The following is a 115,343-nucleotide window of genomic DNA, read 5'->3' on the forward strand; positions in this document are numbered from 1 at the left end:
AACTTTTTCAAAATAATATAATTGATTATATTGAACCTTTTGTTATAACAAACACCTAACTTTGGTGAGCCACAAGATCGTCTACAAACTTACTCTCAATGTTTGAGAGGGCGCATTATAAAGTTCAACAGGAAAAGGTCAAGCACTAAAACGAGTATCTCCTTAATTTATTAAATAGAGCTATCTAATAGTATGTGGTATTGTGAAATTAGTGTTAATAAAGTTAATGCATTATGAACTAAGCAGCAATCTTAAGGCGGTTTTAAAGATGAATACATTAGTTACGATCAGTTGTTCTCTAGTACTCACAGCTAACCTAGTTAGCAATAGTGTCGCATCTGAGCAATTTAGTATAACAAGCCAGCAAGCTAGTTGGATGCAACCTAGCCAGCAGTCGATCCAATTTTTCAAGAAACAAGTTGAAGGCGGAGCTTCAGTAGACAATTCCTTAAAAAGCTTACTCGACAGATATCCACAACGCACGCCCGAATTTGTTTCTATTGCGTTAAGCGCCTATCCAGAGAGATATCAAGAAATAATTACTACAAGCGTCTCCGCAAAACCTATGTTCGTTGATGATATAATCATGTTAGCAAACGAACATAGAGTAGCAAAACCAACAGAAATTGTAGCTTTGGCAGTAAATGCAGAACCAAGTTATGCGGGCGCAGCTACAAGCGCCGCTTGCAAAAACAACCCTGAATATTTTGATGAAATTGTCAAAACGGCAGTTAAGGCAGAACCAGATTCAGCCGATCAAATTGCACAAAAGTTAGTGGCTGCGTTTCCGTCTCAAACGATGGAAATTTTAATTACTACAATTAAAGAAGTACCTTTTGTTGGTAAATATGTGTTGGACGCTCTACTAGCTACAGTAACGGATGATTTGGTCAAAACAGAAAATATGATAATTGTATCAATGGAAGAACTTGCACAATACCCTGACGCTATTACTCGTTTGGTTGAACTTGCTCAGCAGCGTGATATCAGTTCAGAAAAAGTTCGAATAAGCGCAATGAAAGGTGGTTTAAGTGAAGAAGAAATAGTGGCAATTATTAATGATCACTATTTGGAATTAGAATCACAAGCACCAACACCATAATTCAATGACTGTTTGAGAAGAACAGGCAGTTTGTTAAAATATACAGTATCAATTTAATCTTAAAATTTAGACAATAAAAAACCCGGAATATTCCGGGTTTTTTATTACCCTATACTATTCAACTGCTTCAATTTCTTCAGCAACTTCTTCAGTAATGGGGCGGTCAACTAATTCAACGTATGCCATAGGGGCATTGTCACCAGTACGATATCCACACTTTAGGATACGTGTGTAACCACCTGGACGTGCGTCGTAACGCGGACCAAGTTCATTAAATAATTTACCAACAACTTCTTTATCAGCCGTTCTTGCCATAGCTAAACGGCGATTTGCAACGCTGTCTTGCTTAGCAAGTGTTATTAATGGCTCTATAACACGACGCAGTTCTTTCGCTTTTGGCAACGTAGTCTTAATGACTTCATGCTTAACCAATGAACTTGCCATGTTTTTAAACATGGCAATTCTATGGCTACTATTGCGATTCAACTGACGACCACTCTTACGATGGCGCATAGTCTTATCCTTCTTTACAATTCAGTAATAATTCTGATTAATCTTTTTCAGCGATTGACTCTGGAGGCCAATTCTCAAGGCGCATGCCTAAAGAAAGTCCACGAGAAGCAAGTACATCTTTAATTTCTGTAAGCGATTTCTTACCCAGATTAGGGGTCTTAAGAAGTTCAACTTCAGTGCGCTGTACAAGGTCACCAATATATTGAATGGCTTCTGCTTTCAAACAGTTAGCAGAACGGACCGTTAATTCCAAGTCGTCAACTGGACGCAATAGAATAGGATCAAATTCTGGCTTTTCTTCCTTAGCTTCGGGCACCGAGATGTCGCGTAATTCTACGAAAGCATCTAATTGCTCAGCTAAGATTGTTGCAGAACGTCGAATGGCTTCTTCCGGATCTAATGTACCGTTTGTTTCCATATCAATTATTAACTTATCCAAATCAGTGCGTTGTTCAACACGCGCAGACTCCACAGAATAAGCAATACGTTCTACTGGACTGAATGAAGCGTCAACTAACAAACGACCAATTGGTCGATCATCGTCTTCAGAGGAACGACGAGTAGATGCTGGTACATAACCACGACCCATTTCTACTTTGATACGCATACTCAACTCGCCTTCGCCAGTTAAGTTACAAATCACATGCTCAGGATTAACAATTTCAACGTCACCGTCATGCTGAATATCACGGGCAAGAACTGGACCTGCACCAGACTTAACTAATGTTAAGGTAGCTTCGGTTTTATTTTCGAGTATTACTGCTAGACCTTTAAGGTTCAACAGAATATCTATAACATCTTCTTGCACGCCTTCTTTAGCAGTGTACTCGTGTAGCACGCCATCAATCTCAACCTCTGTGACAGCACATCCTGGCATAGAAGATAGTAAGATGCGACGAAGTGCGTTGCCTAGAGTATGGCCAAAGCCACGCTCTAATGGCTCTAACGTTACCTTTGCACGAGTAGGTGAAATATTTTCAATTTCAACTAACCTTGGCTTTAAGAATTCGGTCACTGAACCCACAATGTATCCTCTTTAGTTATACTTTACTTAGAGTAAAGTTCGACAATCAACTGTTCATTTATTTCGGCAGACAAATCTGTTCTTTCAGGAATACGTTTAAACGTACCTTCCATTTTAGTATTGTCTACTTCCAACCATACTGGCTTTTCACGCTGATCTGCTAATTCTAATGCAGCAACAATACGAGCCTGTTTTTTAGCTTTCTCACGAACAGCAACCACATCTTCAGCTTTCACTGTAAAAGATGGAATGTTTACTACTTTACCGTTAACAACAATCGCCTTGTGACTGACAAGTTGGCGTGCTTCAGCACGGGTACTTGCAAAGCCCATACGGTAGACAACGTTATCAAGACGCTGCTCAAGAAGTTGCAACAAGTTTTCACCGGTGTTGCTTGCACGTCGTGCAGCCTCTTTATAATAGTTTCTAAACTGTTTTTCTAATACGCCATACATACGACGAACTTTTTGTTTCTCGCGTAACTGAACGCCATAATCAGACAATCTCCCACGACGGGCACCATGCTGACCAGGAGGCTGATCGATTTTACACTTACTTTCAATTGCTCTTACGCCGCTTTTAAGGAACAGGTCGGTTCCTTCACGACGACTAAGTTTGAGTTTTGGACCCAAATATCTTGCCATGATCTTTCTCCAACTGCTCGCTTATACGCGACGCTTTTTAGGTGGACGACAACCGTTGTGCGGTATTGGCGTCACATCGGTAATGTTTGTGATCTTATAACCTGTGGCATTTAATGCGCGTATAGCAGATTCACGGCCTGGGCCGGGTCCTTTAACGAACACTTCAATGTTTTTCAAGCCATAGTCTTGAGCGGCAAGGCCGGCTCTCTCTGCTGCAACCTGAGCCGCAAACGGAGTTGACTTACGAGAACCACGAAAACCTGAACCACCAGATGTTGCCCATGATAGCGCATTACCTTGACGATCAGTTATTGTCACAATCGTATTGTTGAAAGATGCATGGATATGAGCCATTCCATCAGCAACTTGACGTTTGGCGCGCTTGCGCGCTTTAGTAGGGGTTTTAGCCATAACTTATAATCCTCGCTTACTTTTTAATAGGTTTACGAGGACCTTTACGGGTACGCGCATTAGTTTTAGTGCGCTGACCACGTAAGGGTAAGCTGCGACGATGGCGTATGCCACGAAAACAACCTAGGTCCATCAAACGTTTAATACTCATGGAAACTTCACGACGTAAATCACCTTCAACCATAAACTTGGCCACTTCGTCACGAAGTTTGTCTATTATAGTCTCATCCAATTCTTTAATTTTGGTAGACTCTGAAACACTCGCACTCACACATATTTCTTTTGCACGGGTTGCCCCGATACCAAAAATGGCTTGCAAAGCAATAACGGTATGCTTGTGATCAGGAATGTTAATGCCAGCGATACGGGCCATTAACAGCACTCCTCTTAATAAATGTTACTAGCCTAAAAAGCCCGTTAGGATACTTACCTAATAACAAAATTGCAAATAAAGGTTTTAGAGCTCGAGCACTAGTACAGCGCCCGATATTAAAAACCGAGTAAAATCCCTATTTCTAGGACAATTAGCCTTGCCTTTGCTTATGCTTAGGGTCTGCTGAACAAATCACTCTTACAACACCGTTGCGCTTAATGATTTTGCAGTTACGGCAAATCGTTTTAACGGATGCACGAACTTTCATGTCATCACTCCGTAGTTGGCTACCTAAAAGTGTAGTCTTACCGACTTAGCCTTTTAAGTTAGCTTTTTTGAGAACATCCCCATATTGATGAGACATCAAGTGGGTTTGTACCTGCGCCATGAAATCCATTACCACTACACATATTATGAGTAGAGATGTACCACCAAAGTAAAACGGAACGTTAAACCACAGTAATAGGAACTCAGGCACTAAACAAACAAAGGTAATATAGAGAGCACCAGCTAGGGTCAACCTTGTCATCACTTTGTCAATGTAACGTGATGTTTGCTCTCCAGGACGGATCCCGGGAACAAAAGCGCCAGATTTCTTTAGATTATCAGCAGTGTCGCGTGGATTAAATTGTAATGCTGTATAAAAGAAGCAAAAGAAAATAATCGTTGCTGCGTACAGCATTACATATAAGGGTTGCCCAGGTGACAATAAAAGAGCAAAGTCAGTCAAAAACGAGAAGTTCTCATTTTGTCCTAACATACCCGATAAAGTACTTGGAAACAAAATTATACTTGAAGCAAAGATAGGTGGAATTACACCTGCCATGTTTACCTTGAGGGGTAAATGTGAGCTTTGCGCTGCAAATACTTTTCTGCCTTGTTGACGCTTTGCATAGTTTACCACAATACGGCGCTGTGCTCGCTCAACAAATACAACCAAATAGGTTAATGCTATAATAATGGCAGCCAATACTAACAAGAACAACAGCTGAATTTCGCCCTGCCTTGCTTGTTCAGCAGTTTGCCCTATTGCACTGGGCAAGCCCGCCACAATACCAGCAAATATTAAAATTGATATACCATTACCAATACCGCGTTCGGTAATTTGCTCACCTAACCACATTAAAAACATAGTACCGGTAACCAAACTCACGACTGCTGTAAAATAGAAAGCTAAGCCAGGATCGGTCACTAAACCAGGAATCATTTGTGGTAAACCAGTTGCAATCCCAATAGATTGGAATGACGCAAGTATTAGCGTTAAATAACGCGTGTACTGACTGATTTTACGCTGACCAGATTGGCCCTCTTTCTTTAATTCCTTAAATGGCTCATGCACAGCAGCTAATAACTGCATAATAATCGACGCTGTGATGTACGGCATTATGCCCAATGCTAGTACTGAAGCACGCTCAAGAGCGCCACCAGAAAACATGTTAAACATGCCCACAATGGTGCCTGTTTGCTGTTCAAATATTTGAGACAACACATTGGAGTCAATACCAGGAATAGGTACATAAGACCCAAGCCTAAACACAATGATTGCGCCAAGTACGAAAAACAGGCGAGAGCGTAATTCACTCAAACCACCGCCTTTACTTGAACCCTGTCCTGGTTTTGCCATTTAGCTTATTCCTCTACTTTACCGCCAGCAGCTGTAATTGCTTCTAGCGCACCTTTGGTTACTCCAAGGCCACTAATGGTGACTGCACGACTAATTGAGCCGCTCAAGATCACTTTTACATTTTGCATTTCTTTTTTAACAAGACCTGCAGCCTTCAAAGTGTCTAGTGATACAACATCACCGTCAACGCTAGCAATTTCGCTGAGTGTTACTTGGTCGGTCACAAAAGATACACGCGACGTAAAACCAAACTTAGGTAAACGACGTTGTAAAGGCATTTGACCACCTTCAAATCCAGGCTTGACTTTCCCGCCTGAACGACTCTTTTGACCTTTATGACCACGACCACCAGTTTTGCCTAAACCAGAACCAGTTCCGCGACCAACACGTTTACCTGCTTTATTTGCTCCAGGTGCAGGAGCAAGCGTATTAAGTTTCATCAATTACTCCTCCACTATCTCAACCATGTAAAATACACGGTTTACCATGCCACGAATGGCTGGTGTATCTTCAAGTTCACGAACATGACCAATCTTGCGTAAGCCTAAACCAACTAATGTTGCTTTATGCTTAGGCAGTCGACCGATCGAGCTTTTAGTTTGCTTTACTTTAATCGTCTTTGCCATGTTCACTTACCCCAGAATCTCGTTAACCGGCAATCCACGTTTCGCAGCAATCTTCTCCGGAGAGTTCATTTCTACTAGCGCGTTAACAGTTGCGCGTACCACGTTGATAGGGTTGGTTGAGCCGTAGCATTTAGAAAGAACGTTTTGTACACCAGCAACTTCTAATACTGCTCGCATCGCGCCACCGGCAATAATACCGGTACCTTCAGATGCAGGCTGCATATATACTTTAGAACCTGAGTGACGCCCTTTAATTGGGTGCTGTAATGTGTTTCCGTTTAGATCTACATCAACTAGGTTGCGACGAGCTTTTTCCATTGCCTTTTGAATTGCAGCAGGAACTTCACGTGCTTTTCCGTAGCCAAAACCTACACGGCCATTGCCATCGCCAACCACTGTTAATGCAGTAAAACTAAAGATGCGACCACCTTTAACTACTTTAGAAACACGGTTTACAGCGATTAGCTTTTCTAACAGGTCACCCTGCTGTTGAACTTCTACTTTAGCCATTTTAAACTCCTAGAACTGAAGGCCCGCTTCACGAGCGGCATCAGCCAGTGCTTTCACACGACCGTGATATTTAAATCCACTTCTATCAAAGGCGACTTTTTCGACACCTTTTTCGATAGCGCGTTGTGCAATCGCTTTACCAACTGCCGCTGCCGCTTCAACATTGCCTGTTGATTTCAAAGAACCTTTAAGATCTTTTTCAACAGTTGAAGCTGAGGCTAATACTACAGAACCGCATGGAGCGATTAACTGAGCGTATATGTGGCGCGGTGTACGGTTTACTACCAAGCGAGTCGCTTCGAGTTCACTGATCTTCTTGCGTGCGCGAGTGGCACGACGCAAGCGAGCTGTTTTCTTATCCATAACACCCACCTACTTTTTCTTAGCTTCTTTACGACGAACAACTTCATCTGCGTAACGAACACCCTTGCCTTTGTAAGGCTCTGGTGGACGATATCCGCGAATGTTAGCTGCAACCTGTCCCACCACTTGCTTATCAATGCCAGAAACAATGATTTCGGTTTGTGTAGGAGTTTGTATGGTAATGCCTTCAGGCATATCGTAAGCGACAGGGTGAGAAAAGCCCAGCGTTAGATTTAGTTTGCTACCTTGTGCGTTTGCACGGTAACCAACACCATTTAGCTGAAGTTTCTTTTCATAACCATCAGTTACACCCTTAATCATCGACTTTAACAATGCGTTTGCCGTTCCCGCTTGAGCCCAACCGTTTGCCGCGCCTTCTTTTGGAGCCGTGGTTAACGTGTTGTCTTTTTGCTTTACGTCAACTGCGTCGTTAAATACGCGAGTTAAGGTGCCATTTTTACCTTTAACTGTGACTTCTTGACCAGAAATAGATATTTCTACTCCTGCTAGGATGTCTACAGGGGATTTTGCTATACGTGACATATTCTACTCCTGGAGTTACGCTACATAACCGATGATCTCACCGCCCATGCCAGCATTACGCGCTGCACGGTCAGTCATCACACCTTTTGAGGTAGACACGATAGCAATCCCAAGACCACCCATCACTTTAGGTAACTCATCTTTATTTTTATAGATGCGTAAACCAGGACGGCTGACTCTTTGAATTGTATCAATTACTTTTTTACCTTCGAAATATTTCAAAGTTACTTCTAAAGTGGGCTTAGCCCCTTGCGTAACACTGAAACCTTCTACATAACCTTCAGACTGAAGTAAGGTTGCAATAGCAACGCGTAACTTAGATGATGGCATAGAGGTCGTAACTTTAGCGGCTTGTTGGCCATTACGAATTCGGGTAAACATATCCGCGATAGGATCTTGCATGCTCATATGTGCTACTCCTTACCAGCTGGCTTTTTTAAGGCCAGGGACTTCACCGCGCATAGCAGCTTCACGAAGCTTTATACGAGAAAGACCAAATTTGCGTAGGAACCCATGTGGACGGCCCGTTACACGACAGCGGTTTTGCTGACGTGAACGTGACGAATCACGTGGAAGTTGTTGTAGCTTAAGAACAGCGTCCCAACGCTCTTCTTCAGAAACATTCACGTTGCTAACGGTTGCTTTTAAAGCATCACGTTTTTCTGAATATTTCTTAACCAGCTTGGCACGTTTTACTTCACGCGCCTTCATTGATTCTTTTGCCATAACCCTACACCTTATTTTCTAAACGGGAAGCTAAACGCGCTCAAAAGAGCATGTGCTTCGTCGTTAGTTTCAGCACTGGTAGTGATAGTAATATCCATACCGCGCATTTTATCCACTTTATCGAAATCGATTTCAGGGAAGATGATTTGCTCACGTATGCCCATGCTATAGTTGCCTTTACCGTCAAATGATTTCGGGTTAAGACCACGGAAGTCACGGATACGGGGAATAGTGATCGAAATAAATCGCTCAAGGAATTCCCACATACGTTCGCCACGTAGGGTCACTTTACAGCCAATCGGATAACCTTCACGGATTTTAAAGCCCGCAACAGATTTTCTTGCAACAGTGACTACTGGCTTTTGACCAGCGATTGCCGCCATTTCAGCTTGCGCTGATTCGAGGACTTTCTTGTCTGCTACTGCTTCACCCAAACCCATGTTTAGAGTGATTTTTTCCACCCGAGGGACTTGCATGACACTTTTGTATCCGAACTGCTTTGCAAGATCGGCCACTACGGTCTCTTTATAGAACTCATGCAGTTTCGCCATCGTATTCTCCAATAGTTAAACTAGGTCGCCGTTAGACTTAAAGAAACGTACTTTCTTCTCGTCTTCGAAACGGAAACCAACGCGATCAGCTTTTCCCGTTGCAGGGTTTACTAACGCTATATTTGAAACATGAATAGAAGCTTCTTTATCAATAATACCACCTGGCTCATTCGCTTGCGGATTTGCCTTTAGATGTTTCTTAATGATATTTACGCCTTCTACATATACGCGGTCTTCGGAAGGTAATACACGCAAAACTTTGCCTTGCTTACCTTTATCTTTACCCGCTAATACGACAATTTCATCATCACGACGAATTTTTCTAGCCATTATCGTGACTCCTTATAGTACTTCTGGGGCCAATGAGATGATTTTCATGAATGAATCTCCACGAAGTTCTCTTGTAACCGGACCAAAAATACGTGTGCCAATAGGTTGCTTGTTTGCATTAAGCAAAACAGCTGCGTTGTTGTCAAAACGGATAGTAGAACCATCTGCTCTGCGAACGCCTTTCCTAGTACGTACCACCACTGCAGTTAAGACGTCACCTTTTTTAACTTTACCGCGAGGAATTGCTTCTTTCACAGTAACTTTAATGATGTCGCCTATGTGCGCATAACGGCGATGCGAACCACCAAGAACCTTAATACACTGAACCCTGCGAGCACCCGAGTTATCGGCTACGTCCAGGTTAGTTTGCATTTGGATCATGTTAGAGCTCCGCTATTTAATATTATGACTCTTTTGAGCCTCTAAGCTGCTATTTTTACCTTAAATTATAAGTAATTCTTGATAAAAACAGACCATACCCCCACAAAAAGGGCGCGAAACTATAACAGAAAACAAACTTGAGGTGTAGCCTAATTTTAAGAAATTTAAGTATTGTGTATCGATAGGTAAATTGGATGTCCTTCTATAACCATCATACATGACTACATGTGCCTAAACGCGGGGCCGCTGACGCACTATTTCAAATAAACATATTCCTGTTGCGACTGAAACATTTAGACTAGACACCGTGCCCGCCATGGGTAGCTTAATAAGCTCGTCGCAAGTTTCACGAGTTAATCTGCGCATCCCTTTTCCTTCTGCACCCATCACAAGTGCTACGGCACCTTCAATTTTACACTCATAAATAATCTGCGTGGCCTCTCCTGCTGTACCTATTACCCACACGCCTTGCTGCTGCATATGCTTAAGCGTGCGAGACAAGTTTGTTACCTGAATAAGCGGCACATTTTCGGCCGCACCAGAAGCGACTTTACGCACTACAGGTGTAAGGCCAACCGCATTATCCTTAGGCACAATAACAGCTTGCACACCAGCGGCATCGGCATTTCGCAAACAAGCACCTAGATTGTGCGGGTCGGTAACACCATCTAACACTAAAAAGAACGGTATTGTATTTGGCGAAGACTGAACACTCTTAAAAATCTTATCTAGATCTGCTTCATCCAATATTCTGGCAGGCTTTGCACGTGCTATTACACCTTGATTTTGTTCACCATCACTTTTTTCATCGAGTGTTTTTCTGTGTACAAACTGCACTGAAATTCCATTGTTTCTGGCAGCATTAACAATATCATTAATTCGCTCTTCACTGCGACCTTTCGCAATCATCACATCAAGTACCCGCTCAGGCTCACTTTCAAGCACAGCGGCAACCGAATGAATACCATACAAAAATTCCTGTTGTGCCATTAAGTGAATTTCCTAATCGTGTTGGTGAGCCTAAATATAGCTTGCTCTAGCTGACACTAAGGGCTAATTATATTAAACAAGTGCCCTTGGGAAAGGGCACTGAGTTATTTACTACTTTTTCGGTTTTGAACGCGATGATTTTCCGCGTTTAGAGGCAGGACCTGCTTTACGTTTACCGTCTTTATTTACCGGTGCTTCTGGTTTTTTACCCTCAGGTTTACTTGTTTTAGTGCTGGCCTTACCATTATTTACGGCTTTGTCTTCTTTGCTCCCGCCACCACTGCGCTTTTTCTTTTTACGCGCAGGACGCTTGGTATTATCTTCACCGTCTATCATCAAATCTATTTTGCGTTCATCTAGATTTACTGCCACCACTTTGATACGCAAAGGATCGCCTAAACGGTAGCTACGGCCAGAATTTTCACCGACCAAACATTGTTTGATTTGGTCATAGTGATAAAAGTCATTAGCCAGAGACGTGATGTGGATCAGGCCATCTATTTGAAAGTTACTGAGCCTCACAAATAAACCAAAATTAGTTACCGAGGCAATGACTCCCTCAAATACGTCATTCACATGATCTAGCATGAACTCGCATTTTAACCAGTCTGCAACATCTCGGGTGGCATCATCGGCTCGCCGCTCTGCCATAGAGCATTGCTCACCAAGGGCTTCAATTTCTTGCTCAGTGTAAAACTTAGCGCCTTTACAAGCTTTGTTGCCCTGCTGCTTGTTCACTATAGCTTTAATTACGCGATGCACCACTAAGTCGGGATAGCGCCTTATTGGTGATGTAAAATGCGCATAAGCCTCAAGTGCTAAGCCGAAATGACCGAGATTATTACCGTCATATATAGCTTGCTTCATCGAGCGCAGCAGCATAGTTTGAATGAGGTCTTTGTCAACCCTGCCTGCTATTTTTGTCGCCACTTGGGCAAACTCTTTTGGCGTGGGTTCATTGCCCGCTTTAAAATCGATACCCACTTCTGCTAAGTAGGAACGAAAGCTAATTAAGCGGTCCGCATCGGGCTTGTCGTGCACCCTAAATAAGGCCTCGGCATTGTTTTCTTCAATGTATTGGGCGGCACAGACGTTTGCCATGATCATGCACTCTTCGATGATCTTATGTGCATCGTTACGCACCAATGGCACTATATTTTCTATTTTACGATGGGCATTAAACACAAACTTTGTTTCTACGCTTTCAAATTCTATGGCACCACGGTTTTGACGCGAACGCTTAAGGGCCTTGTATAAATTATTTAAATTGCCGAGATCTTCAACTCTGTCTTGGTAACGCTGAATAAGTGTTTCATCGCCGTTTAGAATATTCCATACTTTAGTGTAAGTAAATCGGGCATGAGAGCGCATAACGGCCTCATAGAACATGTATTCGCCCAACTTTCCTTTTGCCGATATGTGCATTTCACAGACCATGCATAGACGGTCGACGTCTGGATTAAGCGAGCACAAGCCGTTAGATAAGGCTTCGGGTAGCATGGGGATTACTTGTTCAGGGAAATATACAGAGGTTGCTCTGTTTTGAGCTTCGTTATCAAGCGCTGTACCTAGCCTCACGTAGCTACTTACATCGGCAATAGCCACCCACAGCTTCCAGCCGCCATCATCACCAGGTTCACAGTATACCGCGTCGTCGAAGTCTCTGGCATCTTCGCCGTCAATCGTAACCAGCGGTAAATCGCGTAAATCTACACGTCCCGTTTTTGCTTCATCAGGGACTTCGTCTGTTAGCTGACTCAAACTTGCCGTTACTGATTTTGGCCATGTGTGCGGTATATCAAAGTTGCGCAGTGCCGTTTCAATTTCCATACCCGGCGCTAAGTGCTCGCCAAGGACCTCTGTAATTTTGCCCGTCGGATTCATATTCCGACGCGGTCGCTGCAGTATTTCAACTACCACGACATGACCTTGCTTTGCGCCATTCGTATATTCTTTGGGAATGATAAGTTCATGGCAAATACGATTGTCATCAGGTATGACGGTACTTACGCCTTGCTCAATAAAATAGCGACCCACAATGGCGTCTTTTCTTGGCTCAATTATTTGGTTGACGCGAAACTCAGTGCGTCCTTTACGATCGGTTTGCCCTAGCGCACCCTCTACCACATCATCATGAAAAAGATTTTTCATCTGCCCCATTGTGATGAAATAGTCTTTTTCTGTGTCAGAGTGTTTTAGAAATCCGAAGCCGTCTCTATGGCCAATGACTCGGCCTCTAACCAATGCGTCTTGTGCTTGTACTTCATATTTTTTGTTTCGATTAAATAGAACTTGCCCTTCGCGCTCCATAGCGCGTAGTCGTCTTTGAATACCAATGCGGCTGTCTTCGTCGTGTGCATTTAAAAGATTACAAATTTCTGTGTACGCTAAGCCACCCGAATTATCTTGCGCGTGCTGCATCAGCATACTCAGCATGTATTCTCTACTGGCGACTGGATTTTCATACTTTACTTGTTCACGTTCAAAGTGAGGATCTTGACTTTTACCTGACGAACTCGTACCCGGCGGCACTGTTCCAGCGTCTTGTTTATCACTGTTAGCAGGTAGTAACTTGTTTGTATTAGGAGTATTCGTTTTTATATTTTTTTCTGTTTTGTTTTCTTTATTCATGCTTAAAGTATAAACGATTGAAAAACGAATACCACCCTTTTACGCAATCTGTTTATAATTTAGAGCGAATACTCGCCGCCATAAACAAGCCTTTTTCTAATGCGACTTCTAAAGATGCGTCGCTAGCCAAGGCGACGCCCATTCGTCGCTTACCGGACACCTCAGGCTTGCCAAATAGGCGTAAATCTGTGTTGGGAAGTGACAGCACTTGCGCAAGGTTACCAAAACTAACCTTGTCCGAATTTCCTTGTACTAATAGTGCAACTGATACAGAAGGTCTTCTAAACCCTATACTAGGGATCGGCAAACCCAAAAAGGCACGAACATGCAGAGCAAATTCTGATAAGTCCTGCGATATCATGGTAACCATGCCTGTGTCATGTGGCCTAGGTGAGACTTCACTAAAAATAACATCGTCACCTTTTATAAAAAACTCTACACCAAACAGACCTTTTCCACCTAATGCCTTGGTGACCTTTTCAGCCATTTCTTGGGCACGCTTTAAAGCAAGTCCACTCATCGCTTGGGGCTGCCAACTTTCTTGATAATCACCGTCTTTCTGCCTGTGTCCAATAGGCTCACAGTAGCTTATACCTGAGGCATGCTGCACTGTGAGTAAGGTAATTTCGTAGTCGAAATCTACAAAGCTTTCCACTATTACCTTGCCCTTCCCAGCGCGCCCGCCTTCTTGTGCATATTGCCAAGCTTGTTGTGCCTCACTTGCTGCTTTGAGTAAGCTTTGCCCTTTACCAGATGAGCTCATTACCGGTTTAACTACACACGGAAACCCAATTTCTTCAAGCGCAAGCGTAAATTCATCAAAGCTACTGGCAAATCTATAGTTTGATGTGGAAATATTGAGTTCTTCAGCGACTAAGCATCGAATGCCTTCTCTGTTCATGGTCAAATGCGCCGCATTCGCACTGGGTACAATAGTAAAACCATCGGCCTCAAGTTTTAACAAGGTAGTGGTCGCAATTGCTTCTATTTCGGGTACGATGAAAGCGGGATTTTCATCTCGAATTATTTTTTCTAAAGCGTCTGAATCAAGCATAGATAAACAATAGGCTTTGTCGGCAATTTGCATGGCGGGCGCGTTTTTATAGCGATCTAGCGCAATAACTTCACAGCCCAAACGCTTCAGCTCTATGGCAACTTCTTTACCTAATTCGCCAGCGCCTAACAACATAACTTTGGTGCTTGAAGCGGAAAAAGGTGTACCTATTTGAACTGCCGCAGAATAACTATCAGATGAAATGCTAAGAGACATTGATTGAGTAACCTTGAATAAATATTAATACACTCCTATTACAACACAATAAGAATAAAAGGTAATTAGCTAGGCTAAATACTTATTTGAAAATAAGGCGAAAATACACGACTAAAGCTTAAGTCTGCGTGCTTCGCGAAGGCGTAGCGTTAAATGAAGTCTTCGTGCCCATATTGCAAAAACAATACCCAGAAATTGTCGACTTTTATCTGTCCCTTGAAGTGTGTTCTTATCGAATGGCCATTGTTACCATCAAAAAACAATATCCAGGACATGCGAAACGGGTCATGATGGGTGTTTGGTCGTTCTTGCGACAATTCATGTATACCAAATTTGTGATAGTATGTGACGATTATTCGAACGCACGCGATTGGAATGATGTTATTCGGGCAATTACTACCAGAATGGACCCTGCCCGAGACACCACCATGATTGAAAATACACCAATAGACTATTTAGACTTTGCCTCGCCGGTGTCGGGTTTAGGATCCAAGATGGGACTTGATGCCACCAATAAAATGCCAGGCGAAACAGACCGTGAGTGGGGAACCCCCATTATATGGACGAAAAAGTCAAACAGAAAGTGGATGATATTTGGCAAGAACTTGGGTTGCTTGATTAAGACTGAGCAGCACATTTGTTAATACATTTTAAATAGGAACACAATGACCTTTATTAATACCCGCGTGCTCAGTATTGAGCCGCTAAGCCCGCACGTACTCAAAGTTACCTTGGACGCCAAACAAGCTGTTGCTTTTAAAGCGGGGCAATATCTGCAGGTTGTTATGAGCGAACAAGACAAACGACCTTTTTCTATCGCTAACATACCTCAACATAATCATTTATTAGAGCTGCATATAGGCGCTACGCCCAAAAACCCCTATGCTTTTGAAGTCATACAGCGCGCAAGAGATACTCATACCCTTACCGTTGAGGTGGGTCTTGGCAATGCCTTTTTGCGCGAGAGCGATATGCCAGCGATTATTATTGCAGGCGGCACCGGTTATTCGTATGCAAAGTCGATATTGCTTGACTGTTTACAGCGTCAGCCAAATCGCCAAGTAGATTTATATTGGGGCGCTAAAAAACAGGCTGATTTATACGAGTTGAACCGACTTACGCAGTTAGCGACGGTGCATAGAAACTTTAACTTTAATCCTGTAGTTGAGTCTCCTGAAACGAGATGGAAAGGTAAGACGGGCCTTGTGCATCAAGCAGTATTAAGCGATTTCCCGTCACTTGAAAATAAGCAAGTATACGTAGCAGGCCGATTTGAAATGGCAGCCCTTATTAAGACTGAGTTTTTACCGCTTGGTTTGTCGCAAGACTGCTTATTTGGCGATGCTTTTGCCTTTTTAAAATAAGTCCTAATTATGCATTATTTCGATGTCATACAAATATTGGCTGTGCTGCTTGACGCATTAAGATTGCTAAAGACTTGTGTATTAATCCAATTAATATGCAAGCTTTAATACATCACGGTTAACAGCGCTTTTCAAAAATCACTTAATAAATAAATCCATTGTGCTTAATTTCACGTTTACACTAGGCATGAAACGTAGTTTTAACCTTATATCTGCGCGTCCCAACCCACTACTATATATTGAGATTACATTGAGTATAAAAATAATGATGAAGCGCGGTGCGTTGATCTGTTTAGTTGTATCTACGAGCATTTTGGCATTACCTGTTCTAGCGCAAAACACCAAGCTTCCTTTGGTGGGCAATATAGTGCCTACCTTGATCGACAAAGCCCCCAATTCAGCGCGGGCGAATGACGTAGTAAAAAAAGCCTTGAGTGACTATGCCGTCACTATTACCGCAACAACGCAGGCGTGGTCTGGCAGCGGTTTAAGAAATGGTACTTTTACGGGATTCATCGACCATTATTCTTTGAACGTTCAGCGTGGTAGCTATCTATATTCTGACCCTTATATGGTATTACCGCTGCACATCGCCTCAAGAAACCCAAAAGCAAAAGAAGCTAACAGGCTCGATAAAATATATAGAACGACTCTGGGCATTGAAAACAGATTCGCCAATACCGATGAATTGCGCGCTGAGCGTTCAGTAAGATGGGCACGCACTCCTGACTTTTTAGCCAACGTTAAGCAGCTAGCAGACCGGCGCGTTGAAAACATCATTGGTGACAAATTTATGCTGGACGCCTTCAACAAGCTTTTAATAGACGTAAAACAACAGTCAATGTATCTGTCACGCGACCCTATTTACGAAGTCCAACTGCGTTTAGCGATTAAATCTGACACACCAAACGCACAGACTATTATAGATGATTTTAATGCTTCTATTTTAATGATGAGCACATCGGGAGAGTTAGAGCGTTTGCTAAATCCGGCTGACGTGTCCCAAGTGCTTTTAGATGCGGCGCTGTATTCAGAAATCCTACGAAAATGGTAACTATTGGTAGTGTATTTTCAGTGGCAACGCATACCGCCTCAAGTGCATCTTAAAGGCAGCGCCTTTGCTAAAAAACATGATTTGGTGGGCTTTGCACGCGTACTTGTGTTGAGCACTTGAAGGCGATAAGCTAGCGCAGATATCGTTTACATTTGGCCCCTCAGAGTATGAAATCAATCTGACGAAAGTAATACAAGCCCGTTACTCAACTCAACCATTTTGTCTGTTTAAGTAGTCTTTGGCGGCTGCGTATGCACCGAAAATAGCGCTCTTATTAGGAATAGTGACAGCGGTTGCAATGCGTTTTTCAATTAACGGTTTGTACACCGTGGCTAATCCTCCTGTAAGAAATATTGGCTGGTTTTTATCGGTGTGCCGTTCTATCAAATTAGCGGCATACGACGCCCCTTGTGCTAGCCAGTTCGCGACCGTTGGGCTACTATCTTGCACGTTCAAGATTACGGGTACAAGTTCAGCAAATTCACGCGCACTAGCTTGCCCAAAGGTCTCAATTATTAGACTCGTACTGCTGCCTAACTCACGCTTGAGTGTGGTTAATAAGAGTGTATCTTGGGGAGGTGTTTCAAGCGCCTGTAAGTACCAAATTAGTGCTTGCTTGCCTAACCAGGCGCCCGATGCAACATCGCCTAATATAAATCCGTGGCCCCCAAACTGCTGCATATTAATGGGATCCTCAGGTGTGAAAACCGCTAAACAAGACCCCGTACCAATCACGAATACGGCGCAAGCCTTTGTTTTATTAGCCCCAAGGCACGATACATATACATCGGTATTAAGCAGCGCTCCAGCATATTGATGCGGCCATTGCCTGAAATTTTTTTTCACCGACTCTATTGAACCACCGGCGCAACCTAAGCTAATAAAACAGTCCTGTTGGGTAACACTAATATTATGCTGCGCTTGGCACTTCGAAAAGAGCTGCTCGCTGGCCTGCTCTATACAAGCCATAGCACCTGTAAAATTAGCGAACAAGTTGGCAGGTCCCGTTCGCGCCCTCGCTAACAAGTCACCACTTTGGGTAAATAAACCCGCCTCACATTTCGTGCCACCACCATCAACCCCTACAATCCACATACTTCAACCTTGTTCCAAAACGTTCTAATGCCAAATATACGCAGTATTATATTCTTATAAGCACTTCATAAAACCGCTTATTATCAGGGATAAATTTTATTGATCTCGACATTAGCATGGCTATATTGAAATAAAAAATCAGCACAAGCCATAATTAGTTCTGCAACACGGTGCTGGTGATTAAAGGGCCCAAGAAGTACGCATCTGCTAAGCCCACAGCAATCACCGAAAAATACCTAATCTCATTGGCGCTGACATAGCGACTAGGGCTCTATAAACGGGCCCTTTAGTGAGATCTCTTTTATGACTATTCGACAAAATTTTACCTTTTTACACCTGAAGAAGGCTTTCGTTTAACACCTTACCCAATATACTTTCGAGGTACTCTAGCAGAAATGCGGGTCATTAGCTCATAGCCAATGGTGCCTATGTGATCGGCCACATCGTTTATAGGCAGTTTATCGCCCCACAGTTGCACAACGTCTCCTATTGCAACACTGCTTAAATTAGTCACATCAAACGTTAACATGTCCATAGACACACGCCCGACTAAAGGTATAAGCTGCCCTTCACACCATGCGGGAGTGCTAGTAGGAGCGTGGCGTGGGTAGCCGTCAGCATAGCCAATGGAGACTGTAGCAATGACCGACTCTCTAGCGGCTCTCCAAGTGCTTCCGTAGCCAACCGCTTCGCCTTTTTCAATAGTGCGCAAGCCTATTATTTGCGAATCTAAGCTCATTACTGGTTTTAGCGCTACAGGATTGTCGTGGCTTTGAAAGGGGCTTGAACCATACATAGCAATACCTAAGCGTACATAGTCGCCGCGAGCCTGATCAAAACGTATACTCGCGGCAGAGTTGGCAATGCAAATGGGCAAGTTCACCATTAAGGCTACCGCTAAAAAGTCGTCTATTTGGGCTTTTGCATGATCTTGAATAGGCTCATCTGCGTTTGCAAGATGGGTAGCAAGTACGGTGTTCTCATCTATAATGCTTGAGTACTTAGCGAGTAAGTCTGGCAACTGTGCAATAGGCAATCCGAGTCGATGCATGCCCGAATCGAACTTCAACCAAGCTGCACTTTTGTGCACAACGGTACTTTGCTTATATTTTGCAAACGCTTCTAGCTGCCATTCACTGTGTAGCATCCAAATAAGATTTGAGGTGGACTCGTCATACAGTTCCTGCTGACTGTGCGGGCCTTGTAGGACTAAGACAGGCTTAGAAATACCGGCCTCGCAAAGTGTTTTTGCTTCGGCTAAAAATGCCACTGCAAATATATCGACCACAGCCTCAATAGCGCGCGCAACATTCACCGCGCCATTGCCGTAGGCGTCTGCTTTGACTACGGCAATCACCTTACTGCCACTGTTATAATCCATGAGCAAAGCAAGATTATCGCGTAGTGCATTTAAATTTATAGTAGCAATGGTGCGACGACTCACAATACACCTCTTTAATTTGTTATTTAAACGATGAAAAAGCGCTATATAGTTCACACTATTGCCAGCGGATGTTTAATCTGCCGAGAATTATTGTCACTAAAGCAAGACATGTGCCCATGTTATCTCGCCCATGCCCCAACATTTTAATGAAGAGTGCATTTATAGCATAATTAAGTAGTATACAGCGCAAACCCGATTGGGTATAACTAAGCGCTGCGATATTTATACATAAAGTACATCTTAGAGATATCCTAAAAATAACAATAATTATGAGGTCAATGAATGATTGATCAGTTTTCCCTGATAGATTGGGCAATATTCGCCGGCTACGCACTAACTTTAGTGGCAACAGGCCTATGGTTCAATCGAAAGTCACAATCTAGTAAAGACTATTTTTTAGCGGGCAATCAAATGCCCGTGTGGCTAGTGAGTATTTCTGTGCTGGCCACGTCGCAGTCAGCGGCAACTTTTTTAGGCGGCCCTGACCAAGGCTACAGGGGCGACTTGACTTACTTAGCCACCAATTTAGCGGGTTTTATTGCCGCAGGCTTTGTGGCCTATTTTTTATTGCCTAAATTCTACCATTACAAAGTGTTTACCGTGTACGAACTGCTCGCTCAGCGCTTTGGTGAAAAATCTAAATATCAGGCAGGTACGGTTTATCTAATCGGCAGGCTGTTTGCAAGTGGCGCAAGGCTATATATGGCCGCAATTGCGGTTGCTATGATTTTATTTGGTGATATTGCCGCAAACCATGTTATTGCCTCGATCTTACTTATTGCCACCGTTGGTTTCGCATATACCATGTACGGCGGCGTTCGCAGCGTTATTTACAGCGATGTTATTCAAGCGATGGTATACATAAGCGCTGCACTGTTAGTACTTGGGTATTTGATAATCAGTATCCCCGCCGACTTTTCTGCCATATGGGCTGTTTTAGCCGATCCTGGCGACGGTCAAGACTCTAAGCTGACCGTGTTTAATTTCACTACTGACCTTGGCGGTGCCGGCGTATTTAGCTTTTGGTCTGTTGTAACTGGGTTTGTATTATTAAATATTGCTGCCTTTGGTCTTGATCAAGATGTGACGCAGCGCATGTTAACCTGCAAAGACTCAAAAAGCGCAACGCGGGCGTTGGTCAGCTCAATATTTATGGGCATACCGGTTGTACTTATTTTTGTCTGTATTGGTTTGTTACTTTTTGTCTATTACCAGCGACCCGATTTAATGCAAAGCGGCATAGAGGGCGAGCCCACGCCAGAATTCGTGGGCCAAACCGTCACTATATTTATGTACTACGTGCTTACCGATTTACCCAATGGCATAAAAGCAGTGGTCACCATAGGAATTATTGCCGCCGCCTTGTCTACCTTAAACTCTGGCTTAAACAGCATGTCATCGGTGCTAGTGCAAGATCTTTACCGTGGGTTTTACTGTGGTTTGATTAAAAAAGTAAGCCCGAGCGAACAGCAGTTAGTAAAAGCAGGTCGAATTAGTATGGGGCTTGTGGCCATTTGCTTAAGCGCAATGGCAGGGCTTTGCTACTATTGGCAACAATATACCGACATGCCGCTTTTAGCCTTTGCGCTTAGCGTGATGGTGTTTTCATATAGCGGCTTGCTTGGCGTTTATTTTACGGCACTTTTTACCAAACGCGGCTCAGCAGGCTCTATTCTAGGGGCGCTGATCATTGGATTTTCTATTCCGGTGCTTATGCAGCCCTATGTACAAACGTGGTATTTGCCAGACGCGTGGCAATTTGATTTGAATTTCTCATATCAGCTATTAATTGCCACCAGCGTGGCCACGATAGTTTGCTGCCTTGGCGTCACTCAAAATGCACGTTCGTTTACTAAAGAGGAAGCGTAGATGCCCAAGCCCTTTGAGGAAGTAAAAACTCAGCCCCAAAAACTCGAAACAAATGAGCAAGCCCTCATGCAGCAGCTAGACAACCTTGTCTCTGAAGGCAGAAATCCACGCACCATGACATTAGACACCTTAAACACGCTTGATTTGCTAAAGGTGATTAACCAAGAAGACCAGAAAGTTGCGCTAGCAGTTGCCGCCGCGCTGCCTAACATTAGTGTTTGCGTTGACTTGGCGGTTACCAGCCTTCAAAACAAAGGTCGGCTGATCTATATCGGTGCAGGCACCAGTGGACGCTTAGGGGTACTAGACGCGGTAGAGTGCCGACCCACATTTAGTGTACCCGATAATTTAGTAATAGGCATTATCGCCGGCGGTGAGAACGCCTTAACTAATGCAGTAGAAGGTGCAGAAGATAGCAAAGACAGCGCCATAGTTGATTTACAAAACATTGACCTGCAAAAAAACGATATGCTGGTTGGCATAGCCGCCAGTGGCCGCACGCCTTATGTGATTAGCGCCTTAGAATACGCTAATTCATTAGGCTGTAATACGGCATGTGTGGTGTGTAACCCAAACTCGCCTATGTTAACTATGGTGAATGCCGGAATATGCGCGCAAGTGGGGCCGGAATGTTTAACCGGCTCAACGCGCATGAAATCAGGCACTGCGCAAAAACTCATACTCAATATGCTAAGCACCGCCGTCATGGTAAAACTAGGCAAAGTCTTTGAAAACCTGATGGTCGATCTTAACGCAAGTAATGAAAAGCTGCGCGCTCGGGCTATCCGTATTGTAATGCAGGCGACGCAATGCAGCCAAACGCAGGCGCAAACAGCACTTGAGTTGGCCGACAATAGCGCAAAGCTGGCCATTTTAATGATTTTAACGCAAACAGATGCGATTACAGCAAAAACGATGTTGCAAAAAAATCAGGGGCATTTGCGTAATTCGCTAAGCAATTCGCCTGATAGCATTCACGCGAAGCCGCATAAAAAAACGTTACTTTAGGTTTACACATGATATGACATTTTCTAACTTACGTTTGCTGTTACCATTTTGTGGCATGCTGCTCATATGCTGGCTTGTGATAGCCTATCAAGCAAGCGCGAATTTAGTGCAAGACGATATTGTTGATAGTAGTGAGCAAGCCATTTATCCAAGCTCAGCGCTAGATAGCAGTGCAGCACCGCTTGACAGCGACGCCACATCTAGCACTTCGAGCTTAGTGCTTGGCGCCGAAAACACCTCTGTGTATCTGGCCAGTCTGCGTGGAAAACGCGTGGGGTTAATCGTTAACCAAACGTCTATGCTGGATCAGCATGAAAACAACGCCGCTGTTTCAAAACCCATACACCTAGTAGACTTGTTACGCAGTTACAGCATAAATGTCACCGTGATGTTTGCGCCTGAACATGGGGTTCGCGGAAATAAAGGCGCGGGCGAACATATCAGTAGCGGTAAAGATGCCGCTACCCTTATTCCCATTCAATCCATTTACGGAAAAAACAAAACACCGCCTAACAGCATCATGGAAAACCTTGATGTAATCATTTTTGACATTCAGGATGTTGGCACCCGCTTTTATACCTATATCAGTTCAATGCACCACATGATGCAGGCTGCCGCCCAGCACAAAGTCGCGTTTATGGTGCTTGATAGACCCAATCCGAACGGTGAGTTTATAGACGGCCCCGTGCTTGATCTAGCCTTTCAATCTTTCGTCGGTATGCACCCTATTCCGGTTTTACACGGGCTAACAGTGGGTGAACTCGCATTAATGATAAAAGGCGAGAATTGGATAGATAACGCTGAACAATTGGCATTAACGGTCATTCCCATGCAGGGGTATCACAAATCGCTAGTGTATAACTTACCCGTTCCGCCCAGCCCCAATTTGCCTAATTACCAAGCCGTAAGACTGTACCCCTCTTTATGCTTTTTTGAAGCTAGCGCTGTGAGTATAGGCAGAGGTACTGATTTTCCTTTTCAAGTAATAGGGCATAATAAGGTTCGCTTAGGCGACTTTACCTTCACGCCTGCGTCAAAACCTTTTGCCGCGCCTAAGCCAAAACTGCTGAACCTTGCGTTGTTTGGTTTGAACCTTCAGCATAGCGTAATTCAAGGGCTAGATTTACGCCTTCTTATGGATTATCACAAGGCCTTTAAAGCGCAAAATATACCCTTTTTTACAGCGCCTGATTTTATGGACAAACTGGCCGGTACAGACACCTTAAGAAAAGCCATTGAAAACGGTGAGTCACTTGAGGACATTCGCCTCAGTTGGCAATATGATTTAGCCCTATATAAGAAAATGCGCTTGCCGTATTTACTATATCCTTAATAATTATGAAAAGTTTCTCATGCTTGCACGGCCATCAAGCTTTTTATGGCAACCAGTGGCATACGTAAGTCTTTGCAACGTCGAATAAATTTTAGTGAAAGTACATCATACTGATTGTAACGACGGTAACCGATATCACTGCGCCTAGCCTGAGGCAATAAGCCGATATCTTCATAGTAACGGATCGTGTAACTGCCCACACCCGTCTCGCTAGCTAATTGTTTTATTTGCATATTGGCTTGACCTTCCTCTTACTAGAAGCTTTATTATACGCACAACCGATTTCAAAGTAACGCGCTTAAGTTACTTCACCTTCTGCACTAATGGACACTCTTTCACCATGAACATTTTTCAATCCAATAAACACTTTGTTTTTTCACTTATTACTATCAGCATGATGTACACATTTACAACACAAGCTTATGCGCAAACGAACGCGACAAATATTAGCGTTAATCCTGAGGCCGAAATAAAGGCAAGAGGCAATAGACATCTTGAAGGACATGATGATGGACATGATGATGATAGCGACGAACATCACCATGATGAGACCGAAACAATTTTAGTAACATCAACGCGGATAGGCCGCTCAATAAACAGTGAACCCATTCGAATAGAAGTCATCAACCGCGAAGAATTAGAAGAAAAAGCGATTATGCGCCCCGGCAATATCTCGATGTTAGTCGCCGAAACGGGCGGCGTTAGGGTGCAAACCACCTCCCCAGCGCTTGGCAGTGCCAACATTCGCCTGCAAGGTCTGTACGGTCGTTATACCCAATTGTTAAGCGACGGCCTACCACTTTTTGGTGGTCAAGCGTCCTCTATCGGCTTGCTTCAAATTCCACCAACCGATCTTTCCAGAGTGGAGATCATCAAAGGCTCTGCTTCATCGCTTTATGGTGGCTCGGCTATGGGTGGCGTGATCAATTTAATTTCACGCAAGCCAAGCCGTGAAGCACAAGGAGAAGTCTTGTTAAATGCCACATCGCAAGATGGCCAAGATATAACAAGCTATTTAGCTACTCCGCTTAATGACTCGGTGGGTATGTCTTTCACGGCTGGAGCACACCAGCAAAGTAACAAAGATTTAGACGATGATGGCTGGATTGACATGGCTGGCTACGAACGTTACACCGCGCGCCCACGCCTGTTTTGGGACGGCGAAAACGGCGCAAGCATCTATGCCACAGCGGGCTTTATGACAGAGAACCGCAAAGGCGGCACGCGCGCCCGTCAAACTTTGCCAGACGGCAGTACATTTGTACACAACCAAGATAGTGAGCGCTTCGACGCGGGACTTATTGCTAATACCCCGTTAGGCGATGTACTGAGTCTGAATTTGCGCGCTTCAGCCATGCTTCAAAATCACGATAAACGTTTTGGCGATGTGTTAGACGACGACAGTCATGAAAGTTATCTGCTTGAGAGCTCCCTCGCAGGCTATACACAAAACGTGCAGTGGGTACTGGGTGTCGCCATGCAGTCAGACCGTTTTGAGTCGCAAGATTTTCCTAGCTTCGACTATTCATATGACGTACCAGGAATATTCGCCCAAGCTGACTATGAGCTAAACGAGCGCATATCGGCCTCACTCAGCGGGCGTTTTGATGATCATAGCGAGTTTGGCGCCCAATTTAGTCCGCGCATCTCAATGCTCTATCGCCCTGATGACTGGACTATTAGAGCCTCCTACGGGCGCGGCTACTTTGCGCCGAGCCCTTTCGTGGAAGCAATTGAGGCCGCCGGCTTATCACGTCTTGAACCGCTAAGTAACATAGAAGAAGAAACCGCTGTGACTTCCTCAATTGATATAGGCTATCAACTTGATAAACTTGAAACCAACCTCACCTTTTTCACCTCCAGCGTAGAAGGCGTGACGCAGCTGGAAGCTTTTTCATCACAAATCGGTGGCCCACTTGACCGCGTCCGTTTAAACAATGCCCCTGGCGAATCGCGTATTTATGGATCTGAACTTTTACTACGCTACAAATGGCAAGACTACAAGCTAACCGCCAGCTATCTCTACTTAGATGCGACTGAATTTAACGGCAGCAGCGAAACTCGCCAACGCGTTGAGCTAACGCCGCAGCACTCTGCCGGCTTTGTCGCTATGAAAGAGCAACACGGTAAATTCAGAATTGGATTTGAAGCTTATTACACTGGCATTCAGCGTTTAGAAGGAAATCCTTATCGCGCTGAAAGCAAACCCTACTGGCACCTTGGACTAATGGGGGAGATCACCACCGGTCAATTCAGCTGGTTTATTAACATGGAAAACTTATTGAATATTCGCCAAACCAAAGAAGACCCGTTGGTATTGCCTAACCGCGCCCCCGATGGACAATGGACCACCGACATTTGGTCACGCAATGACGGTTTCATCGTAAATGGAGGTGTAAGAGTGCGCTTTTAAAAAACTAAAGGAGTCAGGTTCAATTAGTTTTCATTCTTCTTGAGGCGCTGGCTCACTTTTCGTTTTTGGCGCGGGCAAGGCCTTGATTGCTTCTGTAGATAAAGTAACAGGCAAAGTCCCTAATGGCGTTTGCTTACCGGTGATCACCTTAACTAACGAGGCAAATGCAGGACTGAACAGGTATTCATTATTATTGGGTGTACTACTAACCTGCGCAACTTGATAGTCGTATGAGGCAAAAATAGCGCTGTATGATTGGGCGTCATTAACGGAAATATAGGGCGAGCGAAGCTTTACCAGTATTCTCGGTATATCTTGAAATTTAGCCTGCGCAACTAGAGCATTAATGGCACAGAGCTGCAGTTCGTTATCGATACGACCACTAGCCTGTATACCCTCATAATCAACACTTTCATGAAAGCCAAGCGCCGGAAAAGCGTCGCCTACAATTACCGCGTCTATGTCAGCTAAAAGCTCTGAATTCGAAGGAATAGCCTCGCTTAGTATACTCAAACAATTTACGTCACTTGTATCTACTTGTTCTTGCCAGTACTGCTTAAAGGCTTGACAGCGCAGTTTATCAGGCATAAAAACAAGCAAGCGTTGCTGCGCTACTAATGGTGTAGTAAGGCCCTTAATTTGCGTAAAAGATGCTTGTGACAGTGAAAGCGCTAAATTATAGTCACTGGTTTTGTAGGAAGTGTCCTCTAACAGCGCAAGTTTATCGGCTAAGGGCAACAAGCTTCGTTTAGCAATATTGCGTTTAGCCTTGTGCGTGAGTATTCGCCTGTACGATGCGTCAACCAAGCCTTTTAGCTCATTGTCTTGGGCAATGAATATAGTCAGTTCGTTCAACCAGTCTAAAAAGCCAATCGCATCTTGGGGTGAACTTATTTGGTAAGGCATGAGAGTAATGTCGGCGCCTGCAGAAAATGACTGAATAACGGCTTCTATTGGCGTTAGATATTGAGTAATAGACTTCATGTTTAAAGCATCGGTAATAATAAGTCCGCTATAGGCTAATTCTTGACGTAAAATACCCGTTAATATTTTGCGTGATAATGTAGCAGGTAACACCGGTAGCTCTGCGGTAGCTTGCGCGTTGTCTGCATTTTCAGTAGCGGCTTTATCACCCACAAAGCGAGTGCTGTCAAGCGCAGGATACTGAATATGGGCTGTCATAATCATATCTGGACGTGTGTTAGAGTTACCAATAACTTTTCGAAATGGCAATAAGTCGATGCTGTTGATCATTTCACGGCTGTGATTCACCCGCGGCAAACCCACGTGACTGTCCAGAAAAGTATCGCCATGACCGGGGAAATGTTTTGCTGCTACCGAAATATTTTGCTCTTGCATAGTGAGTATTGACGCACCGCCTAAATCTGAGACTAAGTTTGGGAATTGACCATAGGCCCTCACGTTTATAATTGGATTACTGGGGTTGTTGTTAACGTCAATCACTGGCGCAAAATTAACGTTAATACCGAGTAAATTTAGATGTTTCGCCATTGCTAGACTTGTCGCTATAGAGTATTTATTTTTATGTGCTTTGGCGGTGGCCCCAATCGCCATATTCCCCGCAAACCCCATAAAATAAGACTGTGGAAGTCGCGACACTCGCCCGCCTTCTTGATCGATACCAATGTAAAGAGGAATATAAAGAGGCTGTTTAAAAGTTTGCGGTTCGCGCTGTTTAACACCTTGCTGAGCAAGGCCAGGCACTTTCTTATGTGCAGGCATCAGCGCTACTTGTAAATCATGCGTGAGTCTTATAATTTGCTCAGGCGAAGATAAATTTTCAGAAAATAAAATTACCCCACCCACCTTCGACTTCGCCAACATAGAGGCTATCTCATCGGGTAGTTCAAGCAATGGCTCTAGACAATATCCTTGGGCTTTAGGCGAGCAGTAATAGCGCAGGTCAATAAACAATTTTTGGGCTATTTTGGCCCGAAGCTCAGTGTCAACATTCTTAAATTGACTTTGCAGCGGGATTTGCGCGTTTACCAAAGCGCTTGCTTCTAGCGTGAAAGAACATGCAATGAGCAAGACAATGCAAATATTGAGATAGCGCTGAGCAATACTGCTGCGTTCGTTTACAACACGTGGGGTTACCTTTCGCTTAACGATTGTAATGTAGTTCTTCATCTATACTTTTCAGCCATCTTCGATAATAGTTCTTTATGTTATGTACAGCAGGCATTTGATATCTTTCCTTATCACGGGACTGTCATTAAAGATAGAGCCTTGCAAAAATGCTTTTTTCGATAGTCCTGATTACTAACAAATAGACACTGCCACTTTATATCATTTAGTTTACGCAACAAATGACGTATATTAAACGGAAAAATAAGACTTTACTGAGCTAACTTTACCTAACTAGCAGGGGCAGTATGCGTAAAACACCTTTTTGGCCATTTGTTTTCGTTAACAGGCAAAGCGGATCTTTGCAAAAAATGTATTCTCACAAATGTAAACTCCGGTTTTTGAGCCTAATCACGATAGCATTAAGTGTATTAGTAAGCTGTACAAACACGCATAAAATTGTACAGCTAGAGTCAAGCAATTCAAGCTACAGAGTCAAGTCCTTGGTGATGCACTTTACTGCGGTAAATTACGAACGTTCAATTGATTTTCTGGTAAATGAAGGTGGCGGCGTAAGCTCACATTATCTGATCCCGATGCTAAATGATGAAAGCTATCCCAAAAGCCACATTGAAGTGCTGCAGCTTGTGGATGAAAAGGAGCGGGCGTGGCACGCTGGCCAAAGTTATTGGCAGGGCCGCAGCTCACTGAACGATTCTTCTATTGGGATTGAAATTGTGAATATTCCTGAGTGCATTGAAAGCGATGTTCCCGCTGGATTTATTAAACCAAAAGACATGTGTATTTTTCCAGAGTTCGAACATAAGCAAATTGAGTTGTTAATCGCGCTATCAAAAGATATTTTAGCGCGCAATCCGGATATTACGCCAACGGCAGTAGTGGGCCATTCTGACATTGCGCCTTCACGCAAAAATGATCCTGGCCCAAGATTTCCGTGGCAAAAACTATACCAAGCTGGCATTGGCGCATGGTATGACAATGACACTGTAGCTGAGTATTGGCAGCTATTTAATCATCAATCTCCCAGCACCGGCCTGCTGCAAGAGGCACTTAATATTTATGGCTATGCTATTGATAAAACAGGGGTTTTAGACCGCCAAACTTTGGACGTACTGGGCGCCTTTCAAATGCACTTCATCCCTTGGCAAGTGACCTATCAAGCTGACACCAAAACCGCAGCCACAATATTTGCCCTACTGGAAAAATATTTTGAACCACAGCTTAGTGCTTTAATGACCCAGTACCAAAGTGAGTCTGCGATAATAGATAATTTCACCCCGCTCACGAGCCAGCTAAACATGCTCTTCTTGGCATCAGCGCAAGGTACACAGCATCTTTATAATGGTAATAGAGCCTCCTTTTTGGCGATTGCTAATAAAGGCACCCTGACTATTGAAAGCACAAACGTGATATCAGCCGATATTTTTATCAACAATCAGAAACTCAACTTAGGCAATGTGTTTACGCAAAACCCAGCCAAACCTCAATCTCTATCAATTGCCAAACGTACTCAAAACCGCATAAACAGCCTGCGCGTTGAGAATATACGCGCCAGCATTAACAACACGCCAGCTGAAATTGCGATCAGCATTCCCTATCCTACTATTAACACACTCGCTATGCTAAACAGCATGAGGCCTAAGGTCGACTTTTCAAAACTCGACCAGTTTATACAAAATGATATAAGTAAGGGTTTTCCTGGTGCCAGCATAGTCGTTGTGCATAAGGGCAATATTATTAAGCAACAAGCCTATGGCTATGCGCTAAAATATGATGAACAGCAGCGAGCCGTTAACGCACCTGCGCCTATGACAACTAGCACTATGTTTGATTTAGCTTCAAACACAAAAGTATTTGCCACTACCTTAGCCGTAATGAAGTTAGTAGACGAGGGTAAACTATCGTTAACCACACCTATTGCCCACTATTTGGCCGAGTATCAGGGCGGTGGCCGCGATACCCGCACTATTGCTGATTTACTCTCGCATACCTCTGGCTACAATAGCGAAGTGCAATTTTTCAAGAACAATAGCCCGTTTGGCGACCTATTTTTCTCGCAGGACAAAGTCCTCACCAGTGAGTTTTTGTTAAACCAGGTACCCTTTAGCAATGCGCGCAGAAGCACCCAAAATTACAGTGATACCAACTTTATGATCCTTGGGTTACTTGTGGAGCGCATCACCCACATGCCACTTGATCAATACGTAGAAACCTACATTTACGCGCCCCTAGGCCTAAGCAATACCCTATTTGTGCCCTTAAGCAAAGGCAAACAAGCCTATCAGTTTGCCGCAACAGAACTACAGGGAAATACTCGCGGCGGCCGCGTTACCTTTGACAACATCCGCAGCGGCGTTATTCAAGGTCAAGTTCATGACGAAAAAGCCCACTATTCTATGCAGGGTGTAGCCGGGCATGCTGGTTTGTTCTCCACCGCGCAAGATTTAGCGGTGCTTGCGCAGTTATTACTAAACGGCGGCGGCTATGGCAATGTGCATTTGTTTTCGCAATATACCATTAATCGTTTTGTGCACCCCGAATTTGTGCGCGATTCAATGGGTTTAGGCTGGCGCTTATCTTCACCTGAAACACGCTGGCATTTTGGGTCATATGCAAGTTCAAGTGCCTATGGGCACACCGGTTGGACTGGCACCGCCACCGTTATTGACCCTGAATTAGACTTAGCTATTATATACTTGAGCAACAAAAAGCATTCTCCACTAAGTGAACAAGGTGGGCGTTTACAATTCAGCGGTGACCAATATCCAAGCGCACGCTATGGCAACATAATGAACTTAGTGTACGAAGCGGTATTGGCGCAAACAGCCGTAAAGTAAAACAGCAGCAAATAAGAGGAAAAAGCGTGGATTGGTTAAGCATTTTACCCCCCTTAGTGGCCTTAGCCGTCGTGTTATGGAAAAAGGAAGTAATATTGGCTTTATTATTGTCAATTATTACCTCCGAATACCTACTGTTGCTGCAGCAAGCACAACAAAGCGTGCTCTTAACCCCTATTAATACAATTGAACGAATAGTTTCAACCATCAGTAACGAAGGCAATGCGCGTATTCTTTTATTCAGTTTATTAGTGGGCGCGCTACTTGCGTTCATGCGCGATTCTGGCGGCGTTGCCGCTTTTGTTAATAAACTCGTTTCATCTGGCATTGCTAGTACTAAGCGCCGCGCCGGCGGCGTTACTATGTTTACCGGCATGGTGGTATTTATAGAATCTAATTTAAGCGTACTCACCGCAGGCATTATGGCAAGGGGTCTGTACGACAAATTTAAAATGAGCCGTGCAAGGCTCGCCTACGTGATTGATTCAACCAGTGCGCCCGTGTGTATTCTCATACTACTTAACGGTTGGGGCGCTTATGTGCTGATCTTACTAAGCGCCTATGACTTACCCTCAAGCCCAGTTGTTGTGCTATGGAGCACTTTACCTTATAACATCTATGCATGGCTTACCTTAGTCATTGTCGCCTACACCATATTTGCCGACAAAGTACACGGCCCAATGAAAGAAGCTGAAAAAAAGCTTGAGCGCGTAGACACCAAGGTAGCCATTGCCAAGCCCACCAAAGCGCGTTTTATGCTATTACCGTTAAGCGTGATGATTTTTGGCATGGTGGGCTTTATGATATGGACCGGTAACGGCAACTTAGCGCAAGGCAGTGGCAGTCGCTCGGTACTCTACGCCACCTTTTTAGCCTGCATTGTGGGCTATTGCCTTATGGTGCTTAGTAAACAAACTACGCACCAAGGTGCATTTAAAATTGGCTTTGCCGGTATCAGCGAGCTCTTACCCTTGGTCACCATAGTGATGCTGTCAATTGGACTTGGCGCCAGCTTGAAAGTATTAGGCACTGGTATATTTGTATCGGGCCTAGTAGGCGAGTATTTACCGCTGGTATTGGTTGTGCCTATGCTATTTGTAGCAGGCGGCATTATTTCTTTTACCACCGGCACCTCGTGGGGAACCTTCGCTATTTTAATCCCCATCGGTATGCCTTTAGCGCAAACCTTAGGGCTACCCGCTGAGCTTGTATTAGCCGCGATACTTGGCGGAGGCATATTTGGTGATCATTGCTCGCCTATTTCTGATACTACCGCGGTATCGTCGTTAGCCGCTGGATGTGACTTACTTACTCATGTCAAAACACAACTGCCCTACGCACTACTTACCGGCGCTACTACCGTTGTAGCCTATCTTGTATTAAGTGCAGTCATGCTATAGACATGATACCGCGTTTAGGTATATGTATAGACATCGAAAACAAAAACGGCTAGCAAATGCTAACCGTTTTTGTAAAAGCAAAAGCTTTCAAATAAATCTTAATTGCAGGCATCTTTGAGTGCTTTACCCGCTTTAAACCCAGGAACTTTTGCTGCGGCGATTTGAATCGTCGCACCCGTTTGTGGGTTTCTACCAGAACGCGCGGCTCTATCTTTAACGGAAAAGGTACCAAAGCCAACAAACGTTACTGCATCGCCTTTTGCTAATGCAGCTGTAATTGTATCGGTAATTGCATTAAGTGCATTTCCAGCAGACGCTTTAGATAGGTCGGCTTTCTCAGCGATTTGCGTAATTAATTCTTGTTTATTCATAGTTATTTTTCTCTTTTTTATGAGGTTTGTATGACTGCAACTCCTAGCAGCTTTTGTTATTAGATGGCATTTTCACGATAAGATCAACATCTAGCGCGCTGATATAAGGCAAAACGAGCAAAAAAAAGCCAATTAACACTGATTAGACCGCAAAAATTTGCGTGGGATCATTAAAATACTTAAATTCTAGCGCGTTGCCCGCAGGATCGAACAGGAAAAACGTACCCTGCTCACCTGTTTTACCTTTAAAACGGATGTATGGCTCAAGTTGAAACGGTATATTATGCGCTCTTATCTTGTCAATCACCTGCAGCCAGACCTCTTCATCAACAAGCACCCCAAAATGCGGAACCGGAACCGATTTGTTATCGACTTCATTAGGCGCCACGCACTTAGGCATTGTATCCACCAAATGCGTCACAAGTTGATGACCAAAAAAATTCCAGTCAATCCAGTGTTTATCGCTGCGGCCCTGCTCGCAGGCTAAAACTTGTCCATAAAAATGTGCAGCGTCGTTCAGATTATTTACTGGAATGGCTAGATGAAACGGAAATGTCATACAATCAGCTCTCTTATTTTAAAAACCTACGGATCAATGAAAATTTGAATGCATTAAAGGGCATATAGCGCAGAGAATTTTCTAAGCTAAAACTGCGCTTTAATATCGACTTTTGGTGAGAGAAGGTGTCAAAGCCATATTTTCCATGATAGCGACCCATTCCACTAATACCCACACCGCCAAACGGAAGCTCAGGATTCACCATAAATACACAGGTGTCGTTAATGCACATATTGCCTGCACTAATTTGGTCAACGAAGCGTTGTTCAAACTCTTTGTCTTTGGTAAATACATAGGCCGCTAATGGTTTAGCACGCTGCCTAATAAACGCAAGCATATCGCTGCGCCCATTGAAACTGACGATAGGAATGATGGGGCCAAAAATCTCTTCTTGCATGAGTGGGCTATCAGGGCTTGGGTTGAGCACTATCGTAGGCGCAATGAATTTCTTACTTACATCATGCTCGCCGCCAAACACAATATTTTGGTCTTTTAAATACCCTACCAGTCGCTCGGCGTGAGCCTGACTTATAATGCGACCAAAATACTTATTTTTTTCAATATCTTTACTATATTGCTTAACAATGACTTTTTTAAGCATGTTAACAACATCGTCAAGGTGACTATGATGGACCATTAAGTAGTCAGGCGCGATGCACGTTTGCCCTGCATTCATCAGTTTCCCCCAAACAATCCTGCTGCAGGCGGCGCTTAGGTCAATATTTTTGTCAACAATGCAGGGGCTTTTACCGCCAAGCTCCAGCGTTACGGGAGTAAGGTGCTCAGCGGCGGCGCGCATTACAATTTTACCCACTTTTTCGCCCCCAGTGTAAAACACCTTGTCAAAGGCTAAGCTTAAGAGCTCAGACGTAGGTTCTTTACCGCCTTCGACCACAGCAATTGCGTTCATGTCTAAATACTTAGGCAACAGCTTGGCAATTAAAGCAGAGGTAGCAGGCGCAAGCTCCGATGGCTTTATAATAACGCAGTTTCCCGCACTAATAGCAGCCAGCATGGGGCTCAAAGCCAGTTGGAAAGGATAGTTCCAAGCCCCAATGACTAAACAAGTACCCAATGGCTCTGCTTTGATCATGCTTTTACCCGGCATGGCTAGCAGTGGTGTACCCACCGATCTTGGCTTCGCCCAGCCGTCTATATGACTCAGCAAATACTTTACATCCTTGGTTAAATATCCCACTTCGGTTATAAAGGCTTCTTCTTCCGATTTGTGCAGGTCTTGATATAGCGCTGTAGTTATCGCTTTTTCTTCGCTGCGAAGTAATTTTAAAAACGCATTAAGCTGATGTTTACGCCACGACAATGGGAGCGTTGCAGATGTGGCAAAATAGTCATCCAATCTAGCTTTTGTGTCAGTCAGGGCTGCAAGACTGTCGTTTACAGGGCTTACCCAAGATACCTTGCTGTTTTGCGCTATGTTGGTCTCTTTTTTACTGTTTGTATCAATATTTGCGGCTGCTTGTTGATCCATGGCTATATTATCCTAGTTCCATAATTAACCATGATATTAGCAGAACCCTGCTGTAGTTTCGACCATAAAAAAGCCCGCCACTAGTCGATAAATTGCACTAGTGCCAGGCTATTAAGTAGCAAAAATGAGGCTTAAACTGAATACGGGTCTTTGAGCACCATAGTGTGCGCTCTGTCAGGCCCTGTCGATATGATGTCTATCGGTACACCCGCAAGTGTTTCAATGCGTTTAATATAGTTTTTAGCCGCCTGAGGTAGGCTATCAAACGTGGTTACGCCGAAGGTGCTGCTCGTCCAACCCGGCATATCTTCATACACTGGCGTGACAGCTTCATAGCCTTCGGCCGCTAGGGGGGGAGTAGTGCTGACCTTACCGTTTTTGTCTTTGTAGCCAATACAAATACGTAATGTCTCTAAACCATCGAGCACATCAAGTTTGGTCAGACAAAACCCCGTAATGGAGTTTAGCTGCACGGCGCGCTTTATCGCGACTGCGTCAAACCAACCGGTGCGACGCTTGCGACCGGTTGTAGCGCCAAATTCGTGACCTTTGACGCCCAAATGCTGGCCCACTTCACAGTCGAGTTCTGTCGGAAACGGGCCTGAGCCTACTCGCGTGGTATAGGCTTTTACTATTCCCAGCACGTAGTCTAAGTGCAAAGGTCCAAAGCCAGCCCCAGTGGCAACACCGCCCACTGTGGTATTTGATGACGTCACATAAGGATAAGTGCCGTGATCGATGTCGAGTAAGGTGCCTTGGGCGCCTTCAAACATTATGGGTTCACCCTTAAGCCTTGCGGTTTCAAGTAAATCGGTTACATCCACCACCATCGATTTTAATAAATCGGCTACTGCCAACGCATCGGCTAGCACGGTAGCGTAGTCTAGGGGTTCGACCTTGTAATATTCGGTCAGCATAAAGTTGTGATATTCCATCACTTCTTTTAGCTTCAACGCAAAACCTTGTGCGTTGAACAAATCACCCACACGCAGGCCTCTGCGCGACACTTTGTCTTCATACGCTGGGCCTATACCGCGACCAGTCGTGCCTATTGCTTTATTGCCTCTGGCGGTTTCGCGCGCTATATCAAGAGCAATATGAAAGGGTAAAATTAAAGGACAGGCTTCACTTATTTTAAGGCGTTTTTTTACGGGTATGCCTTTGTCTTCAAGCATTTTCATTTCTGTGAGCAAGGCTTCAGGGCTTAGCACAACGCCGTTGCCAATGACGCAGGTTACTTTACTACGCAAAATACCAGAGGGAATTAAATGAAGGACAGTCGTCACGCCGTCAATAACCAAAGTGTGGCCAGCGTTGTGGCCTCCTTGGTATCTCACTACATAAGAGACCTTCTGCGTTAGCAGGTCAACTACTTTTCCTTTGCCTTCATCACCCCATTGGGTGCCAAGCACAACAACATTTTTAGCCATAAGTTAAGAACGGTAATTAAGTTTGAGGGCGATGTTAGCAAAAAAAGCAGTGCCTGACATCTCTATTTAGCGTAAAAAAGTGCGGCCTTTAATATAAAAGGCTGTATAGCTTGCGCCTGTAGGCCGCCTTTATGGGGTCGCCGTCGGCTAATGCGTTTATCATATCGAGCATAGTCTTTTTAGCATCGCCAAAACTTAGGTCTTTTTTCACTACTTCCAATAGCAAAGATAAGGCTTGTTCAGGCTGGTGCGCTTGCTGCAGTTGCACAGCAAGCTCTACTTTAATACCCAAATCATCAGGTGACTGGGCATGTTTTTCCTGAAGTTCTAAGAGCTGCGGTGACTCAGCCGCTTTTTCGGCTAATTTAATTTTCCCCAGCACTGCTTGATAATCCCCATTCTGATCGACAAGGCCAACACAGCCAATGAGGGCTTTTGCTTGCGCTAGAGTGCCTGTTTCAACACAGGCATCAGCATACATTATTGTAATATCGGCTCGGGTAGCATCAATATCATGCGCTTGTTTCAAAAATGTAAAGGCGCCTTGATAATCTGCTTGCGCAATAAGTTCTTTTGCTTTGCTAAACAACTCATCTTCTGGTTTGGGCAAATATTCTGCAAACGTGACTTTCAACTGCGCTTCATCTTGTGGTCCTGAAAAGCCATCTACAGGCTGTCCATCCTTCACTAAAATAGTGGTCGGGAGCCCTTTAACGCCGAACTGCTGTACTATTTCAGCCTGTTCGTCGCAGTTCACACTTGCCAAAAAGATCTCATCAGGATACTGACTAACAAAGCGCTTAATCACCTCTAGCTGGGCTACGGAGGGCTCATCCCGCTGCGCCCAAAAATAAACGACTACTAGCTTTAGGGCTGATTGTTCGACCATAACAGGACGAAAGTTTTCAAGAGTAAGTGCTACCGTGTTTTGATTCATAAAAATAGGCCGTTTTGTTTTAGATTGCTATGTCGCAATGTGTGGTGATATGTGTGGTGATGTTCGTCTTTTTTGCAAGTAACTGACGCTATAGCATTGTGCTCCTTGCCTTTCGCAAGGTTCACAATGCATTACTGCGTCTTAATTGCGTAAGACTATTTTTGTGTTGCGCGTAACATCCATGCAGTTTTCTCATGCACACGCATACGATCTGAAACCAATGCAGAAGTGGATTCATCATCGGCCTTTTGAGAAAGCTTGAGGACGTCTCTGCATGTCTTCACAACCGCTTCATGCCCTTGCATCAGCAAGGTCACCATATGTGATGCTTGTGGCACACCATCTACTTCTTTGATACTGCTCAATTCAGCAAAAGCTTTATAGGTGGCGGGCACTGCCACATCTAATGTTCTAATGCGCTCTGCTACGTCATCAACTGCTGTCGCTAACTCAGTATAATGCTCCTCAAACATTAGGTGTAGCTCACGAAACTGTGGGCCTGTTACGTTCCAGTGAAAGTTATGTGTTTGTAAGTAGAGAGTGTACGAATCTGCTAATAGTTTTTTTAAGCCATTTGCAATTTCGCGGCGATCGTTTTCATTTATACCAATATCTATATTCGACATATTACCCTCTATTGTTAAATATTCGGTCTGACACACAGACCATTTGGGATCCATACTGCCTTAGCTAAGCGTAAATGTTAAAAATGCCTTAACGGCTCTTTTTGTATATTTCAATTACGCTTATCTAAAACAGGTACGCTATGGCTTAACTGCGATCCGTCTTCAAAAATTAAATTGACGTTTATAAATTCGTCTTTGTTAAGTGGCTTTTGTAAACCCATCAGCATAATGTGCATGCCGCCGGGAGATAATTCAACCGTCGAGCCAGCTTTTATTTCAATACCATCTTCTAATTCTTGCATGCTCATCATTTCGTTTTGCATGATGGTATGATGCAGTTCGGCTGTCATGGCCACACTGTTGTCGACTGACACCGAGCTGAGTACTAGGTCATGATTGCTGGTATTGATGATAGAAAAGTAGGCAGCGCCGCTTTTTGCAAGTGCAAATGTGGCTCTTGCCCACGGCTCATTTATACTAACAGATGACGCCATGCTAATCTCTGCGATATGAGCTTGATGGTGTACGTTCGCATTTACATACACAGTAGCAGTGGTAGCTAGGATGACGAAGAAAAAGGATGCCCTCAGTACTAGCCTTTTACTATATGTCGACAGGTAAGTGAGCAAAGAGCGCGAGGCACGCAACAAACAAAACCCAAAAAATGATTTACATGGCATAATTTATTTATCTCCGTATTGCCGATATGAATTAATGTGAAAAAATACTTTTTATAATAGTCACCACTCAAAACATGCTCCTTATACAATTTTGATAAGGTCGCTAGGTTTGCGAGAAAGCTTGTAAACGTTTTGCTTCTCCTGCTAACAGGGGAAACGATTCCTCGGGTAAATGCTCAAGTAGAGCAATTAGTTTGTCGCCAAGCTGAGCATAATTATCGGCCACTACGTTTATATGCCCCATTTTACGTTTTTCACGCAGGGTTTTGCCGTACCAGTGCAAATGGCAGCCGTCAAGCGCGATTAGGTCTCGGCTAAAACTGGTGCAGCCAATGACATTCACCATGGCGTTAACGTAAGGGGTTTTGGTGCTGCCCAAACCAAAGCCTAATACCGCTCGTATGTGCTGTTCAAACTGACAAGTGCCAACACCGTCTTGAGTCCAATGCCCTGAATTATGCACGCGTGGGGCAATTTCATTTACTAATAATTCGTCGCCAACTTGGAAAAGCTCTATGGCTAACACACCTACATATTCAAGCGCATTTGCTATGCGCTTAAAGATATCGTTCGCTTGAAAGATAATTGTTTTTGTTAGCTTAGTGGCTGGCGCAATCGATACGTGTAGTTGTCCTTCATAGTGTAAATTCTCAGCAATTTGGAAGCAGCAAATATTGCCCTTAGCATCGCGCGCGCCGACCACTGAAATTTCCCGATCAAATAAGGACATTTTCTCCGCAATTAGCGGTACTTTGCGTAAATCGAGTTTATCAAAGGTATCGTGCAAACTTCCTAGGTCTGATGCGCTGCGCATACGCCATTGACCATAGCCATCGTAGCCGTCTCGGCTGGATTTGAAAATTATTTTGTCACCCAAAATGTCTGTAATGCCCTCAAGCTGGTCAACATTATCGATAATCAAATGTTGGCAGTTAGCGATGCCATTTTGTGCCAGTAAATACTTTTCTCTTACTCTGTCTGCTCCAGCCATAATGGATAGCATATTTGGCATGAGCTTTCCACTGGCTTCGACAAGCTCTAGCAATGGCTCAGGAATATGCTCAAATTCAACGGTAATTGCTTTTGCTTCTTCAATGGCGAATGCTAAATCAAACTCATGCACTTGCCTACTAACCGGATTCAGCACTGAATTGTCTGTAACGTCAACCGCAAAAACCTCTACGCCAAGGGGTGCAGCGGCTAAATACAGCATTTTCGCTAGTTGCCCAGCGCCTAACACGAGTACCTTCATTCAAGCACCAAAGTTTGATTTGAAAGTATAGTTTGCGTTTGCTTAGCTCTAAAGGCAATTATGTTGTCGCGCACAGTCTCGTTTTGCAGCGCAATAATTTGCGCGGCTAGTAAACCAGCGTTTGCAGCGCCTGCCTCACCAATTGCTAAGGTGCCTACAGCAACACCTTTTGGCATTTGAACAATAGATAGCAGTGAGTCAAGTCCGTTTAATTGACTAGAACGCACCGGGCATCCTAATACGGGTAGGTGAGTGTGCGCAGCAATCATGCCGGGTAAATGCGCTGCACCACCGGCACCTGCAATAACCACCTGATAACCTTTGCTGGCAGCACCTTCGCTAAATTCAACCAGCAAGTTAGGCGTTCTATGAGCAGATACGACCTGCGCCGTAAATTCAACGCCAAGCGCTTTAAGCATAGAAGCTGCTTTTTGCATCGTTGGCCAGTCTGACTGTGAACCCATTACAATTGCGACTTGCGCCATTTAATACTCGCTCTTAAAAAGTGGCCTATCACAGCAGGCAGGCTAGCCATTAAACTGCAGCAGGCATTAATACAATTAACTATTATACTCACAAGCACAAAAAAGAGCGACCCTCGCCGCTCTTTTTTTGTGCTCATATGTTTAGCGCCTTTACAAAAAAAGAGCGCTATGGCTCTTTTTTTATAACTATATTGTAAAAACCCTTTAGCCGCGTTTCATGCTCGCAAAAAACTCTTCGTTAGTTTTCGTCATAGAAAGACGGCTTATCATGAACTCCATACAGTCTACTTCTGACATTTCATGCACTATCTTACGCAGAATCCACATTTTTTGCAGCTCGTCAGGGGTGGTGAGTAGCTCTTCTCTTCGGGTGCCCGATCGGTTAATATCAATAGCCGGGAATACGCGTTTTTCTGCTATTTTTCGATTAAGATGGATCTCCATGTTACCAGTGCCTTTAAACTCTTCATAAATAACTTCATCCATTTTTGAGCCAGTATCGATAAGGGCAGTTGCAATAATGGTTAAACTGCCGCCCTCTTCTACATTTCTAGCCGCGCCGAAGAATCTTTTTGGCTTGTGCAGCGCGTTTGCGTCTACACCACCCGTTAAGACTTTACCAGACGATGGAATAACCGTGTTATAAGCACGTGCTAAACGGGTTATTGAGTCTAATAAAATAACCACGTCTTTTTTGTGTTCCACTAAACGCTTGGCTTTTTCGATGACCATTTCTGCGACCTGGACGTGGCGACTAGCGGGTTCGTCGAAGGTTGAAGCAATAACTTCGCCGTTAACTAAACGCTGCATTTCGGTCACTTCTTCTGGGCGCTCATCGATTAACAATACCATCAATAGACAGTCGGGATGGTTAGCCGCAATTGACTGCGCAATGTTTTGCAGCAATAAGGTTTTACCTGCTTTTGGCGGCGCCACAATAAGTCCGCGCTGACCGCGGCCTATGGGTGAAGCTAAGTCTAGTACTCTGGCCGTAATATCTTCGGTGCTGCCATTGCCTCTTTCCATACGCAAGCGATCATTTGCGTGCAGTGGCGTAAGATTTTCAAATAAAATTTTGTTACGTGAATTCTCAGGTTTATCAAAATTAACTTCTCTAATTTTTAACAGCGCAAAGTAGCGCTCGGTGTCTTTTGGCGGCCTAATTTTACCTGAAATTGTATCACCGGTGCGCAAATTAAAGCGTCGAATTTGGCTTGGTGATACGTAAATGTCGTCGGGGCCAGCAAGATAGGATGAATCGGCTGAGCGTAAAAACCCGAATCCGTCCTGTAGTATTTCAAGTGCACCGTCACCGAAAATGTCTTCACCGCCCTTGGCATGAGCCTTTAAAATGGAGAAGATAATATCTTGCTTACGCGCACGCGCTAGATTTTCTAAACCCATGGTTTCAGATAGAGCGACGAGTTCGTTAATAGGTTTGCTTTTTAAATCAGTTAAATTCATATTTGGGGGGTCTGTTTTGTTGTTACGCGTTGTTAAATTTACGAAACTGGCAGCTCTGTTGCCGCTTATTAGCGTTATGCAAACATGAATGTTTGCTAACAAAAGATGCGCCATGACGGCCAATTTCATTGTGTTTAATTAATTGATACTTGTCCAACAGCTGCCTTAGACAATTGATCGCTTAATGGAAATTACGAGGTACATATTTTCGACCACATAAGTGTGAATAATGTGTTTCAAATCGAGAATAAAACCGGAGCTTACAAGGTGGATAGTCCACATAATATAATATGTAAACAAACCTTACTGCTGGTGAGTTAGTTAAAAGTATCACTTAATGCTAAATTCGTCCAGTTTTTTGTAAGCATTAGCGATAATCGATAAATATAAGGTCAAAATAAAGCAACCGAGCCGGTTGCTTTATTAGTCCAGTTTATATGTGCGCGTCTAAAAACTCTTTTAATTGCGCCTTAGAAACCGCGCCAACCTTGGTCGCAGCAAGCGCTCCATCCTTAAATAAAAGCAGAGCCGGAATACTGCGTATGCTGTATTTAGGCGGAGTTTCGTTATTTTCTTCGACATTTAGCTTGCCAACTGTTAACTTCCCCTCGTATTCGACCGATATTTCTTCTAGAATAGGGGCGATCATCTTACAGGGGCCGCACCACTGCGCCCAGAAATCAACTAACACAGGACCTGATGCTTTCAATACATCGGCTTCGAATTTTTCGTCTGTTAATACGAGAATTTTGTCGCTCATTCTTTTCTCCAAATTAGGGATTATTGCTGACACCTTTGTTCAGTGCCTAATAGTGTTATATAGAAGTCATTTTTATTGCAAGCATCGAGAAGCTATAAGCTATGCCACAAACACATTTAACTGATACGCTATTTTCTTCTCTTTCGATTCACCCGCAAGTTCAAGCGGGCTTAGACGAGGCTGGCTTTACCCAGTGTACGCCCATACAATCGATGAGTTTACCTCAATTACTCGCTGGAAGCGATATTGCAGGCCAAGCCCAAACCGGTACGGGTAAAACCATCGCCTTTTTGGTCGCCACCTTTCACTACCTACTTACTCATCCAAAAAGTGACCAAGGTAACAGTCCGCGCGCTATTATTATGGCACCCACTCGCGAATTGGCTGTACAAATATTTAACGACGCCCAGCTGCTCAGTAAACACACTGGATTATCTGTTGCCGCTATTTATGGAGGCGAAGGTTATGAAAGTCAACGCCAACAGCTTGAAAAAGGGGTAGATATTTTAATTGGCACCTGTGGTCGCATTATCGACTACTACAAGCAAGACGTCTTTAACTTGGATAATATTCAAGTCGCTGTACTTGATGAAGCCGATAGGATGTTCGATTTAGGCTTCATAAAAGATATTCGCTACATGTTTAACCGCATGCCTAACCCTACTAAGCGTTTAAGCATGCTGTTTTCAGCCACCTTGAGCTTTAGAGTGCAAGAACTTGCTTATGAACACATGAATAACCCTATCCACGTTCAGGTAGCACCTGAAACAAAAACTGGGATCGGCATAAGCGAGGAACTCTTTTATCCAAGCAACGAAGACAAAGCGCTATTGTTACTCACACTCATTGAAGAAGAGTGGCCTGACAAAGCCATCGTCTTTGCTAACACCAAACATGACTGTGAAAAAGTATCCGCTTGGCTGCAAGCAGACGGACACAGAGTCGGTTTGCTAAGTGGCGATGTTCAACAGAAAAAGCGCCTTACCATTTTAGAAGATTTTACCAGCGGTGCCTTAGACATATTAGTGGCTACCGATGTTGCAGCGCGTGGATTACACATTGAAAAAGTGACGCACGTATTCAACTACGATTTACCCGACGAAGCTGAAGATTACGTGCATAGAATTGGCCGTACAGGCCGTGCAGGTGAAACCGGTAAAGCAATTAGTTTTGCATGTGAGCGTCACGCACAAAACCTGCCCGCTATTGAAACTTACATAGGCCACGATGTGCAGGTAACCGACTATAACCCAATCAATTTATTAGACGATGTACCTAGACCAACCTTCACAAAACGAGCACCTGCGAGGGGTCGAACGAATACTCGCGGGGGCCCGCGTAAAGATAGTCGGCAAAGTAAAGGGCCGTCTCGGGGTCCAAAAAGAAATTCATAATATGAAGTAGAGACATTTATGTTTGTAGAGTTAGCAAAAATGGTAGATCAAGGCTCATATAACCAACAAGATGAGTACTACGCCGCCATCGATTTAGGGTCAAACAGTTTCCACATGGTTATTGTGAGGGTCTTAGCTGGTAGCGTACAAACGGTTGGTAAAAACAAACATAAAGTACGCTTAGCCACAGGCCTTGATAAAAACAATCATTTACATGAAGATGCTATTGAACGCGGGCTTTCATGTTTAACTAATTTTGCTGAAAAACTCCAAGACATCCCCCCAGAAAACATTAAAATTGTGGCTACCGCGACCTTACGCTTAGCCACTAACGCCCGCGACTTTATCAAGCGCGCCGAAACCATTTTAAAACATAAAGTACTGGTAATAAGCGGCGAGGAAGAAGCGCGCCAAATTTTCTTAGGTGTGGCCTATACGTCTGCCAACCAAGGCAACAGCTTAGTAATTGATATTGGCGGTGCCAGTACTGAAGTAATTTTAGGCCGCGACATAGAGCCGGTATTTTTGACTAGTCTAAACATGGGCTGTGTCACTTTCATGGAGCAGTTTTTTGCTAGCGGTGAGCTCACAAGTATGAATTTTGAAAATGCTTACCAAGCAGCACTCACAATACTGAATGAACATAAAGACACTTTTTTATGCTTCGACTGGCAGCAGTGCTTAGGCGCGTCGGGTACACCCCAAGCGGTCACGCAAATTTTGGTCAAACAAGGCATTAACGATGCCATAAGACTGCAGCATTTATATAATCTACGCGAAATATGCATTAGCCAACAGCATGTTGATAATCTGAACATAGACGGCTTACCGCTGGCTAGGCAAGCCATTTTCCCTAGTGGGCTAGCTATATTAATAGCGCTATTTGAGACCTTCAGTATTGATAACATGCAAATTGCTGGGGGTGCGCTGCGCGAAGGCATTATATATGGAATGCTCGACAGTTACCGACGTGCAGACAGGCGAACTCAAGGTCTAAATCATTTGATATCACGCTTCCACATAGATCCTGCACATAGCCAAAGAGCACGTGACACAGCCGTTACACTTTGCCATCAAATGTGCGATCAAACGCGTTTTTGTGATTACGACACTCATGGTATCGTTGGCGCTGCGGCTGCCCTGCATGAGTTAGGCCTACATATAGGCTATAAATCATACCATGAGCACGGCGCATATATCCTTAATAATGTTGAAATCACTGGTTTTACAACGCTACAGCGTATGATGATACGGGATTTAGTCAGCATGCATCGCCAACCAGTAGACATGCTGTCTATAGCGAATTATAGCGACGACTTGCGCGGAATGCTCGAGCGCAGCCTTCGAATATTACGAATTGCCATTATATTGGTAGGAAGGCGCAAAAGCTCGGCCATACCTGAGGTAAGTTTGTGTATCGATAATGAAAAATGGTTACTTTTATTGCCTTGCGACATTAAGATTAAACACCCTCTCATTCATACCGAACTTCTGCACGAATGCTGGATGCAGCACAAGGCCGGCTGGCGTTTAAACTTGTCTACTCAGGGTGAAAGTATCGCAGCAAAAGTCCAATGGAATGATTAAACAAAAGGCTTAAAGGCCTCCTTACCTCAAGAAGGCTGACACGCAGGTGTTTTACTCTAATCGTTTAAATGAGAAATACCATGCAAACAGTGCCACCAACGCACTACCACAGCTTAATAACCAATGCTGCTCAAACACGTATAATACCGCCGCTGCAATAGAAAAAGTAACGGCCACTTTGCCTAACATTCGTGCCTTTTGAATATTCACATGAAGCGCCAAACTAGCCAAGTGCTGCTTTTCAGCCTGTATGGGCATCTGTTTAATCTGCCGTAGAGTGTCATATAGCAAATCAGGCATTTCTGGCAGCTTTTCAGACCAAAAAGGTAGGTTTTCTTTGAGTTGATTATATAAGGCCTGTGGGCCAATTTGATCTTTCATCCATTTTTCTAGAAAAGGTTTCGCCGTTTTCCATAAATCCAACTGTGGATATAGCGTGCGGCCTAATCCTTCAACATATAGCAGTGTTTTTTGCAGTAAAACTAACTGTGGTTGTACGGTCATATTAAAACGCTGAGCGGTCGTAAAAAGTTGTAATAACACGTTACCAAACGAAATTTCGGCCAGCGGTTTTTGAAAGATAGGTTCACATACGGTTCGAATCGCCATTTCAAAATCATCAATATCGGTGTCGGCAGGCACCCAGCCTGAATCAATATGAAGCTCTGCTACTTTGCGATAATTACGGTTAAAAAATGCAATAAAGTTCTCAGCCAAATAGCGCTTATCTTGTTTATTTAAGGTCCCTACTATGCCGTAATCAATGCCTATATATTTCGGGTTTTCAGGATGCTCAAACGACACAAAAATATTACCTGGGTGCATGTCAGCATGGAAAAAACTGTCGCGAAACACCTGAGTAAAAAAGACCTCCACGCCACGCTCTGCCAATACTTTTAGATTTGTATTTTGTGCACGTAGGGTGTCTATTTCGGATACTGGAATGCCATAAATACGCTCCATCACAATCACATTAATGCGGCAGTGTTCGCTGTATACGTAAGGCACATAGAGGCTGTCAGAATTTTTAAAGCTGCGCCTCACCTGTATGGCGTTAGCAGCTTCACGCAGCAGATCAAGCTCATCTAAAATAGTACGCTTATATTCTTTTACCACTTCTACAGGGCGCAGTCGTTTACCATTTGGTAGCCAGTCTTGCACAAGTTGCGCAATAGAGATTAACAAATCTACATCGGCTTCAATAGTTTGCTTAATATTTGGCCTTAACACCTTAACAACAACGTCTTTGTTATCTCCCTTTAATTTAGCGCTGTGCACCTGCGCAACCGACGCCGAAGCCAATGGGACATGTTCAAACTCACTAAAAAGCTCGTTAAGATCCTTCAGATCTAATGCTTTTCTAATTATTTCCTTGGCCTCGTTAGAGTCAAATGGGGGCACCTTATCTTGTAAACGAGTGAGTTCAGTTACCATCTCGTCGGGTAATAAATCGCGGCGTGTTGACAACATTTGTCCAAACTTGACGAATACCGGACCCAATTCTTGTAAGGCTAGCCGTAGACGCTTGCCTTGGGACTCGCCTTTGTGTCGATTTGGCCACCAAAAAAGCCCTTTACGCGCAATTTTGAAATACCATGGGCGAAAACGCTTAGGAACCAGATCGTCTAAACCATGGGTGAGCAACACACCGCCAATTTGCAGGAAACGGCCGTATCTCATGTTGACTTACCTTGCTTAACATTCATTTTTATTTTCAATTTCACTTCCATTAATGCAAGCCTTGCTTCAAAGCGATCAAAGTCTGCGCGAAGAGCATTCACTTCATCGTTGAAGTTCATTACTATTATGGGCCTTACCCCAATGGGCTTTTCATCGAGTGCTGCATCGGCCAAGGTGACAGAAAGTATAGAAAGCTGCTGCCCAATAGACGCTACCAATTTTTTACCCGATGAATTAAACTGATAAGCAGCAGCATCGCCGACATAAGCTGACATCACTTCCTCGACATCTATATCAAGTTTATCAAATAGGCGACTGACGCCCTGCAAGATCCCAAGATCGCCAGAAAAATCTAACTTGCCTGATTTGATTAGTTTGGTCATTTGATTATTTTGCTTAAGCTTGTCGAGGGCAAAAAATGAAATACTCACCCAGCATTCATTATCATATAAGGCACTAGGGCCGTTATCGTCTGGAAGGCTAGTATAAAGACTGTCGGTGTCGGATGACACACTTATGTAGCGGTCATTGAAGCTAAAAATTAACGCCGACTCTAGCTCTTGTATATAAATAATGCAGGTTTTATCAGCCAAAGGTTTAAGCAATCCCACGCTATTAGATGACCATTTTAATGCTTTGTTTACCCCAGCTTCTAAGGCGGCGCTTACCATTTGCGGCGCAGCCATCAGAACTTATATCCTCGGTGTAGCGCAACAATACCGCCGGTCAAATTATGATAGCTGGTTTGCTCGAAACCCACGTCTTTCATCATTTGTTCAAGGCTATCTTGGTCAGGATGCATGCGAATAGATTCCGCTAAATAGCGATAGCTTTCAGCGTCATTAGCCACTAACTTTCCTATTTTCGGTAATAAATAGAATGAGTAGGCATCGTACACTTTACTCAAGGCCTCAGTGCTTGGTTTTGAAAACTCAAGCACGAGCAAGCGCCCACCAGGTTTTAATACTCTGAACATAGAGGCTAAAGCTTTGGATTTATCAGTAACGTTACGCAAGCCAAATGCAATGGTAATTAAATCGAAATGGTGGTTTGGAAAAGGCAATTTCTCAGCGTTCGCCTGCACATAATGTACATTGCCTACAATGCCTTTATTGAGCAGTTTTTCTTTGCCTACGTTTAGCATTGAATGGTTTATGTCTGCAAGTACAACCTCTCCGCTTGGTCCGACCATCTTGCTAAACTTAGCCGCTAAATCACCTGTACCACCGGCTAAATCTAGCACTTTTTGGCCGCTGCGCACGCCTGAGCAGTCTATAGTATAGCGCTTCCAAAAACGATGAATACCTAATGACATTAAGTCGTTCATTACATCGTATTTAGCCGCTACAGAGTGAAAAACATCAGCCACCATATCGGCTTTTTTAGCCTTGTCTACTTTAGTAAAGCCAAAATCAGCAGTGGCGCTTTCATTATCAGACGTGTTTTTTTGCTTTTTGTTAGACATAAAGGCCTTACATAACTATTAATCTTGGCTACGATATTAGCGTAAAGCGGCGGTAACTGATAGTCGATTGCTGTTTTCGCGCATGTATTTATGGATGTTTTATGCTGTAGGTGTAGCGATTTCTTACCTTACTATACCTTAGTCGCTTGGAGCATGATTATCGCCAACACTCATAGACACAATTTGACTGATTTCTTGCAGTGAGCGTCCCGACTGCTGCTGCCACTCGTTGAACTGCTGCTGTATTGCAAGCAGGCTACGCTTTGATCGCGATGAACCGGTAATAATATCATGCGCAACAAAATAGCCTTCTATGTCGCGGCTGATTAAAAAGGTATCTTTACCTAAGAACCTCAGTGCGTAAGGACCTGTATTGCCGCCAAGACGGGCACCATTTTCCTTTAAAAACGCCCAAAGCCCAATAATATCGGTGCTGTCCCACTCAGCCACAAAACGCGCAAATGAACCGTGGCTTTGCTGCACGCTTTTGATCATCAGAGCATTGTCGCGGATAGTCCGTACTTTGTTTAAATTACGGATGATGTCGGGGTTTGTTGCCTTTTTTTCTAGCATTTCGTCAGGCATCAATAGCACTTTCTCAATATTAAAGGCAAAAAAATCCCGTTCAAAATTAGGCCATTTTTGCCTCACTACGCGCCACACAAAACCCGACTGAAACACTTTTTTGGTGAATTCAGATAAAAACCTGTCATCCCCAATACTAGCCACTTCTTGATTTAGTAAGGGCACAGCAACAAGTGATTCAAGCAGGTAATCGCCGCCCTTGCGTTTGGCGGCACGGATATAGATGCGACTAAATTTTTCTACTGACATCGCTATGCCTGCATTATGCCAGAGTGTCTTATCAGTGCGTCGGTATTAGGCTCACGTCCTCTAAATGCAGTAAATAGTTCCATAGGCTCTTTTGAACCACCCTGCTCTAGCACATTATTAAGGAAGTCTTGGCCAGTTTGCGGGTTGAATATACCTTCTTCTTCAAAGCGCGAAAACGCATCTGCTGATAATACTTCGGCCCATTTGTAGCTGTAATAGCCAGCGGCATAGCCTCCTGCGAAAATATGTCCGAAACTATTTTGAAAGCGGTTAAAAGCAGGCGGCACAGTCACCGACACTTTTACTCTAACCTCGTTTAAAAGAGACTGCACCGATTGATCTTGGCCTAGTCCTTGATGCAGCTTCATGTCAAACAAACTAAATTCTAACTGTCTTACCATTTGCATAGCAGACTGAAAGTTTCGGGCCGCTAACATTTTGTCGAGTAAGTCTTGCGGCAAAGGGTCGTAGCTTTCATAGTGACCTGAAATAAATGCCAAGGCATCAGGCTGCCAGCACCAGTTTTCTAAAAACTGACTGGGGAGTTCAACGGCGTCCCACGCTACGCCATGAATACCCGCTACGGCGCTAACATCGACCTGCGTTAGCATATGGTGTATACCATGGCCAAATTCATGGAACAAAGTAATGACTTCGTCGTGAGTGAACAGCGCGGGTTTACTACCCACGGGGCCAGAAAAGTTACACGTTAAATAGGCAACAGGAGTTTGCAATTCCCCGTTTAGTTTGTGTCTTCGTCCTGCACAAACGTCCATCCACGCGCCACCGCGTTTTTTTGCACGCGCGTACAGATCTAAATAAAACGAACCTCGCAGGCGTCCTATACTATCGTGAATTTCAAAAAACCGTACGTCTTTGTGCCATGTGTCTACGTTTGTAATTTCGCTGACTTCCACGCCAAATAAGCGCGACACCACTTGAAACAGTCCGCTAAGGACCTTTTGCTCTGGAAAGTAAGGACGCAATTCTTCATCAGAAACAGAATATTTTGCTTGCTTTAACTTTTCTCCATAATAGGCGAAGTCCCAAGCTTCAAGCTGACTAGCGCCAAATTCGGCCGTCGCAAATTCTGCTAGTTCTTTTTTCTCTTGTTTGGCCTGTGGTAAGGATTTAGCCGCAAGATCTTCTAAAAAGTGCTTAACTTGAGCAGTGTCTTGTGCCATTTTTGTGGCTAACGAATAATCAGCATAGCTGTTAAACCCAAGCAATTGCGCAAGACTGTGGCGCAGCGATAAGGTTTCATCAATGATCTGTGCATTGTCAAACTGCCCTGCTTCGCCGTCAATGCTCTTGCCGTCTTGGTCAGAAGCACGGGTGACAAAAGCACGATACATTTCTTGCCTAAGTTGAGCATTGTCGCAGTACATCATTACCGGTAAGTAACTAGGGATATCAAGGGTGAATAAGTATCCTCGCAAGTCTTTTTCATGGGCAGCCTGCGCCGCTGCGTCTAGCGCGCTTTGCGGTAATCCAGCAAGTTCTTGTTCATCACTCACATGTTTACTAAAAGCAAGGCTTGAATCCATCACGTTATTTGAGAACTGCGATGCAAGTTCCGACAGCCTAGCGCTAATAGTGGCATATTGTTTTTTCTTATCAACAGGCAGCGCAACACCCGATAGTTCAAAGTCACGCACCGCGTTTGTCACAACTTTTTGTCGCGCAACTGACAAGGTCTCGAATTCTTGCGACTCTGCTAAGGCTTTATACAGGTCACATAAACCTTGATGCTGGCCCACAAAAGTAGAGTATTCAGACAACAGGGGCAAGCAAGCATCGTGGGCTGCACGCAGGGCGTCACTGCTAAGCACTGAATTCATATGACTTATTGGGGAAAACAATTTACTCAGCGTGTCATCGGCTTCTTCTAGCTTTGAGACAACGTTAACAAAGGACACCTCGGCTTTAGCGACAGATTCTGCAATAATTTCCTTACAGTGCGAGATTGAATGCCTAACTTGCTCTGCAACTTCACTAGGGTCAATGGCAGAGAATACAGGGTTGTTTGATAAATCGCTAAGGGCTTGATCACTAGATATTTGCTTAATATTCATAAAGGGGCATGCTCTTTTGGTGTTAGATGAGATCAAGTGTTGGGGTATATAATGAAAATTCAACACTGGATTAAACCTGAGTTTACTCTACTATTGTGACTATTGTCTTGGTGGAAGTGGCCCCAAAGTATCAATTAGTATGCTTACCAATACGCTTTATGGCAAATAAAAGTACAAGCAAAACTTGAATTATATATCCTTGCCAACATAGTGTTTGTATGGCAGAAAAAAGTTATTTAGATTATCACTAATCATTTTTTGCAGACTTCTATCTACATTACGGATATTAAGCCTAGCACCACTATTTATTTTCACTACTAAATTGGGATTTTATGACAGATTCAAACACACATTTTGATTACATTTGTATTGGCGGCGGCAGCGGCGGTATTGCATCAGCCAACAGAGCGTCTCGCTACGGCAAAAAAGTCGCCATAATTGAAGCAAAACTGGTGGGCGGCACGTGTGTAAACGTCGGCTGTGTGCCCAAAAAAGCAATGTGGTATGGCGCCCAAGTTGCAGAAGCCATTCACAAATATTCTGCAGATTATGGCTTTGACATTACGGTTAATAAATTCAGTTGGGAAAAGTTGGTAGAAAGCCGTGAGGCCTACATTTCACGTATTCACAAATCGTATGAACGCGTGTTTATGAACAATGGCGTAACCGTCATTAAAGGTTTTGCAAAGTTCATCGACAACAATACCCTTGACGTTGATGGCGTAGTTTACACCGCCGATCATATTAATATTGCCACCGGCGGGCGCCCAATTAAGCCAGCAGTGCCTGGGGCCGATCTTGGCATAGATTCTGATGGCTTTTTTGCTTTAGCACATCAGCCAAAAAGAGTTGTAGTGGTGGGCGCAGGATATATTGCGGTTGAGCTTGCCGGCGTTTTACACTCTTTAGGCACACAGACACACTTAGTGGTGCGCAAAGAAAAACCCTTACGCAGTTTTGATGACATGTTATCAGATACAATCACCGAATTGATGCAAGAAGATGGCATTAAGTTGCACGCACACACACAAGTTGAAAAGGTAGAAAAGCGTGACGACAATACGCTTGAAGTGCATTTGGTCAACGGCACCATGTTAGAAGCCGATGTATTAATTTGGGCAATAGGCCGCGAACCCGCTAACAACACAATTGACATTGAAAACACCAGCGTAAAACTTGATGAGCGCGGCTACATAAAAGTAGATAAATTTCAAAATACTAGCGCCGACAACATTTATGCAGTGGGTGACAACATTGGTAAAATTGACTTAACCCCTGTAGCCGTAAAAGCTGGCCGCTTGCTATCTGAAAGGTTGTTTAATAATAAAACCGATGCCCACATGGACTATGATTTAATTCCCACCGTGGTATTTAGTCATCCTACCATCGGCACTATAGGCTTAACTGAGGCCCAAGCGCGTGAAAAGTATGGCGACGACTTAACCATATACAACTCTAGCTTTGGCGCAATGTATACCGCGCTTACCGCTCATCGTCAAGTCACTAAAATGAAACTAATATGCGCAGGTAGCGAAGAAAAAGTGGTAGGTTTGCACGGTATTGGCTACGCCATGGATGAGATTTTACAAGGCTTTGGCGTTGCGATGAAAATGGGCGCTACCAAAGCAGACTTTGACGCCTGCGTAGCTATTCACCCGACGTCAGCAGAAGAGCTTGTGACAATGTCTTAAGCGTTTTTGGGCACACCAAAGTCAGGCGCTTTGCACTTACGCGCCTGACTGCACTATAGGGTAAGATTTTAAATTATAGCTGCTGTTCTATAGTGTATTGTACTTTATCGATAAATTCGAAGCGTTTGGCGTTTAGTTCACTGTCACTCGCGTTTAACCAGTTTCCATTAAACGCTATCACTAATTCCCTTTTGGGATCGACAAAAATAGTTTGTCCAAAGATACCTCTTGCAGTGAAGCTGCCGTCATCAAAAGTCCACCACTGATAACCATATCCACTTCCTTCAATGCCAATACTAATTTGCGTGGAAGTGGCATCTGCTAACCATCCGTCGGGTAGCACAGACACACCATTAATCTTACCGCCTTGCGCTATAAATAATCCGTAACGAGCATAATCACGCAAACTAACTTGCATGCAGCAACCTGATATTTCGTTACCATCGGGGCCTAACAGCCAGCTTGCTTTGTCTGCCATACCAAAAGGCTGCCATATTTTTTCAGTCAGATAATCAGAAATATTACGCCCTGTGGCTTGCGCCACTAAAATACCTATTAAATTAGTCTCACCGGTAGAATAGTGCCACTGTTCCCCTGCAGGATGCGCTCTTTTTAAAGTGCGCATGTAGCTGACAATGGTAGGAAGGCCATCATTTGCTTGATGAAAATTAAATTTCGCTACGTCAGAATCAGGCTCAGTATAACTTTCGTTCCACGCTACGCCTGAGGTCATCGTTAACAGTTGCAAAATACTGACATCATCGTAAACGGAACCTTTTAGGCCGTCGATGTAGGTAGAGACGCTATCATCAAGACTGTCAATATCACCGTCTTTCAAGGCAATGCCAACCAGAGTAGAGGTAAACGATTTTGCCACTGAAAAACTGGTCCAGCGTTTTTCAGGTGAATGCCCAATACCATAGCGTTCATAGCGAATTTGACCTTTATGCAAGATTAGCGCACCTGACAGACGCTGCTCTTCAAAAAACGCATCCATATCAACCTTGAGGTTTAAAGGCATTCCCTTGGGAAGTTCTTTTACATTGCCACTTGGTATAATAGTGCGTGATTTAACCATGAACGACAGTTCGTCTAGCACTTTGAAACCAGCGTCTCGCTGTTGCTGATCCCAAAAAAGTATATTGGTGTCTTTAGGTGGGTTTAAGGCCAATACCCGCCAATCTGGGCCAATAGCCCATAAAAAGACAGCGGCTGCAAAAAAACATCCTGAAACAACCACCCCACCCCATATAACACCCGTTTTAATTCGCAATTGTCCCTCTCCTGTGCTAGCACAGCGTTATTTTTTATTATGTTACTTCACTAACCCGGGTTTATCCAAAAGTATCGCTTTGTAAGTGTGAAGCTATGTATGCTTATTATTATGCCTCAACCCCTTAGCCTATGCATCAAAGCCATCTAAATTATTGAGCCTGCTAATAATGGGAAAACACAAACAGACAGACGTAAAAAAACCGCCGGTTGAGGCGGTTTTTTATGTCTAATTGCTAAGTACGCAACAATAAACTAGCGCTTAAAACGTCAATCTTAGCCCTAATTCTACCGAGCGTCCTTGCATAGGCGCTAAGTCCTTTAGGAAGGAAGTATGCACCCTAGCTTCCTCGTCAAGCAGGTTACGTCCACGTAGAAATATTTCAGTATCCATATCGCGTATATTTGTAAAATATGAAGCATTCATGCTTACCAAGGTATACGCATCCGTTTCACTTTCTAACGCTGCCACTTTAGTTTGTGAGAACATGTGTGTCACTTGAGCGTTTAGGCTCAAATCATTAGTTTTATAATCAACGCTTAGAATTGTTTTAATCGGTGGAATGCGGGGCAAGTTACCTGTTTCACTTTGCTTTATTTTGGCGCGAATATAATCTGCTTGAGCCATAAAGCTTAGGTTGTTCGTCACGTTATAGCTTAGCTGAACTTCAGCACCGTATAAATCAGCGTCGGCGGTTAGGTATGCGTACACTGGTAGACCTTCATCCTCATGTGCACCGCCATGTTCGTCCTCATAGCCATGCTCCGCGACCTCTTCACCGCTATGCTCATTGTGTGAATCGCCTTCACCGTGCTCACCATCTGCATGTTCAAATTCAGCCATAAAGCCAGTATTTGCAGCGTAATAATAGTTGTCTATTTGATTGTAGAAAAGGTTAAATACCGCACCAAAATTACCCCCAAATTTACGCCAAGATAAGTCGATATTATTAGATTTTTCCATCCTTGGCGTACTACCTTCAAACTCAAACCCGTCTTCGTGAAGCGCATACAATGCGCCTATTTCATAGGTTTGAGTGCCTATATGTGGACCAAAAGAAAATAGTTCAGCGCTTGAAGGTGCTCGCTGTGCATGCACAAATGAAGCCGCTAGGTTATATCCTTTGGCGATGTCCCATACAACACCGGCTGACACTGATATAGGCGTAAAATCTAAACTGACAGGATCAATTTCGCCGCTGTGCGCAGCATTGTCCTGATCTGATGAATGTTCGTCATGATGCTCATCGTGACCTTCGTCGCTATATCCATCGCTATGTCCGTCGCTATGTCCTTCAGAGTACGACTCATCGTGTAATTCAAGTTCAGGCGCAAACACGCGAGGCACGTTTAGGGATACTTTTTCGATACGTCCGCCAAGCTGCACCAGAAAATCACCAAAGTGTTTTTCTTCAATAAGTCCTAAGCCGAAAGACTTGGTGTCTGAGGGCGGGCTAAATGCCTCAGCACCCACGGCAGCAAAATCAGACATTTTGGTGTGTAGACTTATCCCCCCACGCCAGCCAGCGAGAGGCTGGTGTAAAATTTCGATGCGTGTTTCAAACAACTCGTTAGAAAAGGACGTCCCAGGTACCCTATTTTCAATTTCAGTATGCTGATAATCGGTGTAAGCAAGACCAAAATTTACCGCGCTTATCATAGGCGTGCTTAATTGAAATTCACCGGCAATCTGATATCTATTTTGCTGCAGGTCTGCCTGCACAATTTCATCGCCTTCAACTTCCATATGCTCACTGTCATGACTGTCGTCACTTTCATCCTCATGCGCATGACCGGGTATGCCGTAAACACTCGACAAATGCTCGATTGAAAACCCAACGTGTCCGGTATCAAATAAATAACTGCTGCCAAGGGTAATGCCTTTTGTTCTTGCGGCGGTGTTCTTCACCACCCCAAAGTCACCCTCTTGGCTATGTGAATCAGCGTCATGTTCGCCTTCTTCATCGTGCGCGAGGTCATGACCCTTGTCTTTGTCATCATGAGCGTCTTCACTCTCAGCAAAACCCGGTATACGATAATCGCTACTGTCGCGATAAAAACCTAAGACCTGAAATGCAATATTGTCAAAACCGGTTTTGTATTCGCCGCTAAACGCTTGCTCAGCATTATTGCTGTTACGCGATACCGCAAACTTTCCTTCGCTTAAATTATTGTCGGGTATTCGCGTATCAACCATATTCACCACACCGCCAATGGCGCCGCTGCCATAAAACAAGGTTGCGGGACCTCTTAACACCTCTATTTGCTGCACGGTTGAGGACTCCGTTGACACTAAATGGTCAGGGCCAATTCTTGAAGCGTCAGCAGCGTCCATGCCGTTTTGAGTAATGAGTACTCTTGGGCCATCAAGACCACGGACAATAGGAGAGCTTGTTACGCCACCATAATAGGTAGAATGAACGCCCACGAGGTTTTTAAGTGTTTCGCCAAGCGTTGCAGCCTGCTGTTGCTTTAACTTCTCGCCCGCTAAAATGCTCACAGGTGCCGCCGACTCTATATTTGAGGCGTGAAATGCACTGGCCTTAACGTCAAATATTTCAATACTGGCGTTATCAACGACAATGTTAACCGTGGAGGTCTGATTAGCCACTACCGCGACTTTTTCACTCGAATGAATATGGTTTATGGATGCAACGTGCAGTTCAACTTTGCCGGGTTTAACGCCGGTAAACTCAAAACGACCTTGAGCATCAATCGGGGTGCGCTTATTAGTGCCCATAATTTGCACAAAGCCCTGAGTGAGGACAAGACCATCTTCGTCCTTAATTTGACCCGATATTGTATTGGCGAAAGCATTAAAAGAGCTTGCGACCGAAAAAGCGATTAGAGATAATGCGGCTGTTTTTTTCATTTATGTCCCACTGTTTACGAATGTTATAATATATCATATTATGAATGTTATAATATAACAAAATTTGTAAAGATCAAGTGCAAACTTAACTTTTTTCAGGACTCAACAGGTTCACACTATGTGAGACAAAATATATATTTTGCAATAAAGATGAGTATAGAGTCTTGTGCTTGGTAGTTCACTGTTCAACTCAAGGCAGTTTAGCCATTGACAAAGTATCCACATAAAAAGCTGACATTACCCCCGCATAAGGTTTACAATTGTAGCCATTAACTTTGCAAACAAATCGGTAGCAATGAGCGAAATTCAGTCATTCCATATAGGTCAGCGCTTCATCAGTAACAGTGAAGCGGTGTTAGGTTTAGGGGTGGTAATGTCTACTGACATCCGCGCCGTTAGAATATTTTTCCCCGCGGTAGGTGAAGAGCGTACTTATGCTAAATCCAACGCTCATGTGACGCGTCTAGTATTAGGTGTGGGTGAAAAGGTGAAGCATATAGATGGTTTTGAAATTACCATCAACGAAGTCATTGAACAAGACCACTTGCTCACCTACATTGGCCTGCGCGGCGATACTAGCGAGATTGCGCACGTGGTTGAAGTTGCCTTAGATCCTCAAGTGAAACTCAACCAACCCGAAAAACGTTTGTTTCATGGACAGTTTGACGATCCAAATTGGTTTGAAACGCGCTACCGATGCTGGCTGCAGCAAAATGAATTCGCAAATTCAGGCGTTGTAGGCCTTGTGGGTGCGCGCGTTGAACTAATTGCCCATCAAATCCATATTGCAAACCAAGTGGGCAATCGTTACGCCCCCAGAGTATTACTGGCCGATGAAGTGGGCTTAGGTAAAACCATTGAAGCTGCGTTAATCATTCATATGCAAATAATCACCGGCCGAGCTCAACGCGTACTCATTGTGGTGCCTGACTCATTGGTCCATCAATGGCTGGTAGAAATGCTGCGCAAGGTCAATTTAGCTTTTTCGGTATTTGACGATGAGCGCATTGAAGCGGTGAAAGAAAGCGGTGAAAATCCCTTTGACCAAGAGCAGTTAGTGCTATGTAGTCAAAATTTTATATGTCAAACGAAAGTGCTTGAGCAAGCGTGTGCGACATCTTGGGATATTCTAGTGGTAGATGAGGCCCATCATTTGCACTGGGCAGAAAATCAAGTGTCTACGCAATATTCGGCCATAGAACAGCTCAGTAAAATTGCCACCTCTGTTTTGTTGCTTACCGCAACACCCGACCAGCTTGGCCATCAAAGCCACTTTGCGCGCTTGCGTTTACTTGACCCTGCGCGTTTTTACGACTACGAAGAATTTTTAAAACAGGAGCAAAGCTACAGCGAGTTAGCACAAGCCGTTACGCCCTTAATAGAAGATCGAGCGCCAACCAACACTGAAATATCAGTTTTGAAAGTGGTCGTGCCGAATGTCGATTTACACGAATTTGACTTAAACAGCAGTCACGATCGCGCTCAATTAGTTAGCAGAATGGTGGATCAACATGGTACGGGACGTTTGCTATTTAGAAACCGCCGTGCGGCCATTAAAGGATTCCCGCAAAGAATTACCCATGCGGTAAAACTAAGGCTGCCAAAAGAATATGCATTAAGCCTGCTAGAACAAGACGACATTCCCCACGCCCTGCACCCAGAGCGCACCCTTATGCTAGACGACGCTTGGCCTAGCTACGATCCACGCGTGACCTTTTTGATTGAGTGGCTAGAAGCTAACAATGAAGAAAAGGTCTTAGTTATATGCGCCCATGCCAGCACTGCTTTACAAATAGCCGAGTACATGCGCGCAAAAACAAGCATTCGCCATACGGTATTTCACGAAAGAATGAGCATTATTGAACGCGACAAAGCTGCTCACTTTTTCTCTGAAAATGAAAAAGGCGCACAGGTTATGCTGTGCAGCGAAATTGGCAGCGAAGGCCGTAACTTTCAGTTTTCACGGCATTTAGTGTTGTTTGATTTACCCCTAAACCCTGACTTATTAGAGCAGCGGATTGGTCGTCTTGACCGCATTGGGCAGAAAAACGATATCAATTTGCACATTCCTTATTTTGAAAATACCGCGCAAGAAGTGCTGTTTAAATGGTATCAAGAAGGCTTAGGCGCATTTGATGCAACTTGCCCTGTTGGCAGCGACGTATACAAACGCTTAGAAAGCGATTTGCATCACGCACTTGCTACCCCAAGTGATATAGAAAACTGGCAAGATGTGGTTGCCCAAGGCCACCAGCTTACCCAAATGCTAAAACGCCAAGTGGAAGAAGGCCGCGACCGCCTGCTAGAAATAAACGCCAAGGGCAACAGCGCCAGTGAAGAAGTGCTTGAAAATATCGTGTATGCAGAAAACCCCGTATCGATGCTGAAGTTTATGACGCGACTCTTTGACAGCTTAGGCATTGTGCAAGAAGAAAAAGACGCCCACAGTTTTATTTTGCGCCAAAATGAAAATACACTATTTCCCATTAGCGGCATTTCTGATGAAGGTTTAGAAGTTACCTACAAGCGTGAAACGGCCACCCAACGCGAGCATCTTACCTTTATTACGCCTGACAGTGCGCTGGTAAGCCAGTGCATCGATTCAGTATTGAGCGACGTCATGGGCAAAAGCAGTTTGTGCTTTGTCAATAAACCTGACACCTCCGTAGGCGCCTATTGGATAGAAATAATTGCCGTGTTAAATCCGTCAGCCCCACCGGCGCTGCAGCTTTATAGATACTTACCGGCCACGCCCACTAGAGTATGCTTAGACGCCAAATTGACAGTGTGCAATGACGAATTCACCAACATATTTAAAGTTAAGCCGAAAATGGCAAATCAGTTAATCACGGCTTTGGCCACACCGATTGCGCAAACTATTACAGCGGCTTTAAAAGTGGCTAGCGCAGAGTTGGCCAACGTCAAAAAAGCGGCCTTAATCAACATGGAATATGAGCTAGGCGAGGAAATTAACAGACTAAGCGAGCTCAAAATAAACAACCCTTCTATTCGCCAAGAAGAAATTGATTTCTTGGTGAAGCAAAAGCAACAACTGCTTAAAACAATCCAAGACGCTGAGCCCATTTTAGACAGTGTGCGAGTGGTCGTTAATAACCCTAAATAAGCAGCCCTAACCGCATGAGAAGACCGTTAATGGCATACGACCCACCCCAAACTCCGGTGTTTGAGGTGGTTTATAAAGACGAACACCTTATTGTGTTTAACAAACCAAGCGAGCTGCTAACAGTGCCGGGCAAACATGCCGTGCACAAAGATTCGCTGCAGCTAAGGGTGCAGCGAGTGTGGCCAAGTGCCACCATTGTGCACAGATTAGATATGGCCACGTCTGGCCTGCTTATAATGGCGCTTGATAAACCATCGCACCGACATATTTCTAAACAGTTCGAAACACGTCAAGTAGGTAAAACTTACTACGCCAGAGTATTAGGATTGCCTCCACAAACATCGGGCACTATTGAGCTGCCGCTCGTATGCGATTGGCCCAACAGACCTATGCAAATGGTCGATTGGGAGAATGGAAAACCCGCGTGTACACACTGGGAGCTCGTTAGTAGTGACGAGGTATCTAGCCTGCTTAAACTGACGCCTATTACTGGGCGCTCGCATCAACTGCGTGTACACATGTTATCTATGGGACATGCTATTTTGGGCGACAGGCTGTATGCAAGCGATGAAGGCAAAGCACTGTCTTCCCGCTTATGTTTACATGCCTTTAATATTAGCTTTATGCATCCTGTAACGGGCAACGCTTTATACTTTGAGACGCCCTACCTCTTTTAAGCTTATTATTTTAGTTTTTAGGCCGATAATTGTTTTAATCTGATTCATCATTTTTTATTCGTTGCTCTGTCAGCAAATTTTCACAAACTTTGCATTGCTCTAAAATTACCGAAAAAGCATGTTTTATTTGTTGATCGCTCGCTTTATCACCGACTAAGATCTTGCCTAGCTCCGCGTGCAGCGAAATGCTGTTTAATGGATTTCTAACATCGTGAATAAACTTGTTTAGCGGCTGTGGGTCATCATCTTTCATAATTCTGTCCACCTATAAATCTTGTTCAATTGCATCATTAACGCCTGCATGATACACGCAGTTCTTACCCATAAACTTAGCCTTACACAGATTGTAGTCGGACTTTTTTACAAAATCTTCAAGGCTAGTTTCGTGGCGAACATTGGGCTGAGTCTTTATAGTGGCTAGGCCAATACTAAAGGTCACTATTTTATGCTCTTTGTTGCCAGCGTGGTCTATATTTAGTTTACGTATGTTACACAGCAGCTTGTTTGCTATAATCAGGGCGCCTGCACTGTCGGTGTTGGGTAAAATCATGGCAAACTCCTCTCCGCTATATCTACCAACAATATCGGCTCCTGTGTGTTGCACCAGCATGATGGTGCGAGCAACCTGCTTTAAACACTGAGCACTCTTAGCATGTCCGTAAATATCGTGAAAAGATTTAAAATCATCAATGTCTATCATAAGTAACGACAATGCATGACCATGCCTAGTGGCAGACGCATAGTGCTGATGTAGCATAATGTCGAGTTGTCTGCGGTTTGATGTTCCGGTCAGCCCGTCAATGCGTGACAAAAGCTCTAACTTTTTACGATAACAAGCCAATTTCATATGGTTTTTAACTCGCGCACGCAAAATAGGTAAATTCACTGGCTTAGAAACGTAGTCTACTGCCCCAAGTGATAAGCCTTTTGCCTCTTCTGCTTGGCTACCCGCGGCAGTAACAAAAATAATGGGTATATGCGCTGTTATCGGATTGTTTTTTAACGCAGCGCAAGTGTCGTAGCCGTTTACAATTGGCATGTCAATATCGAGCAAAATAAGCGCTATATCTTCACGCGTAGCACAGTTAATCGCATCTTTTGCATTGTCGTGCAAAATCACTCGGTACTGTGATGAAAATAATGCGTTCATTGCATCTAGATTACTGCGATAGTCGTCTACCACTAGCAATGTTTGCTTAGTTACCTCGCTATTTTCATAGAGTGGATCATTATTCCACTGCAAATGAGCGCCAGACAAATCGATATCCGCCAATGTAAATCCTCCGAAATAATCAGCGACTCACTAGTAGTCGCTATTATGACCCTTTACAGCCACCGTCATAAGTGGAAGTTAGCAGAAAAAGTGCCAACTCAACATTATTTCGCTAAAACCTTGATTAAGGTCGTTATTACTAAGCGAGCTTTGACTTAAGGCTTTAAGCTAAACGCCAGTGTATGTAAATTGGCAACGCTTTGTGTAGTCTTTACAATTTTAATTTTACCCAAAACATACACGATTGTGCTAGCCACAGCGAAATATATAAACAATTTAGTGGCCCAGTTACTCATAGCGAGTTGTGATGAAGTCGACTTGGATCAATTAAAGATTCTCGTTGCTGATGACAATGAAGATGCAGCCGATGGGCTATCCCTCATCTTGAAGATGAAAGAATGCCATCATACCTCATTGTTTTATGGAACATTCTAAAGGCTTAATTGATCCAGAATGGCAATGTGCAGCAGTGCCTTTAGCATGCACAATGCGCTCAGGAATACGATCATGGTTGAAATGGTTTGTTTTATCTCAACATGCAATATTATAAAAGCGTTGGAATAGTGCATATTAAGCAAGTTTTTTGTACCCGTATTACTACCGTTTCAGCTTAACAGGTGAATTTTGGAATATCGCTCCACTTGGTTGTATATTCAGGCGACAGATACTTCCTATTCATTTGCCATCTTTTGTCGCTTATTCCTTGGCTGGCCACTTTTAAAGAATGGTTTCCAAACTTAGCATTTATGGCGTCAAGGCATGACATGAGCGCTGAGTCTTTGTCGTTACTTGAAAATAAATCACACTGCATAATAGCCTCGGGTTCAATTTCTATCGCGCCTATGCTGCATTTTAAAAACGACACACCTTCGCAGTAAATCTCTGCCATAGCCGAAATAGCCGCGCCAACGAGCTTTCTGTCGTCGTTAGTAGGTGTAACAAACTGGCGCACTACGTTACGTTTGTAATGATTGGGCTGCATCGGCGAAGACTGCGCTGACACGCTTATTTTCCGTGTTACCGAGCCTTGTTGCCTGAGCTTACGACCCACGCGTTGCGCGTGAAAAGAAATCGCTTCGTTTAAAATTTCTAGCTTGTCTACTCGCTCGCCAAACGAGCGAGAAGCAAACACCTGCTGTTTATCGGCTTTTACGTCGTTCCAACTAAAACACACCGTGCCGTTCAATTCTCTAACCGTACGCTCTAATTCTACCGAGAACGCTTTTCGAATTTGCGCGGGCGGATATTGCGCTAATTCCAGCGCGCTATAAATCCCCATCTTATGTAAGCGCGCCGCTATTCGTTTGCCTACGCCCCATACATCGGAACACTGCATATTGCTTAGCACATAGTGCACTTGCTCAGGACTGTCTAATACCGCAATGCCATTGAACTTATCAAAACGTTTGCCAGCGAAACTGGCCGCTTTTGCCAGCGTTGGCGTGTTCGCCATACCTACACCCACCGGAATGCGCGTTTCTAGCCATACGGTATGCTTTATGTCTTGAGCGATATCAAACCACGCGGTTGAGCTTGAATGCTGGTTACTGAATTTTAAAAAGGCTTCATCCACAGAATACACATGCTGCTGTGCGTATCGGCCAGTGACTTCAAAAACACGCCTTGAGAGATCAGCATACAAGGCGTAGTTAGACGATCTTATTATTGCTCCCGCCTCGTGCAGCAGGTCCTTTACTTGAAAATACGGACTAAAACTTTTGATGCCTAAGCGCTTAGCAGAGGCTGACATGGCGCAAATGCAGCCGTCGTTATTTGTCAGCACAACCACCGGCTTGCCCCTAATGGTGGGATCGAACACCTCTTCGGCCGACGCGTAAAACGAATTGGCATCTACAAGAGCATACATTAGCGGCCTCGCGATAGTTTTCTGTGCAAGCGAACCGACGATATAACAATGCCTTCTTCTTGATAATCATCATCAGGCATCAGTAAATATATCTTTCTTTCGGGACACGCCGAAATCAACATGCGATTTTCTCGGTCAATGCTTTTGCAAATAAATTCACCGTTTAAGGTTGCTACCACAATATCAAAATTAGATCTTGGCGCTGCTCTATCTACGATTAATAGGTCGCCGTTAAATATGCCAAATCCAGTCATAGAGTGACCGCGGGCTTGGCCAATAAAGGTGGCGCTGTTACGCTGAATGAGCAACTCATCTAGGCTCAAGGCAACATCGATGTACTCATTAGCAGGACTCTCGAAACCCGTTATGCCCGCTTGTATTGTTTGTCGTGAAATTTTCATAGCTCTTGATACTGTTTATACGTACAGTAGTATCCCATGGTTTTTTATTCAGATCCAGCGTTCAAATACAATGCTGCAAGTGTTGACCTGTAAATACAAATTGGCTTGAATTTTGAATACAACAGTACAGTACGGCATAAAAACTAACTGAATCGAGATTAAAGAAGAAGGATTAACATGTCCAATAAAACCACTGTTGACGCTGTTGCAAAGATCTCCAGCGCGAAACCACATTGATCTCACACAAACTATGCGTGGAAAAATACTGTAACAAGATTACACATCCATTGAAAAATTTACGGGCCTACCGTGAACACATTATTGATTTCACAGTTCGTGCCAGAAGTCGATGTTTACAACGAAAATTAATGATTATCGGCAACATTCCGTTTTTAAAAACCCACCATCTTAGTAGGAGACTATAATGAATAAAGAATCTTGGTTATTAGTAGCAAACGGTTCACAAGCCACTATTTATAAGTACATAGCCGACGGCGCTTCTTTACAAGAAATTGTTGGGGTGGCCAACGGCGCGCGCCGCTTAAAAGATGAAGACCTAGTGACTGACCGGCCCGGCACGGTCGCGCCCGGCGGCGGTATGCATGGGCAAAGCTCACTTACTCAAGAGGTAAGTCCTACCGACAAAGCGAAGCAAGATTTTGCCAAAGACGTGGTAGAACATTTGGAAGATGCACGCAGACAAGACAAACTTCATGCGGTAGATATTATTGCCGCGCCCGAAATGTTGGGGCTAATGCGTGATAGTATGAACAGTAACTTACTGAAGCTTATTGACAAAACGGTTAGTAAAGACGGTAGCGAAAAATCGATTGATGAACTTTTGAAATTAATTAATAAATAGGGCAACTGTGATGTTCTGGCATTATCTAATACGCTTCAACTGCTGGTCATTAGGCATCAACTTTATAGGCCATTGTTCACATGCAAGACGACCAAGGAGAATAAAGTGACTTCAGCTAACAAACATATATCCACGCTAACGGTGCAAGGAAAAGAGTATCAGTACTATGACCTTTCATCACTTCAGGTAAACACTAAACGACTGCCGCTAACGGCTAAAATTTTACTTGAAAACCTGCTGCGTCATAGCGCTGAGCAGTATGTGCAAAGTGAAGATATTGACGCCCTTGCAAAATGGGATACAAGCGCAAAATCTGACACCGAGATTGCCTTCGTTCCTGCTCGAGTTGTTCTTCAAGACTTTACTGGCGTGCCTGCGGTTGTGGACTTAGCGGCGATGCGAAATGCGATGCTTGAGTTAGGCGGCGATCCAAATAAAATCAACCCGCTTAAGCCCGTGGATTTAGTGATTGATCATTCAATTATGGTAGATGAATTCGGCCAGCCCGACTCATTCAAACACAACACCAAGATTGAAGTTGAACGCAATAAAGAACGCTATCAGTTTTTAAAATGGGGCCAAAGCGCGTTTGACAACTTCAAAGTAGTACCACCGGGAAAAGGCATCGTTCACCAAATCAATTTAGAATACTTAGCGCGTGTGACCTTTGTTGATGAGCAACACGATACTCCTATGCTGTATCCCGATACGCTAGTGGGCACTGACTCACATACCACAATGATTAATGGCTTAGGCGTACTTGGTTGGGGCGTAGGCGGCATTGAGGCAGAGGCCGCCATGCTGGGTCAACCTGTCACTATGCTTATTCCCGAGGTGGTTGGCATGCAATTAACCGGTAAGCTACCCGCGGGCGCAACCGCCACAGATTTAGTGCTGGCGGTAACCGAGCAACTGCGCGCATTTGGCGTAGTGGGTAAGTTTGTTGAGTTTTATGGTGATGGTATACCGCATTTAACAGTAGCTGATCGTGCAACATTGGCCAACATGTCGCCGGAATATGGCGCAACATGCGGCCTGTTTCCAATTGATGAACAAACCACTAAGTATTTGATCTTAACCGGTCGCAGCGAGCAGCAAATCGCTGTTATTGAAGCCTATTCTAAAGCACAAGGCATGTGGGGCCGTGAATCACAAGAGAATGCCCAGTATCATGACACACTTTCTTTGGACCTCAATAAAGTCGTGCCTGCTATTGCCGGCCCTAAACGTCCGCAAGACAGAATAGATTTAGACCAAGCCGCAGGCGCGTTTACAAAATGGATTAGTGATCAAAACGATCTCGCGATTGCGCCACTTGATGCGCAAAAAGAACGCTTTGATGCAGAGGGCGGGGCTGAGAATATTGGTGCCAAAACCAGTGCTCCCTGTCAACTCAATGATCAAGATTTTGACCTTGATGAAGGCGCGGTCGTTATTGCCGCCATTACTAGCTGCACGAATACTTCAAATCCGTCGGTGCTGGTAGCCGCGGCTTTGCTTGCACAAAAAGCAAATGCATTAGGCTTAACCGTCAAGCCATGGGTAAAAACAAGTTTTGCGCCCGGCTCGCAGGTGGTAACTGAATACTTAAACAAAGCAGGATTGTCTAAAGAATTAGATGCATTAGGTTTCAACCTAGTGGGCTATGGCTGTACTACTTGTATCGGTAACTCAGGCCCGCTTCCCGAGGCCGTGTCAAAAGCCATTAAAGACAGTGATTTAACCGTTACATCGGTACTGTCGGGTAACCGTAACTTCGAAGGTAGGATTCATTCTGAGGTGAAAGCAAATTACTTAGCCTCACCGCCGCTGGTAGTGGCTTATGCGCTAGCGGGTAATATGAAAATTGATATTACGACTGAGTCACTTGGCACTAGCAAGGATGGCAAACCCGTCTATCTAAAAGACTTATGGCCAAGTCAGCAAGAAATTGAAGATATTGTGAGCCGCGTAGTCAACAAGTCTATGTTTACTGAAAAATACGGCAGCATTTACGACGGCGGTGATATTTGGGAAAACCTTGAGACGGTTGACGCCAATATTTACGATTGGCCCGACAGCACGTATGTTAAAAAACCCACGTTTTTTGACAATATGCCCGCAGAGCCTGAGGCAATCAAAGACATAAAGAACGCCCGTTGCTTGCTGAAACTAGCCGACAGCGTGACCACTGACCACATTTCACCTGCCGGTTCAATTGGCGCAGATACTCCAGCAGCCGAATATTTGCGCGACAATAACGTTGAGCAAAAAGACTTCAACTCTTATGGCTCTAGGCGCGGTAACCATGAAGTCATGATGCGCGGGACCTTTGCCAACGTGCGCCTTAAAAACGAACTAGCACCTGGCACTGAAGGCGGCTTTACGCGCAAGCAGCCAGAAAATGAAGAAATGACGGTATTTAAAGCATCGCAGCAATACATTGAAGCCAACATTCCAACCATCGTCATTGCTGGAAAGGAATACGGCACCGGCAGCTCTCGTGACTGGGCAGCTAAAGGCCCTTTATTGCTAGGCATAAAAGCGGTTATCGCTGAAACCTATGAGCGAATTCACCGTTCAAACTTAATTGGCATGGGCATTTTGCCGCTCCAGTTTACGCACGGTGAAAGCGCACAAACCTATAAACTTGACGGCACTGAAGAGTTTTCAATAAAAGCGATTGAAGCAGGCCAAAAGCGGGTACAAGTAGAGCTTAAACGAAGCAATGGCGGCACCGTTAGTTTTGACACTGACATTCGCATCGATACGCCTAATGAGTTTGAATATTTCCGCCACGGCGGGATCTTGCAGTACGTCATTCGCTCAATGCTTTAGAACCAGATTAGGACAGCGCTACTATGCTGTAGCGTTTTTATTAGTTTATTTTTATACACAAGAGAGGAACATATATGTCTAAAACAGCAGCTTATGCCGCAAAATCTAACGATGGAAAAATGGCACCCTATTCTATTGAACGACGCGATGTACAATCAAATGATGTTCAAATAGAAATTACCCACTGCGGCGTTTGCCACAGTGATTTGCACGCTATCAAAAACGACTGGGGTAATTCTAAATATCCACTTGTACCGGGCCATGAAATAATTGGTACCGTTAAAAAAGTAGGTTCAGGCGTTACAAAATATAAAGAAGGCGACACAGTAGGGGTGGGTTGCTTAGTAGACGCCTGTCTAAGCTGCGAGGCCTGCGATGAAGATTTAGAACAGCATTGCCTAGGACAGCCTACGATGACCTACAATAGTCAAACCGATGATCCCGGCGGTCTTACTTACGGCGGCTATTCACAGAGCATTGTTGTACGTGAAGAATTTGTGCTAAAAATCCCCGAAAATCTTGACAAAGCAGGTACCGCACCTCTTCTATGCGCAGGTATTACCACCTATTCTCCCTTGCATCAATATGGTGTCAAAAAAGGCATGACGGTAGGTGTTATTGGCTTAGGCGGCCTTGGGCACATGGGCATTAAATTGTCTGCTGCTATGGGCGCACATACCGTGATGATCACCACGTCAAAAACCAAAGCCGATGATGCCAAAGAGTTAGGCGCCGATGAAGTGCTAGTATCAACCGACAAAGACGCCATGCAAAAATGGGCAGGTAAATTCGACTTTTTGCTCAACACGATCCCAGTAGGACATGACGTTAATCCCTATTTAAACTTACTTAAATATAACAAAACCATGTGTTTAGTTGGCGCTATCGAACCTTTAGCAAACGTCAATGGCGCGATGCTGGTGACGGGCCGCAAGGCAGTGGCCGGCTCACTAATAGGCGGCTTAAAGGAGACTCAGGAAATGCTTGACTTTTGCGGTGAACATAACGTAGTAGCGACTATAGAAGAAATTAAAATGAGCGAGATTAATGACGCATTTGAACGTATGCAAGATAACGATGTGCGCTATCGTTTCGTCATTGATATGGCGACCTTAGATTAAGCCAAAACTGTTGACGATGTCTGTATTTGACCATCTAGATATATACAAGCATCGTTAATGTTATCGCTACCTACAAGCCAAAAAAAGGAGAACTAGATGCCTATAACTTCTCGCCAGTTAACACTTTTCTCGCGCACTTAGGGCGCGCCCACCGACAATAACTTCAATTTAAAAGAAGTCAACTTACCCAGTTTGAAGAAAGCAGAAGTGCTACTTCGAACTGTCTACCTGTCGCTTGACCTTTACATGCAAGGCCGCATGAGTGATGCAGAATCTTACGCGAAGCCCGTTAAAACAAGCTGATACATTAAAATATCCTGAAAACTCCTATTCGGTGCGTTTAGGATCTACTACTATTTTACTTCGGGGACATGTATGAAAAAGCGCTCAATCTGCAATGAGCGCCTTTTTCTAGCTTCGCGAAAAACCCAGGTTATTGCGTATTTGTTATCATAACGGCTTTAATATTAACAAACTCTTTAATGCCAAACCCCCCGTGTTCGCGACCATAGCCACTATTTTTGACGCCGCCAAAGGGTAAATTTGGATGCGCTAAACCATAACCGTTTATGTTAATCATGCCTGTGTTGAAATGCTTAAGCGCAAGTTCAACCGCTTTATCTTCATCCCTAGAGAAAATGCCACCGCCTAGACCGTAGCGCGAATCGTTTGCGATCCTCATGGCGTCTTCATCATCTTGGGCTTTTATTAACGAAGCGACGGGGCCAAATAACTCATCGTCATAAGCAGGTGTGTGCGGCATAACATTTTCTAAAATAGACGCTGGGTAAAAGTAGCCCTTTCCTTCTGGTATTTCACAACCGCACACTATGGTAGCACCGCCGGTAATTGATTGGCTAACTTGGTCGTGGAGTTCGTCGCGCAAGTCTTTTCTTGCCATGGGTCCAAGGTCTGTATCGTCAGCTTTTGGGTCACCAAACTTGATATTTTCCATTGCTTTTTTAAAGCCTTCTTTAAACTCATCGTAATTCTTTTTGGTGACTATAAAACGCTTTGCTGAAACACATGTCTCACCGTTGTTTATGACACGGCCTATTACGCAAGTTTCTATTGCGAGGGGTATATCGGCATCATCCAACACAAGGTAGGCATCATTACTGCCAAGTTCTAATACTGTCTTTTTGGCGTATTTAGCCGCTTCTTGTGCAACAGACTTACCGGTTTCATCGCTGCCGGTAAAGGTCACACCCATTATTTTGCCATGCTTAATGAGCTTACTGGCCGTTTTACCATCCACAATTAAAGACTGGTAGGCATATTCTGGAAATCCAGCATTTTCGTAAAGCGTCTGTATTTTTTGCGCCATCCCGAAGACGTTAGACGCATGCTTCATCACTGTTGTATTGCCTGCCACCAAATTTGAAATACTATATCTGATGACTTGATACAGAGGAAAATTCCAAGGTTGGATTCCTAATATGACGCCGATAGGCTGATAACTAACAATTGCTCGACCAGGTTCGTATTCGCGTTCTTCGTTTGCCAATTGCTGTAATGCGTTCTGCGCGGTGAACTTACAAATAGCGATACATAGCGCCAACTCTTGCTTACCTTGGGCCTTAATTTTACCCATTTCATCCATCATAAGTTGAAGTATCTCGTCGTGGTTTTTTTCAATCTCGCCGGCTAATGCTAATGCGAGTTTAGCGCGCTTTTCAACGGGCACTAATTTCCACTCTTCAAAGCAATTGTGTGCATTTTCAATAGCGTTCTCACACTCCTGTTGAGACATGAGGGTATATTCTTCTAGAATTTCTTCTGTGTAGGGATTGATCGTTTTTCTTGTATTGCTCATTAGTTTATTTCACCTTAATTTGTCTTAGACAATGTCTATTTGCAATTTTAGCGCCACTTTTTACGCAGTATAAAATTTCCTAGGTCATTGAATTTAATAGTAATAACTCAAACTGAATATTGATACTCAATTAAGCTGACGCAAATGGTGAAAAATTTTCAAACACCTATGTGATTTTTACGCGTTTATTTTTATTTCTGGTCAAACACGTCAGCCAGCTCTTCACTACCGTTGAAAAGTTCAATAATTATGTTTTTCTTAGCTTCATTTTTTACACAGTAAAGCAAGGCATTAGCAACGTCGGCGCGCGTTATTTTAGCATCACCGTCGTTACATGGTCGCTGATGAGTGAATTTGCCTATGGCATCATCATCGGTCAATGCACCAGGACGAATAACGCTGTAGTGCAATTTGCTGCGTATCAAGTGCTCATCTGCCATATGCTTAGCCACCAAGTAAGGTTGCATTTCTTCAGGGCCTTCAATAGGCGTATCAGCGCCTATTGAACTGACCATTACAAAATGATTGACATCACTTGCTTTGGCATAATCTACTGCTCGACACGCAGACCCTAAATCGATAAGCAATGTTTTTTCAGCGCCGGTGCTTCCACCCGAGCCAGCAACGAAAACAACATCGCTACAGTGCTTAAAAGCATGACTGAAATCGTTGGTTAAATCGGTTTCTATAATATGTAAGTTTTTATTATTAATATCCGACAGCTTACTTTTATCTCTCACCAGTGCAGACACTTTTTGCCCATCGTTGAGCATAAGTTTGGTGAACTGCTTGCCAATTTGACCGCTTGCGCCAATAATTAATGTGTTTTTCATCACGTTGATTTCCTTTTAATTGTGTAAGATGATAATTGGGCGTGTTCATTGCTCAATATTAAACTAAGTCAAACCCCAGAAGCACCAGCATAATGACATTAGCGATAACGCCAATTAGGAAAAAATAGCTTCTTGGGCTGGGGTTTTTCTCTGTTGCTATTGCGTAATATAGTGCCATGTGGATAAGCCTAGCGACCAAATACACCCATACACAAAGTGTAAAAGCGGTGCTTTGAGAACTTACCATAGCGGCTAAAAAAACGCTGCCTATAAAAAGAGGACTGTTTTCAAGGGTGTTATGAAAGGTGCGATGGGTTCTAAACACAAAACTGCCGTGAGATAAATCATCGTCTAATTTTCCTGGAGTAACATTTGGCTGTTTAGCTTTGCTAAACGTGGCCACCGCCCACTGAATAAGTATCATGAGTAAATACAGGTAAAATGCTAGATATGTAAGGTAGGGCATTATTGTTTCTCTTTCATCACAGCTTGTGTGAAAAACAGAAGCAATATACACGCCTAAGTTAACCTACTAATATGTATGCTTAATTCTAAAGTCAGTACCGCAGGCTCTGTAATAAGTACACATTACAATATAAACTTTACCGCGTATTTAGGTCGCTATGAGATCCACCCATTTTTAGCGCCATCTTACTGATTCAACATTAGTTTGATACAAGCAATGGACAAAAAGGCAATAGGTATGCAATTAGTCGCTACATCCAGCCGCAAAAAAGTAACCATAAAATGATACTGAAAAAATTTATTAGCCTCTTTTAAGCAAGTACCATGGGTGTCACAAACGGCGATTCGAGTATATTGAGCGCTAACACACCGCCTACACAGAATAAAACGTTGCAATCGTCGCTCCACTGAGCATAACTATCAGTGGCAATCAAACCGCGAAGGGATATGAAATGGGCGCGTGGCATGCATAACCTTCAAGTGCAAAGTCACTAGTGCTTACCCATGTTTCAATATCTTTTAAAGACTTTATATCTGGGTTTATATGCAGGCGTGGCATTGCATATGGCGCTCGTTGAAGCTGCACGTTCTGCATCATTTCAAGCTGGTTTTCATAGATGTGAGCGTTTACTATTTTATGATAGACCTTGCCTGCTTTATGCCCAGAAATTTGGGCCATTAGGGCTAACAATACAAAGCACTGCGGCATATTGAAGGTTAAACCAAGGGGCACATCGCAGCTGCGCATGTAGCTGGTTAAATGCAAAGTATCACCTAATAAAGAGAAGGTGTGGGTGTGCATGCAGGGGCGCAAACAGCCCAAATGAAACTCACCTGGGTTATAGAACGTCAGAATTTCACCGCGGTCATCAATACCCCGACTTAAGTTACTAACAATCTTTTGCAACTGGTCAAAATGCGTGCCGTCGGGCCTATGCCATTGCCTTCCCTGCACACCATATACTCTTCCCATATCATCTGTGCCTTTGCGCGCAGAATTGGCTAGCCACGCGGTATTTTCATTAGCATTAGCGTCCCACGTTTTGCAGCCTATTGCCCTGAAACTGGCGGCGTTATCGTAGCCTCGTAAGTATCCAAGTAGTTCGGCAATTGCCGCTTTGTAGTAGCACTTGCGGGTGGTAACAAGCGGAAAAGCGTGGTTGCCTACATCGTATTCTAAGTCAGCATTTATGAGCGTTAAGCAACGAATGTTGGTGCGTTTATTCTCAACCCACTGGCCTTCGTTCAGAAGCCTTTGGCATAAGTCTTCGTATTGGCTAATATTAGCCGAGTTGGGCAATTGTTGCGTGCTCATAATACTAATCCCTTACTTTTTAATGGTTACTTTCCAGGCTTTTTATCTGCGCTTTTAGTCTTGCCTTTTTTGCCAGGCACTAACGCAGGTAATGGTCCTATCATGCCACTTTTGTTGGCGTAAATGATTAAGGCTATGCCGGCTAATATCATGGGAATACATAATAATTGACCTTGGGTTAGGCCTATATCATACACGCCTAAGTGCGCGTCGGGCTCACGGTAGAATTCAACAATAAATCTAAATGCACCATAGCCTAACAAGAACAAACCACCCACCGAACCAACAGGGCGTGGCCTGACTGAGTACAACCATAAAATAACGAACAGCAGTGCGCCTTCTAAAGCAAACTCGTACAACTGAGAAGGGTGACGGGGGTTTTCTGCACCTGGGAATACAAATGCCCACCACACCGTGGTTTCACGCCCGTAAAGCTCGCCGTTTATGAAATTACCAATTCTGCCGGCCCCTAATCCAATGGGCACTAAAGGTGCGATAAAGTCACCTACCGCTAGAAAAGACCACTGCTTCATTTTTGCAAATATAAATGCCGCAGCGATAACGCCCAAACAACCGCCGTGAAAAGACATACCGCCTTCCCATATTTTGAACAAATATAGCGGATTTTCTAAAAACGAAGAAAAACTGTAAAACATGACATAGCCAAAACGACCACCTATTATTACGCCCAAAAAACAGTAAAAAAGCAGGTCACTTAGCTCGTCTTTGTTCCAAGGAGTACGGGATAGTCTTCTAGAGGCAAGCCAGTACGCAGCGGCAAAGCCTATTAAATACATGAGCCCGTACCAGCGAAGCGCCACCGGGCCTATCTCAAAGATAATAGGATCTATAATTGGGAAAGTAAGATAGGGTTGTTCGCTCATATTTTTATTCTAGTCCTATGATCATACGAATACTCACCAGTACCAGAAATACTGCGAAAATTCTCTTGAGTTTTTTAGTGTCTAATTTAGCAGTAAGTTTAGCACCAATTCGCGCTGTGATCATAGACGTGATAGCAATACCGAAGGTGGCAGGTAGATATACATAGCCAAGTGAATAATCAGGCAAGTACTCCTTATTGAAACCCGAGTAAATGAAGCTTACGCTGCCAAAGCTGGCTACTACCACACCGCATAAAGCAGCGCAGCCAATGGCTTTTTTAATGTTAATTTGAAACCACACTAAAATAGGCACCAGAAGTGCGCCGCCGCCTATACCCATGAGCGCACTAATAAAACCGGTGCCAAGACCAATTAGCCCAAGCGACGGTTTACCTAAGGTAGAACTTGACACCTTATTACGCCCAAATATCATTTGCAAAGCAATCACAATAACCAAGCCAGCGAATATTCGCTGTAGCAGCACACCAGAGATCTTAGTTGCAAAAAAAGCGCCTAAAATGGCACCTACTGCAATACCCAAAGCGCAGTAAGTCACGATGTACGTGTCTATATTACCCAGTTTCAGATGGGTTCTGGCCGATGACAAACCCGTAAAGATGACGGTGGAAAGCGAGGTCGCAATCGCCATGGGCATAGCATGCTCTATATCAATATTGAGTAAATGCTGTGCCATAAACAAAAACGCAGGCACTATTATTAAGCCGCCACCAATTCCTAAAAGCCCGGCAAATATGCCGACTATCGACCCTAATACCAAACAAAGTAGGAAGAATATAATAGCAACATCCATTTAACTGCCTGCCCTAATTAAACCTGCTAACTGCTTGGTTTCTAAATAATCGTTTATTAAGCTAATGACGTCTTGCTGTGTGTCTTGACGCAGTAAAACATTGAGAAGCCCCTGCATATGAGAAATATCGGTGTTGCGCAACACCCAGTTTATTTTGCGTAAACTATGTGCGTTCATGCTTAGCTTTCGATACCCCATGGCAAGCAAAATAACCGCACCTGCCGGCTCACCGGCTAGCTCACCGCATACTGTCACCGGAATATTTGCTTTATTGCTCTTTGTGACAATTTGCTGCAGGGCATTTAGCACCGACGGATGATAACTAGAATAGAGTGACGATACGCGTGGATTATTTCTGTCGACGGCTAACAAATATTGGGTTAAATCGTTCGTACCCACAGAGAAAAAGTCCACATGTTGCGCTAACTGCTCTATTTGAAATATAACTGCGGGTACCTCTAACATCACGCCAACTGCCGGTTTAGACAGTAATTTACCCTGATCGTAAGCGTCTTCTTTAACTTCTAAAAACGCTTGCTTAATTAAGCGTTTTGCCTCTACCACTTCACTGATACATGAAATCATAGGTAACAAAATATGCAGATTAGACAGTCCTATACTGGCGCGCAGCATCGCTCTTACCTGCACTAAGAAAATATCGGGGTGATCTAGCGTAAGTCGAATACCGCGCCAGCCTAAAAACGGATTATCTTCAACAATAGGAAAGTAGGAAAGCGGTTTGTCGCCGCCTACATCTAGCGTACGCATGGTAATTTCTTTACTAGGATGCGCACTTAATAAACGATGATATAACGCATATTGCTCTTGTTCAGATGGAAAGCGTTCTCGCATCATAAATGGAATTTCAGTTCGATATAAACCGACCCCGTCGCCTTGTAAGAACTGCTCCATTTCAACATTCGCAGACAAGCCTGCGTTCACAAGCAGTGAAATACGCTTGCCGTCTAGGGTAATGCTAGGCTTATCGGCCTGTGCTGTAACTTTACTTTGCAGCACTTCTTCTTGTGCTATGAGTGCTTGAAAATCAGCGCGGTTATTTTCATTCAGGTTCAGTACAACCTCGCCCGAATACCCGTCTAAAAATAGCTCTTGGTCATTTAGAATATTGAGCGATATTTTATGCAAACCCATAACCGCAGGCACGCCCATAGCGCGCGCTAATATAGCAGCATGGCTGTTGTTTGAGCCTTTAATTGAGATGATACCAGCGAGTAAATGTCTTGGAAATTCCGCTAGCATAGGCGCACTTATTTCGCGCGCAACTAAAATATACTTTTCATGATCTGGTTTGTCTTTATTGAGTAAAAACTGCTGGTTGCTGTCACCTACAATATTCCTCAAAATACGGTTAGATAAATCTATAATATCAATCGCGCGCTCACGCATATACGAGTCGCTCATGCGCTCAAACTTAGCGGCGTAGCTTTCAACCACTAGTTTTAACGACGATGCGGCATCCCAGCCCTCGTGTATTTTAGCCTCTACTTCACGCCCTAAACTGTTGGCGTCTAACAGTTGATGATAAAGTTGAAAAATAGCGCTTACATCTTCTGGAATATTGTCTTTTATTTGGTCTGATAGCCGGTCTACCTCTGCGCGCGTTATCTCAACCGCACTTCTGTAGAGGGAAACTTGCGTTTTAGCGTCGCCCGACTTTTTCGCCACCCATTGTGTGAGATCGTGCTTTGCATTGTAGGCAACACCGCGCCCAATGACTAAACCAGGCGAACCAGGAATACCGTTAACTACACGCGACTCGTTTATAAGTACCTTATTATCAAGGTTTAAATTACCCAGTGTTTCAGCGGTCACAATCTCTAATGCAATTTGAGCGGCTAGGGTGATTAAAAAGGCCTCTTCGTCTTCGCTAAAACGACGAATACTTTCTTGCTGCATCGCAATAACACCCAGTACTTTTCGCTGATAAATAATAGGTGTGCCAATGAAGGCATGAAATTTTTCTTCTTTTACCTCTGGGAAATGCTTAAACTTTGGATGCTGTGGCGCATTTTCGATGTTAATCGGTTCTTCGCGGTCGCCTACAAGTCCTATCAGGCCTTCATAAAAACCAATTTTTACTTTACCCACAGCTTCAGGATCAAGCCCAACAGTGGCCACTAAACTGAGCTCTTGCTTAGCGTAGTCGGTTAAATAAATAGAACATGAGTCTACGCTCATTGTTTCTTTTACCATTTCGACTAAGCGCATCAATGCAGGCTGTAGGTCGGGTATTTGACCTACCTCTTGAATGATTTGCTTAAGGGCAGTAAGCATTGTGTTCCTTACGATAAAATAAATAACGACGAGACGTGTGCAAACATGCTGACTCTGCAAGCCTTACACCAACTATTGCAGCGTGTGCTAATCGCTAGGTTTTGGTGTGTCTATGCTTATTTCTATTTCGCCTTGGCGGCAAAGGGGTGCACTTAGTGATTGGCATAACAAAAGGCATAAACTCCTTCATCATTCGTCTATATACGTCGCGTTTAAATGACACGACATTACGTATAGGATACCAGTAACTTACCCAACGCCAATCATCGAATTCAGGATGTCCGGTCGCCGCTAGGTCTACATCAGACTCTTTGCATGTGAGTGAAAGTAAAAACCACTTTTGCTTTTGACCAATACATACCGGATCGGTACCCTTGCGCACAAGCCGTTTAGGCAGTTTATAACGCAACCAACTACGTGACACTGCCTCAATTTTTACGTCTTTTTGTGTCAAGCCAACTTCTTCGTTGAGCTCTCTATACATTGCCTCTTCGGCAGTCTCGCCCTTGTCAATTCCACCTTGCGGAAATTGCCATGAATGTTGGCCATATCGTCTGGCCCAGAAAACTTGTCCTGATTTATTACAGATTATGATGCCAACATTCGCGCGGAACCCTTCGGTATCAATCACTTAGATTACCTGACGCGGTTATTTTTTGATATACTTTCATTCTTTCATATTCTTAGCCTTAATCAAAGTAATTGTTGCCGTTTTATGAAAATACAAGCACCCCCAACATCACAAGAAGACCTATTAATGCGCGCGCATCGGCTGGCGGGGCTATGTCTTGCGGATGTGGCTAGTGAATTAAAGGTAAACGTGCCGCACAACTTTAAGCGCCACAAAGGTTGGAGTGGACAGCTTATAGAATGTTATTTAGGCGCCACCGCAGGCAGCAAGCCCGAACAAGACTTTGTTGAATTAGGCATAGAGCTGAAAACCTTACCGCTTAGTTATGCGCTTCGCCCTTTAGAGACAACCTACGTGTGCTATGCGCCGCTGCGACATATGATGGGGGTAACTTGGGAAACCTCAAACGTACGTAATAAACTGCAAAAAGTACTGTGGATACCCATTCAAGGCGAACGTGATATCCCCCCTGGTGAGCGCATTATCGGCTCACCTATTTTGTGGCAGCCCAGTGCAAAGCAGTCTTTGCTGATGCAGCAAGACTGGGAGGAGCTTATGGATATGATATCCTTGGGCCAAGTGGAATCTATTACCGCGCGCATTGGCCAAGTACTGCAGCTGAGACCTAAAGCAGCAGACGGAAGCGCCCTCACCGAAGCAATCGGCAACAACGGTAGTACTATTTTAACGCGGCCTCGTGGCTTTTATTTGCGCAAAGAATTTACGCAATCGGTGCTCGATGGCGCTTTTTAATCACCGCCTCCAACCGTCATTTAGCTTTGCGTATTAACTGCATTTTCCGTATTTTCCGTATTTTCCAAAGAAGGTTCGTTATCACCGCTTTCACTAACGGGTGAATAAGCAGTCCCATCGTCGCGCGATGCCTCTTCTTTTTCAAAGGCTTCACAGGTCATCGTCACGCTATAGGTAAATACTGCGCCAAGCAGCACCACTATCCACAATAAATACACCCATACAAATAAAATAGGAATGGTCGCTAAAGCCCCATATATAACTTCGTAAGACGGAAAATTAGAAATATAAAAGGCAAAGCCCTGCTTGGTTACTTCAAATAGTGCAGTGGCCAACAAAGCACCAAATAATGCGTATTTTGCACGTACATGCCGGTTAGGAACTATCATGTATAAGAGCATGAAACAGCCTATAGCGGCTAGCCAAGGCACCAGCGCAAGTGCTGCAGTGCCAAAACCAGGCGTATAGTCGTCGGCAAACGTGGCTAAACTGCCTAAATAAGAGCTAACCGCAATACTCACACCTATCAACAAGGGTCCTAGGGTGATCACCATCCAATAAATGGCAAAGGTAAAAATGATAGGGCGCTCGTTTTTGGTTTTCCATAAATGGTTAAACGCTTTGTCTATGTTAGATATAAGCATAATTGCAACCACCAAGAGAACAATAATACTGGTTGCGCCCATACCTGAAGCATTGCCTACAAAATCAGTCATATAATTTTGCACAACGTCACCTGCGGTGGGTACGAAACTGCTGAAAATAAGTTCTTCAAATTCCTCGCGGATCTCTTCAAAGGCAGGAAAGGCAGACATCACCATAAAAAACACCATGACTACTGGTACCAGTGACAGCAAGCTTACGTAAGCTAAGTGCCCTGCCGTTATCGTGATTCTTTCGCCCATTAAGTCTTTAGCAAAATTAATCGCAATTGACCTCAACATTGGCATTTTTCTTTTCCCGTAGCCTTTAAATTTATGTAACATTTCCACGTCGCTCCAAAAGACTCTATAGCCTTAAGACCAATAATTTGCATTAATAATGCACTGAGCATCACAAATGTCCTAATTTCTATAATCTATATCTTAGCAAACTAAGGCCCAAAATACATGATACAGCAAGGCTTACAGCATTATTTACAAAATTCCACAGTGAAAATTGCGCGATAGACGTCAAGCAATTTAGACGTCTATATTGACCTTTTCGCTAGACCAGTTAGACTTTTACAATGATTGAACCCACATAACGATAAAAAAATGGCGCAATGGAACGGTAAATATATTCACCCTTATGCAGAGCATGGCAAAAAAAGCGAGCAGGTAAAAAAGGTTACCGTGTCAATTCCTATAAAGGTACTGCAGGTGCTGACTGACGAACGCACGCGCAGGCAAATGAATAATTTGCGTCATGCCACTAACTCAGAACTATTATGCGAAGCTTTTTTACATGCGTTTACCGGTCAGCCATTGCCCGATGATATCGATTTGAAAAAAGATAATAAACATAGAATCCCCACTCAGGCGAGAAATATTATGCTACAGATGGGCATTGATGTGGCTGAAATAGAATCTCAAGATTAATTATTGCACTAAACTACGCTAGGGCACGATCAAACTCCTGCTGCGCTTCTTTTTGTGGCTCTTGCGTATATTGTACTCTATCAACAAGAATCACTCGCTTTTCCACAGATCAAAATATTTATCTATAATTGCAGATACGCAAGCTATTAACAAAACAGCTGCCGCGGCGGGTAATAAACGTTTGTGAAACATAGCTTTCTTCATACACAATGATTCAGTAAAGGAAAATAGTCACTTTTTTATTTTTAAACGTAATATATAAGTTACGATAATAGATATCCGGTTAAAGAAACAAGGAATTAACAATGTTGGACGGTATAAAATCTCTTAAAACATTTAAATTCGCAACCAGTGACGGGCACACTTTACACGTTGAAGAGTCGGGCAGTCTGTCGGGTATTCCTACACTTTTCATACATGGCGGCCCGGGCTCGGGTATTGGCCAGAATTATTTTTGGCCATTTTTGAACGGCGAGCACAGGCTTATCGCTTTTGACCAGCGCGGATGCGGTAAAAGTCAGCCCTTTGGGTCTCTTGAGAACAATACTACCGCGAAATTAATCGAAGACATTGAGGCATTAAGGGAGTTTTTTAATGTTGATAAATGGCTTATCTTTGGTGGGTCATGGGGCTCAACCTTAGGCCTAGCGTATGCAATTGCCCATCCAAAACGCGTTTCGGGCTTAGTGCTGCGCGGTATATTTCTGGGCAGGCAGCAAGACGCCAACTGGTTTACTAGTGCCACCCAAGGCGCAAGTCAAGTATTTCCTGAAGCGTACAGTGAATTTGTAGCTGACTTTACAAAAACTAATCCACAGCCCCAGCAAGACGAGCAGTCTTTATGCCGCTGGTATTTAGAACAGCTTACCCACAACGATGAAAGCGTAAGACACCGAGCCGCTTCGGCTTGGTTCAATTGGGAAGGTAGTATCTCGACGCTTAAGCAAATGAAAATGCCCATTATAGACTGTGCCTCAAACCAGCAAGTATACTCCTTGGCACTACTTGAGTGTTACTATGTGGTAAACGGGTGTTTTATGCCCGCTAATCATATCCTTGAGCAGGCACATAAAATACAAGAAATACCGGTGTATATAGTACATGGTCGCTACGACATGGTATGTAAATGTGCATCAGCAGTAGAGTTGCACCAGGCCTTACCGCATTCACACTTAACCATCGTAGAAGACGCAGGTCACAGCGGAACCGAAAAAGGCACCAGCAAAGCCTTAGTGAGCGCTCTTAAACAAATAAGAGCATTACTGAAAAAAAATTGAGCCATTGGCTAATCAGGAACAGTATGATAGGACTAATTCAGCGCGTGAGAAGCGCGAGCATAAGTGTCAATCAACAGAGCATAAGCAGGATAAATATCGGGATATTGTTACTGCTTGGCGTAGAAAAAAACGACACCAATATTGAGCTTGAAAAATTAGCCAAAAAAGTCGCTAATTTACGAATATTCAGCGATGCAGAAGGAAAAATGAATCTTGACTTGTTGACGGTAAACGGCGAACTGCTGGTGGTATCTCAGTTTACTTTGGTGGCTGATACTGCAAAAGGAAACCGCCCCGGGTTTTCCAATAGCGCACCACCAGCATTAGGAGAAAGCTTATACAACGACTTTATTACCCATTTTAGCAGTACATATAGCCCCTGCAAAAGCGGTCAGTTTGGTGCTAATATGCAAGTTGAATTAATAAATGATGGCCCCGCCACATTCTACTTAAAGGTGTAGGAACTTGGCGAATGAACAGCCATTCATACACTATCAATAAGCTATTGATAAAATATGGTTTACCCTTTTTAAAGTTGTCTTGCTTATCTACAATCTTAAAACGTCAATAAGGAATGCACAGTGTTTACTATTAGCGCGCCTATTAGCGAAGAAGAACTTCAACGTTATTTCCATTTTCGGTGGACATGGCTACACGAACCTTTGGGGCACCCGCCTGGCTCTGAAAAAGATGAATATGACACCGTTAGCGAACACAGAGTCGTAAAAACGGGCGCCGGTGTCATTGTGGCCTGCGGCCGTGTGCACCTTAACAACAGTGACGAAGCACAAATTAGGCACATTGCAGTAGTTGAAGCGTACAGACGAAAGGGCGTTGGCCAAATCATTTTAGACGCGCTAGAACAAGTATCAAGAGACTTAGGCGCCAAGCGCGCTGTGACTAATTCAAGGGCGTCCTCAATTGCGTTTTTCAGTGCCCGCGGCTTTGCTATTGCAGAAAATGCACCCGTTGATTCAGGTAAACTTAAACGTAAACAAATGCTCAAAAATTTGGTCGAGAACAATGTTCTTATGTTACATCCTAAGTGGTGTCGAGAGCTACAAAATACATGGCACGACCAAATTCCTATCACCGAACACATGGGCATTAAGCTGCATCAATATACCATGCGCACAATAGAGACTAGGGCTTCGCTAATTAAAAACATTAATCTTCACGGCACCATGTTTGCAGGCAGTGTCTATTCATTAGCGACGTTAACAGGCTGGGGGATGCTGTTTTTGCAACTCAAACAAAAAGGGCTTGAGGGCGAAATTGTGCTTGGTGATGCCAGTATTCGCTATCATAAACCGCTTAGCAGTAAACCGCGCGGCATTTGTAATATTGGATCGGTCGCAGCCAAGTTTGAACTCCTTAAAATTGGCAAGAAGTGTCCCGCTTCACTGCGCGTCGATATTTTTGACGAGCAAGAAGCGGTGGCTGAGTTTTCTGGGCAGTACTGGATTTTACCCAGCGCTGAGTAATGACTATCAATTAAATTGGCTAAACACTTAGTAAGCGTATTCAGTTAGTAAGTCTTGATACCCTGAACTTTCTTTGGTGCTTTGCAACTCTTCATTAAATGATTCAAGCTGCTGCTGTGAAAAGCCTTCACGACTGAACATGACATAAACATTGCCCGTTTGAATAATAATGCCCTGTGCCACGATTAACTCAGACAAGGCCTTGCGTCGTAGTAATGAGGCGCCTACAAAACTGTCTTCTAGAAAACCTGCAATATCTTCGTCTAGCAGCCTTGCTACATTTATCTCGCCCATTATGGCATTTTCAAATAGGCCAGACGTGTCAGGATCATCGAGCAAGTTAGACACTTCTGCGCCATATAGGTAATCGGCAACGATGCCTATAGTGCCGCCGTTGGCAACAAACTCGCCCAAAGATTCGTGCTCAGCTTGCGCCTTATCATTTTTTCGAATGTATAGAGAGAATTCTTCCACTCGGTAAGGGTCACTAAAAAATGCGAACTGCTGCCTTGCTTCAGTTTTCGACGCACCCAGCAAGATATCAACATCGCCTTTTTCAAGATCGGCTAGTAGGTCGACCCATGCGCCTTGTTTATACCTTAATTCACAGCCTATATTTTTAACAACGCCTGAAATCAATTCAATGTCTAAACCCGCTACTCGGCCGCCTACATCGACGTACTGATAAGGTTCCCATGCGTCAAAACCCAATACCAGGCTGCATTGCTGTGCCGCGCTGGTTTTGGTGTCCGCTGAGCTCATTTGGTCGATTGGTCGATTTACTGGCTGCTTTAAGACTTCAGCAGCTTCATTTTGCTCACTCGCAGGTGAGCAAGCCATTAACAGGAAAAAAAAAGGTAATAGTCGTGCTTTCATAAACAATGCTCCTTTAACATAAACTAAAGTATATAATAAAAGCGAGTTTCTTATTTCTTTCAACATATATTTTACAAATTTGATAGTTATTTATGCTTAACAAGTACGTCTATCTAACATGCGGACGCTTGATCACACTCAAAATTAGACAAATCCGGCAATAAGGAATTGAGACTAAGGCGGGGCACTAACATTACCAGTACCAAGTAATTCCCAACTGAATCTATTGTGTGCGGTAGTGGTTATATTTGACCTTAACATCAAACTGTTGAGTTTGGAAAAAGACGTTTCCAGTGCTTTTTTCAACAAACCACACTCCCGTATTTTCGACACCATCAGTGTAGACTCGCTCTTACCAAAGTGGGCTTATGCCCTTCACTGGGCTGCAGGGGTGGACACAAATTTACTGTGGTCATAAGCCACGTTTAAAACCGCGATTAGTTCTTGTGACTTTAGTGTCTTGGCGCGCGTGAAGAAGTGTGAAGAAGCGTGAAAAATTTAACGTTTCAATAAAAACTATTATCTTTTTTTTAACATATCTTTATATTAGCTTTAGAATAATCGCAGGCCTGCTTTTGTTAGAGCAACGTTGCAGCCATGAACCTAGATGTGAGGATAAAAGTATTCAAAATGTAATTTACACTCTATTAGGCATATATCTTTTAGGATTCGCGCTGCTGTATGTGTTTCAGCGAAACCTACTGTATATGCCAACGCCAGTTTATAGTCACAATTATGAAGAACTTAGTCTACTAAATGAGGACGTGACTGTTCAGATTATTGTACTTAATCAAGGTAACGATGAAGCTCTTATTTACTTTGGCGGCAATGCAGAGCCGGTTATCGCAAACGCACAGGATTTCTCGTCTACGTTTGGCAACAAAACAATATACTTGGTTAATTATCGCGGCTATGGCGGCAGCTCCAGCAAGCCGACACAAGCAGGTCTATTCTCAGATGCGCTAGCGGTGTTTGATAAAGTAAAAACGCAGCATTCGCAAGTCGCCATTATGGGCAGAAGTTTGGGCACAGGCGTGGCTATATACGTAGCTGCCAATAGAGTAGTAGACCAGTTGGTATTGATAAGCCCATACGACAGTATTTTAGCCGTTGCGCAAAACAGCTTTCCTATTTACCCTGTATCACTTTTATTAAAAGACAAATATGACTCTGTGGCTTTAGCAAAACACGTTAACAGCCAAGTATTAATTATTGTCGGCGCACAAGACAAGCTCATTCCCAACAAACATAGCCAGACGCTAGCCAGTGCTTTGGCGCTTGAACCAGCAAGACTAATTGTAATTCAAGCAGCGGGGCATAATAATATTTCACAGTTTCCAATTTTTTACCAAAGTATAAGTACTTTCTTTGACGAATATAAACGACAAACATCTCATTATTGACTACACTGTTTCGAAGTTTATTAATAATAAAAATGCGGCCATTAGCCAACATGGCTGCCATTATAAAATTGACGAAGTAAAATCTCATACATGACATCCAAATTTGACAAAATCAGGCCATATAACAACGATGACTTACCCTCAGTATTAAGCTCGTTGGTAAGCAATAAAGAATTTATTGACACCTTAGTCAGGTTTCAATTTGCAAATAGACCTGCCTTTATTAGCCCAATACTGGCATTTTTAATGAAACAGTTTGTCAGCAGAAAGCTAGACAAAGTGAATACCTTGGTCGATTTTCAGCGCTTAGTTGAGCCGTATATGAAAAAAATGATCAAGAATACAACCACTTCTTTAAGCGTTTCTGGCTTAGAAGGCTTAGACATATCCAAACCTTGCCTATTCATAAGCAATCACCGAGACATTGCATTAGACCCCGCATTTGTAAACTGGGTGCTGCACATTAACGGCCAAAACACGGTTCGAATTGCTGTGGGCGATAATTTATTTGATAAAAACTGGGTGGCTGAGTTACTTCGCTTAAACAAATGCTTTGTGGTTGAACGTTCAGTAGAAGGCAGGCGTGAGAAGCTAAACGCCGCTAAGCTACTAAGCGAATATATGCAACAATCGCTGCAGGTAGATAAACAGCATTTGTGGATCGCTCAGCGCGAAGGTCGCGCCAAAGACGGCATTGACAAAACCAATCCCGCTATTATTTCGATGCTTACTTTGCATAAATCAAAATCCACAGAATTTAGCGAATATGTGAATAATTTAAGAATAGTACCGGTATCAATTTCATACGAATTCGACCCCTGTGACGCCAATAAAGCAAAAGAGCTTCAGCAGTCAGAAAACGAAGGCGGCTACGAGAAGCCTGATAATGAGGACATGCGCAGTATTGTTAACGGCATTACCGGCAGAAAAGGCAAAGTGCATGTGCATTTTGGTAAGTTGGTGGGCAGTCAATTCTCTAGCGCCAAAGAAGTTGCCACTTTTATTGACTCAGAAATTCTCAATGGCTATCAAATTTTTGCTACATCAAAGGTTGCCTTAGATTTACTCAACGCTAAACAAAGCGAAACTAACGCTTTAGCTGATAGTAAAAGAACTGCATATAATGCTGAATACAAAGTAGCCTATAATTACCTCAATAATAAGTTAATGTCGCTGAACCCAAGTGAGCAACATAAGCTACTTCAAATGTATGCAAACCCGCTTTTGAGACAACAACAAAAAAGGGCCCGCTAAGGCCCTTTTTTGTATGAAGTATGCAAGAAATACTAAGCGTACATCGCCGCCTGTAGCTTCTTCATCGCGTTCTTTTCAATTTGACGAACTCGCTCTGCAGACACCTGATACTCATCGGCTAAATCTTGCAGCGTAAGTTTGTCATCAGATAACCAGCGAGTTTCAATGATGTGCTGACTACGTGTATCAAGCGTTCGAATGGCTGAATATAAGCGATTCGACGCGGCGCTGTCGATGTCAGAATTAATGACGGATGTTTCAACATCAGTACTTTGGTCTTCTAAATACTGAGCGGGGCTAAACGAAGCCGACTCGTCATCGTCGTTGCCTAAGTCAAAAGCGGTGTCTTGACTGGCCATGCGCGACTCCATTTGCAGTACTTCTTTTGTGCTGACGTTGAGTTCTTCGGCCACCTTCTGCACTTCTGCATGCGTAAACCAACCAAGACGCTTTTTCGCTTTACGCAAATTGAAAAACAATTTACGCTGAGCTTTAGTTGTCGCAATTTTAACGATGCGCCAGTTTTTCAACACGAATTCGTGAATTTCAGCTTTAATCCAATGCACCGCGAATGAAACCAGTCTCACGCCTACATTTGGGTCGAAACGCTTAACCGCCTTCATTAGGCCGATATTACCTTCTTGGATTAAATCGGCTTGGGGTAAACCGTATCCTGCATATGACTTTGCAATATGTACTACAAAGCGTAGGTGCGACATAACTAATTTACGCGCTGCCTCTAAATCTTCGTTTTCAAATAAACGAACTGCCAATGATTTTTCTTCTTCTGCCGATAACATTTTTATACTCGACACAGCCTGTACGTAGCTTTCGATACTGCCGCCATGAGAGACCGTTAAGGCTAAGGATGATTGAATGTCGTGGTTCATTGTTACCTCTTTGCTTTGTACTGCTTGAATTGCATTATAAATATTATGTTAGCTATACGACCTAATGATAAGCCTTAAGTTCGGCATAATAGTTTGAAACTTTATTTATCTAATAAGTGATTGGGATTAAGTATGTAAACTCAAACTCCAGTTAATTTTAATTATATACCTTTACAGCAAAAAGTAAGCAATTAATTAATTAAACTAAGTTAATAGTGCTAACGCCACGCAAGAACTTCATGGCGTCGATAAGCTAATTTGCTGGCACACATGCTGCGCATGAAGTTTAAAAACACCTTGTATGCACTCGTACGCTATGCATTAATAAAATAGAATATTCAATGATCAGTCACAAACTATGATGAATATATTTGCCAGAGAGCCAGTTTTTACGCTGCAAAAAGAAATCTTTGCCTAACAATTTATATACCCCATTTACTTACTTCGGCTCAATCTCGTCAACGTGCTTTTGTACAGATAAAAACGAGCCTAGCAATCCCAAAAATACTGACAGCAGCAGCATAAATACCAGTGCCTGAATATTTAAGCCCGTAATATCTAGCTGAATTTGATACTGCTGCATAAACGCATCTAGGCTCCAGCCAATCCAAATAAGAATGCAGGTAACCGTGACCCACGCCATAAGGCCGCCTAATAGACCAAACCAGAATCCGGTATACAGAAATGGCCGCTGAATAAACGCGTCGGTGGCGCCCACTAGCTTCATAACCAGTATTTCGTCGCGTTTGCTGAGTATATTTAGCCTAATAGTATTACCAATTATGAGCACTACAGCAAAAAATAGCAGTGTGGAAAGCAAGTAAACAAGCTCTTTAGCTATTGATAGCAATCCGTACAAGCGCTCTAACCATTCTATGTCAAGCTTGCCTATGTCGACCTCGCGCTCTTTACGCAGTTTGTCGAGTAAATCTGCGGCGGCTTTAGGGCTAGCGTGTTTAGAAGTGGGGATCACTAACACCACCGGCGGAAACGGATTTTCATCTAAGTAATCGAGCGCTTCGCCTAAACCCGACAAACGCTGAAACTCTTCTAAACCCTGCTGCGATGACACAAATTTAACGCTGTTAATTTCATTCCAACTGCTTAAACGGCCTATAAGCTGCTGAGCTTGGGTGTCGTTAACGTCGGATCGTAAAAACAGGGATATTTCAGAAGCCTGCTGCCACTGCTCAGTTACCTGCTCGGTATTTTCAACCATAATATACAGGGTACTTGGCAGCGTTATACTAAAACCCAGCACACCAATAGTCATGAGCGATGCAAAAGGCATACGATAAAGCTCGCCTAAGCTGTTAATACCTTGGCGAAAATGGTCGGCGAAAAACATAAAAAAGCGTTGCATCACGCTCACCTTGTGGCTGCTCGCTTGCTGGCGTCCTCTAAATAACAGGCTCATGACCAACCGCCCTGCTGCGATAGGCCGTCGGTGATCATGCGCCCACCTTTAAGGGTGAGGGTTCTGTATTTCATACGCGCTATTAGGCCTAAATCATGGGTAGCGATAAACACCGACACACCGGCGCTATTAAAATCTTCGAATAAACGAATAATTTCCATTGAGAGCTTCGGATCTAGGTTACCGGTAGGTTCGTCGGCTAATAACAAAGGCGGTCTGTTAACCACCGCGCGGGCAATACCAACGCGCTGCTGCTCACCGCCTGACAGGGTAATAGGCAAGCTTTTCGTCTTATCGCGCAGGCCTACCATTTCAAGCGCCGCGTCTACTCGCTTAAAAATCGTTTTGCGCGTGTGTCCTTCAATAATTAAAGGTAGCGCAACGTTGTCAAACACTGACTTTCCCATCAGCAGTTGGTGGCTTTGAAAAATCATGCCAATGTCTCGGCGAATATAGGCAACTTGCTTGCGCTTTACCTTACCTAAGTCATGCCCATTTATTAGTACGCGGCCCACGTTAGGGCGTTCCATTAAACTGATAAGTTTGAGTAGCGTGCTTTTTCCTGCGCCTGAATGGCCTGTTAAAAAGGCCATTTCACCTTGTTCAACATGGAAATCAACCTTGCTTAGGGCCTGCTGACCGCCAGGATAAGTTTTGCTCACTTCTTCAAACTTTATCATTGTGCACCTTGGTTAATAAAACGCTTGATGGCTAAAGAGCAACATCACGCAAACACATATGAGGCCCGCTAAGATGACTTACAGCAAGGGAATCACTCAGAAAACAATGCTTCTACGAAAGCTTTTGACTCAAACTCTCTTAAGTCGTCTATGCCTTCGCCAATGCCAATGTAACGAACGGGAATGGCGAATTGGTCAGCTAAAGCAAAAATAACGCCGCCTTTAGCAGTGCCGTCAAGTTTGGTTAAGTTAATCCCGGTTATACCCACCGCTTCATTGAATATTTTCGTTTGGCTAATAGCATTTTGGCCCGTACTTGCGTCTAAGGTCAGCATAATTTCGTGTGGTGCATGGGGATTGAGTTTTTTCATTACTCTGACCACTTTTTTGAGCTCTTCAATCAGATGGTCTTTGTTTTGTAAGCGGCCCGCAGTGTCTGCAATTAAAATATCAACCTTTTTTGCACTTGCCGATTCAATGGCGTCGAATATGACCGACGCACTGTCAGCGCCAGTATGCTGCGCTACTACGGGAATATTGTTACGCTCACCCCACACTTGGAGCTGCTCAACGGCTGCGGCCCTAAAGGTGTCGCCAGCCGCCAACATCACTGTTTTACCTTGCGCTTGAAATTGTTTGGCTAGCTTGCCGATAGTGGTTGTTTTACCCACACCGTTTACACCCACCATTAAAATAACGAAGGGGTGTTTCTTGCCCTCGTCATCCTTGGCTATACTAAAATCTATTGGCTTGTCTACTTTATCTAAAATAGTTTGCATCTGTGACTGCAGCAGCGCAGACAATGCCACGCCGTCTTTAAGCGATGAGCTTTTAGCATTTTTGGTTAATTGGCTAATAATTTTAGTGGTGGTGCTCATACCAACATCAGCCAAAAGCAACTGTGTTTCAAGTTCTTCAAAGAGCTCATCATCAATGGTTTTACCAAGTAATAGGCCGCTAAAACCACTGCCTATGGTATTTTTAGTTCTAGACAAGCTCACTTTTAAGCGTGCAAAAAAACTAACTTTGGCGCTTGCGTCTATTGTTTTTGCTTGCGGTTTCACGACAGTGCTAGCGTCTAATTTTTCTGATTCTGCATGGACATTTGATTCAGGAAGCGAAACTTCTTGTGCGCGCCCAGATACCCTTGCCTCAGCATCTGGTGATATATCATCCACAGCGTCCTTTGTAGCCTTTTTTCCTGAAGCCTCTACGTCGCCTTTGTGCTCTTTTTTGTGACTACCATGATCTTCTAAAGCCCGCGCAGAATCGTCGCTATCCACCTGCTCTTTGTCACTAAGGAGCTGTTCAAGCGCTAGTTCTTCTGCTTCAGTCTTCGCTAATGAGTCGGCGCTGTCTTGCTTTGGCTTGTCTTTTTTAAACCAACTGAATAATTTTGACATCTTTGTGTACGCTTCGCTGTTTAATTGTTGATATACTGAGGCAATCCATACTTTAATCATACCATTTTGTTAGCCTATGTCACCAACACACAAGTGCAGAAAACCGTCAAGCGGGGCCAATCGCGCTAAAAATGTCAAAATGAGCCGTGGTTTAGTCCGCATTATTGCCGGTGAACATCGAGGCCGGCGACTTCCCGTGCTTGTGCATGAAGGCTTACGCCCAACAGGCGACAGAGTGAAAGAAACACTGTTTAACTGGCTTATGTCGTCTATTAACCAAGCCACTTGTTTAGACATGTTTGCCGGCAGTGGCAGCCTTGGAATAGAGGCGCTTTCGCGCGGCGCCGCACATATCGTATTCATTGAAAACGACAGAGTTGTTGCTCAGCAAATTAGCGATAACCTAGCCACTCTGCGAGAAACAGATAAGGCAGATGTTGTAAATGCTAGTGCATTAAGCCATGAGTTTACCAGCGCGGCAATTAAACAGTTTGATATAGTATTTATCGACCCTCCTTTTGGAAAAGAGATGGTGGCCAACAGCATCGATAGGCTTGTAAGTGAAAATATGCTGGCACAAAATGCCTACGTGTACATAGAAACAAGCCACAACGACAGCTACGACTTACCGGCCCAGTTTTGTTTGCTCAAAGAGCTTAAAACCAGCCAAGTAAATGCCCGCTTATATCAGCTAGCTGCCAACTAATTTTAAAATAATTGCAATTCATTATCCAAGAGAATCAGAATACTAGGATGTTAAGCAACTGAGCGATTATTCAAAAGCAAAATCGATACGTGATACAAATAGAAACTATCTTTGTTGATCAACAATTATAGGATTGCCATCGGGGTCGGTCATCATAAAATTTGCCGGACCTTTGCTGTTTTCACCAATCAATTGACCACAGTCGATCCCCTCGTTACCAAGCATTTTTTGTAAATATCTAACGTCAATATAATCATCTGTGTTTTGCCCATTAGCACCCCAACCGGGGTTAAAGGTCAGCATGTTTTTCTTTAACATGCCTTCAAATAAACCGATCACTTGATCATCTTGGTCTTTCATTATTAACCACTTTTGATCTATATGCCCGTCCATTTGGCTAAACCCTAATTTCTCATAAAATGCTTTTGAAACCGCAATATCTGCGACTTTTAAACTCAAAGACAGTAAACCTAATTTCATAATTGCACTCTTTATTTTGTAAGTTAATACTCGTTACCATAACAGATTTAGGTGTCAAAAAAAGCATCCTACTTTTCGGCCATTTAAAGTCTTTTCGAACGTTAGCACTGCTTTGCTTACAGAATCAGCAATAGTAGATTTAGTCCCTGTACATTCCTTCAATCCTGAATGCCAACTCTAATAATAACACTCCGAGTCGCCAGCTATTTTGCTAATCGCTACTCTGTAAAGTTCACGCGTTTATCTGAACTATAAACATGGATTTCATCTTTACCATTTATTAAAAATAGCCGCCATTTTTACAGACATTAAATCTGACTTAGGGGATATTTATAACGTACCAGACTCGCCAATGTTGGCAAAATATTTTAAGACATAATCACTATTACTAAAGAATTTACTTATCAAATAAAAGCCACTCCACCTGAAGCGACTTTTCAATTCCCATATTGAACAACTACGTGTTTCTTCAGTAACTTAGGAAGACTTAATGTGTGACGCAGAAAAGTCTCAATTGAAAGTTAAAAACATCGTCATTTTAGAAGGTTTTGCAGCCTAGCTCAACATTTCGATACGAAGCTTTCAACTCATAGCTTACGCTATCTAGTGACGTCTACTATCTACCGTTAGGGTGTGCATAGCGTGTCATCCAGTCTTTCACTTCATTATACCAATACACCGAGTTATTTTGCTTTAACACCCAATGGTTTTCGTCGGGGAAATAGATCATGCGCGAGTCAACACCTTTGGTTTGTAAGGTTCTAAAAAGCTCAAACCCCTGTCCAACTGGCACCCGGTAGTCTAACTGTCCGTGGCTGATTAAGGTGGGCGTAGCAAATTTGTCTGCAAAATAATGCGGCGAAATTGATTTGTAAATATCAGGGTTCTCCCAATAGCCGCCAAAGCGTGTGGAGTGCACCGCAAAATCGGCTGCCATTTGCGAGTACATGTTATATACCGCAGCATGGATCAGCAGGGCTTTAAAAGGGTGTTCGGTGCCTAACAAAATAGAGCTAAGATAGCCGCCATAGCTGGCCCCGCCCGCGACCATACGCTCAGAGTCTATCCAGTCTTTTTGCATAAACCAGTTGGTGGCGGCCTGTACATCTGCAAGCGGCTTAGTTTTCCAATCTGGGTTAATAGAGTCTGCAAAGTCTTGTCCAAAACCACTTGAGCCATGAAAATTAGGCCAAGCCGTTACATATCCCCACGAGGCAAATGTTTGTGCATTCCAGCGATAATGAAAACCATCGGTAATAGCATTATGAGGACCGCCGTGGATTAATAAGAATAAAGGGTACTTTTTGCGCTTGTCAAAGCCCGGCGGGTAATGTACCCACATTTGGATATCTTTTCCTTCAGCACCCTTATAAGTGACAGATTCGTAGGTGCCTAACTCAACTTGCGCGAGTACATGGTCGTTAAAGTTGTCTAAACGCGAAAACGCGCCGTTTCGTATAGCGATTTTAACCAGCCTAGCGGGATGCAAGAAGCTTTCATTGGTGGCCACTAAGTACTTACTCGACAGCTGCACCGGCAGACCAAAGTTTGTCGCCTTGGTAATCGCTTTTACCTCGCCATTACTTGCGTCGATATAATATAGACGGCGGGTAGCGGCGTCATCAATTTGGCTGTAAAAGCCTTTGCTGTTAGCTGCCCACTGAATGTTAGACACCGAGCGGTCCCAGCTTTCGTTTACATCCGACACGCTTTTATCAGCAATAGAATATAGTTTTATGCGCATGGTGTCGCCATAAAAACCATGAATTTTTTGACTCAAAAACGCCAAGGTTTTCCCATTTGGACTGAATTTAGGTGAAGAGTCGGGCGCATCATTGTCTTTGGTGATATTCACCGCTTCGCTGGCGCCAATGTTAGCCACAAAAATATCGTACTTAATATCGACCGTGTTATCCCAACCGTTCGCATTAAAAGCGATAAGTGTTTCGCTGGGGTCAATGTCAAAGCTTTCGCCGCCATAGAATTGGCGCGGCAGTTCTAAGCCAAAATTTTGGGTGATTTGTTCGATATCACCGCCTTTAGCCGGTATACGAAATACATGTGTCTGGCGCTCTTCATCAATCCATCTGTCGAACATTGCATAAGGCAGCGCGTTCCATTGCCAAGCCGACACTTTCTTATCTTTTTGTTCTTTTAGGGCCTGAGTCATTTCGTCCCAGCTTTTGTCTGCCCAAACAGAGCTTGTGAAATAAAGGTGCGAGCCTACCCATTTGAGGTTAGACGCGCCTGTGGGCACATTGCTTAGCTGAAACGCTTCGCCTGGGCCGGTCATGGGTAAGAGGTAAATTTGACCGGCGTCGTCTTTATCGCGTTTACTAATAAAGGCGAGGTGACTTGAGTCGGGTGAAAACACTGCTTGGCTGACACTGAGACCTTTGGCGGTGATGGCACGCGCACTGTCGGGCGAATCGTTAAATAACCAGAGTTGAGTTGACCCCTTATCTTCTTTTTCTTCAAAACTAGACACGGGTGCGACTATAAACTTGCCGTCAGCAGAGACCACTGGCTGCCCAATACGATCAAGCTGCCACAGGCGTTCAACACTAAGGGTAGTACCCTTTACTGCTTCATTTGCGCTACTATTTACGCTATCGTTAGCACCACCAGCTCCACTTATTGACACTACTAACGAGAGCGATAAGAGCGACGAACTAAAATACCCTAAAAATTTCTTCACATTATATTCCTTTGTAAACTTCATAAAATTGTATGCTTCAATCCTAAATTTTCACGGTTTTGTATGTCATTTGACGCGGCAAAAACCGACACGTATTTGTACTTGAAATCAGCTATAAAGTTAAGTGAAACCGCTACTTTTAATCACATAGCTTGGGAATACAGAACTTTTTTAATCAATAAACTGAGACTTAAAACTCACTTTCTCTAGGGTCAGCTTGGTGCCAGTTGCGCGAAGTAGAATAACGAAAATATGACCCTATTTTGTCGAGTATGATAGGGTATTACCAGTGGGCAATTGATATTTTCATTCAAGTGTTTACAGACAATAGATAACAATAAGCAAAATAAAAGGTAGCAAGTTGAATAAATTTAGTCCTAAAAAACTCGTCAACAGCAAATGGACGGCGACATGTCCTGTCGATAAAGAAAAGCATTTTATGGTGATTAAGGTTGTGCTTGATGAAGACCAAGCCGTTGTTGAGTGTGTGCTGCAGGCGCTTATGTCAAAACGTGAATTTACCATCCAATGGCGAGATTTAGAAGACGCTGAAAAGTGGTTGCAGGGTTGGAATTAAAAACGCGCGGTATGGGCATATACCCTAACTATGCGACTCAACACTCAAGCCTAAGTTACTGATCCCTTGAGCAATTATATCGGCGCGTAACTCCTTCACAAACTCTTTGCTTATTTTATTCGATTTACAATACTCCAGCAGGCTCAACTGCGTTTCAATTTCATATTCCATTAGCGGGTCCTGCTTTATTTGCTCATTGCTTAGCTCACCCTCAGCCGAAGCTAAAATAAACGCTTCTACAGAGCCTTGGCTTAGCTTCGCAATAGTTACCGCCACCGCCTCATGTTCTTTGCTAAAACTCAGCAACATTGAGCTCAAGGCCATGCAGAAGTCTAAAGCAGGATAAACACCAAAGCTTTCAAAGTTGTCAACGTCTGGAATAATCTCTTCTAGCCTTTCAAGCTGCACCGGCGCGTTAAACTTGTTTTTAGGCGACATGCACCATTCCCATATTAAGTTTAATGTTGCTTGCGCCGCGGCGCCATCGCCAAAGCCAGTGGATTGGCTAAACAGCTGATAGTTAGGCAGCATACGCTGCATAAGTGCACAGCCAAATACAACATCGTTTGGGTAGGGTAAGTCGCGAATTTGGGCAAAGGTACTAAGTTTAGTGTCGCGCATTTTCATGTCCGTAAATCCTTTTTTAGTAAGCGGCAAAATGCCTGATGTAAGCTGAAATGCCGTTAAGCAGCATTTGTATCGCAATCATCACTAGTATCATTCCCATGAGTCGTTCTATAGCGCGTAAACCCTTGTCGGTCAGCAAACGATGAAAAGGTCCCGACAGTAGTAAAATGACCGAGGTTAATGCCCATGCTAATAGAAGCGCTAGGCTCCAATGAAGCATTTTGTCGGGCTGCTGGTTGGCCAATAAAATAAGCGCAGCCATAGTAGAAGGCCCTGCTACCAATGGCACTGCCAAGGGCACAATTAAGGGCTCTTCGCCTTCAGGCAAATCCATCACGCCACCTGGCTTAGGGAAAATCATTCTAATAGCAATGATAAAAAGGATAATACCACCGGCAATGCTGACCGTTTCTTGCTTAACTTGCAAAAACGTGAGTAAGGCGCGTCCACTAAACAAAAATACAAAAAGAATGAAAAGAGCAATGCACAACTCACGAAATATCACCCACGTTCTTCGTTTTGGTTCAATAGACTTTAGCACCGACATATAAATAGGCAGGTTGCCCAGTGGATCCATAATCAAAAAAAGTAGGGTTGCTGCCGATAATACTTCAAACATTAATTGTGCTGCCTTGTCACCATAATAGTTCGCAATTTACGCTAAGACTTTTACGTATTCGGTCGTTACATTCTTACTATATGATTTGCTGATGTACCTGGAGAACCAAATATCATTAATGTCAGTCAAGAGGTCGCCAACTTCTTATCCGCTCAAGAAACACGGGTGCTGCGTCTTGAACGTCAAAGTTTGCTTCTATCAAGCGAGAAAAACGCCGAAAATAAGCCTCTATTTAACAAAGGCTTTATAGCTAAATGCCAAGACTTAGCCCAAGGTTTTGGCGGTCTTTAAACCTTGAAACACACTTCACGCACATTATGCCTTAAGCAAGGTATGTGCAATAGTGCGTATACCAATAGCAGTGCCGCCGGCCGGCATAAACTCAGTGGCATCACGGCTATATGCCGCGGCAATATCTAAGTGTAACCAAGCGCAGTTTTGGTGATCAACAAACCGTGATAGAAACCCTGCCGCGTTAGAAGCGCCACCAGCCCCGCCACCTTTTTGGGGACGACTATTTGCAGTATCAGCAAAGGGGGATGGACATTGTTCTTGATGCCATAGTTCCAAAGGCAAACGCCAATGCGGCTCATTGACTTGCTTGGCGGTAGCTAAAAACGCATCACTGGCCTCATCAGACAAACTAAACATCGCATTGTATTCACGACCAACCGCAGCCACTGCGGCTCCGGTTAACGTGGCTGCGTCAATAATAAGACCTGCTTTTGTTTCACTGGCTGCCATTAGGCCATCGGCAAGCACTAAGCGTCCTTCAGCATCGGTATTCACTATTTCTACGCGCGTGCCATTTTTATAGGTGATGACATCCCCTACTTTGTAAGCGTGTCCACTGATGAGATTCTCGGCGCAGCACAAGTACAATTTTACGCGCTTGTTTAAGCCTTGCATAATCGCTAAACCTAAGGCACCCGCAACCGTGGCAGCGCCGCCCATGTCGCATTTCATATCCAACATGCCTTCGCTAGATTTAATACTATAACCGCCGCTGTCAAAGGTTATACCTTTACCTACTAAGGCCACCGCTACATCGTCTGCTGCGCCGCTTGGATGATAATCAATTTCTAATAACACCGGTGGACGTACGCTGCCACGACCGACTTCGTAAATACCCATCCAGCCAGCTTGCTTGAGCTCTTCGCCAGTTAAGCGCTTTATTTTAAGCGTCGTGCTAGACACCTCTTTCAGCCAGTGCTCAACCTGATCTGCCAACGCTTCAGGAGGCATATCTTCAGGCGTTTGATTAACCATTTTACGCGTGAACAACAAAGCATTAAGGTAGTTTTCTAAATCCACTTTGTGCTCTGGATCGGCCCAGTCAAAATGACCGCTAAAATCAGAGCCACAAAAACTTTGCACGAAGGTAAGCTGCTGCTCAAATGTCCAAGGCCCTTTAAATTTGATATCGCTAACGCCGAGCGCCGCTATTTTACGCGTTGCTTTTTGTAATGCTCTTACCGGAAACGGCTGACTAGCGGGCAAATGCACAAGCGCACCCTCTTCTTTGAATGATACAAGGCTTGAAGATGAATAAGGCGCAGGCGCGACTTGTTCGCTAAGTTCTACTATAAAATACGACATTAATGCTCCACAATAGTGAATAAAATGAATATAAGGGCATAGAATAACAAATGTTTCAGTTTAGTTCAGCTTTAACGCAGGCGGTTTTAGTAAAACGTTACAAACGCTTTTTAGCTGACGTGGTGTTACCTAGCGGCGAAGTGATTACCGTTCACTGCCCAAATACCGGTGCGATGACCGGCTGTTGTGATCCTCATTCACGCGTTTACTTGAGTGAATCAAACAATCCCAAACGAAAATACAGGTATACGTGGGAATATGCAACAGACGCAGCCGGCCATAAAATTTGCGTTAACACAAACAATGCAAACAAAGTCGTTAAAAGCGCGTTAGCAGAGCATCGCATTTCAGCGTTAGGCCATTACGGCACTATCGTTCCAGAACAGAGATATCTTAACAGCCGCTTTGACTTTCTGTTGCAACAAGACGGCTATCCAGACTGCTATTTAGAAGTTAAATCTGCCACATTAGCCACCGGCACAACCGGTATGTTCCCTGATACTGTGACTAAGCGCGGTCAAAAGCACTGCAAGGAGTTAGCCCAATTGAGCCAGCAAGGGTATCAGGCAAAACTCTTGTTTTGTGTGATGCGCGAAAACATTCGCGATTTTATGATTGCTGAGAAACTAGACCCAGACTATGCCAAGGCAGTAGCGCATGCAAAAGCCAATGGAGTAGAAATATTGTGTTATGTCTGCGATTTAAGCACCACAAATATACACTTATCGCATCAAATACCCATAATTACGTAAATAAAGATTGCTTTTTTTTAAAATATGCCCATTCTACCGTCCTTGATTTTAATGCTTCGAATTTTATGCTAGTGGTCTGATTAAAAAGATGCAACGTACAACTAGCCTTGCAAAGTAACTTACCGGAGCAGCTATTATCGCGTTAAAGTAGGTAGTAAAACTTGCGTTCATAACGGTTAATTTTTGGAGAATGGCCAAATGCCAACAGAAAATGCTAAATCAATTGGGTTACTAGCCCTTGCTGGATTATCTTCTTACCAGGAGAAAACTGGCGAGGAATATATGAATGATGGTCAAATTGATCACTTCAGAAGAATTTTGGCCGCATGGCGTGACCAGCTTCGTAAAGAAGTCGATAGAACGGTTCATCACATGCAAGACGAGGCGGCGAATTTCCCTGACCCGGTAGATCGCGCTGCGCAAGAAGAAGAATTCTCGCTAGAATTGCGTACCCGTGACCGTGAACGAAAGCTAATCAAAAAGATTGAGAAAACGCTTAAGCGCATTGAAGAAGACGATTTCGGATTTTGTGACTCATGCGGCATCGAGGTCGGCATTAAACGCTTAGAAGCAAGACCTACCGCCGATATGTGTATTGACTGCAAAACCATAGCCGAAATTAAAGAAAAGCAGCTGCAAGGCTAAGGTCTGTTCCACACCGAGAGCAAGCCCATGCTTGCTCCTTTTACTCGCGCTTGTAAAACATCAATCATAGCATAGAGAAAACAGGCTAATGAATGACAAACGCAATACGCTCACATCATACCCAAGATCTAGACGCTAACGCTGATGAGGTACGCCCTTATCGCGGCCGTTTTGCGCCTTCTCCAACCGGTCCGCTGCATTTTGGCTCGCTGCTATGCGCACTTGCTAGCTATTTACATGCCAAACAGCGCAACGGTGAGTGGCTGGTACGTATTGAAGACATCGACACCCCGCGCGTCGAAAAAGATAGCACAGAGAAAATTCTAAGCGCATTGCAAGCCCACGGATTACGTTGGGACCTTGACATAGTATTTCAAAGTCAGCGCCAGCATATTTACAACACCTATTTGAGTAAGCTTGAAAAGGCTAATTCTTTATACGCATGTGCCTGTACCCGCAGTCAGATAAAGCTGCGATCGCCGTCCTACGATGGCTACTGTCGAAGCGCTGGTCTGCCTTTCATGGGAAATTCGGTGCGCTTTATACACACCACTAATAATAGCGAGTTTAGTGACCTATTTTGGGGCCAACAGCACATAAACACCAGTGTAGCGCGCGAAGATCCTGTATTGCGCCGGGCCGACGACATTTTTTGCTACCATATGGCGGTAGTGGTAGACGATATTGAACAGGGAATAACGCATATTGTCAGGGGCGGTGATTTAAGCGAAGCAACGCCGGTGCAACTATCCCTTTATCAAGCCTTAAAAGAGCCTACGCCTCGCTATATGCATATTCCAATGGTGGTTAAACGCGCTAACGTAAAGCTGTCGAAACAGCGTGGTGCACCGGCTATTGACAGCACAAAAGCGGTGGACAACCTTAAGCTTGCACTTGCATATTTAGGAATGGACAGGGGCGCTATTGCTCATTTAACGACTACTGCAAAAATATTACACTGGGCAATTGAACATTGGCAGCCCAAATTGATGCCAAAACAATCAGAACTTCTTATTTCGATTGAAAATGACGTATACTCAGCTCCACAAAGTATGTAGGCAATGTTTGTGAGGCTTAGGTATTGACAAAAATAGACAAGAAAATAAACAATAGGCTACTAAAGAAAACAAGCCCAAACAAATCAAGAGGCCAATGTGCAAAAGCTGTATCCTGAGGTGATCGAACGCGATGCTCACAGCATGCGAAATTCAGACTTAACACCCAATACATTAAAAGTGCTTCAAACATTAATCAGACATGGCTACAAAGCTTATGCAGTGGGCGGCTGTGTTCGCGATAAATTAATGGGCAAAGACCCGAAAGATTTTGACGTAGTGACCAATGCAACCCCCGACCAAATAAAAGCGTGCTTTAGAAACTGCCGCTTAATAGGCCGCCGATTTAGACTTGCTCATATTACTTATGGTCGCGAGATTATAGAGGTGGCGACCTTCAGAGGCCATCATGACAGCGCTGATATAATTGAGTCTGTGAGCGCTAATGACATACGCAGCGACGCTAAAAAACCACCGTCGAAGGTATCTAAACTAGACGTTTCAAGCAAAGCAATGCGCAAGGCTGGCGAGCTTTTATCAAGTAAAAGTGATACTGGGCAATTAACCCGAGATAATATTTTTGGCAGCATTGAAGAAGACGCAGCAAGACGTGACTTTACCTTTAACGCCCTGTATTTCGACGTAGAAGACGAAAGTATTTTAGACTTTGCTGACGGAATGGAATCAATCGGGACACGAAAAATTGTCATGATAGGCGATCCACAGCTTCGCTTTCGAGAAGACCCAGTAAGAATGATACGCGCTATTCGCTTTGCCTGTAAACTGCATATGCAGCTGCCGCTTGCACTGTCTAACAGCATAAAACAAAACGCCCATCTGATGACTAATATTCCACCGGCGAGGCTATTTGAGGAAGTCAGTAAGCTTTTGCTCAGCGGCTACGGTGCAGTCACATTTGAATGCTTATTAATGCATAACCTGCTCACACCGCTATTCCCCTTACTTACGCCATTGCTAACCGACGTAAACAGCAAAGAATATCAATTTGTGCTGCTTATGCTCAAAAATACCGACAATCGCATTCATAATGAACAAAGAATAACCCCTGCCTTTTTATATGCAGCATTTTTATGGTATCCCATGGAAGAGCGCGCACAAGAACGCATGTTTGATGCTGCAATGCCCTTACACGACGCTATAAACTTAGCCAGTGCAGATGTACTCTTTCAGCAAAGTCGGCGGATCATGATCCCCAAGCGTTTCAGTATACCCGTGCGGGAAATTTGGGGTTTACAACTGCGTTTACAAAAACGACAGGGGCGCCGATGCCTGCAGCTGCTAGATCACCCAAGATTTAGAGCTGCTTATGATTTTTTATTACTAAGAGGCAATGTGGAAGGCGGAGATTTATACGAGGCCGCGCAGTGGTGGACAAGTTTTCAAGAAGTCAGCGAAAAAGCGCGCATTAGCATGATAAATGAGCTGCCCAATAGCAGCCCTCGCAAACGCCGTAAAAGGAAAGCCGCGCCATGATGTCAGATGTCGCCTACATTGGCTTAGGCAGTAATATTGAAAATCCACAAACGCAAATTAATACCGCGCTTGTGAATATGCAGTCACATGAACAAATAAGTATTCAACTTTGTTCGCATTTGTATGCCAGTGCGCCTATGGGCCCTCAAAATCAGCCTGACTATGTTAATGCGGTGGTTAAAATTACTACCGGTTTAACGCCCATAGAATTGTTAGACGTACTGCAAGAAATAGAACAGCAGCACGGCCGTAAACGCGTTGGTGAAAGATGGGGACCACGCTCGTTAGATCTCGACATTATTTTATTCAATAACCTTAACATGGACAACGACCGACTCACCTTGCCTCACTATGGCATGGCGCAGCGAGAGTTCGTCATGGTGCCCTTGTTTGAAATAGAGCCTGATATGATCATGCAAAATGGTAAAACAATCGCCTCGTGGGTGGCAGACTGCTCGTTTGCACACTTAAGGCGTCTGCCCGGCAAAATAGACCTGACGTCTTTAATTATATCCACACAAAAATTATAAACTTAGGGAAAGCAGTATGAAGAAGCACAACGTTACTAGCTTACTAAAAATGAAGCAAGCACATGAAAAGATTGTCGCCTTGACCGCCTATGATGCCAGTTTCGCCCAGTTATTTGACCAGCAAAATGTTGAAGTCATTCTTATTGGCGATTCCTTAGGAATGGTATTACAGGGTCAAGAAGATACCTTGTCCGTCAGCGTTAAAGACATTGCTTATCATACTAGATGTGTTCGCGCCGGTGCTGAAAAAGCCTTCGTAATTGCAGACATGCCTTTTATGAGCTATCCCGATGCTAATTCAGCCTATAAAAATGCCGCCACATTAATACGAAGCGGTGCCAGCATGGTTAAACTTGAAGGCGGCGAATGGCTGCTTAACACCGTTGCAGGCCTTGTTGAGCGCTCTGTTCCGGTGTGCGGACATTTGGGCTTAACGCCGCAATCGGTGCATGTGCTAGGCGGTTTTAAGGTGCAAGGACGCGAGCAAAACCAAGCTGAAAAACTGATTAACGAAGCACTAGCTTTAGAAGCAGCCGGCATACAACTGCTGGTACTTGAATGTGTGCCTTCAAGCTTGGCCAAATTGATTAGCGAAAAACTCACCATCCCCGTAATTGGCATAGGTGCAGGGCCACACACCGACGGGCAAATACTGGTGATGCATGATATGCTGGGGGTAAGCGCCAACTATATGCCCAAGTTTTCAAAGAACTATTTAAACGCCACGGGCAGTATATCAGGCAGTGTAAAGCAGTATATTAGCGAAGTTAAATCCCAGACTTTTCCGGGCCCAGAGCACAGCTTTGATTAGCATAAAGCGCTTATTTTTCAGTTATTGAAAGCGTACTCACCGCTACACAGTGTTTAAGAGAACAAACGTTTATGAGAGTGATTCAGGATATAGATGCTTTACGCGAAACGCGCAGAGCATGGCGCGCCAGTGAAGAAGAGATTGCCTTTGTACCCACCATGGGCAATTTACACAAAGGTCATTTACGATTAGTCGAAGAAGCGAAAAAGGTCTCATCAAAGGTTGTGGTGTCTATATTTGTCAACCCACTGCAGTTTGGTCCTGATGAAGATTTAGACGCCTACCCCAAAACCTTAGAAAATGACACCGCCGCCTTAGCAGCGCTAGACGTAGACGTGCTGTTCATGCCCAAAATCGACGATATTTACAGCCGCGGCATAGAGCAACAGACCTTTGTAGAAGTCCCCGGCTTATCGTATATGATATGTGGTGCAAGTCGTCCCGGTCACTTTAGAGGCGTTGCCACAATAGTCTGTAAACTGTTTAACATGGTGCAGCCTAATCACGCATTCTTTGGTGAAAAAGACTTTCAGCAGCTGCAGGTTATCAAGGCCATGGTCACCGACTTGTCCATGAATTTAATCATTCACGGCATACCCACACAGCGCCACGAAGACGGCTTAGCAATGAGCTCTCGCAATGGATATTTAGACCATGAACAACGCGCAATAGCCCCCTTGCTGTACCTTGAGCTGTGCGCGCTGCGCGATCGCATTAAAGTTGGGGCTAGAAATTTCAGCGAGCTTATTGCAGCGGCCAAACAGCGCTTATCTGACGCTGGCTTTAACCCTGATTATATTGAACTTCGTAGTGCACAAACACTCATGCAAGTAGGCCACGAAGACAAAGATTTGGTTATTTTAGCCGCTGCCTTTTGCGGTAAAACAAGGTTGATCGATAACTTACGTTTTGCTATTTAAACGAAAAGACTGCCCAGTGCTACTTGTTCGCCAATAGTGTCGCGGCAGCTTTTGCAAAATAAGTCAAAATGCCGTCAGCGCCTGCGCGCTTGAAGGCTAACAAAGACTCCATTATAACCGCATCTTTATCAAGCCAGCCATTTTGAAACGCCGCTTGGTGCATCGCATACTCGCCACTTACCTGGTACGCAAACGTAGGCACCTTGCATTCACTTTTGCAACGCCTAACTAAATCTAAATAAGGCATGCCTGGTTTTATCATGACCATGTCAGCACCTTCATTAATATCTAGGGTGATTTCTAGTATTGCCTCATCGCTATTAGCCGGGTCCATTTGGTAGCTTTTTTTATCGCCACCTTTAATATTGCCAGCGGAGCCTACCGCGTCTCTGAAAGGTCCATAGTAGCTAGAGGCATACTTAGCAGAGTAGGCCATAATACAGGTATTTACAAAGCCTTCAGCTTCTAAAGCTTCTCTAATAGCACCAATTCTGCCATCCATCATATCAGATGGCGCCACTATATCGGCGCCTGCACGAGCGTGTGACAGTGCTTGCTCCACCAGTACGTGAATGGTCTCATCGTTTAACACGTAGCCACTATCGTCTATTATGCCGTCTTGCCCGTGAGTGGTATAAGGGTCTAGTGCTACATCGGTGATCACGCAAATGGTATCACCATACTTTTCCTTTAAGGCGCTTACAGCAGATTGCGCAAGACCGCTAGGGTTAAACGCTTCGTCGCCCTGCAGGGATTTTTTATCTTCACCTACCACGGGGAATAAGGCAAAATGCTGAATGCCTAAAGCCAGGCATTCACCCACCTCATCAATGAGTAAATCGACACTGAACCTCGATATATCTGGCATTGAGCCTATTGCTTGCCTTGTTTTTTGCCCTGGAATAACAAACATGGGGTAAATTAAATCATTGACCGATAGTGCGTGTTCAGCTACTAAGTTTCGTAGCGCTGATGTACGTCTTAGCCGGCGGGGACGCGTGAGTAACATGCCTGACATGCAATATTTCCTTAATACAATGAATTCAACCATAGTATACCTAAGATACCACTGTATTTCGTCCTTTGTGTTTGGCTAAATACAGATTTTTATCCGCTTTTATTACCAAGGTTTTAGATTCACTCGCGTTTGCTAAGCACTTACTTGCTAAACCGGCACTGACGAAAAAAAAGTCGTTGTTTTGGTCATTGTCCCAAACTTATTCATTATCATTGTAAATGGATTATGCGAATGTTAACTAAAAAACAAAGCCTGTGCATTTTCAAATGCGTGTTTCTCTATCAGCGATATATCTTGGTTAATAATTAGCGATAAAGCTTGCGCAATATGAGGCAAATAACAAGGTTCGTTTTTCGACTTTCGTGGTTTAAGCGTTTTGGGAAACAAATAAGGGGCATCTGTTTCTAGCAATAAACGTGAAAGCGGCAACTCTAAGACTGCTTCTCGCAGTGCCATACCTCGTTTGGCATCACACAACCAGCCGGTAATTCCCACATAGCAGCCCAAAGACAGATAATCTTTTAGCTGCTGCGCACTTCCTGTAAAACAGTGGACAACCATGAATTTAAGCGAAGGAGCATACTGCTCAAGCAATGTCATTTGTTCATCAAAGGCGTCTCTTTCGTGCAAGTACACGCCCATGTTGTTGTTAACCGCAATGTTTAACTGCTGTTCAAATGCATATAGCTGCTTAGATTTACTTGAAAAATTACGATTGAAATCTAAACCGCACTCGCCTATTGCTGATATATGTTTATCGGTAATTAGGGCATTTAGCTTAGTCCAAGATTGCATTGTTGCCTGATCGGCGTAATGCGGGTGAATACCTGCGGTACAGGCGAGTTTTATGTTATTTATTAATTGTTTATCAAGCGCACTTTCAAAAATATTTGCGCTACTAACACCCAATTTATGCTGTTTACATAATGCTAACGCTTGCTCAGATTCTTCAATGGAAGATGAGATAACTAGCAAGTGATTAACGTCTGCTTTCGCACTACGAAGCAACACCTCTGCTAGCGCAAATCTTGCATCGGTCAAGTTTACGCCAGCGTCAATCCAACTCATTTTATTGCGTTCGCCTCACACGTATTCGGCGATTACTATCTACCTCAGACAGGTAGAATGCGCCCAAAACACCTTTCTCAATAGTAACAATATCGCCTTGCCTTATTGTAAGACGGCTCTGATCGGTATGGCGCCATACTTGGCCGTTACTCAGAATAAGGCTTGCAACCCCTAGTGCATTTTCGTTTATGGCGCTTACGGTGCTTTGAATTTCGTTTACCGCGTCTTGTGTATTAGTCTTTAGGGCTTGTGAACCAAAGCTGTCATGGGCAGTGTTGGCAATGACTTGTCTATTCGTAGTCGCGGGCACCCTTGATGTTTCTTTTGAGAACCGCACGTCAGCTTTACCTGATGGGTTCATTAATGCCTGTGCGCGTTTGTCGATATCGTCGGTTTCTCTCTTTGCATTTTCGATAACACTTTGTGCTCGGGGCGTTGGATCTCCTTGTATATTTTCAGGCGTTTGTTCATTGTTTTGTTCTGCAAACAGCCGATCAAAGCAGCCTAAGCGCTGCATATTGTCTTGGATCAAGTGACAGGCGCTGTCTTGGTCCGATTGAGCACTTAGCGCAGGGCCCGAAAACCCGAGGCTAAGCAGTATGGCACTAGCCCAAAAATACATCAATCTAGGGGTGTTGTTTACTGTCATATTTACATCCTATTACGAGTTCTGGTCATTCTTTTTTTGTGTATCATTAGGTACATCGTCAGATGAACCTTCATCTGTATTTCTATTTTCATCTGTGTCAGGGGCGTCGCTTTTCTCGTCAGGGTCGCCTCGTTTACCCGAATATAAACCGCCTATAACGACCCCAATTTCAAACAGAATCCACATGGGAACAGCCAGAAGCGTTTGCGAAATAATATCAGGGGGTGTAAGTAACATGCCAACAAAAAATGCGCCCACAATCACGTAAGGCCGCTTTTTTGCAAGTTGCTCAGCCGTGGTCACACCCGTCCAACACATTAAAATAACCGCAATGGGAATTTCAAAAGCCAAGCCAAAGGCGAAAAACAGTTTTAATACAAAGTTAAGATAACTAGAAATATCAGTGCTTACTAAAACCCCTTCAGGCGCCACACTGTTAAAAAACATGAAGGCCAACGGGAATACTACGAAGTAGGCAAATGCCATCCCCAAGTAGAATAGTATGGTACTACTGGCGAGTAAAGGTGCCACTAGCTTTTTTTCACGCTTGTATAGACCAGGCGCTATGAAGGCCCATATTTGATAAAGAACAAATGGAATTGCGACAAAAAACGAGAGCACTAAGGTGAGTTTGAATGGGGCTAAAAATGGCGATGCTACATCGGTAGCAATCATGCTTGCGCCCTCTGGCAGACTCGCCACTAGAGGCATTGCTACATAGCGATATAAGTCTTGTGCAAAATAAACCAAACACAAAAAAACGACGAAAACCGCCATGAGCGCTTTAAGTACCCGTGATCTTAGTTCTATTAGGTGACCAATTAAGCCGCTAGATTCACTCATCGGTTTTGTCGAGTGGCTTGGTGACTAAATTTTCTGATGCCTTAGATGCTTTACTAGGGGCATTAGGGGTAATACTACTATCATTTGTATCGATTAGGCTGGCATCGTTCGTATTGTTAGATTTACTATCTACAACACTAGGTTCTACGGATGAATTTTGATTGGCAGTAACATGCGGTGCATCAGTGTCTTGATGAGCATCTGCGTCTTGTTGACTAACAGTATCTTGTTCTTTATTGCCCCTTTGGGACTGAGTTAACTGCTGACTTGACTGCATCGTCTTATTTTTATAAGGCTTACGCACCGATGCAGCCGCTTGTTTAAGTTCATTAACGGACTTTTGCAGATCTTTACCCAAGCTTTCCATGCCCAAGCTTTCCGCTTTTTTCAAATTGGTATGCAGTTCGTGGGCGTCAAGATGGCTAGCAACTTCTTGTTTAAACCCATTGGCAAGCTCTTTTACACTGCGAATACCGGATATTAATGAGCGGATTGCCCCAGGCAGCCGCTCAGGCCCTAAGACTACTAAGGCCATTACGCCAATAACCAGCATTTCCCAGAAGCCAATGTCAAACATAATTTATTCTTTATCGACTGGCTTCTGCGACTTTGGCTGCGAGGTTTTACCTGTGGCAGACTCGTCGGTTTTTACGGCGGGTTTAGCTAAGGATTCAAAGTCTGCATCTTCTTTCGTGCTTTCGCTTGCGTCATCTTTGTCATCGTCTTTTACCGCTTTTTTGAAGCCTTTTAAGGCTGAACCCAAATCAGAGCCTACATTTTTAAGCCTAGAGGTTCCAAACAGTAAAATTACGACGGCTAGCACAATTAAGGCTTGCCAAATACTAATGCCCATGTCGATCCTTAAAAAATAGATGAAGAAATATGATGGCTATATAAGATAGCGATAAAGGTAAATTATTCGTCAATATTTGCAAGTACACTTTTCTAAACTTGCACATTTATTTGGCTGCTAAATTGCTTAACTGATTGCATAACTACCTTTCGTATGGTGGTATTATACCTAGAACTAAATGAATATCACTGGCTTTGCTACTTGTGTGGCAAAATAATTTACGTCAACAAACAAGATGTACCAGAAATAGCGCGGTCATGCATACATATTTATCTAAGTTGACAATTTTTTTATTACTAAGTTTCTTGCTAAGCGCTAACGCATTAGCAAACGAAATCCAAAGCAAGGCTGAAAAGCTTAGTGACGAAACGCGTAAAGATGCAGCCGGAGCAGAAATGCAGGCAAATAATGAGCAAATAGTTGAGCAATATAACAACACACAAAGCAATCAAAACGATAATGAAGGCCAGCGTTACGAGTTTTGCGGCGAGCTAGGCTGGCTGAATAACAATTATTGCTACTTAAACTACGGCGTTGACGCCACCGCCATTACCATAAACAACTGGTTTAAACATGAAGGCGGTGACAATTTAACCCCAGCGGCCACCAAGGGTCGACTGCGCTTTGGATGGGAACCACGTTCGGGCGATTTCAGCGAACTAGACTTTCGTTTTAGAATTAGGGTTAAGTTGCCTGCCTTAGAAGACCGCGTAGAATTGTTGTTGTCAGACGATGAAGATGATGTCAGGCAGCAGGCTGTTAAAGCGGCGCGCAGCTCCCAACTAAGAGGACGTGATCAAACTGTATTAGCGGTGCAGTTTAAAAACAGCGCAACCGACAAATTATCGTACCGCGTTGGTTTTGGCAGGGGCAGTCAGCTATACACCCGCGCCCGTTTTTCTGACCAGCATCGCTTTACTGGGGCCTCATCACTTCGATATTTTGCAGAAACAAACTATTATTCAGGCGACAAACTTGGATTTGAAGCAAACGCTGAATATGGCTTCGTGTTTGACAGTTCATCAACGTTTGAACTTGGCAACAGCTTTCGTTTCAGAAATAAATCGAGCGATTGGATATGGCGGCACGAATTTAGATACTTACGGTTAGGAGATGATGATACAAGTTATTTGTTTACTGCCTCGGTAAATGGTGCCTCTAAGCCTTCTTATCGAAAGCAGCAAATGTTTGTGAGTTTGCGATATAAGCGAAAGATCTTGCGTGAGTGGCTGTTTTTAGAAATAGAGCCTTTCGTGCTGTGGCTACGCGAAGAAAACTTTAGAGCGTCACCAGGGATTGCCATACGCACTGAAATTCATTTTTCGACCTAGCATGCTATTTGGCGTGATAAAAACACCTCTGCTTACTTGAAAATATACTTTTATTCCCACAACCTCAGATCAGTTTGATGGCAAATCGCTAATTGCTTCCATTGTGTATAAAGATTTTCCAGGATAGCAAAATCAGACACTTGGTAAAGTTGACAGAACATAACCGAATCAATCAACACAAACTAGTGCTCAAGTTCTTGCAGTATCAGGCGTAACCGACGCGAATTGGGAGACATAGTCGCACCAAAAAACTGCATTTTTTTCATTGCCATAGCCTACATATAAAATGCAAATTAAACACTAAAACTCGAACCGCAGCCGCAGGTTGTGCTCGCATTTGGATTGTTCACGAAAAAGCGTGAACCTTCAAGTCCTTCGGTATAATCAACGATACCGCCTACTAAGTACTGCAGGCTCATTGGATCAATCACCAAAGTAACGGTTTGATTTTCGATGGTCATGTCACCATCATTTACTTTCTCATCGAAGGTAAAGCCATACTGAAATCCAGAACAGCCTCCTCCGGTCACATACACTCTAAGTTTAAGCGCTGGGTTTTCTTCTTCTGCAATGAGGGTTTTAACTTTACCTGCCGCTGCATCAGAAAACTCGATTGGCATTGCCACTTCTACTGACATTGTTAACTCCGTATCTTTCGTTATTGCTCACTTTCTAGCAAAAGGCCATGCTCGTTAACTACATGGGGGCGAACCGAAAGAAGTAAATGAAATAATTAATATTGATTATCTAGTACTTGAGTGTGTTAATCAAGTATTGACTGGGCTTCGCTAAAGGCTTCCTGCCATTTTATAGTGGTGGAGTAACTGCCTCGCTTCTTCCTATATTTGTACACGTCGGTGTTTATATCCAAACGCTCAGGCATAAAGCCATCAGGCAGTGTTATGCTAGTGTCAATGACTTGAAAATATTTAAACGCAAATGCCAGTGGGGTTTTAGGTTCATCTTGCAGCGCGTCGATACTAAAGCTTACTGGCTTGCCGTGAGCACTACCATGGATCTGCATTGCCAGCTCGCCTTTTATAACGGCTTTAATATTCTCGTGCTGAAGTAATACCATTTTAATGGCATAGTTACGTTCACTCAAGGTTGGGAGAATTTCCATGCGCTGCACCAAAAAACCATCCTGCGTCATTTCAGGCGCCATTACCCGCTGATAAAATAAAATCTGCTCTTTTAAAGTTTGTTCACGTTCAACGCTATCTTGTATACTTTGCTTAGCGTGCTCTTGGGTTAACTGCGCAATGTCTAACTCTACTTTAAGAACATTATATTGGGACTGTAATCTTTCGTTCTCATTGCTTACATTCCCTAAACTCTTATTCAATACTCGGTTTTGGGCCTGCAAATTTGCTTGATTCATATTTGCAAACGCGAAACCAGCATAAAAAATAAAGCCTATTATTATCAGCAACAAGCTGTAGAAGCGCACAAAGCCCAATTTTTCACGGTATTTTCGTAATTTCAAGCTCTCTCCTAAGCATTTTTTTTGTGATATAGTTTGTAAAATATACCGCCTAACAAGCTGCTTATTGTGCGTTTACAATCGTTACGGCTAACGCTGTCTATTCCTTCAACTTCTGCAGCTATGCATGGCTGGCCTAGCAGCGGGGCTGGCAGCAGCCGCTGCGGTAACAATACTCTTTAGACTGTGCTTAGAGGCCTTGCAAGGCGGTTTACTAGGCTCAGTTGGTAATTATAGCGCATTGCCAAGTCGGCAACTATGTTATTCTTACAGCTGCTGTACTTCACGCGCCACTTGCAGCGCTTTCAGCGCTAGTGGCGTTGCGCTTTACTCAGCAAATAATATTGCCCGCAATAAAATAGACAGTTTATCTGATCAAAATACCTTAGCCGAAGTGTACGAACTATTGTATAAAAAGCGCCATGGAGGCGTAGCTATTATATCGTCTGATGAAAAAACATTGGAAGTGCAACAGATGAGCGCAATGAAAACCATGCGCAAGGTACATTATGCGGTATTATTACTTGGAAAATGTTGCATACCTATTTACTGCGACAACAACATTAACACACACTTTTTAGGGCGCGTGTTCGAATATTGTCGTTCGCACAATATAAGCGCTCAGTGTAAAAGGCAAAGAGGAAAGGCACTATGCTTTTGTGGTACAAAGCACTACACGTATTTTTCATGATTGCTTGGATGGCAGGTATTTTTTATTTGCCACGCTTGTTCGTCTACAACGCTCAATCACAAAGCAGTGAAGTAAAAGCGCAGCTTAATATTATGCAGCGCAGGCTCTGGTTTTTCGTTACGCCGTTTGCCCTGCTTACGCTCGTGTTTGGCGTATTACTAATTTATTCCTACGGCTATCAGTGGTTTGCGTTAAGTCTTTGGCTACATGTTAAACTCGCCATTGTTGTGCTGTTTTATATATATCACATGTATTTGTATGTGCTGATGAAACGCTTTTCAAATAATGCGAATACCCATGGCCCTAAGTTTTATCGTTTTTTAAATGAGGCACCGGTGCTAGCGCTTCTAGCCATTGTTATACTGACAATTGTGAAGCCTTTTTAAGATTTTAAATTATTTTCTTTTTGAAAAGTTGCAAACTGCTTAGGTAAATACGTCGATAACTCGTCCGAAATGGACACGTATTTAAGCAAAGTGTCTTTTAGGCTTTTAGCAATTATCGGCAGATTTTGAGCCAATAACTTACCACTACCATCTTTTGTATTTGCCTCCTCAATGGCTCTTGCAGGGTCGGCGAATGCCTATCAACAAACTTCTAAACTGATGCTAGCGTGCAAGCCACTCATTTGGATCTAGGGCCTTCCCTTTGTGCCTAATTTCAAAGTAGAGCCCAGCGTTTTCTTGACCACCACTGGTGCCTACTAAACTGATTGCCTCGCCGCTTTGCACTATTTCACCCGCGTTTTTTAGCAATGCCTGATTTCGTCCATACACGCTCATGTAGCCTTTACCGTGATCGATAATAGTGACCAGCCCAAATCCTTTTAACCAATCGGCGTAAAGCACCACGCCGTCAGACACTGTGTTTACTGCCGCTCCCGATTCACCGTTAATAATAATGCCTTTCCAACGCACGGGTCCCTGCCGGCGTTGACCAAATAAATTTTGTATTTGGCCGCCTGTAGGCGCAATTAACAGCCTTTTTTTTCCACTTAATCCAACTAAGTCAATATCGTCTCTTTCAAGCGTTTGCTGGGCGGCAATTTCAGCCTGCTCAATCGCTGTCTGCAGGTCATTTTCCTGTTCTTGCAGTTGCGCCACTCTTGCTTGGTCGCTTCTAATTTGTTTCTCTAGTGCTTCGAAGCTTTCAACGCGTTTTTGCTGTTGACTGCGCAGCACAGAAGATTGACTAGTCTGCTTGTTCAGCAAACTCGCAAGCTGAAGCTCTTGTGAATCAAGCTCTTTTTGTACACGCTCAAGCGCCTCAATCAAGCCTCTAAATACCGCTATCTGCGACTGCCGGGCCTTGTTTAAATAATAGTAATAGGTGAGAACACGCTCAAATTTACCTGCCTCTTCTTGATTAAAAATCATTTTGGCAAAGTCATTGTCACCTGCCATATAGGCGCTTCTTAACTGACTGGCTAAAGCACTTTGTTGATTACGCATTCTGGTGCGAATAGATGTTTGTTCAGCGCTTAAATTGCTTAGTTCAGTGCGCGTTGTGCGCAGCTTCTTATCGGTTTGATTGAGTAAGGTCGTTGTTTGCGCTATGTTCAGTTTAGCTAGTTTTAATTCTTGCTGTAAACGCTCAAAGTCTGCCAGTTTTTTATTCAACTGGCGCTGCGTTTGCTCAATCAAATTTTTGATTGTCTCAAGCTCTGCGCTGTCGGAGACGTTTTGCGCTTCCCACTGCGCCCATGCAAAATGGCTACCCGATAGGGATAGCGTCGCAGCGAGCATAAACGCTCTGAAGTGGCTACTTTTATTACGCACGAAAAGCAGACTACTTTAGTGTCACAATAGGTGTGCCTGTCATTTGTGTTGGCTGCTCCATTCCCATTAAATGCAACATCGTAGGGGCGACATCACTTAGCGTGCCATCGTTTCGTGTAGTTGCCGCACGACCAAAGTAGATGAACGGAACCGGTTCACTAGTATGCGCGGTGTGAGCTACGCCGGTATTGGGGTCTTGCATCTGTTCAGCGTTGCCATGATCAGCTGTAATTATACACTCGCCATGGTTGCGGCTTAAGGCCTCAACCAAACGGCCTATGCAGCCGTCAACTGCTTCACAAGCCTTAACAGCCGCTTCAAAATTCCCAGTGTGCCCAACCATATCACCGTTGGGGAAGTTACAAATAATCACATCGAAACTGCCTGCGTCTATCGCTTCAATGAGTGCATCAGTCAGTTTCTCTGAATTCATTTCTGGCTGAAGA

110 protein-coding genes and 4 pseudogenes (1 of these 114 running past the window's edge) are annotated in these 115,343 nt (G+C 43.8%); 38 read left to right on the plus strand and 76 right to left on the minus strand.

Annotated elements, in window-relative coordinates; genetic code table 11:
• Positions 1 to 268: 268 nt before the first annotated feature.
• Complete coding sequence (locus BAE46_RS02220; RefSeq protein WP_006007316.1) at positions 269 to 1,102, plus strand: hypothetical protein; 834 nt, start codon at positions 269 to 271, stop codon at positions 1,100 to 1,102.
• Between the two features lie 114 nt (positions 1,103 to 1,216).
• On the opposite strand, the gene rplQ is transcribed toward BAE46_RS02220, so the two are convergent.
• From rplQ to purT, 20 genes are all read right to left on the minus strand, one after another.
• A complete protein-coding gene (gene rplQ / locus BAE46_RS02225; RefSeq protein ID WP_006007317.1) occupies positions 1,217 to 1,615 on the minus strand; it encodes a 50S ribosomal protein L17 in 399 nt (132 codons plus the stop codon).
• Positions 1,616 to 1,652: 37 nt separating this feature from the next.
• Positions 1,653 to 2,642, minus strand: a complete 990-nt coding sequence (locus BAE46_RS02230) for a DNA-directed RNA polymerase subunit alpha (RefSeq protein ID WP_040521129.1) — start codon at positions 2,640 to 2,642, stop codon at positions 1,653 to 1,655.
• 20 nt (positions 2,643 to 2,662) lie between these two features.
• Positions 2,663 to 3,283, minus strand: a complete 621-nt coding sequence (rpsD, locus tag BAE46_RS02235) for a 30S ribosomal protein S4 (RefSeq protein ID WP_006007319.1) — start codon at positions 3,281 to 3,283, stop codon at positions 2,663 to 2,665.
• A gap of 21 nt (positions 3,284 to 3,304) precedes the next feature.
• The gene (rpsK, locus tag BAE46_RS02240; protein WP_006007320.1) at positions 3,305 to 3,694 is read right to left on the minus strand and encodes a 30S ribosomal protein S11; all 390 of its coding nucleotides are present in this window, start codon (positions 3,692 to 3,694) and stop codon (positions 3,305 to 3,307) included.
• A gap of 16 nt (positions 3,695 to 3,710) precedes the next feature.
• Positions 3,711 to 4,067: a 30S ribosomal protein S13 gene (gene rpsM, locus BAE46_RS02245; protein WP_006007321.1), complete on the minus strand. Its 357-nt coding sequence runs from the start codon at positions 4,065 to 4,067 to the stop codon at positions 3,711 to 3,713.
• A gap of 151 nt (positions 4,068 to 4,218) precedes the next feature.
• Complete coding sequence (gene rpmJ, locus BAE46_RS14230; RefSeq protein WP_006007322.1) at positions 4,219 to 4,335, minus strand: 50S ribosomal protein L36; 117 nt, start codon at positions 4,333 to 4,335, stop codon at positions 4,219 to 4,221.
• 45 nt (positions 4,336 to 4,380) lie between these two features.
• Complete coding sequence (secY, locus tag BAE46_RS02250) at positions 4,381 to 5,691, minus strand: preprotein translocase subunit SecY (RefSeq protein WP_006007324.1); 1,311 nt, start codon at positions 5,689 to 5,691, stop codon at positions 4,381 to 4,383.
• 5 nt (positions 5,692 to 5,696) lie between these two features.
• On the minus strand, positions 5,697 to 6,131 hold the full coding sequence (rplO, locus tag BAE46_RS02255; RefSeq protein ID WP_006007327.1) for a 50S ribosomal protein L15: 435 nt from the start codon (positions 6,129 to 6,131) through the stop codon (positions 5,697 to 5,699).
• Between the two features lie 3 nt (positions 6,132 to 6,134).
• Positions 6,135 to 6,317 carry a 50S ribosomal protein L30 gene (gene rpmD, locus BAE46_RS02260; protein ID WP_070111817.1) on the minus strand — a complete coding sequence of 61 codons (183 nt, stop codon included), beginning with the start codon at positions 6,315 to 6,317 and terminating at the stop codon, positions 6,135 to 6,137.
• Between the two features lie 6 nt (positions 6,318 to 6,323).
• Positions 6,324 to 6,827, minus strand: coding sequence for a 30S ribosomal protein S5 (gene rpsE / locus BAE46_RS02265; RefSeq protein ID WP_006007331.1), 504 nt, complete (start codon positions 6,825 to 6,827; stop codon positions 6,324 to 6,326).
• Positions 6,828 to 6,836: 9 nt separating this feature from the next.
• Complete coding sequence (gene rplR, locus BAE46_RS02270) at positions 6,837 to 7,190, minus strand: 50S ribosomal protein L18 (protein ID WP_006007333.1); 354 nt, start codon at positions 7,188 to 7,190, stop codon at positions 6,837 to 6,839.
• Positions 7,191 to 7,199: 9 nt separating this feature from the next.
• On the minus strand, positions 7,200 to 7,733 hold the full coding sequence (gene rplF / locus BAE46_RS02275; RefSeq protein ID WP_006007335.1) for a 50S ribosomal protein L6: 534 nt from the start codon (positions 7,731 to 7,733) through the stop codon (positions 7,200 to 7,202).
• Positions 7,734 to 7,748: 15 nt separating this feature from the next.
• Positions 7,749 to 8,141, minus strand: coding sequence for a 30S ribosomal protein S8 (gene rpsH, locus BAE46_RS02280; RefSeq protein WP_006007337.1), 393 nt, complete (start codon positions 8,139 to 8,141; stop codon positions 7,749 to 7,751).
• Between the two features lie 12 nt (positions 8,142 to 8,153).
• Positions 8,154 to 8,459, minus strand: a complete 306-nt coding sequence (gene rpsN / locus BAE46_RS02285) for a 30S ribosomal protein S14 (protein ID WP_006007339.1) — start codon at positions 8,457 to 8,459, stop codon at positions 8,154 to 8,156.
• Between the two features lie 11 nt (positions 8,460 to 8,470).
• Entirely contained in the window at positions 8,471 to 9,010 is a 540-nt protein-coding gene (gene rplE, locus BAE46_RS02290) for a 50S ribosomal protein L5 (protein WP_006007341.1), read from the minus strand.
• Between the two features lie 15 nt (positions 9,011 to 9,025).
• A complete protein-coding gene (gene rplX, locus BAE46_RS02295; RefSeq protein WP_006007343.1) occupies positions 9,026 to 9,340 on the minus strand; it encodes a 50S ribosomal protein L24 in 315 nt (104 codons plus the stop codon).
• A 12-nt stretch (positions 9,341 to 9,352) separates the two neighbouring features.
• Entirely contained in the window at positions 9,353 to 9,721 is a 369-nt protein-coding gene (gene rplN / locus BAE46_RS02300) for a 50S ribosomal protein L14 (protein ID WP_040521130.1), read from the minus strand.
• 231 nt (positions 9,722 to 9,952) lie between these two features.
• The gene (gene rlmB, locus BAE46_RS02305) at positions 9,953 to 10,711 is read right to left on the minus strand and encodes a 23S rRNA (guanosine(2251)-2'-O)-methyltransferase RlmB (protein WP_006007348.1); all 759 of its coding nucleotides are present in this window, start codon (positions 10,709 to 10,711) and stop codon (positions 9,953 to 9,955) included.
• A gap of 111 nt (positions 10,712 to 10,822) precedes the next feature.
• Positions 10,823 to 13,342 carry a ribonuclease R gene (rnr, locus tag BAE46_RS02310; RefSeq protein WP_006007350.1) on the minus strand — a complete coding sequence of 840 codons (2,520 nt, stop codon included), beginning with the start codon at positions 13,340 to 13,342 and terminating at the stop codon, positions 10,823 to 10,825.
• A gap of 52 nt (positions 13,343 to 13,394) precedes the next feature.
• Complete coding sequence (gene purT / locus BAE46_RS02315) at positions 13,395 to 14,612, minus strand: formate-dependent phosphoribosylglycinamide formyltransferase (RefSeq protein WP_070111671.1); 1,218 nt, start codon at positions 14,610 to 14,612, stop codon at positions 13,395 to 13,397.
• Positions 14,613 to 14,752: 140 nt separating this feature from the next.
• Here purT and BAE46_RS02320 point away from each other — a divergent pair.
• From BAE46_RS02320 to BAE46_RS02330, 3 genes and pseudogenes are all read left to right on the plus strand, one after another.
• Positions 14,753 to 15,234: pseudogene (locus tag BAE46_RS02320) on the plus strand (3-octaprenyl-4-hydroxybenzoate decarboxylase); the annotation flags it as partial.
• Positions 15,235 to 15,277: 43 nt separating this feature from the next.
• Complete coding sequence (gene fre, locus BAE46_RS02325; RefSeq protein WP_006007355.1) at positions 15,278 to 15,976, plus strand: NAD(P)H-flavin reductase; 699 nt, start codon at positions 15,278 to 15,280, stop codon at positions 15,974 to 15,976.
• A gap of 250 nt (positions 15,977 to 16,226) precedes the next feature.
• On the plus strand, positions 16,227 to 17,030 hold the full coding sequence (locus BAE46_RS02330; RefSeq protein ID WP_171901002.1) for a transporter substrate-binding domain-containing protein: 804 nt from the start codon (positions 16,227 to 16,229) through the stop codon (positions 17,028 to 17,030).
• 210 nt (positions 17,031 to 17,240) lie between these two features.
• On the opposite strand, the gene BAE46_RS02335 is transcribed toward BAE46_RS02330, so the two are convergent.
• Together BAE46_RS02335 and alr are read right to left on the minus strand one after the other, a co-directional pair.
• On the minus strand, positions 17,241 to 18,125 hold the full coding sequence (locus tag BAE46_RS02335; protein ID WP_006007360.1) for a glucosamine kinase nucleotide-binding domain-containing protein: 885 nt from the start codon (positions 18,123 to 18,125) through the stop codon (positions 17,241 to 17,243).
• 361 nt (positions 18,126 to 18,486) lie between these two features.
• On the minus strand, positions 18,487 to 19,569 hold the full coding sequence (alr, locus tag BAE46_RS02340; RefSeq protein WP_070111672.1) for an alanine racemase: 1,083 nt from the start codon (positions 19,567 to 19,569) through the stop codon (positions 18,487 to 18,489).
• A gap of 282 nt (positions 19,570 to 19,851) precedes the next feature.
• Here alr and BAE46_RS02345 point away from each other — a divergent pair, with 282 nt between their 5' ends.
• From BAE46_RS02345 to BAE46_RS02355, 3 genes are read left to right on the plus strand one after another with little or no spacing between them, the layout of a single operon-like run.
• Positions 19,852 to 21,438 carry a sodium:solute symporter gene (locus BAE46_RS02345; protein WP_070111673.1) on the plus strand — a complete coding sequence of 529 codons (1,587 nt, stop codon included), beginning with the start codon at positions 19,852 to 19,854 and terminating at the stop codon, positions 21,436 to 21,438.
• Positions 21,439 to 22,446 carry an N-acetylmuramic acid 6-phosphate etherase gene (murQ, locus tag BAE46_RS02350; RefSeq protein ID WP_083256769.1) on the plus strand — a complete coding sequence of 336 codons (1,008 nt, stop codon included), beginning with the start codon at positions 21,439 to 21,441 and terminating at the stop codon, positions 22,444 to 22,446. It begins immediately after the preceding gene.
• 13 nt (positions 22,447 to 22,459) lie between these two features.
• Positions 22,460 to 23,779 (plus strand): exo-beta-N-acetylmuramidase NamZ family protein, encoded by a 1,320-nt coding sequence (locus BAE46_RS02355; protein ID WP_070111674.1) that lies wholly within the window; start codon positions 22,460 to 22,462, stop codon positions 23,777 to 23,779.
• Between the two features lie 17 nt (positions 23,780 to 23,796).
• Here the strand turns inward: BAE46_RS02355 and BAE46_RS02360 are convergent, their stop codons facing one another.
• Entirely contained in the window at positions 23,797 to 24,012 is a 216-nt protein-coding gene (locus tag BAE46_RS02360) for a MerR family transcriptional regulator (RefSeq protein WP_083256770.1), read from the minus strand.
• 107 nt (positions 24,013 to 24,119) lie between these two features.
• Between BAE46_RS02360 and BAE46_RS02365 the strand changes: the two genes are divergently transcribed.
• Positions 24,120 to 26,192: a TonB-dependent receptor plug domain-containing protein gene (locus BAE46_RS02365; protein WP_006007372.1), complete on the plus strand. Its 2,073-nt coding sequence runs from the start codon at positions 24,120 to 24,122 to the stop codon at positions 26,190 to 26,192.
• Between the two features lie 30 nt (positions 26,193 to 26,222).
• Here BAE46_RS02365 and BAE46_RS02370 read toward each other — a convergent pair whose 3' ends face one another.
• A complete protein-coding gene (locus BAE46_RS02370) occupies positions 26,223 to 28,343 on the minus strand; it encodes a glycoside hydrolase family 3 N-terminal domain-containing protein (protein ID WP_070111675.1) in 2,121 nt (706 codons plus the stop codon).
• 245 nt (positions 28,344 to 28,588) lie between these two features.
• On the opposite strand from BAE46_RS02370, the gene pbp4b reads away from it, so the two are divergent.
• Entirely contained in the window at positions 28,589 to 31,138 is a 2,550-nt protein-coding gene (pbp4b, locus tag BAE46_RS02375) for a penicillin binding protein PBP4B (RefSeq protein WP_238528986.1), read from the plus strand.
• Between the two features lie 26 nt (positions 31,139 to 31,164).
• Positions 31,165 to 32,538, plus strand: a complete 1,374-nt coding sequence (locus BAE46_RS02380; protein ID WP_006007378.1) for a Na+/H+ antiporter NhaC family protein — start codon at positions 31,165 to 31,167, stop codon at positions 32,536 to 32,538.
• Positions 32,539 to 32,636: 98 nt separating this feature from the next.
• Here the strand turns inward: BAE46_RS02380 and BAE46_RS02385 are convergent, their stop codons facing one another.
• The 11 genes from BAE46_RS02385 to trxA all read right to left on the minus strand — a co-directional run bounded on the left by BAE46_RS02385 (position 32,637) and on the right by trxA (position 42,591).
• Positions 32,637 to 32,909: an HU family DNA-binding protein gene (locus BAE46_RS02385; RefSeq protein WP_006007381.1), complete on the minus strand. Its 273-nt coding sequence runs from the start codon at positions 32,907 to 32,909 to the stop codon at positions 32,637 to 32,639.
• Between the two features lie 142 nt (positions 32,910 to 33,051).
• A complete protein-coding gene (locus BAE46_RS02390; RefSeq protein WP_006007383.1) occupies positions 33,052 to 33,468 on the minus strand; it encodes a VOC family protein in 417 nt (138 codons plus the stop codon).
• 13 nt (positions 33,469 to 33,481) lie between these two features.
• Complete coding sequence (locus BAE46_RS02395) at positions 33,482 to 34,957, minus strand: aldehyde dehydrogenase family protein (RefSeq protein WP_006007385.1); 1,476 nt, start codon at positions 34,955 to 34,957, stop codon at positions 33,482 to 33,484.
• Positions 34,958 to 35,088: 131 nt separating this feature from the next.
• Positions 35,089 to 36,387: an adenylosuccinate synthase gene (locus BAE46_RS02400; protein ID WP_006007387.1), complete on the minus strand. Its 1,299-nt coding sequence runs from the start codon at positions 36,385 to 36,387 to the stop codon at positions 35,089 to 35,091.
• Positions 36,388 to 36,475: 88 nt separating this feature from the next.
• Positions 36,476 to 37,324, minus strand: coding sequence for a tetratricopeptide repeat protein (locus tag BAE46_RS02405; protein WP_006007389.1), 849 nt, complete (start codon positions 37,322 to 37,324; stop codon positions 36,476 to 36,478).
• Between the two features lie 155 nt (positions 37,325 to 37,479).
• Positions 37,480 to 37,950: a Dps family protein gene (locus BAE46_RS02410; RefSeq protein ID WP_040521180.1), complete on the minus strand. Its 471-nt coding sequence runs from the start codon at positions 37,948 to 37,950 to the stop codon at positions 37,480 to 37,482.
• A 110-nt stretch (positions 37,951 to 38,060) separates the two neighbouring features.
• On the minus strand, positions 38,061 to 38,444 hold the full coding sequence (locus BAE46_RS02415; RefSeq protein ID WP_006007393.1) for a copper chaperone PCu(A)C: 384 nt from the start codon (positions 38,442 to 38,444) through the stop codon (positions 38,061 to 38,063).
• 289 nt (positions 38,445 to 38,733) lie between these two features.
• Positions 38,734 to 39,882, minus strand: coding sequence for a 5-(carboxyamino)imidazole ribonucleotide synthase (locus BAE46_RS02420; protein WP_006007395.1), 1,149 nt, complete (start codon positions 39,880 to 39,882; stop codon positions 38,734 to 38,736).
• Complete coding sequence (purE, locus tag BAE46_RS02425) at positions 39,879 to 40,367, minus strand: 5-(carboxyamino)imidazole ribonucleotide mutase (RefSeq protein ID WP_006007397.1); 489 nt, start codon at positions 40,365 to 40,367, stop codon at positions 39,879 to 39,881. Before purE ends, BAE46_RS02420 begins: the two co-directional genes overlap by 4 nt.
• A 204-nt stretch (positions 40,368 to 40,571) precedes the next feature.
• Positions 40,572 to 41,831, minus strand: coding sequence for a transcription termination factor Rho (rho, locus tag BAE46_RS02430; protein ID WP_040521183.1), 1,260 nt, complete (start codon positions 41,829 to 41,831; stop codon positions 40,572 to 40,574).
• A 433-nt stretch (positions 41,832 to 42,264) separates the two neighbouring features.
• Positions 42,265 to 42,591, minus strand: a complete 327-nt coding sequence (gene trxA / locus BAE46_RS02435) for a thioredoxin TrxA (protein ID WP_006007403.1) — start codon at positions 42,589 to 42,591, stop codon at positions 42,265 to 42,267.
• 101 nt (positions 42,592 to 42,692) lie between these two features.
• On the opposite strand from trxA, the gene rhlB reads away from it, so the two are divergent.
• Entirely contained in the window at positions 42,693 to 43,985 is a 1,293-nt protein-coding gene (rhlB, locus tag BAE46_RS02440) for an ATP-dependent RNA helicase RhlB (RefSeq protein WP_006007404.1), read from the plus strand.
• A gap of 18 nt (positions 43,986 to 44,003) precedes the next feature.
• Positions 44,004 to 45,572, plus strand: a complete 1,569-nt coding sequence (locus BAE46_RS02445) for a Ppx/GppA phosphatase family protein (protein ID WP_006007407.1) — start codon at positions 44,004 to 44,006, stop codon at positions 45,570 to 45,572.
• A gap of 51 nt (positions 45,573 to 45,623) precedes the next feature.
• On the opposite strand, the gene ubiB is transcribed toward BAE46_RS02445, so the two are convergent.
• The 5 genes from ubiB to prlC all read right to left on the minus strand — a co-directional run bounded on the left by ubiB (position 45,624) and on the right by prlC (position 51,626).
• A complete protein-coding gene (gene ubiB, locus BAE46_RS02450; RefSeq protein WP_006007408.1) occupies positions 45,624 to 47,252 on the minus strand; it encodes a ubiquinone biosynthesis regulatory protein kinase UbiB in 1,629 nt (542 codons plus the stop codon).
• Positions 47,249 to 47,938, minus strand: coding sequence for a ubiquinone biosynthesis accessory factor UbiJ (locus BAE46_RS02455; protein ID WP_006007410.1), 690 nt, complete (start codon positions 47,936 to 47,938; stop codon positions 47,249 to 47,251). Before BAE46_RS02455 ends, ubiB begins: the two co-directional genes overlap by 4 nt.
• On the minus strand, positions 47,938 to 48,717 hold the full coding sequence (gene ubiE / locus BAE46_RS02460; protein ID WP_006007411.1) for a bifunctional demethylmenaquinone methyltransferase/2-methoxy-6-polyprenyl-1,4-benzoquinol methylase UbiE: 780 nt from the start codon (positions 48,715 to 48,717) through the stop codon (positions 47,938 to 47,940). The genes BAE46_RS02455 and ubiE overlap by 1 nt, the downstream gene beginning before the upstream one ends.
• Positions 48,718 to 48,855: 138 nt before the next feature.
• Positions 48,856 to 49,551, minus strand: coding sequence for a DNA-3-methyladenine glycosylase I (locus tag BAE46_RS02465; protein ID WP_006007412.1), 696 nt, complete (start codon positions 49,549 to 49,551; stop codon positions 48,856 to 48,858).
• Between the two features lie 2 nt (positions 49,552 to 49,553).
• Complete coding sequence (prlC, locus tag BAE46_RS02470; RefSeq protein WP_070111677.1) at positions 49,554 to 51,626, minus strand: oligopeptidase A; 2,073 nt, start codon at positions 51,624 to 51,626, stop codon at positions 49,554 to 49,556.
• A gap of 332 nt (positions 51,627 to 51,958) precedes the next feature.
• Here prlC and gorA point away from each other — a divergent pair, with 332 nt between their 5' ends.
• A complete protein-coding gene (gene gorA / locus BAE46_RS02475) occupies positions 51,959 to 53,317 on the plus strand; it encodes a glutathione-disulfide reductase (protein ID WP_006007416.1) in 1,359 nt (452 codons plus the stop codon).
• A gap of 73 nt (positions 53,318 to 53,390) precedes the next feature.
• Here gorA and BAE46_RS02480 read toward each other — a convergent pair whose 3' ends face one another.
• Positions 53,391 to 54,590: a serine hydrolase domain-containing protein gene (locus BAE46_RS02480; RefSeq protein ID WP_006007418.1), complete on the minus strand. Its 1,200-nt coding sequence runs from the start codon at positions 54,588 to 54,590 to the stop codon at positions 53,391 to 53,393.
• A 261-nt stretch (positions 54,591 to 54,851) separates the two neighbouring features.
• The gene (locus BAE46_RS02485; RefSeq protein ID WP_006007420.1) at positions 54,852 to 57,461 is read right to left on the minus strand and encodes a TonB-dependent receptor; all 2,610 of its coding nucleotides are present in this window, start codon (positions 57,459 to 57,461) and stop codon (positions 54,852 to 54,854) included.
• A 295-nt stretch (positions 57,462 to 57,756) separates the two neighbouring features.
• Here BAE46_RS02485 and rapA point away from each other — a divergent pair, with 295 nt between their 5' ends.
• Positions 57,757 to 60,585 (plus strand): RNA polymerase-associated protein RapA, encoded by a 2,829-nt coding sequence (gene rapA / locus BAE46_RS02490; RefSeq protein WP_070111678.1) that lies wholly within the window; start codon positions 57,757 to 57,759, stop codon positions 60,583 to 60,585.
• Between the two features lie 29 nt (positions 60,586 to 60,614).
• Positions 60,615 to 61,262, plus strand: coding sequence for a pseudouridine synthase (locus BAE46_RS02495; RefSeq protein WP_006007424.1), 648 nt, complete (start codon positions 60,615 to 60,617; stop codon positions 61,260 to 61,262).
• Positions 61,263 to 61,296: 34 nt separating this feature from the next.
• On the opposite strand, the gene BAE46_RS02500 is transcribed toward BAE46_RS02495, so the two are convergent.
• The 5 genes and pseudogenes from BAE46_RS02500 to BAE46_RS02520 form a co-directional block, all read right to left on the minus strand.
• A complete protein-coding gene (locus BAE46_RS02500) occupies positions 61,297 to 61,515 on the minus strand; it encodes a hypothetical protein (RefSeq protein ID WP_006007426.1) in 219 nt (72 codons plus the stop codon).
• Positions 61,516 to 61,527: 12 nt separating this feature from the next.
• Positions 61,528 to 62,535 (minus strand): GGDEF domain-containing response regulator, encoded by a 1,008-nt coding sequence (locus BAE46_RS02505; RefSeq protein ID WP_070111679.1) that lies wholly within the window; start codon positions 62,533 to 62,535, stop codon positions 61,528 to 61,530.
• Positions 62,536 to 62,946: 411 nt separating this feature from the next.
• Positions 62,947 to 63,054, minus strand: a pseudogene (locus BAE46_RS15170) (catalase); the annotation flags it as partial.
• Between the two features lie 91 nt (positions 63,055 to 63,145).
• Entirely contained in the window at positions 63,146 to 64,402 is a 1,257-nt protein-coding gene (locus tag BAE46_RS02515) for a Y-family DNA polymerase (protein ID WP_006007433.1), read from the minus strand.
• A complete protein-coding gene (locus BAE46_RS02520; protein WP_006007434.1) occupies positions 64,402 to 64,803 on the minus strand; it encodes a LexA family protein in 402 nt (133 codons plus the stop codon). Before BAE46_RS02520 ends, BAE46_RS02515 begins: the two co-directional genes overlap by 1 nt.
• Positions 64,804 to 65,227: 424 nt before the next feature.
• On the opposite strand from BAE46_RS02520, the gene BAE46_RS02525 reads away from it, so the two are divergent.
• The 4 genes and pseudogenes from BAE46_RS02525 to BAE46_RS14235 all read left to right on the plus strand — a co-directional run.
• On the plus strand, positions 65,228 to 65,665 hold the full coding sequence (locus BAE46_RS02525) for a host attachment protein (protein WP_006007435.1): 438 nt from the start codon (positions 65,228 to 65,230) through the stop codon (positions 65,663 to 65,665).
• A 105-nt stretch (positions 65,666 to 65,770) separates the two neighbouring features.
• Complete coding sequence (gene acnA / locus BAE46_RS02530; protein ID WP_070111680.1) at positions 65,771 to 68,482, plus strand: aconitate hydratase AcnA; 2,712 nt, start codon at positions 65,771 to 65,773, stop codon at positions 68,480 to 68,482.
• Between the two features lie 74 nt (positions 68,483 to 68,556).
• Entirely contained in the window at positions 68,557 to 69,603 is a 1,047-nt protein-coding gene (locus BAE46_RS02535; RefSeq protein ID WP_006007437.1) for an NAD(P)-dependent alcohol dehydrogenase, read from the plus strand.
• Between the two features lie 96 nt (positions 69,604 to 69,699).
• A pseudogene (locus BAE46_RS14235) lies at positions 69,700 to 69,894 on the plus strand (NADP-dependent oxidoreductase); the annotation flags it as partial.
• Between the two features lie 142 nt (positions 69,895 to 70,036).
• Here BAE46_RS14235 and BAE46_RS02540 read toward each other — a convergent pair.
• From BAE46_RS02540 to rppH, 8 genes are all read right to left on the minus strand, one after another.
• Positions 70,037 to 71,419 (minus strand): NAD-dependent succinate-semialdehyde dehydrogenase, encoded by a 1,383-nt coding sequence (locus tag BAE46_RS02540; protein ID WP_006007438.1) that lies wholly within the window; start codon positions 71,417 to 71,419, stop codon positions 70,037 to 70,039.
• A 191-nt stretch (positions 71,420 to 71,610) separates the two neighbouring features.
• On the minus strand, positions 71,611 to 72,252 hold the full coding sequence (locus tag BAE46_RS02545) for an SDR family oxidoreductase (protein WP_006007439.1): 642 nt from the start codon (positions 72,250 to 72,252) through the stop codon (positions 71,611 to 71,613).
• Between the two features lie 58 nt (positions 72,253 to 72,310).
• Positions 72,311 to 72,718, minus strand: coding sequence for an MAPEG family protein (locus BAE46_RS02550; protein ID WP_070111681.1), 408 nt, complete (start codon positions 72,716 to 72,718; stop codon positions 72,311 to 72,313).
• 429 nt (positions 72,719 to 73,147) lie between these two features.
• Positions 73,148 to 73,999 (minus strand): thymidylate synthase, encoded by an 852-nt coding sequence (locus tag BAE46_RS02555; protein WP_070111821.1) that lies wholly within the window; start codon positions 73,997 to 73,999, stop codon positions 73,148 to 73,150.
• 59 nt (positions 74,000 to 74,058) lie between these two features.
• Entirely contained in the window at positions 74,059 to 74,916 is an 858-nt protein-coding gene (gene lgt, locus BAE46_RS02560; RefSeq protein WP_070111682.1) for a prolipoprotein diacylglyceryl transferase, read from the minus strand.
• A 4-nt stretch (positions 74,917 to 74,920) separates the two neighbouring features.
• Positions 74,921 to 75,727: a sulfite exporter TauE/SafE family protein gene (locus tag BAE46_RS02565; protein WP_006007451.1), complete on the minus strand. Its 807-nt coding sequence runs from the start codon at positions 75,725 to 75,727 to the stop codon at positions 74,921 to 74,923.
• Complete coding sequence (gene ptsP, locus BAE46_RS02570; protein ID WP_070111683.1) at positions 75,728 to 78,022, minus strand: phosphoenolpyruvate--protein phosphotransferase; 2,295 nt, start codon at positions 78,020 to 78,022, stop codon at positions 75,728 to 75,730. It lies immediately after the preceding gene.
• A gap of 94 nt (positions 78,023 to 78,116) precedes the next feature.
• Entirely contained in the window at positions 78,117 to 78,653 is a 537-nt protein-coding gene (rppH, locus tag BAE46_RS02575) for an RNA pyrophosphohydrolase (protein WP_040521140.1), read from the minus strand.
• Between the two features lie 84 nt (positions 78,654 to 78,737).
• On the opposite strand from rppH, the gene mutH reads away from it, so the two are divergent.
• Positions 78,738 to 79,406: a DNA mismatch repair endonuclease MutH gene (gene mutH, locus BAE46_RS02580; protein WP_006007458.1), complete on the plus strand. Its 669-nt coding sequence runs from the start codon at positions 78,738 to 78,740 to the stop codon at positions 79,404 to 79,406.
• Between the two features lie 20 nt (positions 79,407 to 79,426).
• On the opposite strand, the gene BAE46_RS02585 is transcribed toward mutH, so the two are convergent.
• The gene (locus tag BAE46_RS02585; RefSeq protein ID WP_244884975.1) at positions 79,427 to 80,350 is read right to left on the minus strand and encodes a virulence factor BrkB family protein; all 924 of its coding nucleotides are present in this window, start codon (positions 80,348 to 80,350) and stop codon (positions 79,427 to 79,429) included.
• Positions 80,351 to 80,662: 312 nt separating this feature from the next.
• Between BAE46_RS02585 and metJ the strand changes: the two genes are divergently transcribed.
• From metJ to BAE46_RS02605, 4 genes are all read left to right on the plus strand, one after another.
• A complete protein-coding gene (gene metJ / locus BAE46_RS02590; protein WP_006007462.1) occupies positions 80,663 to 80,986 on the plus strand; it encodes a met regulon transcriptional regulator MetJ in 324 nt (107 codons plus the stop codon).
• Between the two features lie 305 nt (positions 80,987 to 81,291).
• Positions 81,292 to 82,263, plus strand: coding sequence for a prolyl aminopeptidase (gene pip, locus BAE46_RS02595; RefSeq protein WP_006007466.1), 972 nt, complete (start codon positions 81,292 to 81,294; stop codon positions 82,261 to 82,263).
• Positions 82,264 to 82,286: 23 nt separating this feature from the next.
• Positions 82,287 to 82,724, plus strand: coding sequence for a D-aminoacyl-tRNA deacylase (gene dtd / locus BAE46_RS02600; protein WP_006007468.1), 438 nt, complete (start codon positions 82,287 to 82,289; stop codon positions 82,722 to 82,724).
• A gap of 120 nt (positions 82,725 to 82,844) precedes the next feature.
• Positions 82,845 to 83,747 carry a bifunctional GNAT family N-acetyltransferase/hotdog fold thioesterase gene (locus tag BAE46_RS02605; protein ID WP_006007470.1) on the plus strand — a complete coding sequence of 301 codons (903 nt, stop codon included), beginning with the start codon at positions 82,845 to 82,847 and terminating at the stop codon, positions 83,745 to 83,747.
• A 27-nt stretch (positions 83,748 to 83,774) separates the two neighbouring features.
• Here BAE46_RS02605 and BAE46_RS02610 read toward each other — a convergent pair whose 3' ends face one another.
• Positions 83,775 to 84,623, minus strand: a complete 849-nt coding sequence (locus tag BAE46_RS02610) for a substrate-binding periplasmic protein (RefSeq protein ID WP_070111685.1) — start codon at positions 84,621 to 84,623, stop codon at positions 83,775 to 83,777.
• Between the two features lie 707 nt (positions 84,624 to 85,330).
• On the opposite strand from BAE46_RS02610, the gene BAE46_RS02615 reads away from it, so the two are divergent.
• Positions 85,331 to 86,026, plus strand: a complete 696-nt coding sequence (locus tag BAE46_RS02615; protein ID WP_083256790.1) for an alpha/beta hydrolase — start codon at positions 85,331 to 85,333, stop codon at positions 86,024 to 86,026.
• A 90-nt stretch (positions 86,027 to 86,116) separates the two neighbouring features.
• Positions 86,117 to 87,280, plus strand: coding sequence for a 1-acyl-sn-glycerol-3-phosphate acyltransferase (locus BAE46_RS02620; RefSeq protein ID WP_006007478.1), 1,164 nt, complete (start codon positions 86,117 to 86,119; stop codon positions 87,278 to 87,280).
• Positions 87,281 to 87,312: 32 nt separating this feature from the next.
• Here BAE46_RS02620 and rpoH read toward each other — a convergent pair whose 3' ends face one another.
• The 4 genes from rpoH to ftsY form a co-directional block, all read right to left on the minus strand.
• Entirely contained in the window at positions 87,313 to 88,170 is an 858-nt protein-coding gene (gene rpoH, locus BAE46_RS02625; protein ID WP_006007479.1) for an RNA polymerase sigma factor RpoH, read from the minus strand.
• A gap of 439 nt (positions 88,171 to 88,609) precedes the next feature.
• Entirely contained in the window at positions 88,610 to 89,587 is a 978-nt protein-coding gene (gene ftsX / locus BAE46_RS02630) for a permease-like cell division protein FtsX (RefSeq protein ID WP_006007480.1), read from the minus strand.
• On the minus strand, positions 89,584 to 90,267 hold the full coding sequence (gene ftsE / locus BAE46_RS02635) for a cell division ATP-binding protein FtsE (protein ID WP_006007481.1): 684 nt from the start codon (positions 90,265 to 90,267) through the stop codon (positions 89,584 to 89,586). The genes ftsX and ftsE overlap by 4 nt, the downstream gene beginning before the upstream one ends.
• A gap of 92 nt (positions 90,268 to 90,359) precedes the next feature.
• On the minus strand, positions 90,360 to 91,730 hold the full coding sequence (gene ftsY, locus BAE46_RS02640; RefSeq protein WP_425307089.1) for a signal recognition particle-docking protein FtsY: 1,371 nt from the start codon (positions 91,728 to 91,730) through the stop codon (positions 90,360 to 90,362).
• A gap of 16 nt (positions 91,731 to 91,746) precedes the next feature.
• On the opposite strand from ftsY, the gene rsmD reads away from it, so the two are divergent.
• The gene (rsmD, locus tag BAE46_RS02645) at positions 91,747 to 92,376 is read left to right on the plus strand and encodes a 16S rRNA (guanine(966)-N(2))-methyltransferase RsmD (RefSeq protein WP_051987355.1); all 630 of its coding nucleotides are present in this window, start codon (positions 91,747 to 91,749) and stop codon (positions 92,374 to 92,376) included.
• A 105-nt stretch (positions 92,377 to 92,481) separates the two neighbouring features.
• Here the strand turns inward: rsmD and BAE46_RS02650 are convergent, their stop codons facing one another.
• Both BAE46_RS02650 and BAE46_RS02655 read right to left on the minus strand, forming a co-directional pair.
• Positions 92,482 to 92,856: a VOC family protein gene (locus BAE46_RS02650; RefSeq protein ID WP_006007484.1), complete on the minus strand. Its 375-nt coding sequence runs from the start codon at positions 92,854 to 92,856 to the stop codon at positions 92,482 to 92,484.
• A gap of 616 nt (positions 92,857 to 93,472) precedes the next feature.
• Positions 93,473 to 95,500, minus strand: a complete 2,028-nt coding sequence (locus tag BAE46_RS02655; protein WP_070111824.1) for a S9 family peptidase — start codon at positions 95,498 to 95,500, stop codon at positions 93,473 to 93,475.
• Between the two features lie 415 nt (positions 95,501 to 95,915).
• Between BAE46_RS02655 and BAE46_RS02660 the strand changes: the two genes are divergently transcribed.
• Positions 95,916 to 96,131, plus strand: coding sequence for a TIGR02450 family Trp-rich protein (locus tag BAE46_RS02660; protein ID WP_070111686.1), 216 nt, complete (start codon positions 95,916 to 95,918; stop codon positions 96,129 to 96,131).
• 24 nt (positions 96,132 to 96,155) lie between these two features.
• Here the strand turns inward: BAE46_RS02660 and BAE46_RS02665 are convergent, their stop codons facing one another.
• The 3 genes from BAE46_RS02665 to pepB all read right to left on the minus strand — a co-directional run bounded on the left by BAE46_RS02665 (position 96,156) and on the right by pepB (position 98,976).
• Positions 96,156 to 96,758 (minus strand): YjaG family protein, encoded by a 603-nt coding sequence (locus BAE46_RS02665; RefSeq protein WP_006007488.1) that lies wholly within the window; start codon positions 96,756 to 96,758, stop codon positions 96,156 to 96,158.
• 16 nt (positions 96,759 to 96,774) lie between these two features.
• Positions 96,775 to 97,377 carry a YhgN family NAAT transporter gene (locus BAE46_RS02670; RefSeq protein WP_006007493.1) on the minus strand — a complete coding sequence of 201 codons (603 nt, stop codon included), beginning with the start codon at positions 97,375 to 97,377 and terminating at the stop codon, positions 96,775 to 96,777.
• Between the two features lie 315 nt (positions 97,378 to 97,692).
• Positions 97,693 to 98,976: an aminopeptidase PepB gene (gene pepB / locus BAE46_RS02680; protein ID WP_006007496.1), complete on the minus strand. Its 1,284-nt coding sequence runs from the start codon at positions 98,974 to 98,976 to the stop codon at positions 97,693 to 97,695.
• A 50-nt stretch (positions 98,977 to 99,026) separates the two neighbouring features.
• On the opposite strand from pepB, the gene sfsA reads away from it, so the two are divergent.
• The 7 genes from sfsA (at position 99,027) to panC (ending at position 105,183) form a co-directional block, all read left to right on the plus strand.
• Entirely contained in the window at positions 99,027 to 99,728 is a 702-nt protein-coding gene (gene sfsA / locus BAE46_RS02685) for a DNA/RNA nuclease SfsA (protein ID WP_070111688.1), read from the plus strand.
• Positions 99,729 to 99,926: 198 nt separating this feature from the next.
• Positions 99,927 to 100,373 carry an RNA polymerase-binding protein DksA gene (gene dksA / locus BAE46_RS02690; protein WP_040521147.1) on the plus strand — a complete coding sequence of 149 codons (447 nt, stop codon included), beginning with the start codon at positions 99,927 to 99,929 and terminating at the stop codon, positions 100,371 to 100,373.
• Positions 100,374 to 100,465: 92 nt separating this feature from the next.
• Positions 100,466 to 101,431 (plus strand): tRNA glutamyl-Q(34) synthetase GluQRS, encoded by a 966-nt coding sequence (gene gluQRS / locus BAE46_RS02695; RefSeq protein WP_083256771.1) that lies wholly within the window; start codon positions 100,466 to 100,468, stop codon positions 101,429 to 101,431.
• 96 nt (positions 101,432 to 101,527) lie between these two features.
• A complete protein-coding gene (gene pcnB, locus BAE46_RS02700; protein ID WP_006007504.1) occupies positions 101,528 to 102,922 on the plus strand; it encodes a polynucleotide adenylyltransferase PcnB in 1,395 nt (464 codons plus the stop codon).
• Positions 102,919 to 103,452: a 2-amino-4-hydroxy-6-hydroxymethyldihydropteridine diphosphokinase gene (gene folK / locus BAE46_RS02705; RefSeq protein WP_006007506.1), complete on the plus strand. Its 534-nt coding sequence runs from the start codon at positions 102,919 to 102,921 to the stop codon at positions 103,450 to 103,452. Before pcnB ends, folK begins: the two co-directional genes overlap by 4 nt.
• Before the next feature lie 16 nt (positions 103,453 to 103,468).
• Positions 103,469 to 104,263, plus strand: coding sequence for a 3-methyl-2-oxobutanoate hydroxymethyltransferase (panB, locus tag BAE46_RS02710; RefSeq protein ID WP_070111689.1), 795 nt, complete (start codon positions 103,469 to 103,471; stop codon positions 104,261 to 104,263).
• Positions 104,264 to 104,334: 71 nt separating this feature from the next.
• Complete coding sequence (gene panC, locus BAE46_RS02715) at positions 104,335 to 105,183, plus strand: pantoate--beta-alanine ligase (protein WP_070111690.1); 849 nt, start codon at positions 104,335 to 104,337, stop codon at positions 105,181 to 105,183.
• A gap of 19 nt (positions 105,184 to 105,202) precedes the next feature.
• On the opposite strand, the gene hemB is transcribed toward panC, so the two are convergent.
• The 6 genes and pseudogenes from hemB to tatA form a co-directional block, all read right to left on the minus strand.
• Positions 105,203 to 106,201, minus strand: coding sequence for a porphobilinogen synthase (hemB, locus tag BAE46_RS02720; protein ID WP_070111691.1), 999 nt, complete (start codon positions 106,199 to 106,201; stop codon positions 105,203 to 105,205).
• Positions 106,202 to 106,435: 234 nt separating this feature from the next.
• On the minus strand, positions 106,436 to 107,269 hold the full coding sequence (locus BAE46_RS02725; protein ID WP_070111692.1) for a TatD family hydrolase: 834 nt from the start codon (positions 107,267 to 107,269) through the stop codon (positions 106,436 to 106,438).
• 1 nt (position 107,270) lies between these two features.
• Positions 107,271 to 107,918 carry a hypothetical protein gene (locus BAE46_RS02730; protein WP_070111693.1) on the minus strand — a complete coding sequence of 216 codons (648 nt, stop codon included), beginning with the start codon at positions 107,916 to 107,918 and terminating at the stop codon, positions 107,271 to 107,273.
• 12 nt (positions 107,919 to 107,930) lie between these two features.
• Complete coding sequence (tatC, locus tag BAE46_RS02735; protein ID WP_006007517.1) at positions 107,931 to 108,761, minus strand: twin-arginine translocase subunit TatC; 831 nt, start codon at positions 108,759 to 108,761, stop codon at positions 107,931 to 107,933.
• 280 nt (positions 108,762 to 109,041) lie between these two features.
• A pseudogene (gene tatB, locus BAE46_RS14965) lies at positions 109,042 to 109,338 on the minus strand (Sec-independent protein translocase protein TatB); the annotation flags it as partial.
• A gap of 3 nt (positions 109,339 to 109,341) precedes the next feature.
• Positions 109,342 to 109,614 carry a twin-arginine translocase TatA/TatE family subunit gene (gene tatA / locus BAE46_RS02745; RefSeq protein ID WP_006007521.1) on the minus strand — a complete coding sequence of 91 codons (273 nt, stop codon included), beginning with the start codon at positions 109,612 to 109,614 and terminating at the stop codon, positions 109,342 to 109,344.
• A 257-nt stretch (positions 109,615 to 109,871) separates the two neighbouring features.
• Between tatA and BAE46_RS02750 the strand changes: the two genes are divergently transcribed.
• Positions 109,872 to 110,945: a hypothetical protein gene (locus tag BAE46_RS02750; protein WP_006007523.1), complete on the plus strand. Its 1,074-nt coding sequence runs from the start codon at positions 109,872 to 109,874 to the stop codon at positions 110,943 to 110,945.
• Between the two features lie 293 nt (positions 110,946 to 111,238).
• Here the strand turns inward: BAE46_RS02750 and erpA are convergent, their stop codons facing one another.
• Together erpA and BAE46_RS02760 are read right to left on the minus strand one after the other, a co-directional pair.
• Positions 111,239 to 111,583: an iron-sulfur cluster insertion protein ErpA gene (gene erpA / locus BAE46_RS02755; RefSeq protein ID WP_006007525.1), complete on the minus strand. Its 345-nt coding sequence runs from the start codon at positions 111,581 to 111,583 to the stop codon at positions 111,239 to 111,241.
• Between the two features lie 125 nt (positions 111,584 to 111,708).
• A complete protein-coding gene (locus BAE46_RS02760) occupies positions 111,709 to 112,431 on the minus strand; it encodes a DUF6776 family protein (protein WP_070111695.1) in 723 nt (240 codons plus the stop codon).
• A gap of 124 nt (positions 112,432 to 112,555) precedes the next feature.
• On the opposite strand from BAE46_RS02760, the gene BAE46_RS02765 reads away from it, so the two are divergent.
• Positions 112,556 to 113,119 (plus strand): hypothetical protein, encoded by a 564-nt coding sequence (locus BAE46_RS02765; RefSeq protein ID WP_070111696.1) that lies wholly within the window; start codon positions 112,556 to 112,558, stop codon positions 113,117 to 113,119.
• On the plus strand, positions 113,080 to 113,505 hold the full coding sequence (locus tag BAE46_RS02770) for a CopD family protein (RefSeq protein WP_040521151.1): 426 nt from the start codon (positions 113,080 to 113,082) through the stop codon (positions 113,503 to 113,505). Before BAE46_RS02765 ends, BAE46_RS02770 begins: the two co-directional genes overlap by 40 nt.
• Before the next feature lie 222 nt (positions 113,506 to 113,727).
• Here the strand turns inward: BAE46_RS02770 and BAE46_RS02775 are convergent, their stop codons facing one another.
• Both BAE46_RS02775 and gpmI read right to left on the minus strand, forming a co-directional pair.
• Entirely contained in the window at positions 113,728 to 114,897 is a 1,170-nt protein-coding gene (locus tag BAE46_RS02775) for a murein hydrolase activator EnvC family protein (RefSeq protein WP_006007543.1), read from the minus strand.
• Positions 114,898 to 114,907: 10 nt separating this feature from the next.
• Positions 114,908 to 115,343 carry the 3' end of a 2,3-bisphosphoglycerate-independent phosphoglycerate mutase gene (gpmI, locus tag BAE46_RS02780; RefSeq protein ID WP_070111697.1) on the minus strand. It continues 1,094 nt past the right edge of the window, so the window shows 436 of its 1,530 coding nt (coding positions 1,095–1,530); the start codon falls outside the window, past its right edge; its stop codon occupies positions 114,908 to 114,910.

This window comes from Glaciecola punicea, from assembly GCF_001756615.1.
GTDB lineage: Bacteria > Pseudomonadota > Gammaproteobacteria > Enterobacterales > Alteromonadaceae > Glaciecola > Glaciecola punicea.

Coding starts and splice junctions, on each gene's coding strand:
- BAE46_RS02220 (WP_006007316.1), top strand. CDS start 269: ATGAATACATTAGTTACGATCAGTTGTTCTCTAGTACTCACAGCTAAC.
- rplQ (WP_006007317.1), bottom strand. CDS start 1,615: ATGCGCCATCGTAAGAGTGGTCGTCAGTTGAATCGCAATAGTAGCCAT.
- rpsD (WP_006007319.1), bottom strand. CDS start 3,283: ATGGCAAGATATTTGGGTCCAAAACTCAAACTTAGTCGTCGTGAAGGA.
- rpsK (WP_006007320.1), bottom strand. CDS start 3,694: ATGGCTAAAACCCCTACTAAAGCGCGCAAGCGCGCCAAACGTCAAGTT.
- rpsM (WP_006007321.1), bottom strand. CDS start 4,067: ATGGCCCGTATCGCTGGCATTAACATTCCTGATCACAAGCATACCGTT.
- rpmJ (WP_006007322.1), bottom strand. CDS start 4,335: ATGAAAGTTCGTGCATCCGTTAAAACGATTTGCCGTAACTGCAAAATC.
- secY (WP_006007324.1), bottom strand. CDS start 5,691: ATGGCAAAACCAGGACAGGGTTCAAGTAAAGGCGGTGGTTTGAGTGAA.
- rplO (WP_006007327.1), bottom strand. CDS start 6,131: ATGAAACTTAATACGCTTGCTCCTGCACCTGGAGCAAATAAAGCAGGT.
- rpmD (WP_070111817.1), bottom strand. CDS start 6,317: ATGGCAAAGACGATTAAAGTAAAGCAAACTAAAAGCTCGATCGGTCGA.
- rpsE (WP_006007331.1), bottom strand. CDS start 6,827: ATGGCTAAAGTAGAAGTTCAACAGCAGGGTGACCTGTTAGAAAAGCTA.
- rplR (WP_006007333.1), bottom strand. CDS start 7,190: ATGGATAAGAAAACAGCTCGCTTGCGTCGTGCCACTCGCGCACGCAAG.
- rplF (WP_006007335.1), bottom strand. CDS start 7,733: ATGTCACGTATAGCAAAATCCCCTGTAGACATCCTAGCAGGAGTAGAA.
- rpsH (WP_006007337.1), bottom strand. CDS start 8,141: ATGAGCATGCAAGATCCTATCGCGGATATGTTTACCCGAATTCGTAAT.
- rpsN (WP_006007339.1), bottom strand. CDS start 8,459: ATGGCAAAAGAATCAATGAAGGCGCGTGAAGTAAAACGTGCCAAGCTG.
- rplE (WP_006007341.1), bottom strand. CDS start 9,010: ATGGCGAAACTGCATGAGTTCTATAAAGAGACCGTAGTGGCCGATCTT.
- rplX (WP_006007343.1), bottom strand. CDS start 9,340: ATGGCTAGAAAAATTCGTCGTGATGATGAAATTGTCGTATTAGCGGGT.
- rplN (WP_040521130.1), bottom strand. CDS start 9,721: ATGATCCAAATGCAAACTAACCTGGACGTAGCCGATAACTCGGGTGCT.
- rlmB (WP_006007348.1), bottom strand. CDS start 10,711: ATGGCACAACAGGAATTTTTGTATGGTATTCATTCGGTTGCCGCTGTG.
- rnr (WP_006007350.1), bottom strand. CDS start 13,342: ATGAATAAAGAAAACAAAACAGAAAAAAATATAAAAACGAATACTCCT.
- purT (WP_070111671.1), bottom strand. CDS start 14,612: ATGTCTCTTAGCATTTCATCTGATAGTTATTCTGCGGCAGTTCAAATA.
- fre (WP_006007355.1), top strand. CDS start 15,278: ATGACCTTTATTAATACCCGCGTGCTCAGTATTGAGCCGCTAAGCCCG.
- BAE46_RS02335 (WP_006007360.1), bottom strand. CDS start 18,125: ATGTGGATTGTAGGGGTTGATGGTGGTGGCACGAAATGTGAGGCGGGT.
- BAE46_RS02345 (WP_070111673.1), top strand. CDS start 19,852: ATGATTGATCAGTTTTCCCTGATAGATTGGGCAATATTCGCCGGCTAC.
- murQ (WP_083256769.1), top strand. CDS start 21,439: ATGCCCAAGCCCTTTGAGGAAGTAAAAACTCAGCCCCAAAAACTCGAA.
- BAE46_RS02355 (WP_070111674.1), top strand. CDS start 22,460: ATGACATTTTCTAACTTACGTTTGCTGTTACCATTTTGTGGCATGCTG.
- BAE46_RS02360 (WP_083256770.1), bottom strand. CDS start 24,012: ATGCAAATAAAACAATTAGCTAGCGAGACGGGTGTGGGCAGTTACACG.
- BAE46_RS02365 (WP_006007372.1), top strand. CDS start 24,120: ATGAACATTTTTCAATCCAATAAACACTTTGTTTTTTCACTTATTACT.
- BAE46_RS02370 (WP_070111675.1), bottom strand. CDS start 28,343: ATGAAGAACTACATTACAATCGTTAAGCGAAAGGTAACCCCACGTGTT.
- pbp4b (WP_238528986.1), top strand. CDS start 28,589: ATGCGTAAAACACCTTTTTGGCCATTTGTTTTCGTTAACAGGCAAAGC.
- BAE46_RS02385 (WP_006007381.1), bottom strand. CDS start 32,909: ATGAATAAACAAGAATTAATTACGCAAATCGCTGAGAAAGCCGACCTA.
- BAE46_RS02390 (WP_006007383.1), bottom strand. CDS start 33,468: ATGACATTTCCGTTTCATCTAGCCATTCCAGTAAATAATCTGAACGAC.
- BAE46_RS02395 (WP_006007385.1), bottom strand. CDS start 34,957: ATGGATCAACAAGCAGCCGCAAATATTGATACAAACAGTAAAAAAGAG.
- BAE46_RS02400 (WP_006007387.1), bottom strand. CDS start 36,387: ATGGCTAAAAATGTTGTTGTGCTTGGCACCCAATGGGGTGATGAAGGC.
- BAE46_RS02405 (WP_006007389.1), bottom strand. CDS start 37,324: ATGAATCAAAACACGGTAGCACTTACTCTTGAAAACTTTCGTCCTGTT.
- BAE46_RS02410 (WP_040521180.1), bottom strand. CDS start 37,950: ATGTCGAATATAGATATTGGTATAAATGAAAACGATCGCCGCGAAATT.
- BAE46_RS02415 (WP_006007393.1), bottom strand. CDS start 38,444: ATGGCGTCATCTGTTAGTATAAATGAGCCGTGGGCAAGAGCCACATTT.
- BAE46_RS02420 (WP_006007395.1), bottom strand. CDS start 39,882: ATGAAGGTACTCGTGTTAGGCGCTGGGCAACTAGCGAAAATGCTGTAT.
- purE (WP_006007397.1), bottom strand. CDS start 40,367: ATGGCGCAAGTCGCAATTGTAATGGGTTCACAGTCAGACTGGCCAACG.
- rho (WP_040521183.1), bottom strand. CDS start 41,831: ATGAATTTAACTGATTTAAAAAGCAAACCTATTAACGAACTCGTCGCT.
- trxA (WP_006007403.1), bottom strand. CDS start 42,591: ATGAGCGACAAAATTCTCGTATTAACAGACGAAAAATTCGAAGCCGAT.
- rhlB (WP_006007404.1), top strand. CDS start 42,693: ATGCCACAAACACATTTAACTGATACGCTATTTTCTTCTCTTTCGATT.
- BAE46_RS02445 (WP_006007407.1), top strand. CDS start 44,004: ATGTTTGTAGAGTTAGCAAAAATGGTAGATCAAGGCTCATATAACCAA.
- ubiB (WP_006007408.1), bottom strand. CDS start 47,252: ATGAGATACGGCCGTTTCCTGCAAATTGGCGGTGTGTTGCTCACCCAT.
- BAE46_RS02455 (WP_006007410.1), bottom strand. CDS start 47,938: ATGGCTGCGCCGCAAATGGTAAGCGCCGCCTTAGAAGCTGGGGTAAAC.
- ubiE (WP_006007411.1), bottom strand. CDS start 48,717: ATGTCTAACAAAAAGCAAAAAAACACGTCTGATAATGAAAGCGCCACT.
- BAE46_RS02465 (WP_006007412.1), bottom strand. CDS start 49,551: ATGTCAGTAGAAAAATTTAGTCGCATCTATATCCGTGCCGCCAAACGC.
- prlC (WP_070111677.1), bottom strand. CDS start 51,626: ATGAATATTAAGCAAATATCTAGTGATCAAGCCCTTAGCGATTTATCA.
- gorA (WP_006007416.1), top strand. CDS start 51,959: ATGACAGATTCAAACACACATTTTGATTACATTTGTATTGGCGGCGGC.
- BAE46_RS02485 (WP_006007420.1), bottom strand. CDS start 57,461: ATGAAAAAAACAGCCGCATTATCTCTAATCGCTTTTTCGGTCGCAAGC.
- rapA (WP_070111678.1), top strand. CDS start 57,757: ATGAGCGAAATTCAGTCATTCCATATAGGTCAGCGCTTCATCAGTAAC.
- BAE46_RS02495 (WP_006007424.1), top strand. CDS start 60,615: ATGGCATACGACCCACCCCAAACTCCGGTGTTTGAGGTGGTTTATAAA.
- BAE46_RS02500 (WP_006007426.1), bottom strand. CDS start 61,515: ATGAAAGATGATGACCCACAGCCGCTAAACAAGTTTATTCACGATGTT.
- BAE46_RS02515 (WP_006007433.1), bottom strand. CDS start 64,402: ATGTATGCTCTTGTAGATGCCAATTCGTTTTACGCGTCGGCCGAAGAG.
- BAE46_RS02520 (WP_006007434.1), bottom strand. CDS start 64,803: ATGAAAATTTCACGACAAACAATACAAGCGGGCATAACGGGTTTCGAG.
- BAE46_RS02525 (WP_006007435.1), top strand. CDS start 65,228: ATGAATAAAGAATCTTGGTTATTAGTAGCAAACGGTTCACAAGCCACT.
- BAE46_RS02535 (WP_006007437.1), top strand. CDS start 68,557: ATGTCTAAAACAGCAGCTTATGCCGCAAAATCTAACGATGGAAAAATG.
- BAE46_RS02540 (WP_006007438.1), bottom strand. CDS start 71,419: ATGAGCAATACAAGAAAAACGATCAATCCCTACACAGAAGAAATTCTA.
- BAE46_RS02545 (WP_006007439.1), bottom strand. CDS start 72,252: ATGAAAAACACATTAATTATTGGCGCAAGCGGTCAAATTGGCAAGCAG.
- BAE46_RS02550 (WP_070111681.1), bottom strand. CDS start 72,718: ATGCCCTACCTTACATATCTAGCATTTTACCTGTATTTACTCATGATA.
- lgt (WP_070111682.1), bottom strand. CDS start 74,916: ATGAGCGAACAACCCTATCTTACTTTCCCAATTATAGATCCTATTATC.
- BAE46_RS02565 (WP_006007451.1), bottom strand. CDS start 75,727: ATGGATGTTGCTATTATATTCTTCCTACTTTGTTTGGTATTAGGGTCG.
- ptsP (WP_070111683.1), bottom strand. CDS start 78,022: ATGCTTACTGCCCTTAAGCAAATCATTCAAGAGGTAGGTCAAATACCC.
- mutH (WP_006007458.1), top strand. CDS start 78,738: ATGAAAATACAAGCACCCCCAACATCACAAGAAGACCTATTAATGCGC.
- BAE46_RS02585 (WP_244884975.1), bottom strand. CDS start 80,350: ATGTTGAGGTCAATTGCGATTAATTTTGCTAAAGACTTAATGGGCGAA.
- metJ (WP_006007462.1), top strand. CDS start 80,663: ATGGCGCAATGGAACGGTAAATATATTCACCCTTATGCAGAGCATGGC.
- pip (WP_006007466.1), top strand. CDS start 81,292: ATGTTGGACGGTATAAAATCTCTTAAAACATTTAAATTCGCAACCAGT.
- dtd (WP_006007468.1), top strand. CDS start 82,287: ATGATAGGACTAATTCAGCGCGTGAGAAGCGCGAGCATAAGTGTCAAT.
- BAE46_RS02610 (WP_070111685.1), bottom strand. CDS start 84,623: ATGAAAGCACGACTATTACCTTTTTTTTTCCTGTTAATGGCTTGCTCA.
- BAE46_RS02615 (WP_083256790.1), top strand. CDS start 85,331: ATGCCAACGCCAGTTTATAGTCACAATTATGAAGAACTTAGTCTACTA.
- BAE46_RS02620 (WP_006007478.1), top strand. CDS start 86,117: ATGACATCCAAATTTGACAAAATCAGGCCATATAACAACGATGACTTA.
- rpoH (WP_006007479.1), bottom strand. CDS start 88,170: ATGAACCACGACATTCAATCATCCTTAGCCTTAACGGTCTCTCATGGC.
- ftsX (WP_006007480.1), bottom strand. CDS start 89,587: ATGAGCCTGTTATTTAGAGGACGCCAGCAAGCGAGCAGCCACAAGGTG.
- ftsE (WP_006007481.1), bottom strand. CDS start 90,267: ATGATAAAGTTTGAAGAAGTGAGCAAAACTTATCCTGGCGGTCAGCAG.
- ftsY (WP_425307089.1), bottom strand. CDS start 91,730: ATGATTAAAGTATGGATTGCCTCAGTATATCAACAATTAAACAGCGAA.
- rsmD (WP_051987355.1), top strand. CDS start 91,747: ATGTCACCAACACACAAGTGCAGAAAACCGTCAAGCGGGGCCAATCGC.
- BAE46_RS02650 (WP_006007484.1), bottom strand. CDS start 92,856: ATGAAATTAGGTTTACTGTCTTTGAGTTTAAAAGTCGCAGATATTGCG.
- BAE46_RS02665 (WP_006007488.1), bottom strand. CDS start 96,758: ATGAAAATGCGCGACACTAAACTTAGTACCTTTGCCCAAATTCGCGAC.
- BAE46_RS02670 (WP_006007493.1), bottom strand. CDS start 97,377: ATGTTTGAAGTATTATCGGCAGCAACCCTACTTTTTTTGATTATGGAT.
- pepB (WP_006007496.1), bottom strand. CDS start 98,976: ATGTCGTATTTTATAGTAGAACTTAGCGAACAAGTCGCGCCTGCGCCT.
- sfsA (WP_070111688.1), top strand. CDS start 99,027: ATGTTTCAGTTTAGTTCAGCTTTAACGCAGGCGGTTTTAGTAAAACGT.
- dksA (WP_040521147.1), top strand. CDS start 99,927: ATGCCAACAGAAAATGCTAAATCAATTGGGTTACTAGCCCTTGCTGGA.
- gluQRS (WP_083256771.1), top strand. CDS start 100,466: ATGACAAACGCAATACGCTCACATCATACCCAAGATCTAGACGCTAAC.
- folK (WP_006007506.1), top strand. CDS start 102,919: ATGATGTCAGATGTCGCCTACATTGGCTTAGGCAGTAATATTGAAAAT.
- panB (WP_070111689.1), top strand. CDS start 103,469: ATGAAGAAGCACAACGTTACTAGCTTACTAAAAATGAAGCAAGCACAT.
- panC (WP_070111690.1), top strand. CDS start 104,335: ATGAGAGTGATTCAGGATATAGATGCTTTACGCGAAACGCGCAGAGCA.
- hemB (WP_070111691.1), bottom strand. CDS start 106,201: ATGTCAGGCATGTTACTCACGCGTCCCCGCCGGCTAAGACGTACATCA.
- BAE46_RS02725 (WP_070111692.1), bottom strand. CDS start 107,269: ATGAGTTGGATTGACGCTGGCGTAAACTTGACCGATGCAAGATTTGCG.
- BAE46_RS02730 (WP_070111693.1), bottom strand. CDS start 107,918: ATGACAGTAAACAACACCCCTAGATTGATGTATTTTTGGGCTAGTGCC.
- tatC (WP_006007517.1), bottom strand. CDS start 108,761: ATGAGTGAATCTAGCGGCTTAATTGGTCACCTAATAGAACTAAGATCA.
- tatA (WP_006007521.1), bottom strand. CDS start 109,614: ATGGGCATTAGTATTTGGCAAGCCTTAATTGTGCTAGCCGTCGTAATT.
- BAE46_RS02750 (WP_006007523.1), top strand. CDS start 109,872: ATGCATACATATTTATCTAAGTTGACAATTTTTTTATTACTAAGTTTC.
- erpA (WP_006007525.1), bottom strand. CDS start 111,583: ATGTCAGTAGAAGTGGCAATGCCAATCGAGTTTTCTGATGCAGCGGCA.
- BAE46_RS02765 (WP_070111696.1), top strand. CDS start 112,556: ATGGCTGGCCTAGCAGCGGGGCTGGCAGCAGCCGCTGCGGTAACAATA.
- BAE46_RS02770 (WP_040521151.1), top strand. CDS start 113,080: ATGCTTTTGTGGTACAAAGCACTACACGTATTTTTCATGATTGCTTGG.